Annotated in this window: 102 protein-coding genes, 2 tRNA genes and 2 pseudogenes (1 of these 106 only partly in view); 60 read left to right on the top strand and 46 right to left on the bottom strand. The window is 70.8% G+C overall.

The window, feature by feature from the left end:
- Positions 1–52: 52 nt before the first annotated feature.
- From ACZ67T_RS08820 to ACZ67T_RS08780, 9 genes are all read right to left on the bottom strand, one after another.
- The gene (locus ACZ67T_RS08820; protein WP_469982582.1) at positions 53–910 is read right to left on the bottom strand and encodes a tyrosinase family protein; all 858 of its coding nucleotides are present in this window, start codon (positions 908–910) and stop codon (positions 53–55) included.
- A 39-nt stretch (positions 911–949) separates the two neighbouring features.
- Positions 950–1348: a tyrosinase family oxidase copper chaperone gene (locus ACZ67T_RS08815; RefSeq protein ID WP_469982580.1), complete on the bottom strand. Its 399-nt coding sequence runs from the start codon at positions 1346–1348 to the stop codon at positions 950–952.
- Positions 1349–1416: 68 nt separating this feature from the next.
- The gene (locus ACZ67T_RS08810) at positions 1417–1923 is read right to left on the bottom strand and encodes a hypothetical protein (RefSeq protein WP_469982579.1); all 507 of its coding nucleotides are present in this window, start codon (positions 1921–1923) and stop codon (positions 1417–1419) included.
- Positions 1924–2039: 116 nt separating this feature from the next.
- Positions 2040–2678 (bottom strand): vitamin K epoxide reductase family protein, encoded by a 639-nt coding sequence (locus ACZ67T_RS08805; RefSeq protein WP_469983083.1) that lies wholly within the window; start codon positions 2676–2678, stop codon positions 2040–2042.
- Positions 2679–2731: 53 nt separating this feature from the next.
- Positions 2732–3232, bottom strand: a complete 501-nt coding sequence (locus tag ACZ67T_RS08800; RefSeq protein WP_469982578.1) for a DUF5949 family protein — start codon at positions 3230–3232, stop codon at positions 2732–2734.
- Between the two features lie 192 nt (positions 3233–3424).
- Complete coding sequence (locus ACZ67T_RS08795; protein WP_469982577.1) at positions 3425–3670, bottom strand: chaplin; 246 nt, start codon at positions 3668–3670, stop codon at positions 3425–3427.
- Between the two features lie 83 nt (positions 3671–3753).
- Complete coding sequence (locus tag ACZ67T_RS08790) at positions 3754–4038, bottom strand: hypothetical protein (protein ID WP_362901478.1); 285 nt, start codon at positions 4036–4038, stop codon at positions 3754–3756.
- Positions 4039–4306: 268 nt separating this feature from the next.
- Positions 4307–4984, bottom strand: a complete 678-nt coding sequence (locus ACZ67T_RS08785) for a hypothetical protein (RefSeq protein ID WP_469982575.1) — start codon at positions 4982–4984, stop codon at positions 4307–4309.
- Positions 4985–5216: 232 nt separating this feature from the next.
- Positions 5217–5456: a chaplin gene (locus tag ACZ67T_RS08780; protein ID WP_469982573.1), complete on the bottom strand. Its 240-nt coding sequence runs from the start codon at positions 5454–5456 to the stop codon at positions 5217–5219.
- A 296-nt stretch (positions 5457–5752) separates the two neighbouring features.
- Here ACZ67T_RS08780 and ACZ67T_RS08775 point away from each other — a divergent pair, with 296 nt between their 5' ends.
- The 9 genes from ACZ67T_RS08775 to ACZ67T_RS08735 all read left to right on the top strand — a co-directional run bounded on the left by ACZ67T_RS08775 (position 5753) and on the right by ACZ67T_RS08735 (position 15557).
- A complete protein-coding gene (locus tag ACZ67T_RS08775) occupies positions 5753–6097 on the top strand; it encodes a hypothetical protein (protein WP_469982571.1) in 345 nt (114 codons plus the stop codon).
- Between the two features lie 35 nt (positions 6098–6132).
- Positions 6133–7266, top strand: a complete 1134-nt coding sequence (locus ACZ67T_RS08770) for a glycosyltransferase (RefSeq protein ID WP_469982570.1) — start codon at positions 6133–6135, stop codon at positions 7264–7266.
- Positions 7263–8735, top strand: a complete 1473-nt coding sequence (locus tag ACZ67T_RS08765) for an exopolysaccharide biosynthesis polyprenyl glycosylphosphotransferase (RefSeq protein ID WP_469982568.1) — start codon at positions 7263–7265, stop codon at positions 8733–8735. The genes ACZ67T_RS08770 and ACZ67T_RS08765 overlap by 4 nt, the downstream gene beginning before the upstream one ends.
- Positions 8736–8865: 130 nt before the next feature.
- Complete coding sequence (locus tag ACZ67T_RS08760) at positions 8866–10119, top strand: O-antigen ligase family protein (RefSeq protein WP_469983081.1); 1254 nt, start codon at positions 8866–8868, stop codon at positions 10117–10119.
- Positions 10116–11816: a murein biosynthesis integral membrane protein MurJ gene (gene murJ / locus ACZ67T_RS08755; RefSeq protein WP_469983080.1), complete on the top strand. Its 1701-nt coding sequence runs from the start codon at positions 10116–10118 to the stop codon at positions 11814–11816. The genes ACZ67T_RS08760 and murJ overlap by 4 nt, the downstream gene beginning before the upstream one ends.
- Positions 11817–11928: 112 nt before the next feature.
- Positions 11929–12630 (top strand): polysaccharide deacetylase family protein, encoded by a 702-nt coding sequence (locus ACZ67T_RS08750; protein WP_469983078.1) that lies wholly within the window; start codon positions 11929–11931, stop codon positions 12628–12630.
- Positions 12627–13769: a glycosyltransferase gene (locus ACZ67T_RS08745; RefSeq protein ID WP_469982566.1), complete on the top strand. Its 1143-nt coding sequence runs from the start codon at positions 12627–12629 to the stop codon at positions 13767–13769. Before ACZ67T_RS08750 ends, ACZ67T_RS08745 begins: the two co-directional genes overlap by 4 nt.
- A 7-nt stretch (positions 13770–13776) precedes the next feature.
- Positions 13777–14439, top strand: coding sequence for a YveK family protein (locus ACZ67T_RS08740; RefSeq protein WP_469982564.1), 663 nt, complete (start codon positions 13777–13779; stop codon positions 14437–14439).
- Entirely contained in the window at positions 14439–15557 is a 1119-nt protein-coding gene (locus tag ACZ67T_RS08735) for a GNAT family N-acetyltransferase (protein ID WP_469982562.1), read from the top strand. The genes ACZ67T_RS08740 and ACZ67T_RS08735 overlap by 1 nt, the downstream gene beginning before the upstream one ends.
- A 32-nt stretch (positions 15558–15589) precedes the next feature.
- Here the strand turns inward: ACZ67T_RS08735 and ACZ67T_RS08730 are convergent, their stop codons facing one another.
- Entirely contained in the window at positions 15590–16882 is a 1293-nt protein-coding gene (locus ACZ67T_RS08730; RefSeq protein ID WP_469982560.1) for a glycoside hydrolase family 26 protein, read from the bottom strand.
- Positions 16883–17015: 133 nt separating this feature from the next.
- Here ACZ67T_RS08730 and ACZ67T_RS08725 point away from each other — a divergent pair, with 133 nt between their 5' ends.
- Positions 17016–17168: a hypothetical protein gene (locus ACZ67T_RS08725; RefSeq protein WP_469982558.1), complete on the top strand. Its 153-nt coding sequence runs from the start codon at positions 17016–17018 to the stop codon at positions 17166–17168.
- A 614-nt stretch (positions 17169–17782) separates the two neighbouring features.
- Here ACZ67T_RS08725 and ACZ67T_RS08720 read toward each other — a convergent pair.
- The 3 genes from ACZ67T_RS08720 to ACZ67T_RS08710 all read right to left on the bottom strand — a co-directional run bounded on the left by ACZ67T_RS08720 (position 17783) and on the right by ACZ67T_RS08710 (position 19488).
- Positions 17783–18562 (bottom strand): chaplin, encoded by a 780-nt coding sequence (locus tag ACZ67T_RS08720; protein ID WP_469982556.1) that lies wholly within the window; start codon positions 18560–18562, stop codon positions 17783–17785.
- A gap of 96 nt (positions 18563–18658) precedes the next feature.
- Complete coding sequence (locus ACZ67T_RS08715) at positions 18659–18871, bottom strand: chaplin (protein ID WP_469983077.1); 213 nt, start codon at positions 18869–18871, stop codon at positions 18659–18661.
- Positions 18872–19077: 206 nt separating this feature from the next.
- Positions 19078–19488, bottom strand: a complete 411-nt coding sequence (locus tag ACZ67T_RS08710; protein WP_469982554.1) for a rodlin — start codon at positions 19486–19488, stop codon at positions 19078–19080.
- A 234-nt stretch (positions 19489–19722) separates the two neighbouring features.
- On the opposite strand from ACZ67T_RS08710, the gene ACZ67T_RS08705 reads away from it, so the two are divergent.
- Positions 19723–20133, top strand: a complete 411-nt coding sequence (locus ACZ67T_RS08705) for a rodlin (RefSeq protein ID WP_469983075.1) — start codon at positions 19723–19725, stop codon at positions 20131–20133.
- A gap of 9 nt (positions 20134–20142) precedes the next feature.
- Here ACZ67T_RS08705 and ACZ67T_RS08700 read toward each other — a convergent pair whose 3' ends face one another.
- Positions 20143–20382, bottom strand: coding sequence for a hypothetical protein (locus tag ACZ67T_RS08700; protein ID WP_469982553.1), 240 nt, complete (start codon positions 20380–20382; stop codon positions 20143–20145).
- A 390-nt stretch (positions 20383–20772) separates the two neighbouring features.
- Here ACZ67T_RS08700 and ACZ67T_RS08695 point away from each other — a divergent pair, with 390 nt between their 5' ends.
- From ACZ67T_RS08695 to ACZ67T_RS08685, 3 genes are read left to right on the top strand one after another with little or no spacing between them, the layout of a single operon-like run.
- On the top strand, positions 20773–21045 hold the full coding sequence (locus tag ACZ67T_RS08695) for an LCP family glycopolymer transferase (RefSeq protein WP_469983074.1): 273 nt from the start codon (positions 20773–20775) through the stop codon (positions 21043–21045).
- Positions 20985–21743: an LCP family protein gene (locus ACZ67T_RS08690; protein ID WP_469983072.1), complete on the top strand. Its 759-nt coding sequence runs from the start codon at positions 20985–20987 to the stop codon at positions 21741–21743. The genes ACZ67T_RS08695 and ACZ67T_RS08690 overlap by 61 nt, the downstream gene beginning before the upstream one ends.
- Positions 21744–21772: 29 nt before the next feature.
- Complete coding sequence (locus ACZ67T_RS08685; RefSeq protein ID WP_469982552.1) at positions 21773–22180, top strand: rodlin; 408 nt, start codon at positions 21773–21775, stop codon at positions 22178–22180.
- 92 nt (positions 22181–22272) lie between these two features.
- On the opposite strand, the gene ACZ67T_RS08680 is transcribed toward ACZ67T_RS08685, so the two are convergent.
- Positions 22273–22548 carry a hypothetical protein gene (locus ACZ67T_RS08680; RefSeq protein ID WP_469982551.1) on the bottom strand — a complete coding sequence of 92 codons (276 nt, stop codon included), beginning with the start codon at positions 22546–22548 and terminating at the stop codon, positions 22273–22275.
- A 182-nt stretch (positions 22549–22730) separates the two neighbouring features.
- On the opposite strand from ACZ67T_RS08680, the gene ACZ67T_RS08675 reads away from it, so the two are divergent.
- Complete coding sequence (locus ACZ67T_RS08675) at positions 22731–25928, top strand: AfsR/SARP family transcriptional regulator (protein ID WP_469982549.1); 3198 nt, start codon at positions 22731–22733, stop codon at positions 25926–25928.
- A gap of 148 nt (positions 25929–26076) precedes the next feature.
- On the opposite strand, the gene ACZ67T_RS08670 is transcribed toward ACZ67T_RS08675, so the two are convergent.
- Together ACZ67T_RS08670 and ACZ67T_RS08665 are read right to left on the bottom strand one after the other, a co-directional pair.
- Positions 26077–26931 (bottom strand): ABC transporter permease, encoded by an 855-nt coding sequence (locus ACZ67T_RS08670; protein ID WP_469982548.1) that lies wholly within the window; start codon positions 26929–26931, stop codon positions 26077–26079.
- Entirely contained in the window at positions 26928–27923 is a 996-nt protein-coding gene (locus ACZ67T_RS08665) for an ATP-binding cassette domain-containing protein (protein WP_469982546.1), read from the bottom strand. The genes ACZ67T_RS08670 and ACZ67T_RS08665 overlap by 4 nt, the downstream gene beginning before the upstream one ends.
- Positions 27924–28270: 347 nt before the next feature.
- Here ACZ67T_RS08665 and ACZ67T_RS08660 point away from each other — a divergent pair, with 347 nt between their 5' ends.
- The 5 genes from ACZ67T_RS08660 to ACZ67T_RS08640 all read left to right on the top strand — a co-directional run bounded on the left by ACZ67T_RS08660 (position 28271) and on the right by ACZ67T_RS08640 (position 32966).
- Complete coding sequence (locus tag ACZ67T_RS08660) at positions 28271–28702, top strand: hypothetical protein (RefSeq protein WP_469982544.1); 432 nt, start codon at positions 28271–28273, stop codon at positions 28700–28702.
- A gap of 474 nt (positions 28703–29176) precedes the next feature.
- Complete coding sequence (locus ACZ67T_RS08655) at positions 29177–30661, top strand: SulP family inorganic anion transporter (protein WP_469983071.1); 1485 nt, start codon at positions 29177–29179, stop codon at positions 30659–30661.
- Between the two features lie 347 nt (positions 30662–31008).
- Positions 31009–31587, top strand: coding sequence for a flavoprotein (locus ACZ67T_RS08650; protein WP_469982543.1), 579 nt, complete (start codon positions 31009–31011; stop codon positions 31585–31587).
- 89 nt (positions 31588–31676) lie between these two features.
- The gene (locus tag ACZ67T_RS08645) at positions 31677–32405 is read left to right on the top strand and encodes a class I SAM-dependent methyltransferase (protein ID WP_469982542.1); all 729 of its coding nucleotides are present in this window, start codon (positions 31677–31679) and stop codon (positions 32403–32405) included.
- A 417-nt stretch (positions 32406–32822) separates the two neighbouring features.
- Positions 32823–32966, top strand: coding sequence for a hypothetical protein (locus tag ACZ67T_RS08640; RefSeq protein ID WP_469982540.1), 144 nt, complete (start codon positions 32823–32825; stop codon positions 32964–32966).
- A gap of 193 nt (positions 32967–33159) precedes the next feature.
- Here ACZ67T_RS08640 and ACZ67T_RS08635 read toward each other — a convergent pair whose 3' ends face one another.
- Positions 33160–34089 carry a calcium-binding protein gene (locus tag ACZ67T_RS08635; protein WP_469982539.1) on the bottom strand — a complete coding sequence of 310 codons (930 nt, stop codon included), beginning with the start codon at positions 34087–34089 and terminating at the stop codon, positions 33160–33162.
- A 245-nt stretch (positions 34090–34334) separates the two neighbouring features.
- Here ACZ67T_RS08635 and ACZ67T_RS08630 point away from each other — a divergent pair, with 245 nt between their 5' ends.
- Entirely contained in the window at positions 34335–34865 is a 531-nt protein-coding gene (locus tag ACZ67T_RS08630; protein ID WP_469982537.1) for a nuclear transport factor 2 family protein, read from the top strand.
- Positions 34866–35572: 707 nt separating this feature from the next.
- Here the strand turns inward: ACZ67T_RS08630 and ACZ67T_RS08625 are convergent.
- Positions 35573–35646, bottom strand: a tRNA-Pro gene (locus ACZ67T_RS08625).
- 91 nt (positions 35647–35737) lie between these two features.
- Positions 35738–36676, bottom strand: a complete 939-nt coding sequence (locus tag ACZ67T_RS08620) for a metallophosphoesterase (RefSeq protein WP_469982536.1) — start codon at positions 36674–36676, stop codon at positions 35738–35740.
- A 76-nt stretch (positions 36677–36752) separates the two neighbouring features.
- Here ACZ67T_RS08620 and ACZ67T_RS08615 point away from each other — a divergent pair, with 76 nt between their 5' ends.
- A complete protein-coding gene (locus ACZ67T_RS08615) occupies positions 36753–37217 on the top strand; it encodes a GatB/YqeY domain-containing protein (RefSeq protein WP_469982535.1) in 465 nt (154 codons plus the stop codon).
- Between the two features lie 190 nt (positions 37218–37407).
- Here ACZ67T_RS08615 and ACZ67T_RS08610 read toward each other — a convergent pair whose 3' ends face one another.
- Positions 37408–39639, bottom strand: coding sequence for a transglycosylase domain-containing protein (locus tag ACZ67T_RS08610; protein ID WP_469982534.1), 2232 nt, complete (start codon positions 39637–39639; stop codon positions 37408–37410).
- A gap of 428 nt (positions 39640–40067) precedes the next feature.
- Here ACZ67T_RS08610 and ACZ67T_RS08605 point away from each other — a divergent pair, with 428 nt between their 5' ends.
- Positions 40068–40412: a WhiB family transcriptional regulator gene (locus ACZ67T_RS08605; RefSeq protein ID WP_199841926.1), complete on the top strand. Its 345-nt coding sequence runs from the start codon at positions 40068–40070 to the stop codon at positions 40410–40412.
- Positions 40413–40495: 83 nt separating this feature from the next.
- Here the strand turns inward: ACZ67T_RS08605 and bagB are convergent, their stop codons facing one another.
- Together bagB and bagA are read right to left on the bottom strand one after the other, a co-directional pair.
- Positions 40496–41914, bottom strand: a complete 1419-nt coding sequence (bagB, locus tag ACZ67T_RS08600; protein WP_469982532.1) for an ATPase BagB — start codon at positions 41912–41914, stop codon at positions 40496–40498.
- Positions 41915–41920: 6 nt separating this feature from the next.
- Positions 41921–42898, bottom strand: a complete 978-nt coding sequence (bagA, locus tag ACZ67T_RS08595) for an ATPase BagA (protein ID WP_469982530.1) — start codon at positions 42896–42898, stop codon at positions 41921–41923.
- 81 nt (positions 42899–42979) lie between these two features.
- On the opposite strand from bagA, the gene ACZ67T_RS08590 reads away from it, so the two are divergent.
- From ACZ67T_RS08590 to ACZ67T_RS08575, 4 genes are all read left to right on the top strand, one after another.
- Complete coding sequence (locus ACZ67T_RS08590; RefSeq protein ID WP_020129281.1) at positions 42980–43138, top strand: DUF4177 domain-containing protein; 159 nt, start codon at positions 42980–42982, stop codon at positions 43136–43138.
- Positions 43135–43605, top strand: coding sequence for a RidA family protein (locus ACZ67T_RS08585; protein ID WP_469982528.1), 471 nt, complete (start codon positions 43135–43137; stop codon positions 43603–43605). Before ACZ67T_RS08590 ends, ACZ67T_RS08585 begins: the two co-directional genes overlap by 4 nt.
- Positions 43606–43920: 315 nt before the next feature.
- Positions 43921–44796 carry an NUDIX hydrolase gene (locus ACZ67T_RS08580; protein ID WP_469982527.1) on the top strand — a complete coding sequence of 292 codons (876 nt, stop codon included), beginning with the start codon at positions 43921–43923 and terminating at the stop codon, positions 44794–44796.
- Positions 44793–45623, top strand: a complete 831-nt coding sequence (locus ACZ67T_RS08575) for an MBL fold metallo-hydrolase (protein ID WP_469982525.1) — start codon at positions 44793–44795, stop codon at positions 45621–45623. The genes ACZ67T_RS08580 and ACZ67T_RS08575 overlap by 4 nt, the downstream gene beginning before the upstream one ends.
- Positions 45624–45636: 13 nt before the next feature.
- Here the strand turns inward: ACZ67T_RS08575 and ACZ67T_RS08570 are convergent, their stop codons facing one another.
- The 3 genes from ACZ67T_RS08570 to ACZ67T_RS08560 form a co-directional block, all read right to left on the bottom strand.
- Complete coding sequence (locus tag ACZ67T_RS08570) at positions 45637–46509, bottom strand: sigma-70 family RNA polymerase sigma factor (protein WP_469982523.1); 873 nt, start codon at positions 46507–46509, stop codon at positions 45637–45639.
- Between the two features lie 19 nt (positions 46510–46528).
- On the bottom strand, positions 46529–47329 hold the full coding sequence (locus tag ACZ67T_RS08565; RefSeq protein ID WP_469982522.1) for a nucleotidyltransferase domain-containing protein: 801 nt from the start codon (positions 47327–47329) through the stop codon (positions 46529–46531).
- Positions 47330–47441: 112 nt separating this feature from the next.
- Complete coding sequence (locus tag ACZ67T_RS08560; RefSeq protein ID WP_100596519.1) at positions 47442–48116, bottom strand: Crp/Fnr family transcriptional regulator; 675 nt, start codon at positions 48114–48116, stop codon at positions 47442–47444.
- 396 nt (positions 48117–48512) lie between these two features.
- On the opposite strand from ACZ67T_RS08560, the gene nth reads away from it, so the two are divergent.
- From nth to ACZ67T_RS08545, 3 genes are read left to right on the top strand one after another with little or no spacing between them, the layout of a single operon-like run.
- Positions 48513–49457: an endonuclease III gene (gene nth / locus ACZ67T_RS08555; RefSeq protein WP_469982520.1), complete on the top strand. Its 945-nt coding sequence runs from the start codon at positions 48513–48515 to the stop codon at positions 49455–49457.
- Positions 49458–49516: 59 nt separating this feature from the next.
- Positions 49517–50233 carry an NUDIX hydrolase gene (locus ACZ67T_RS08550; protein ID WP_469982519.1) on the top strand — a complete coding sequence of 239 codons (717 nt, stop codon included), beginning with the start codon at positions 49517–49519 and terminating at the stop codon, positions 50231–50233.
- 13 nt (positions 50234–50246) lie between these two features.
- Positions 50247–51446 carry a MarP family serine protease gene (locus ACZ67T_RS08545; RefSeq protein ID WP_469982517.1) on the top strand — a complete coding sequence of 400 codons (1200 nt, stop codon included), beginning with the start codon at positions 50247–50249 and terminating at the stop codon, positions 51444–51446.
- Between the two features lie 36 nt (positions 51447–51482).
- Here ACZ67T_RS08545 and ACZ67T_RS08540 read toward each other — a convergent pair whose 3' ends face one another.
- From ACZ67T_RS08540 to ACZ67T_RS08515, 6 genes are all read right to left on the bottom strand, one after another.
- On the bottom strand, positions 51483–51671 hold the full coding sequence (locus ACZ67T_RS08540; RefSeq protein WP_100596324.1) for a hypothetical protein: 189 nt from the start codon (positions 51669–51671) through the stop codon (positions 51483–51485).
- Positions 51672–51822: 151 nt separating this feature from the next.
- Entirely contained in the window at positions 51823–52773 is a 951-nt protein-coding gene (locus ACZ67T_RS08535) for an alpha/beta fold hydrolase (protein ID WP_469982515.1), read from the bottom strand.
- On the bottom strand, positions 52770–53279 hold the full coding sequence (locus tag ACZ67T_RS08530; RefSeq protein WP_469982514.1) for a phage holin family protein: 510 nt from the start codon (positions 53277–53279) through the stop codon (positions 52770–52772). Before ACZ67T_RS08530 ends, ACZ67T_RS08535 begins: the two co-directional genes overlap by 4 nt.
- 52 nt (positions 53280–53331) lie before the next feature.
- The gene (gene nhaA, locus ACZ67T_RS08525) at positions 53332–54735 is read right to left on the bottom strand and encodes a Na+/H+ antiporter NhaA (RefSeq protein ID WP_469982512.1); all 1404 of its coding nucleotides are present in this window, start codon (positions 54733–54735) and stop codon (positions 53332–53334) included.
- Positions 54736–54943: 208 nt separating this feature from the next.
- Entirely contained in the window at positions 54944–56944 is a 2001-nt protein-coding gene (gene acs, locus ACZ67T_RS08520; protein WP_469982511.1) for an acetate--CoA ligase, read from the bottom strand.
- Between the two features lie 121 nt (positions 56945–57065).
- On the bottom strand, positions 57066–59450 hold the full coding sequence (locus ACZ67T_RS08515) for a bifunctional SulP family inorganic anion transporter/carbonic anhydrase (protein ID WP_469982509.1): 2385 nt from the start codon (positions 59448–59450) through the stop codon (positions 57066–57068).
- 349 nt (positions 59451–59799) lie between these two features.
- On the opposite strand from ACZ67T_RS08515, the gene ACZ67T_RS08510 reads away from it, so the two are divergent.
- On the top strand, positions 59800–61077 hold the full coding sequence (locus tag ACZ67T_RS08510; RefSeq protein WP_469982508.1) for a polysaccharide deacetylase family protein: 1278 nt from the start codon (positions 59800–59802) through the stop codon (positions 61075–61077).
- A gap of 29 nt (positions 61078–61106) precedes the next feature.
- Here the strand turns inward: ACZ67T_RS08510 and ACZ67T_RS08505 are convergent, their stop codons facing one another.
- Positions 61107–62087, bottom strand: coding sequence for an ATP-binding protein (locus tag ACZ67T_RS08505; RefSeq protein ID WP_469959677.1), 981 nt, complete (start codon positions 62085–62087; stop codon positions 61107–61109).
- A 101-nt stretch (positions 62088–62188) separates the two neighbouring features.
- Here ACZ67T_RS08505 and ACZ67T_RS08500 point away from each other — a divergent pair, with 101 nt between their 5' ends.
- Positions 62189–63013, top strand: coding sequence for a Fic family protein (locus ACZ67T_RS08500; RefSeq protein WP_469982506.1), 825 nt, complete (start codon positions 62189–62191; stop codon positions 63011–63013).
- 137 nt (positions 63014–63150) lie between these two features.
- Here ACZ67T_RS08500 and ACZ67T_RS08495 read toward each other — a convergent pair.
- Together ACZ67T_RS08495 and ACZ67T_RS08490 are read right to left on the bottom strand one after the other, a co-directional pair.
- Positions 63151–64570 (bottom strand): annotated as a pseudogene (locus ACZ67T_RS08495) (IS1380 family transposase).
- 509 nt (positions 64571–65079) lie between these two features.
- Entirely contained in the window at positions 65080–65925 is an 846-nt protein-coding gene (locus ACZ67T_RS08490) for an HAD family hydrolase (protein WP_469982504.1), read from the bottom strand.
- 595 nt (positions 65926–66520) lie between these two features.
- Between ACZ67T_RS08490 and ssd the strand changes: the two genes are divergently transcribed.
- The 7 genes from ssd to ACZ67T_RS08455 all read left to right on the top strand — a co-directional run bounded on the left by ssd (position 66521) and on the right by ACZ67T_RS08455 (position 71911).
- Positions 66521–67675 (top strand): septum site-determining protein Ssd, encoded by a 1155-nt coding sequence (gene ssd, locus ACZ67T_RS08485; protein ID WP_469982502.1) that lies wholly within the window; start codon positions 66521–66523, stop codon positions 67673–67675.
- Positions 67676–67796: 121 nt separating this feature from the next.
- Positions 67797–68966, top strand: a complete 1170-nt coding sequence (locus ACZ67T_RS08480; RefSeq protein ID WP_469982500.1) for a TadA family conjugal transfer-associated ATPase — start codon at positions 67797–67799, stop codon at positions 68964–68966.
- Positions 68967–69046: 80 nt separating this feature from the next.
- The gene (locus tag ACZ67T_RS08475; RefSeq protein ID WP_469982498.1) at positions 69047–69952 is read left to right on the top strand and encodes a type II secretion system F family protein; all 906 of its coding nucleotides are present in this window, start codon (positions 69047–69049) and stop codon (positions 69950–69952) included.
- A gap of 22 nt (positions 69953–69974) precedes the next feature.
- Positions 69975–70751: a type II secretion system F family protein gene (locus ACZ67T_RS08470; RefSeq protein WP_469982496.1), complete on the top strand. Its 777-nt coding sequence runs from the start codon at positions 69975–69977 to the stop codon at positions 70749–70751.
- Between the two features lie 104 nt (positions 70752–70855).
- Positions 70856–71059 carry a DUF4244 domain-containing protein gene (locus ACZ67T_RS08465; protein ID WP_100597770.1) on the top strand — a complete coding sequence of 68 codons (204 nt, stop codon included), beginning with the start codon at positions 70856–70858 and terminating at the stop codon, positions 71057–71059.
- Positions 71052–71501 (top strand): TadE family type IV pilus minor pilin, encoded by a 450-nt coding sequence (locus ACZ67T_RS08460; RefSeq protein ID WP_469982494.1) that lies wholly within the window; start codon positions 71052–71054, stop codon positions 71499–71501. The genes ACZ67T_RS08465 and ACZ67T_RS08460 overlap by 8 nt, the downstream gene beginning before the upstream one ends.
- A complete protein-coding gene (locus ACZ67T_RS08455; RefSeq protein WP_469982492.1) occupies positions 71498–71911 on the top strand; it encodes an Rv3654c family TadE-like protein in 414 nt (137 codons plus the stop codon). The genes ACZ67T_RS08460 and ACZ67T_RS08455 overlap by 4 nt, the downstream gene beginning before the upstream one ends.
- A gap of 18 nt (positions 71912–71929) precedes the next feature.
- Here the strand turns inward: ACZ67T_RS08455 and ACZ67T_RS08450 are convergent, their stop codons facing one another.
- Positions 71930–74467, bottom strand: a complete 2538-nt coding sequence (locus ACZ67T_RS08450; RefSeq protein ID WP_469982491.1) for a DEAD/DEAH box helicase — start codon at positions 74465–74467, stop codon at positions 71930–71932.
- 80 nt (positions 74468–74547) lie between these two features.
- Here ACZ67T_RS08450 and bldG point away from each other — a divergent pair, with 80 nt between their 5' ends.
- From bldG to ACZ67T_RS08395, 11 genes are all read left to right on the top strand, one after another.
- A complete protein-coding gene (bldG, locus tag ACZ67T_RS08445) occupies positions 74548–74889 on the top strand; it encodes an anti-sigma factor antagonist BldG (protein ID WP_003975386.1) in 342 nt (113 codons plus the stop codon).
- Positions 74890–74986: 97 nt separating this feature from the next.
- Entirely contained in the window at positions 74987–75424 is a 438-nt protein-coding gene (locus ACZ67T_RS08440) for an ATP-binding protein (protein WP_469982489.1), read from the top strand.
- A gap of 331 nt (positions 75425–75755) precedes the next feature.
- A complete protein-coding gene (locus tag ACZ67T_RS08435; RefSeq protein WP_469982488.1) occupies positions 75756–78161 on the top strand; it encodes a sodium-translocating pyrophosphatase in 2406 nt (801 codons plus the stop codon).
- A gap of 217 nt (positions 78162–78378) precedes the next feature.
- On the top strand, positions 78379–78969 hold the full coding sequence (locus ACZ67T_RS08430) for a small secreted protein (protein ID WP_469982487.1): 591 nt from the start codon (positions 78379–78381) through the stop codon (positions 78967–78969).
- A gap of 219 nt (positions 78970–79188) precedes the next feature.
- Positions 79189–80712 carry a DUF7059 domain-containing protein gene (locus ACZ67T_RS08425; RefSeq protein ID WP_469982485.1) on the top strand — a complete coding sequence of 508 codons (1524 nt, stop codon included), beginning with the start codon at positions 79189–79191 and terminating at the stop codon, positions 80710–80712.
- A gap of 272 nt (positions 80713–80984) precedes the next feature.
- Complete coding sequence (locus ACZ67T_RS08420) at positions 80985–81182, top strand: hypothetical protein (RefSeq protein WP_329571660.1); 198 nt, start codon at positions 80985–80987, stop codon at positions 81180–81182.
- A gap of 249 nt (positions 81183–81431) precedes the next feature.
- Positions 81432–84266, top strand: a complete 2835-nt coding sequence (gene topA / locus ACZ67T_RS08415; RefSeq protein WP_469982483.1) for a type I DNA topoisomerase — start codon at positions 81432–81434, stop codon at positions 84264–84266.
- 163 nt (positions 84267–84429) lie between these two features.
- Complete coding sequence (tmk, locus tag ACZ67T_RS08410) at positions 84430–87672, top strand: dTMP kinase (protein ID WP_469982482.1); 3243 nt, start codon at positions 84430–84432, stop codon at positions 87670–87672.
- Positions 87673–87817: 145 nt separating this feature from the next.
- Positions 87818–89023: a DNA polymerase III subunit delta' gene (locus tag ACZ67T_RS08405; RefSeq protein WP_469982480.1), complete on the top strand. Its 1206-nt coding sequence runs from the start codon at positions 87818–87820 to the stop codon at positions 89021–89023.
- An 87-nt stretch (positions 89024–89110) separates the two neighbouring features.
- The gene (locus tag ACZ67T_RS08400; protein WP_469982479.1) at positions 89111–90685 is read left to right on the top strand and encodes an alpha/beta hydrolase; all 1575 of its coding nucleotides are present in this window, start codon (positions 89111–89113) and stop codon (positions 90683–90685) included.
- A 150-nt stretch (positions 90686–90835) separates the two neighbouring features.
- A tRNA-Thr gene (locus ACZ67T_RS08395) sits at positions 90836–90909 on the top strand.
- Between the two features lie 657 nt (positions 90910–91566).
- Here ACZ67T_RS08395 and ACZ67T_RS08390 read toward each other — a convergent pair.
- Together ACZ67T_RS08390 and ACZ67T_RS08385 are read right to left on the bottom strand one after the other, a co-directional pair.
- Positions 91567–92357, bottom strand: a pseudogene (locus ACZ67T_RS08390) (tyrosine-type recombinase/integrase); the annotation flags it as partial.
- A gap of 539 nt (positions 92358–92896) precedes the next feature.
- Complete coding sequence (locus tag ACZ67T_RS08385; protein WP_469982477.1) at positions 92897–93316, bottom strand: DUF6093 family protein; 420 nt, start codon at positions 93314–93316, stop codon at positions 92897–92899.
- Between the two features lie 512 nt (positions 93317–93828).
- Between ACZ67T_RS08385 and ACZ67T_RS08380 the strand changes: the two genes are divergently transcribed.
- The 8 genes from ACZ67T_RS08380 to ACZ67T_RS08345 all read left to right on the top strand — a co-directional run bounded on the left by ACZ67T_RS08380 (position 93829) and on the right by ACZ67T_RS08345 (position 99907).
- Positions 93829–94197 (top strand): hypothetical protein, encoded by a 369-nt coding sequence (locus tag ACZ67T_RS08380; protein ID WP_469982476.1) that lies wholly within the window; start codon positions 93829–93831, stop codon positions 94195–94197.
- Positions 94194–95549: a WXG100-like domain-containing protein gene (locus ACZ67T_RS08375; RefSeq protein WP_469982474.1), complete on the top strand. Its 1356-nt coding sequence runs from the start codon at positions 94194–94196 to the stop codon at positions 95547–95549. The genes ACZ67T_RS08380 and ACZ67T_RS08375 overlap by 4 nt, the downstream gene beginning before the upstream one ends.
- 18 nt (positions 95550–95567) lie before the next feature.
- Positions 95568–96287, top strand: coding sequence for a hypothetical protein (locus ACZ67T_RS08370; protein ID WP_469982472.1), 720 nt, complete (start codon positions 95568–95570; stop codon positions 96285–96287).
- 616 nt (positions 96288–96903) lie between these two features.
- A complete protein-coding gene (locus tag ACZ67T_RS08365) occupies positions 96904–97074 on the top strand; it encodes a hypothetical protein (RefSeq protein WP_469982471.1) in 171 nt (56 codons plus the stop codon).
- 111 nt (positions 97075–97185) lie between these two features.
- The gene (locus tag ACZ67T_RS08360) at positions 97186–97506 is read left to right on the top strand and encodes a GYD domain-containing protein (RefSeq protein ID WP_469982470.1); all 321 of its coding nucleotides are present in this window, start codon (positions 97186–97188) and stop codon (positions 97504–97506) included.
- Between the two features lie 97 nt (positions 97507–97603).
- Positions 97604–97771, top strand: a complete 168-nt coding sequence (locus tag ACZ67T_RS08355; protein WP_469982468.1) for a hypothetical protein — start codon at positions 97604–97606, stop codon at positions 97769–97771.
- 314 nt (positions 97772–98085) lie between these two features.
- Entirely contained in the window at positions 98086–98592 is a 507-nt protein-coding gene (locus ACZ67T_RS08350; RefSeq protein WP_469982467.1) for a SigE family RNA polymerase sigma factor, read from the top strand.
- A 79-nt stretch (positions 98593–98671) separates the two neighbouring features.
- Positions 98672–99907 carry a hypothetical protein gene (locus ACZ67T_RS08345; RefSeq protein WP_469982466.1) on the top strand — a complete coding sequence of 412 codons (1236 nt, stop codon included), beginning with the start codon at positions 98672–98674 and terminating at the stop codon, positions 99905–99907.
- Between the two features lie 213 nt (positions 99908–100120).
- Here ACZ67T_RS08345 and ACZ67T_RS08340 read toward each other — a convergent pair whose 3' ends face one another.
- From ACZ67T_RS08340 to ACZ67T_RS08320, 5 genes are all read right to left on the bottom strand, one after another.
- Complete coding sequence (locus tag ACZ67T_RS08340; protein WP_469982465.1) at positions 100121–101812, bottom strand: bifunctional 3'-5' exonuclease/DNA polymerase; 1692 nt, start codon at positions 101810–101812, stop codon at positions 100121–100123.
- A 123-nt stretch (positions 101813–101935) separates the two neighbouring features.
- On the bottom strand, positions 101936–102775 hold the full coding sequence (locus tag ACZ67T_RS08335; protein ID WP_469982463.1) for a nitrilase-related carbon-nitrogen hydrolase: 840 nt from the start codon (positions 102773–102775) through the stop codon (positions 101936–101938).
- Between the two features lie 162 nt (positions 102776–102937).
- Complete coding sequence (locus ACZ67T_RS08330) at positions 102938–103864, bottom strand: NADP-dependent oxidoreductase (protein ID WP_469982462.1); 927 nt, start codon at positions 103862–103864, stop codon at positions 102938–102940.
- A 182-nt stretch (positions 103865–104046) separates the two neighbouring features.
- Complete coding sequence (locus tag ACZ67T_RS08325; RefSeq protein WP_469982460.1) at positions 104047–106359, bottom strand: ABC transporter permease; 2313 nt, start codon at positions 106357–106359, stop codon at positions 104047–104049.
- Complete coding sequence (locus ACZ67T_RS08320) at positions 106353–107273, bottom strand: ABC transporter ATP-binding protein (protein WP_469982458.1); 921 nt, start codon at positions 107271–107273, stop codon at positions 106353–106355. The genes ACZ67T_RS08325 and ACZ67T_RS08320 overlap by 7 nt, the downstream gene beginning before the upstream one ends.
- Before the next feature lie 165 nt (positions 107274–107438).
- Here ACZ67T_RS08320 and ACZ67T_RS08315 point away from each other — a divergent pair, with 165 nt between their 5' ends.
- Positions 107439–108626 (top strand): DUF2786 domain-containing protein, encoded by a 1188-nt coding sequence (locus ACZ67T_RS08315; protein ID WP_469982456.1) that lies wholly within the window; start codon positions 107439–107441, stop codon positions 108624–108626.
- An 84-nt stretch (positions 108627–108710) separates the two neighbouring features.
- On the top strand, positions 108711–110906 hold the full coding sequence (locus tag ACZ67T_RS08310; protein ID WP_469982455.1) for an FUSC family protein: 2196 nt from the start codon (positions 108711–108713) through the stop codon (positions 110904–110906).
- 50 nt (positions 110907–110956) lie between these two features.
- Here ACZ67T_RS08310 and ACZ67T_RS08305 read toward each other — a convergent pair whose 3' ends face one another.
- The 3 genes from ACZ67T_RS08305 to rpmB all read right to left on the bottom strand — a co-directional run.
- The gene (locus ACZ67T_RS08305) at positions 110957–111448 is read right to left on the bottom strand and encodes a hypothetical protein (RefSeq protein ID WP_469982453.1); all 492 of its coding nucleotides are present in this window, start codon (positions 111446–111448) and stop codon (positions 110957–110959) included.
- A 75-nt stretch (positions 111449–111523) separates the two neighbouring features.
- The gene (gene rpsN, locus ACZ67T_RS08300; protein ID WP_469982451.1) at positions 111524–111829 is read right to left on the bottom strand and encodes a 30S ribosomal protein S14; all 306 of its coding nucleotides are present in this window, start codon (positions 111827–111829) and stop codon (positions 111524–111526) included.
- On the bottom strand, positions 111829–112044 hold the 3' portion of the coding sequence (gene rpmB / locus ACZ67T_RS08295) for a 50S ribosomal protein L28 (protein ID WP_469982449.1). The gene runs 21 nt beyond the window's last position; the window shows 216 of its 237 coding nt (coding positions 22–237); its start codon lies beyond the right edge, outside the window — the gene reads right to left on this strand; the stop codon is at positions 111829–111831. The genes rpsN and rpmB overlap by 1 nt, the downstream gene beginning before the upstream one ends.

The raw sequence follows: 112044 nt of genomic DNA, 5'->3' as shown, positions 1-112044 counted from the left end.
CCAAGGCCCCCGGCGCGGATGCGCGGGGGCCTTTTTTCATGAGCGACGCGGATTATGCGTACCGATACAAATGCGCGTGCTCGATCATGGAACTCGGCTTCACATTCCAGGGCGGCATCGGCTCGTCAAGAGTCACGACACGCCCCTTCTCAGCCGTCCCTCCGGCCGGCAAATAAGGCGCCGAGTCGGGGTATTTCCGGTGCCAGCGCGACCACAGCAGATCAACGAACGCGTGGTTGAGCCAGAAGACCGGGTCGTTCACGGCGTCCGCGCCGAGCATGTGCCCGCCGACCCACCGGTGCACCCGGTTGTGGTTACGGAACTTGCCGTTGCCCACCCCCGAGGTCCAGCCCTCGACCTTGTTGCGGAACCCGTGTGAGGACGTCGAGTTCCACGGGGCCGAGTCGTACAGCGCATCCTTCATGGCCCAGGCCAGTTCGTCCTTGGTGGGCAGCTCGATCGGATCGTGCGGGCGGCCGAAGTCCCGGGTCAGGTACTCGCCCTCCGTCACGCCCTCCGTGATGGGCCAGTGCCCGCTCGAGTAGGCGAAAGGCCCCGTCGTCACCCGCCGGTCGGAGCGGCGGCCGTTCCCGCCGAGGAAGCGCTCGCCCCACAGCGACGACGTGGGGGAGCGGTCCACCGTCCAGTCCCAGTAGGGGACCGAGACTCCGGGGTCCACGCGCTGAAGGGCGCCTTCGAACTCCAGGAGGAACTGCCGGTGCCAGGGCAGGAAGGTCGGCGCCATGTGCGCGACGCGCTGCCCGCCGTCCCCGTCACCGACGTAGAACTCCACGTGCTGGCGCACGAATTCGTCGTACCGCCCGCTGCGTTTGATCGCGAGCAGCGCGGACACGAACCGCTTCTTCTGCGCCGCCGTGAGCGCGCTCTGGTTCTGCCGCGTGTAGACCAACGACGTACTGCTCCTTCGACTTCGGCTGTGCCGCGGCGCTCAGAGCGCCGGCCGGCGCAGTATCTGGTGACCGAGCTCGTCCACGGCCCCCCTCGCCGCGTCCAGGGGGGTGGGATACGACTGGTAGTGGTCGACCATGCTCAGATAACTGCCGTCGGCACGGCGCATCAGATGCAGCGGCCGGCCGTCGACCGTGACGTCCCAGCGCCCGGACCGCTGCCCCGGCTCCTGCCCGAGGTGGGCGCGCGTCATCGAGCCCTGTCCGCGCGTTCCGCGGATGTGGCGGCCGCGGTAGGTCTCCTCGAAGTCCGTGCCGGACGCGTCCCGCGGATCGTCGTGCGGCTCGCGGAAGGCCCGGCCGACGAGGGCGGCGGCCGGCACCACGGCGGCGGCGAGCGCGACCCCGATCAGCCGCCGCACCGCGGTCCGGCGCGTCACGCCCTCCCGGCGACCGACATGCGGGGTACCGGCTTCCACTGGCGTCTCCTCTTCCGGACTGCGTGCATTCACGCGATGTCGAGCGCGGCTCCCGGCTCCGTCATCAGCAGCGGCGTAACGACCGCGGCCTCGGGAAGCGCCGCCTTCGGGAGCCCGAAGCGGTCGGCCGGCGGGCTGGTGAGCGGCGGGTTGACCGACGCTCCGGGTGTGGCCGTCCGCACGTCGGACCCCGCGGTGGCCAGGCCCGCGTGATCGACCTTGTGGTCCCCCGTCACCTGGGACAGCGGCGCCTCGAGACGCGTTGCGGGCAACTCGCTGCTGAGCGGAACCGACGGCAGCAGCGGCTCGGGAAGCATCCGACCGGTCACGAACCGCGGGGCGTCGGGTCCGCCCGGCAGCGGGATCGGCACCCCGGTCGACAGCTCGGGCGCCTTCACGTGCAGCGCGTTCTCCACACCGGTCAGGGGAACGGCTACGGGTACCTGCTCGCCCGCGGCGGCGGGAGCGGCGCCCGCGCCCGCGGCGGCGAGGCAGCCGGCCAGTACGGCGAGCGTCCTTCGGGCAGTTGACTTCATGTCGGACACGGATCCTTTCGGGCTTCGCGGTACCTGTCACCGCGAAGGGAGTAACGACCCGGCGGGCGGCAGCAGTACAAAGTTCCCTCGCTCGGCGCAATCGGCCTATGTACGGCTCAGCTGGTCCAGAAGTCCCACCAGCGCGTCAGGATCAGCATCCCGATGATCCCGACGTGCAGCACGGGAAGGACCCACGTGAACTCGCCGAAGAACGACCGCAGCCACGACGGCGCGGGCAGGAACCCGTGGCGCACGTTGAACGACGTCACGTACCAGAACATGACGATCGTGGCGGCCCACGCCAACGAGCACCACAGACACAGCGAGTTGATCCGGTACAGCGACTGGAACTGCAGCCACGTGCAGAACCCGACCCCGAACAGCGTGCCCGCGTTGAACGTCAGCCAGTACCAGCGCGGGAACCGCGCCCGCCCCAGCAGGCTCATCCCCACACAGATCACGACCGCGTAGGCCGCGAGCCCCAGCATCGGATTCGGGAACCCGAACGCCGACGCCTGCTCGCTCTTCATGATGTTCCCGCACGACACGACCGGGTTCAGACTGCAGCCCGGCGTGAAGTTCGGGTCCTCGAGCAGCTTGAACTTGTCGATCGTGATGACCCACGCCGCGAGCAGCCCCGCCGCACCGGTGATCACCAGAAGCAGCGCGAAACCCAGGGGACGGGACTCCGGAGCGGAACGCGAAGCCTCGACGATCGCCTCACCGTGCCGAGCCGGACCGGACTGCCGCGGCATCCGGGCCGGGCGTCCCTCGGTGTTCGTGGTTCCCATGGGCCACTTCCCTCTCGTCAGACGCGCAGCTTGCGTACGGGGAGCAGGCAGTGGGCCGCGCCGGTCAGCGTCGCCTCGTCGCCCGCGAACGAGGTGAAGTCCTCCTCGGCGACCGGGCTGCCGGGCACCGCCGAGGTCCAGGGGCGCGTGGTGAACACGAAGTACGCGTAACCGCGTTCGGCCGCGGCGGCCAGCCACTCGGGGGGCGCGACGCACTGGGCGTTGAGGTACGGCATGTTGACGACGGCCTGGCCGGCCTCGACGAGCAGCGAGACGGGGAACCTGGGATTTTCCGTGGCGTCCACGACCTTGCCGACCGGCAGGCCGTTGTTCTCCAGCAGAGCTCGTACCGCTTCGGTCGATGCCTCCTGCCCGCCCGCGCCGTCCCCCAGGGAGTAGGCCAGCAGGAAGGGCATGTCCCCTGCCTCGTCCGGGTGTTCGCCGCTCCACGCGATGACGGCGAGGGTGCCCAGATCGATGGCGCGGAAGGCGCGGTTCTCAGTCGGCGTTGAAGTCACCACGGCAGCGTAGCCACGGTCGCCGGGCGCCCCGGCGACCTTTCACCCGCTTGGGGGAACGGCCCCCACTCGAACGAGAATTGGGGTCCTCCGGGACAGGCCGAGAGGCCGGTCCGGGCCCGCTCGGCGCGGGGGACCAGCCTCTTGTCGGCCCGGGTGCCGCTGCGCGCGAGAGGTGCGCGAAGGGCTGCTTCAGCCGTTGTGGCCGCTGTTGCCGAAGGCCGGGTTGAGACCGGCGATGCCATTGACGGTGTTCCCGACGACGTTGACCGGAACGTCGATCGGCACCTGGACGACGTTGCCCGAACCGACGCCCGGGGAGCCCGCCGCGGAACCCTCCGCGTCGGCTCCGCCGTGGGCGAAGGCGCTGCCCGAAGCGGCGCCCGCAGCGAGACCGGCGACGGCCATGACCAGAGCAGCCTTCTTGGCAGTGTTCATCTTCAAAACCTTCTCGATTGGGGTTTTCAGAGCTTGTGGACCTGGCTGTACGTCGGGTGGTGGGAACACACCCGCGCAGATCGCTACTTGCCGAGGGGAAGGCCGCCGAGGAGCCCGGCCGGGGCGCCCGCACCGGCGTCGTTCACGTTGTCCGCCGTGTCCTGCACCGTGTTGAGGACCGAACCGCCCTGCTCCGTGTCGAGCATGTTGGTGTGCAGAGGCTGGGCGTCGAGCACCGACTGGTGGCTCAGGGTCTCGATCGCGCCGTTGAGGCTCGTCGGCGTGAGGTCGGAGGCGAAGGCGGGTGCGGCTGCACCGGCGATGACCATGGATCCGGCGACGACGGCGGCGGCCTTCAGGGGCTTCATCATGTTCCTTCCTTGGGGTGACGATTTGTCACCAGCGACGGAATGTCCAACGAGCGTCCCCGGATACGGAAACTCTGAGGTCAGGGGATTCGCCGAACCCACTCGAACGAAGGGCCGTGGAGTTCTCATATGAGATTTAGGAGGAGATGAAGGGTCGGCGCGGGACGCCCGATCAGGCACGGCCGGAACGTGAAAAGCCCGTCGCGCCGGTGCGGGACCGGCGCGACGGGTTGTCGGGGGCGTCCGCTGTGCCGCGGGCGCGCCCCCGTCAGTTGAACAGGGCGGGAGCCTTGGGGAGAGCCGGCGTCTGCGGGAGCGTGGAGGGGGACGAGAGGGACGCCGTGGACGGGAGCGGGAGTCCCGGGAGCGCGGGGAGCTTGGGCAGGCCCGGCAGGTTCGGCGCGGGCAGGCCGCCGCCGAGCAGCGTGGCGGCGAGCAGGTTCACCAGGCCGGTGACGACGTTCGTGGCCGCCGTGGCCACGCCCGCGACGTCACCCGCGGTGGACGCCTTGATCAGCGCGTCGACGGCGGTCTGGAGCGCGGTCAGGGCGTCGCTCTTGACGTCCATCCGGCGCGCCTTGGCGTCGTCGGGGGTGGCCGCCTTCGGTGTGGTGGTGGTTGCGGGGACGGTGGCCTTGGCGGTGTCGATGACCGCCTTGATCGCGTCCGCGTGCTTCTGTGCCGCCTCGGCGGACAGCTTTCCGTCGTCGGCCTTGAGGACCGCGGTGAGCAGGTCCGTGACAGGCGTGATGACGGAACTCATGCTGCCGAGCACGCCGACCTGGCCCAGCAGCGCATCCGCTCCGGGAACCGGTGCGCGCTGTGCTTCGACGCTGCTGGAGCTTCCCGGGTCGCTTTCGGCGGCTATCGCGGGGGCTGCGGTGCCGAGGAGGATCGTCGCGCAAAGAGCGGTGGTAGCTATGCGCCGTACGGGCTGATGGGGCATGCGTGTTCCCTTTCGGTGGTGTGTGTTCGATCTTGTGACCACCGTGAGATGGGTGGTCGCTCTGCGCAACCGGGCGACGGCACCCCGTGACCTGCCACCCTCGCCTCTCGGCGTGTCGTGCCAGGTGGGGCGGCCGTTCGGGGGCTGCGGCGCCCTCCCCCCATACGGCGGAACGCATGCGAGAACGGCCGCCCCGAAAGGGGCGGCCGTGGAAGTGTCCGGGGGAACCGGATCAGCGGTTGGTGCAGTGGTTGCCGAATGTCGGGTTCAGCAGGCCGATCACGTTGACCGTGTTGCCGCAGACGTTCACGGGGATGTGGATGGGGGCCTGGACGACGTTGCCCGAGATCACGCCAGGGGAGTGGGCGGCGGCAGCCTGCGCGCCGCTGTCGGCGGCGGCGACGCCGGCGGTGCCGGCCAGGGCGGCGGCGGCAACGGTGGAAAAGACAAGGGCCTTCGCGGTACGCGACATGGGGTAGTGCTCCTCGGTCGGTTGATACGTCACCGGGGCAAGCGCCCGGCTCGTGGATCAACGTGCGCCACCCGGGCGGGGTTGCGCCCCCGATCGAGTGACGGTGTGGCGGATACTTCACTTCTTCACCATTCCGACACACATGTCGTGTTTCTCGGATAAATGAGCATCTGTCGCTACAGTGGCTCACCTCCCGGCCCGGCGAGGCGGGGCGCAGAACTCTTTCCCACCAAATGTGACTTTCGCATTCTCATTTCCGTGATTCAGAAGCTCTTGTCCCTGAAAGGGAATCGGCCATGCGTCATCACACCGGCTCGTTCCTGCGCCGCACGGCGGTGGGCGTCATTTCTCCCGCCGACGCGCGGGACCGCGACCGCACGGTCCACCGGGCCCGGCCCGTCGCGCTCGGGAACGCGGCCGACCCGGCCGACGACGTGCTCGATCCGAGCAGCAGTGAACCGGGACGCGCGCAGTCACGAAGGGTCCCCTCGTACGCCGGCACACTCGGCCACGACTCGGACGTCTTCGCGCTCGGCCGGGGCATCGGGCAGCGGGGGCCGGGTCGCGACCTCCGTACGACATCGCGGCGGGACACGGCCTGGACCGGCGTGTACTCCGCAGCGGTCGACGCCAGGTCCTAGCGCGTTTCCCTCCTCCATGACCAAGGGAAACGCGCATGCAACTGACAGCCGCACCCCCTCGACCGCGTGTCCTCCACGTCACCCAGCCCGTCGACGGCGGAGTGGCCCGCGTCGTCCGTGATCTGACCGAGGCTCAGCTCTCCGCAGGCATGCGGATCAGTGTGGCCTGCCCGCCCGACGGGCCCCTGGCCGGGTCGCTGCGCCGTATCGGCTGTGACGTCCTGCCCTGGGAGGCGACCCGCTCACCCGGGCCCGGCATCGCGCGCGAAGTACGCGGCCTGGCCCGGCTCGTGGCGCAGGCGCGACCGACCCTCGTCCACGCGCACAGCGCCAAGGCCGGACTCGTCGCGCGCCTCGCCGTCCGCGGCCGGGTGCCCACCGTGTTCCAGCCGCACGCCTGGTCGTTCGAGGCGGTCGACGGCGCCACCGCCCGGATCGCCCTCGCCTGGGAGCGCCGGGGCGCGCGCTGGGCCTCCCGGGTCGTGTGCGTCAGCGAGGCGGAACGCGCGACGGGCGAGCGTGCCGGGATCACCGCGCGCTGGGACGTCATCCCCAACGGCGTGGACCTCACCCGCTTCGTGCCCGCGCCCGAACCGCGCGAGGCCACCGCCGATCCGCTGGTGGTCTGCGTCGGCCGCATCTGCCGGCAGAAGGGCCAGGACGTCCTGGTGCGCGCCTGGCCCCTCGTGCAGGAGAGGTTCCCGCGCGCTCGGCTCGTGCTGGTCGGGGACGGGCCCGACGTGGCGGCGCTGCGCCGGCAGGCCACCGCCGCCGTGCGGTTCGTGGGCGCCGACGACCCGGTGCCCTGGTACCGGCAGGCCGACCTCGTGGTGCTGCCGTCCCGCTGGGAGGGCATGGCGCTCGCGCCCCTGGAGGCCATGGCCTGCGGGCGGCCCGTCGTCGTCACCGACGTGGACGGTGCCCGCGAGAGCCTGCCCGCCGGCCTCGCGTCCGACTGCCTCGTCCCGCCGGACGACCCCGCCGCGCTCGCCCGCGCCCTGACCGGTCTGCTGCGCGACCCCCACCGGCTCGGCGCGCTCGGCGGCCTCGCCCTGCAGCACGCGCGCAGGCACCACGACGTGCGGCGCACCGCCGACGCGGTCGCAGACATGTACCGCGAACTACTGGGCGCGGAGCCCACAGAGTGCAGGGAGCCCATCAACACGTGACCGCGGAACGTACCGTCGCCTCCCCCGCGGGGCAGCCACACGCCACTGCGCCGAGCACCCTGACCGCCTCGGTCATCCCGCCACGCGCCGGGGCGGGCGGCCGCCGGTCACCTGCGGGAAGGCGCGCCGCCGAGCGGCACCCCTCCCGTACGCCGCTGCTCGCGGCGGACGGTACGGCCGCCGTGCTCAGCACCCTCGTGATCGCGCCGGTCCAGCGCCACCCGCTGCTCGTGATCGCGCTGGCCGCCGGGGTTGCGGCGGCGAACGCGCGCGCGGGCCTCTACCGCGGCGACGCGCCCCGCCTCCTGCTCGACGACTGGCCCGCGATCGGCGGCCGCATCCTGGTGATCTGGTGCGCCATGGCGGCCGGGCTCGCGGGGTTCCCGCAGTTCGACCCGCTGCCCGCCGCCACGCTCGCGGCGGGCGCCGCCCTGCACTGCCTCCTCGCGGGCGCGGGCCGCGGCCTCGTCTACTGGCGGCGCCGCGAGGCCGCCGCGCGCCGCCCTTGCCCGACCCTCCTCATCGGCCCGGAGACCATCGCCCGGCCGGTCGCCACCGCCCTGCTGCGCCACCCGCGCTCGGGCGTACGCCCCGTCGGCATCCTGGCGGACAAGGAGCCCGAACGCCCGCCCGACCACGACGGGCCCGACCTGCCCGTCCTCGGCACGGCCGACGAACTGCGCCGCGTGATCGTCCAGAACGGGGTGCGGCGGGCGCTCGTCCTCGACGGCGCGGCGCCCGACCGGGCGGCCTGGCTGGCGGTGCTCGGCGAATACGGCTGCGGTGTCTGGGAGTTCGACCCGTCGGCCGACCCTCACCCGGCGCGCGCCGGCGACGCGGCCCGGCACCTCGCCGGGTTCCGCTACCGGCCGCGCCCGCCCGCCCGCCGCCGTGGCAGCGCCGGCAAGCGCGCGCTCGACCTCGTCGTCTCCGGCACCCTTCTCGTTCTGACCAGCCCGGTCCTGCTCGTGTGCGCCGTGTGGCTGCGCCTCGCCGAAGGGCCCGGCGTCGTCTTCCGGCAGGAACGCGTCGGGAAGCACGGGAAGCCCTTCACGCTGCTGAAGTTCCGCACGCACCGCCCGAGCGACGCGATGGAGTCCGCCACCCGGTGGAGCGTCGCCGACGAGAAGCAGATGGCGTGGTTCTGCCGGTTCCTGCGCCGCACCTCCCTGGACGAGCTGCTCCAGCTGTGGAACGTGTTCCGCGGCGACATGAGCCTCGTCGGCCCGCGCCCCGAACGCCCTTATTTCGTCATGCAGTTCAGCCAGGCCCACTCCGGATACGCCGAGCGGCACCGCATGCCGACCGGGATCACCGGTCTCGCCCAGATCCACGGTCTGCGCGGCGACACCTCCATCGAGGACCGCGCCCGCTTCGACAACGCGTACATCGACAGCTGGTCGCTGTGGCAGGACATCAGCATCCTGGTGCGCACCGTGGCCGCCCTCGTACGCTCCACGGGGAGTTGACCGCGTGACTGCCTCTCCCGCGGACGCCGGGCTGCGTACGGCTCCAGGTCCCACCGGTGTGCGCCCCGCCCCGGCCGCCGCGCTCGTCGCCGTCCTCGGCCGGTACGCGCCCGTGCTCCCCGTCCTCCTGATGGTCGCCGTGCTCGGCCTCCCGCTGACTCCCGGCTCGGCGGGGTCCGGGGGCGGCAGTCTCGCCGACGCGGTCTCCGGTCTGGTCGTGGCCGTCTGCGTGGCCGTCACCCTGCGCCGCGCCGAGCGGCCCCTGACCCCTGCCGCCGCGATCATCCTCGGGATGCCCGTCGTCGGGATCGCCGTCGCCGCGGCGGGCGCCGGCTCGCCGTCGGCCGCGCTCGTCGGCATGGTCCGCTACTGCCAGATCTTCGTCCTCGTCCCCGTGTCCGTCCTCGTCCTGGTGCGCGACCGCCGCGACTTCCGGCTGCTCGCCTGGTCGTTCGTGGGCCTCGCCCTGTGGCAGGGCGGCATCGGCATCCACCAGTACCTGACCGGGACCGGCGCCTCGTACATGGGCGAGGACATCCGCGCCGTCGGCACCTTCGGCCCCACGGACGTCATGGGAATGGCGACGGTGGTGTCGTACGGGCTCGTGGCCGCCGTCGGTCTGGCCCTCGGCGCGCGTACCGCCGCCCGGTGCACCCCCGCCCTGCTGTGCGCGCTCGCGCTGCTCCTGCCGCTCGCGCTCTCCTTCAGCCGGGGTGCGTGGATCGCGACCGTCGTGGCCTGCGGCGCGCAGGTGCTGTTCGCCGGGGTGCGGCGCGCCGTCCGCCTGTTCGCCGTGACCGCTGCGGCCGCCGTCGTCCTGGTGGGCGGCTTCGGCGTCGGGACGCAGCTGCTCCAGGAGCGCATGAGCAGCATCACGCAGGTCGCCGACGCCCCCGACCAGTCCGTCACCGACCGGTACACGATGTGGGCCGCGGCGGTCGACATGTGGAGCGAGCACCCGGCGACGGGCGTCGGTCTCAAGGGGTTCCCCGCCCACCGCGACAGCCACGCCTCGCTCGGGCTCTCCTCGGGCAGCGACACGGCGGGCGCGGGCGCCGCGTTCAAGCGCCAGCCGCTGCTGTCCCCGCACAACATGTATCTGCTCGTCCTCAGTGAGCAGGGCCTGATCGGCCTGGTCGCCCTCGGGGGCGGCTGGACCGCCCTGCTGCTGCTCGCCCTGCGCCGCCTCGGCCGCGCCGCGCGCACCCGGCCCGGCGCGGACTGCGGCCTCGTCGCGTGCGGCCTGCTCGGCTGGCAGCTCGTGGACTTCGTGTACGCCGACATCGGCGGTCCGTCGACCGTACTGACCGCCCTCGTCATCGGCCTCGTCGCCTGGTGGGGCCTTGCGCCGCGGGCGCTCCCGAAGGAGACGGCGACTTGGTGACCCTCCCCGCCGCGGACGGCGACACCCGTACGGCAGCGGGCCTGCCCGCCCAGCTCACGGCCGAGCCGGCCGCCCCCGGGCCCCCCGGATCGTCGAACCGCCGCCTCGCACGGGCGGCCCTGCTCACGGCCGTCCTCTCGGCCGTCGGGTCGATCCTCGGTCTCGGCCGCGACCAGTCCCTCGCCCACCTCTTCGGCGCGGGCAGCGAGACCGACGCGTTCCTGGTCGCGTGGACGGTCCCGGAGTTCGCCGCCACGCTCCTCATCGAGGACGGCCTGGCGTTCGTGCTCGTGCCCGCGTTCAGCGCGGCCGTCGCCCGCCGCGCGCAGGCCAAAGGCACCGATCCCGTACGGTCCCTCGTCTCGTCGTCACTGCCCCGCTTCGGCCTCGCGTTCCTGGCCGCGACCGCGCTGCTGATCGCGGGTGCGCCGTTCCTCGTACACGCTCTGGCGCCCGGCCTGCCCAACCCCCGACTGGCCGTCGACTGCACCCGGTTCACCGCCACGTGCGCCCTCACGTTCGGCCTGACCGGATACTGCAGCGCGGCGCTGCGGGCCCACGGCTGCTATCTGCCACCGGCCGCGATCTACGTCGCGTACAACGCCGGCATCATCGCGACGATGCTCGTGTGCGGGACGCGCTTCGGCGTGCGGTCCGCCGCGATGGGGGTGGCCGTCGGCGGCTGCCTGATGGTGGCTGTCCAACTGCCCGCTTTTCAGAGGCGGCTGAGCACCGCGAAAGCCACCGAGAAGCTCACGGACGAGGTCGGGGACGGGACCGGGAACGAGGTCGGGGACGACCCCGGAGGCGAGATCGTGGCCAAGGGCCGGGGCATGCGCCTCGGGCTCATCGCCGCCGTCCTGGCCTTCGCCCTGTGCAAGCAGTCGCAGGTGTTCATCGAGCGCTTTCTCGCGTCGTCGCTCGCCGCGGGCTCCATCTCGCACCTGAACTACGCCCAGAAGGTGGCCCAGCTGCCGATGGCGTTCTCCCTGATGTTGTGCACCGTCACGTTCCCGGTGGTGGCGCAGGCCGTGGCGCGCGGCGACATCGCGGCGGCCCGCGCCCGCATCGAGCGCGACCTCGGCCTCGCCGCCTGCGTGGTCCTCGTCGGCGCCGCCGCGGTCTTCGCCTGCGCCCCGCAGATCATCCAGGTCCTGTTCCAGCGCGGCGCGTTCACCGCCGCCGACACCGCCGCCACGGCGTCCGTCATGCGCGTCTACGCGCTCGGTCTTCTCGGCCACTCCATGGTGGGCGCCCTGGTCCGCTCCTACTTCTCGGCGGGCCGCCCCACCTGGTACCCGGTGGGCGCGATGGCCGTGGGCATGGCCGCCACCGCCGGTGTGGGCGCCCGGGCGGCCGACCTGTGGGGCGTACGGGGTATCGCGGGCGCCAACGCCTTCGGGATCACCCTCACCGCCGTACTCCTCCTTGCCGCGATGGGCCGGCGCGGCGTCCCCGTCGACGTCCCCAAGGTCCTGGCCGAGATGGGCAAGCCGCTGCTCGCCGCCGCGGGCGCGACGGTGGCGGGGCTGATGGCGGCGTCCTCCTTCACGTCTCCGCTTGCGGCGGGCGGGGCGGGGTGTCTCGCCGTGGCGGCCGTGTTCGTCGTCCTCCTGTGGGCGCTGAGGGCCGAGTCCCTCGCGCCCCTCGTTCCCGTTTTCCGCTCCGCGACCAGAAAGCTCCGGCATGCCCGTTGACGCAGGACGCACCGATGACACAGGTCGCACCGGGACAAGCGCCGTTCCGCGCGCCCGGCCGCGGCCGGACCGTACCCGCCGGCTGCTCCCCGAGCCGCCGGTGTGGGTCGCGATGTACCACTCGGTGGACGACTGCCGCGACGACCCGTACCGCGTCACCGTCTCCCCCGAGCGCCTCCACGAACAGCTCCGATGGCTGCGCAGGCGCGGGCTGCGCGGGGTGGGCGTGGCGGCGCTCCTGGAGGCCCGCGCGCGCGGCGCGGACCGTGGTCTGGTGGGGCTCACCTTCGACGACGGCTACTGCGACTTCGTCGACAACGCCCTGCCGCTGCTTCGCCACTACGGCTGCGGCGCGACCCTGTTCGTCCTGCCCGGCCGCCTCGACGGCGTCAACGAGTGGGACCCGCTGGGCCCGCGCAAGCCGCTCCTGTCCGCACGCGGCATCCGGACCGCCGCGTCCGCGGGCATCGAGATCGGCTCGCACGGCCTGACCCACGTCGACCTCACCCGCGTCGGCGACCACGTCCTGCGCGCGGAGACCGAGGACAGCCGAAGACGCCTGGAGGAGCTCACCGGAGGCGAGGTCCCCGGTTTCTGCTACCCGTACGGCACCGTCGACCGCCGCGCCGCGGACGCCGTCCGCCGCGCCGGATACCGCTACGCCTGCGCCATCTCGCCGGGCGACCTCACCGGCGACTTCGCCCTGCCGCGCGTCCACGTCGGCCAGCAGGACGCGGCCTGGCGCCTCGAACTGAAGCTGCGCCTGCATCGCCTGCGCCGCCGCCCGTCCACCCCGCCGGAGGCCCGTACATGAGAACCCTCCACATCATCACCGGCCTCGGGACCGGGGGAGCCGAACAGCAGCTGCGGCTCCTGCTGCGCCATCTGCCCGTCCACAGCGACGTGGTGACCCTGACCGACCCGGGCACCGTCGCCCGCGGCCTGACCGCCGACGGCGTCCGCGTCGTGCACCTCGGCATGACCGGCAATCGCGACCTGGGTGCCCTGCCCCGGCTCACCAGGTTCGTGCGCGAGGGCCACTACGACCTCGTGCACACCCACCTGTACCGCGCCTGCGTCTACGGCCGCTTCGCCGCGCGCCTCGCCGGGGTCCGCGCCGTGGTCGCCACCGAGCACTCGCTGGGGGAGAGCCGGATGGAAGGGCGCCCGCTGTCGGCCGGCGTCCGCGCGCTCTATCTGGCGGGCGAGCGGGTGGGGCGGGCCACCGTGGCCGTCTCCCCGTCGGTGGCCGAGCGCCTCGCGCGATGGGGGGTGCCCCGGCACCGCATCCACGTCGTGCCCAACGGCATCGACGTCGGCCGTTTCGCACACGACCCGGCGCTACGGGACGCCACCCGCCACTTGCTCGGCCTGCACCGGGACGACTTCGTCATCGGCGGAGTCGGCCGCCTCGTCCCCGGCAAGCGCTTCGACGTCCTCGTACGGGCGCTGGCTCAACTGCCGGACTACGTCAGGCTTCTGCTCGTCGGGAGTGGGCCCGAGGAGGAGCGGCTGCGCAGGCTCGCCCAGGAAGTGGGCGTCGTGCGCCGCGTCGTGTTCGCCGGGGAGCGCCCCTACGCCTCGCCGTCGGGCCGCGTCGGCGACCCCGATCTGCCGGCCCTCATGAGCGCGATGGACCTGCTCGGCTCCCCGTCGGACGAGGAGGCGTTCGGCCTCGCCGTCGTGGAGGCGCTCGCCTCCGGGCTGCCCGTCCTCTACGTCAGCTGCCCCGCGGTCGAGGACCTGCCGCCGCACCTGGAGTCCACGGCCGTCCGCGTCCCCGGCGACCCGGAGTCGTTCGCACGGCAGACGCTGCGGATCGTGGCGGCCCGGCCCTCCGGCCGCACCCCGTCCCCGGCAGCCCGCCACTACAGCATCGCCCGAAGCGCCGAACAGCACCTGCGGCTGTACGAGGCGGCCCTGGGCGGTTCGGATTCGAGAGTTCGAGAGTGAGTAAGTGATGACCGATGCTCCGCACCGGCGGGTCGGCCCGGCCGGTCCCCTCGCCCGGACGGCCGCCCGCGTGAAGCGCCTTCCCCTGTGGTCGCTGATCGTGGCCGGGGTCCTCCTCGGCGGCCTCGCGGGCGGCCTGTACGGCGTGCTGAAGACGCCGCAGTACTCCGCCACGAGCTATGTGATCGCGGTGCCGGACGAGAACTCCGACCCGTCGACCGCGCTCGGGTTCGCCCAGGCCTACGGCCGTGTCGCCACCCAGATCGCGGTCCTCGGCGACGCCCAGGCGCGGGCGGGCGTACCCGTGAAGGTGCTCCAGGACAGCGTGCGGGCCGAGACCTCGCCCGACGCGCCGATGGTCGCGGTGTCGGCGACGTCCGCGCAGCCGGGCAAGGCCGCCGCCATGGCCAACGCGGTGGCGCGGGCGCTGACCGCCGACGCCAACCGCACGCAGACCGGCACCAAGGTGAAGCTCCTCCAGTTCTCGCGCGCGGTGAAGCCCACCGCGCCGTCGTCGGCGTCCCCCACGGTGACCGCGCTCGTGGGCGCCTGCGCCGGCGGCCTCCTCGGCGGGCTCGTGATGCTGGTCCGTCCCCGGCGCGAGCCGGCGGAGGCGGAGGCGACCGTCCCCGGGCCCGCGGCTGCCGCGGACCTGCACAGGAGCGTCTGATGCGGCCCGGGGGCGGGGGCCTGTCGGCCGAGGTGTGCACCGACGGCGTCCGGTTCGGCGCGCTGGGCCCCGAGTGGGAGGCGCTGTACCGCAGTTCGCGCACCGCCACCCCGTTCCAGAGCCACGCCTGGCTGCACTCGTGGTGGCTCTCGTACGGGTCCGGGCGCGGCCTGTGCGTGGTCCTGGTCCGGGACGGAGGCCGGCTCGTCGCCGCGGCGCCGCTGACGCGGCGGTGGCGGCCCCTGCCGGTCCTGGTGCCGCTGGGCGGGAGCATCTCCGACTTCTGCGACGTCCTCGTCGACGATGACGGTGATGATGAGGGCGGCCGGGTGCGCGCGCTGGGCGACGCGCTGTGGCGGCTCGCCCGAACCCACGTGATCGACTTTCGCGAGGCCCGCCCGGGGAGCGCCGTCGAGCGTCTCTACGAGTGGTGGCCGGGGCCGAGGCGCCGCCTCGACGACTCCCTCTGTCTGGAGCTGCCGCCCGTACCGATGGACGACATCGTGGGCCGGCTGCCGCGGGCCCGCGCGCAGCGCGCCCGCGCCAAGGTGCGCAAGCTGGACGCCCTCGGGATCGAGCGCCGCGTCGTGCCGCCGGACGAGGTCGACGGCTCGGTGCGTCGCCTGGTCGAGCTCCACCAACTCCAGTGGGAGAGGCGCAAGGTGACGACGGAACACCTCAGGCCGCGCTTCTCCGAGCACCTCACCCGCTCGGTCTCCCTGATGGCCAGGTCGGGCGACGCGGTCGTGACCGAGTTCCGTATCGACGGAACGGTCCTCGCCGCCGACCTGACGCTGCTGTCCCCGCGCCTGACCGGGGGATATCTGTACGGCGCCCATCCGGACCTGCGCGAACGCAAGGCGGACGTCGCCACGATGCTGCTGCGCTCGTGCAGCGAGCACGCCCGGGACCGCGCGTCCGGATCGCTGAGCCTGCTGCGCGGCGACGAGCCCTACAAGCGTCACTGGCGCCCGCACAGCGTCGTCAACCAGCGTTTCGTGCTGGCCCGCCCCGGCACGTCGGCGGGTCTTGCCCTCGCCGTCGGCGACGTGACGGCGCGCCGCCTGGGCAAGAAGGCGCTGCACGCGTGGCGGGCCCGGGGCGGCGACACGTCGTGACGACCGTCGCCACCGGCCGGGACTCCGGCGCGTCAGGAGCGCCGCGACCACCAGTCGAACCGCAGGCACAGCCTCCCGTCGAGCCAGTAGTCCACCCAGTCGCCGAGGCCGAGCGGTGCGCAGTCGGGCGGGGTCACCGGAGGCGTGACCGGCGGCTTCTGGGGCGTCTGCGGTGTCTGGGGTGTCTCGGGCGTTGTCGGCTGCGTGGGCTGGGTCGGCTTGGGCACCGACGGCACCGACGGATCCAGGCGGCCGGAGAGCATCGAGCGGTAGACCAGCGACGACTGGGGGTTGTCGTCGCACTGCCAGACACCGTGCGGGCAGTAGTCCGTGATCGTGTTGTAGAGAGGCTTGTACCGGTCGATCCACTCGATCATGCGCCGCATGTACTCCGGGTTGTCCCCGTTACGGAACAGGCCCCACTCCGGGTACGAGATGACCTTGTGGTGCGCCTTGGCGAAGTCGACGTGCTCCTGAAGCCCGTACGGCTCCGAGACCTGCTCGGAGAACGACTTGCCCTCGGGCTGGTCGTACGAGTCCATGCCGATCACATCGACGACGTCGTCGCCCGGGTAGCACTTGGTCCAGGGCACGGCGTCGAGGCCGCGGCTCGGCGTGAAGTCGAAGCGGAACTTCTGCCCCGGCACCGACCGCATCGCCGTGACGATCCGCTTCCAGTACGTCTTCCAGGCCTCCGGGTCGGGCCCGCACCGGTGCGTGTACGAATCCCCGTTCATCTCCCAGCCGGGCACGAGCACCGTGTCCGGGACCTTGAGGTCGACGAGGCGCTGGGCGAGGCGCCGGAAGTGCTCGTCGAAGTCGCCGGCCGCGCCCTGCGCGAGGAGCGAGCGGACCTCCGCGTCGGAGACGTGCTCCTCGTTGCGTTCCATCATCGGCACGTTGAGCACGAAGATCCGGTCGGCCCGCTCGCGCCGCCACTGCGCCCAGTCCTCCAGGAACCCGGGGGCACCCTCGATGTTGCTCCACCGGTCGCCCGGCAGGTAGGTGTGCCCGACGCGCAGTTCGGAGCCGCCGAGCCACTTGCTGAGCCGCCCCATGCGCTGCACGCCCCTGGGCCCGTAGTCGAGGTAGGCGCCGAACGCGGGGAACGTCGAGGTGTCCGCCCGGGCACCCGTCACGCCGCCTGTGGGGGTGGGCGAAGGCGCGGGTGCCGTCGTCAGGGCGGGCTCGCCGGCCGGTGCCGGTGCGGGGGTCTCGACGGGGGCGGCGGAGACGGAGCCGGCCCCGATCACCGCTGACGCGAAGATCCCGGCCGTCATCAAGGGGATGCGCCGGCTCATGGTCCTTCGGCGTTGTGGGGACATGGCTACTCCTCGTGCCGCACTTCCTTCATTGCTGACACTCAGTCACACGAATGGGTGTTCCGCCAACCGGGGACCCGCCCGCACGCCTCTCTCGTCGCCCGTTCGGGTTATCACCAGGACGGAATCCCCCCACGTGTTCGACATCGGCGTCGCCCGCGGGGAGTACCCGCCGCCGGGCCCGGATGCTTCCCTGGAGGAGAGCGGCGCCACACCGCGCCGGGTCTCGGCGAGCGTCGCCGGAGCGGCCGTCCTCATTCCCATGGACGACGGGGAGCCATTGCGGTGAGCCGGCTGCCGGAGGAACTCCTCACCCACCACCTCCTGGTCCGGCGCGGGCGTGCCGCCGTTCGAGACGGATCACGTCTTCGCGGCGACCGGGTTCCCGGACGGCCCACGGCCGCACGGGGATGCTCGCGCCCGCACTGCGGGCCGGACTCGGCACGGACGCCCAGGCGATGCCCCGCGTCGGCTCCGGGTCCGAGTCCCGCAGGCCAGGGGTGTTCCTCGCGGGCCTGATGACGGCGGCGACTGCGCGGCGGGCGCCCCTCGGGCGGCCTCACACAGCCGGGCGGCAGGTCGGCGCACGCCCGCCGGCGACGGCCGACCGCTGAACGGTCGGACAGGTGACCGGGACCGCCGCGGGTGCGTTCGCGCCTGTGGCGTCCTTTGGAGTGACGGTGCGGGCGAACGGGTGAATCGGTTCCTCGGCGGGGGCCGGCCGGTGGTGGACTGGCCCGGTTGTAAGTGGACTGGCCCGGTTGTAAGACGGGCCCGGCTGCCTTCCCCATCAGCCGTCGGCGATTACGCCGTGGGTTGGCAGCCAGCGATTGAACGGCCCTGTCCGCCGGCCGGGAAGAGCGTGAACGTCGGCTCTTCCCGGCTTGGCGTGCGGCGATCACGTCACCGGGCGACGGTACGTCCCCGCCGGTAGAGGATCCCGCCGCCGATCAGCAGTCCCGCACTCGCCGCCGCGGCGGCCAGCAGATCCTGATCCGTCCCGGTCTCCGCCAACTCAGTGCGCTCGCCCGTGACATGGGCGAGCGGCACGGGCGCCTTCACGTCCGGGGGAGTTAGACGCTGCGTCGCCGGCGGCTGTACCCGGGCCGGAGGCTCGACGGAACGCGCGGGCGGCGGAGGCACCTCGGAGATCTCCTCCGGGGTGGCCACTCCGGAGGAGCAGCGGTTGCCCATCGCGGGGTTGGCCGCACCGGCCGCGTTCCCGGAGTTCCCGCACACGTTCACGGGAGTGTCCAGGGGGGCCTGTACGGAGTTGCCCGACAGGATGCCGGGCGACCCCTGTGTGTCGCTTTCGGCGTGGGCACCGCCCCGGGACATCTCGTCCTCGCCGTCGCCGTACCCGTCGTCCTCCGTACCGTGGGCCGCACCGCCGGCGGCCCGGTCGGAGCCGCTTCCGCGAGGGGAAGCGTGCTGCGAACGCTCGTGGTTCGCACAGGAGTTGCCGAAGGTCGGATTGAGCGCGGCGGCGACGTCGACCGTGTTGCCGCACGCGTTCACCGGGACGTCCAGGGGGGCCTGGATCGTGTTGCCCGACAGAATGCCGGGGGAGCCCGCTGCCTGCCCGTCTGCGCCCGACGCGGCGAACGCACTGGAGCCCGGCAGGGACAGAATGCTCGTCGCGGCCGCAGCCGCGACCATTCCCAAGTTCAGGGCCTGTCGCATCAAGTTGTCTTCCTGCTCGCAGATGAAAGCCGGCCTAGGAGTGCGATACGCGTCCAAGGCCGGCTGGAGCCGCGGCCCGACGGCCGGGGCGTTGAATCAGTCGTCGTTGACGCAGGCGTTGCCGAGCGTCGGGTTGAGCGCGGCGATCAGGTTGACGCTGTTGCCGCACAGGTTGATCGGGATGTGGATCGGGACCTGAACCACGTTGCCGGACAGGACACCCGGCGAACCGATCGCGGCACTCTCGGCACCGGCGTCGGCGAACGCCGGAGCGGCCATGCCCAGGGCCAGCACAGCGCCGACGAGCATCGTCGCGCTCTTCTTGAAATTCACTCTCTTACCCTTCTCTCGTCGTTCACGAACTGAGGTCATCACCTCGGTGTGAAAACGAGCCGTGACGCGGAAGGGAACTGAGCCGTCCGCGTTAAAGAAGCGCCCGGAATCGCCCCGAGGCAACGAAAACCGGGCCGCCGCGCCTGAGGAGGCGGGCGGCCCGGGTTCCCGGGGCGGGTGGATCAGCGGTTGCGGGCGCCGTTCCCGGACAGGATCGGGAAGTCGTCCAGGATGTGCGACAGCGGCTCGTCGCCCTTGGCCTGCGTGGAGTTCTCCGCACACTGCTGGTTCTGCGGGGACGACAGGACAGGGATGTCATGGACGCCGACCGGTACGACGCCGAGGACCCCACCTGCGTTGGCCTTGGCCGGCAGAGCGATACAAGGCTTGTTCAGCGAGCCCTGGACCAGGCCGAGCTGCGGGCTCATCTTGCCGTACGTGGCGGAGTTGCCGTAGACCTGCTTGGCACCATTGCCGCTGTTCGACGTCGTGCCGCCGCCGTCGCCGATGGCCAGCGCCTGAGGGGCGGCCGCAGCCGAGATGCCGACGACCGAAACGGTGACCGCGGCCGCTGCCATTGCCTTCTTAAGCATTTCCAGTTCCTTTTCGCGCAGACGCCAGTTAATGCTGCCCGGACAACAGGGTCGCGGCCGAAATGGTTGCGGCGCTTCACTCGGTCGGGCCGCACGCGCAGAGAGCGATCGGCCGATAGTCATTTATTCGGTGGCGCCTGGGTGGACCCGTCTGAGTGAACCCGGACAACCATGCGTGCAAATCCGAGTTGGGCATGGAGCTCCCGGTCGGGGGCAGCGAGAAGGGAATTCATGATGATGAAGAAGGTCATGGCGGCTGCCGCAGTCGCCGCCTCGGTCGCCGGCATCTCGGCGGTCGCAGCCCCCCAGGCGCTGGCGATCGGCAACGACGGCGGCACCACGTCGAACAGCGGCAACGCTGCCGAGCAGGTCTACGGCAACTCCGCCACGTACGGCAAGATGAGCCCGCAGATGGCGCTCATCCAGGGCTCGCTGAACAAGCCTTGTATCGCTCTGCCGGCCAAGGCCAACGCAGGTGGGGTCCTCGGCGTCGTACCCGTCGGCGTCCATGACATCCCTGTCCTGTCGTCCCCGCAGAACCAGCAGTGTGCGGAGAACTCCACGCAGGCCAAGGGCGACGAGCCGCTGTCGCACATCCTGGACGACTTCCCGATCCTGTCCGGGAACGGCGCCCGCAACCGCTGAGCCGCGGTGTCATTCCGTTGGGTCGTCCGCCTGTCCGGCGGCCCAACGGCCCTGGCCGTCGCGGGGCCAGATGTCCCGGGTGGCGATCTCGTCCCACTCCCGGTCAGGCTGCCCGGGAAGCGTTCTGCCCCGCTGCCTCCAGCTGTCGAACAGCGCCCCGTAAAGGGGCTCGTCGATCCGGCATTCGGGCGACTCCCGGCTCTGCGGAATAAAGCCCTTGGACGGTCGGTGGTTCTTGTTCTCCGGCACGACACTTCGCCTTCCTCGGGGCGATCTCTGGCTTCCTGTTCCATCTTCCTGGGAAATCGAAACAGTTGCCTTTAGAGCGAAAGAGTTACTTCCCGGCGGCGCGCGGGGCGGTCACCGTTCGAGGTATTCGGCTGGCATACGGTGCCATCAGATCTGTCCCTCGGCTGTGGAGCGAATCAGGTGACGAAACGCCGTTCACGCATCAGTCGTCGGGGAAATGTCTGCCTGTGCGCGGCAGACCTGAGCGTACTTCTCGCTGCGGCGGTTTCCAGGGCCGTTTCCACGGCGGGTAATTCCGTTTCCGCGCTGCCGGACGGGATTCAGCGGGTCGATGCGTTCAGCGGCTCCGTGAACCGGCCTGCCGAGGGGCCGGCACCCAATATTCTGCTCATGGGGACGGATGGCCGGTACACCATTTCGAGCGAGGAGACGAAGAAGTTCCACGCCGGTGGCGTCGCCTGCGGCTGCACCGATTCGCTGATGCTGATCCATGTCTCGCAGCGCCGGGACCAGGTCAGCGTGGTCAGCCTTCCCAGGGACTCGTTGGCGCAGATCCCCACGCACCGGGACCCGGGGAGCGGTTCTCCGCCCACCCCGCGAAGATCAACGCGGCGTTCGCGGAGGGCGGTCCCCCTTTCTCGGTCCGCACGGTGGAGGCCATGACGCACCTCAGGGTCGACCACTGTCTGCACATCGACTTCAGGCGGTTCATCGACAGCGTGAACGCGGTCGAGGGGGTGGACGTCTGCACCTCCGGGCGGCTGTCCGACTCGGCCGCCAAGCTCGACCTCCGGCCCGGCCGGCACCGCCTCGGGGGCGGTCAGGCCTTGCAGTACGTCCGCTCGCGCCATGTGGACGCAAGCGCCGACCTGGGGCGGATCCAGCGCCAGCACCGTTTCCTGATCAGCGTCATGCACGGAGTCGCCACCGCCGGGATCCTCGCCGATCCGGGCAGGGCGATCGGCCTGGCGCGGACGGTGCTCGGCGCCACGAAGACCGACCAGGGGTTCACGCCGGAGGAGCTCGTCTCCCGCGGCACCGATCTGAGCCGGCTGCCCGCTTCGCAGACCGAGTTCACCGTCGTACCCATCGCCGGGTTCAACCCGGTCATCGAAGGCGTCGGCACGACGCTGCGGTGGGACAAGAAGGCGGCGAAGAAGACGTTCGCCGCGCTCCACCAGGACCGGACCCTCACCCTCTCGCGACTCCACCGTGCAGCCGTCCGCCCCCCGCATCGGGGTCGAAACGGCGGTGCGCGGGACCTCGCTGGCCTGTTCCTGACCGTGAGGGCGCTGGGCCAATCGGGTTGCACCGCGAAACCGCATCAGCCCGGCTCAGTTGATGACCATGCGGCTCCGTGACCGGAGCCCGCCGATTGAAGGGATTCACCATGAAGAAGCTGTGGGCAACCGCGGCCATCGCTGCCTCCGTCGCTGGTATGTCGGCAGTCGCCGCCCCCCAGGCCCTCGCCATCGGGGACGACTCGGGCACCACGTCGAACAGTGGCAACGGCGCCTCGCAGGTGTACGGCAACTCCGCGACGCGCGGCGACATGAGCCCGCAGCTCGGGCTCGTCCAGGGCTCGCTGAACAAGCCCTGTATCGCTCTGCCGGCGAAGGCCAACGTCAGCTCGCTGGCCGGCGTCGTGCCGGTCGGCGTCCATGACATCTCGGTCCTGTCGTCCCCGCAGAACCAGCAGTGCGTCGAGAACTCCACGCAGGCCAAGGGCGACGAGCCGCTGTCGCACATCCTGGATGACTTCCCGATCCTGTCGGGCAACGGCGTGGGCAACAAGTAGTAGCCACGAAAGCGGGGGCAACCGGTGTCCGGTTGCCCCCGCTTTTCCGTGCCCGTTCTCTGCTTACCGGCTTCCTCTGCTTGCCCGCTTCGCTAGCTCACCGACGGCAGAAGCCCCGTCACCGGGGCCACCAGGTCGGTGACCTGGTGCAGCTCGTTCAGCCGGTTCAGGCCGCCGAGCTGCTCGTTCACCGTGGGGATCTCGGCCCTGTGCTCGGCCGGAATGCCGCTGGTGGTGAGGTCGTTGAGGCTGATCGGCTCCATGTTGCCGAGGGGGCCAACGGGAGCGGCCTCGGCCGCGGGCATGGCGAGAGCGGAGGCGCCGGCGGCCAGAGCGACCGCGGCGAGAACACGTCGTGTGGAGATCATGCCTCCAGCAACGGCCGTCGGGTGCCGGGGGAAACGGGCGCGACGGCCCGCCCACCCGAGAGGCGTACCGAAGTCGTACGGAATCGCCCGTCCCGGGGCGGGCGGTCGGGCGCGTGGTAGATCTGTACGCCACCGGCCTCTCCGCACGCGGGCCGGGGCGGGACATGGGGGAGGCGGGACTTGTGCGAGTCGCTCTGCTGGGTTCGGTGCAGGCCTACGCGGCCGAAGGCGCGACGCCGGTCGGCATAGGGGGAGTCAGGCTGCGGATGCTGCTCGCCCGGCTGGCCGTCGAGGCCGGGCGGCCGGTGTCCGTGGACGCGCTGGTCGACGGTCTGTGGGGCGAGCGGCCCCCGGCGGACGCCGCCAACGCCCTTCAGGCGCTGGTGTCCCGGCTGCGCAGGGCGCTGCGCGGGGCGGGCACCGTGGACTCCGTGCCCGGGGGTTACCGGCTGCCCGTCGAGGCCGGTGACGTGGACGCGTACCGGTTCGAGGAGCTCGCCGGTCGGGGCAGGCGGGAACTGGCCGCCGGGCGGGTGGACGAAGCGGCGACGGTGCTCGGGAGCGCGCTGGCACTGTGGCGGGGCGCCGCCCTGGCGGACGTACTGGAGGCGCCTTTCGCGCGGGGGTTCGCCTCGCGGATGGACGAGGTGCGGGCCGCGGCCGCCGAGGACCGGTTCGACGCGGAGCTACGGCTCGGGCGGCACGCCGAGGTGCTCGCCGACCTCGAAGTGGCGGGTGGAGAGCGACGGTTGAGCGAGCGGCTGGCCGGGCTGCGGATGCGGGCGCTGGCCGCGGCGGGGCGCCAGTCCGACGCGCTGGCCGTGTACGAGGAGACGCGCGGCAGGCTCGGCGAGGAACTCGGGGTCGACCCGTCGGCGGAGCTGCGCGCGATCCATCTGGCTCTGCTGCGGGGCGAGTTGGAGCAACCCGCTGCCCGGCCCGAGGCGGCGCCGAGCAGGATTCCCGCGCCGCTCACCAGCTTCGTGGGCCGGGACCGCGAGCTCGAAGGGCTTGCCGCGCTGCTCGCCGGGTCCCGTCTCGTCACGCTCGTCGGGCCCGGTGGCGCCGGTAAGACCAGGCTGTCCGTGGAGGCGGTGACCCGGCAGGAGGCGTACCGGCGCGGGCGGGTCTGGTTCGTGCCGCTCGCCGGGGTCGGCACGCCCGACCAGCTCGGCGACGCCGTACTCGGCGCGCTCGGCTCCTGGGACCTCCATGTGTCCGACGTGCGGCAGGCGCAGAAGAGCACGCCGACGGGGCGGGTGGCCGAGCTGATCGGGGCCGGTGAGGCGCTGCTCGTCCTCGACAACTGCGAGCATCTCGTCGAAGCCGCGGCCGAGTTCGCGTACGGGCTCCTGGCGGAGTTGCCGCAGCTGCGCATCCTCGCCACCAGCAGGGAAGCCCTCGCCGTCACCGGCGAGGCGCTGTGCCACCTCGGGCCGCTCGACGTGCCCGCCGGGACGCCGGATCCCGCCGAGGCGGCCGGCGCCGCCGCGGTGCGCCTCTTCGTCGACAGGGCCGGCGGGATCCGGCCAGGATTCACCCTCGACGGCTCCACCGTGGACGCCGTCGTGGAGATCTGCCGCCGCCTCGACGGGATGCCGCTCGCGCTGGAGCTGGCGGCGGCCAAGCTGCGCTCGATGGGCGTCGACCAGATCGCGCGGCGCCTCGACGACCGGTTCCGGCTGCTGACCTCCGGGAGCAGGGCCGCGCTGCCGCGCCAGCGGACACTGCTCGCGATGGTCGAGTGGAGCTGGGACCTCCTGGAGGAGCCCGAACGCGTACTGGCGCGCAGGCTGTCCGTGTTCCCCGGCGGCGCGACCCTCGCCGCGCTGGAGGCCGTCTGCGCGGACGAGGACCTGCCCGTGGACGACGTCCTCTACGTGGTCGGCTCGCTCGTCGAGAAGTCCCTGGTCGAGGCGTCGGGTGAGTCAGATGAGTCGGGGGATGACGAGCCGCGCTATCGGATGCTGGAGACCGTACGGGCGTATGCGGCCACGCGGCTCGTCGAGGGTGGGGACGGCCGTGGTGTGCGGGGGCGCTTCGGGGGCTACTTCCTCGCGCTCGCCGAGGAGCATGAGCCCGCGCTGCGTACGCGTGAACAGCTGCGCTCCATCGCGGTGTTCGACGCCGAGCACGACAACCTGATCGCCGCGCTGCGTGCGGCCGTCGACCAGGGGGACGCGGCCACGGCGGCCCGCTTCGTCGGCGCCCTGTTCTGGTACTGGGGAATCCGGGGGATGAGCAGCCAGTTCGAGACGGCGGTCGCCGACGTCCTCCGGTTCGGCGACGAGCTGCCCGGCCGGGCGCGGGCCGCACTCGGCGTCGTACAGCTGATGGCGGGCAGTTCCCCCGCCCCTGACGTCCCCGTACGGTCCCTGATCGATGCCTGCGAACCGGCCGGAGCGCTCGACTTCCACCCCTCGCTGCTGCTGTGGATCCCGCTCCTCGCGTTCTCCTCGGGCAACGACGACCTGGGGGAACGTCTGCTGCGGCAGTCGCTCGACCGGCCGGACCCGTGGGTGCGGGCGAGCGCGCACTGGGCGCGGGACTTCGTCCACACCGAGCGAGGTGACCTGCGGGCGGGGGCGGACTCGCGGGCGGCGGCGCTGCGCGGCTTCGAGGAGGTGGGCGACCGGTGGGGCCTCGGGCTCGCGCTGCTCGCCGTGGGCCGGGACCACTCCCTTCGGGGTGAACACGCCGCGGCCGTCGACGCGTTCGAGCGCGGGGTCGCGATCTCCTGCGAACTCGGCTCGGAGGACGACCTCTTCCACAGCCGTGCCCGCCTCACCGCGGAACGGATGCGCGCCGGCGACCTGGACGGCGCCCTGCGCGACCTCCACGCCGCGCGCCGGCAGGCCAAGGAGCGTGGCTACCGGCGCATGGAGGCAGAGCTCCTGTTCAGCGTCGCCGAATGGCACCGCCGCTCGGGCGACGTGCCGGAGGCCGAGAGCACCCTCGACCAGCTCGAAGCTCTCGTCCACCGGCTGCCGCTGCCCGAGGAGACGGCCCTCGACCTGATCACCGGATCCCGGATGGCGAACGCGCTCGCCGAGGGCGCGGCCACGCGTGCGCGCGATCTGCTGCCGAGGGCGGTGGGCGGGCTGCTCGCCCGGTTCGAGATGACGGAGATCGCGCGCGCGGCCGAACTCCTCGCCCGGCTCCTGCTGCTGGAGGGCGAGCCGGCGGGAGCGGCCACCGCGCTCGGTATGAGCGAGGCGATCCGCGGCGCCTTCGACGAGGGTGAGCCGGAGCTGCGGGAACTGACGGCCCGGCTCGTGGGGCGGCTGGGCGAGGGCGCGTACGGAGAGGCGTACGGGGAGGGGGCCGGGCTGTCCCGGGAGGAGGCGTTGGGGCGGCTCGGGGGTGACGGGGGCCGGTGACAGGTGACAGGTGGCGGGTGGCGGGTGACAAGGGCTGGGGCCGGGGCGTACGACAGCGGCCGACCGGGGAGTCCGGTCGGCCGCTGTCGGTGTGACGGGTGCTGTGTTGATCCTGGTGCTGTGTACCTCTTCGGGTACGTGGCCGGGTTCAGGCGGCGTTCCTGCGGTAGGCGCGAAGGGCCAGAGGGAAGAAGACGGCGACCACGCCGGCCATCCAGCCGAGGCTGCCGAGGAGCGGGCCCGCGACCTCGCCGCCGTTCAGCAGGCCGCGCAGCGCTCCCGCCATCAGGCTCACCGGGTTGATGTCCGACCAGGCCCGCAGCCAGCCCGGCATCGTGCCCGACGGGACGAACACGTTGCTGGCGAACGTGAGCGGGATGACCAGGACCGTCATCAGGCCCTGCACCGAACCCGGCGTCTTGACGAGCATCCCGACGTACACCGACATCCAGCAGAAGCACAGTCCGAACGCGATCAGCAGGGCGAACGCGGCGAGCGCGGCGGCCGGGCCGGTCTCCACGCGGTAGCCCATCACCGTAGCCAGGGTGAAGAGGGTGACGAGGCAGACGGCATAGCGCACGACATCGGCGAGCACGGCGCCGACGAGCGGCGCGGAGCGGGCGATGGGCATGCTGCGGAAGCGGTCGAAGACGCCCGTACTCGCGTCGGCGTTGAGGGAGACGCCCACGACGATGCAGGCCTGGAAGACCGTCATCACCATGATGCCGGGCGTGATCGTGCGGAGGTATCCGTCGACGTCACCGCCGTCGATCGCGCCGCCGAAGAGGTAGACGAACATCAGCAGGAAGACGATCGGCGTCAGGATCACGTCCACGAGCTGCGCCGGAGCCTTGCGGATCTTCACGATGCCGCGCCAGGCGAGGGAGAGGCCGTGGCGGGCGGCAAGGGCGGGGCCGATGCGGAGGGGAGACGCGTCGGCCGGGGTCTCCGCGCAGTTGGTGGGGCTGGTGGTGCCGGGGTGGGTGCTCACGCTCGTGCTCATGCCGCGTTCCTCTCGGGAAGGGTGGTCGGGTCGGTCTCGATCGAGGGAGTGGTGGGTGCCGTGCCGTGGCCGGTCAGGGCGAGGAAGACCTCGTCCAGGCTGGGGAGGCGCAGGCCCAGTTCGTCGGCGGCGATCCCGGCGCCGTCCAGCCGTCGGACGAGCGCGGAGACGAGCATCGGATCGGCGACGGGCACGGTGAGCAGGCCGGTGTTCGTGTCGTGGACGGGAGTGGTGCCGGTCAGCTCGGCCAGGATCAGGCCGACGTGGCCGAGATCGGCGAGGGCGGTCGGGCGGACCTGGAGCGTCTGGCCGCCGACCCGCCGCTTCAGCTCGTCCGGCCGGCCCTCGGCGACGACGCGTCCGTGGTCGAACACGGTGATTCCGTCGGCGAGTTGATCGGCCTCTTCCAGGTACTGCGTGGTGAGCAGCACGGTGGCGCCGTCCGCGACGAGGCGCCGCACCACGCCCCAGACCTCCTGACGGGCGTGGGGGTCGAGGCCGGTGGTCGGCTCGTCCAGATACAGCACCTGCGGCCGCCCGACGAGGCTCGCAGCGAGGTCCAGCCTGCGGCGCATGCCTCCCGAGAAGGTACTGATGGGGCGGGTGGCGGCATCGGTGAGCTCGAACTGCTCCAGCAGTTCGGCGGCCCGCGCCCTGGCGTCCCGCCGCGAAAGTCCGAGCAGCCGCCCGAGAAGTACGAGGTTCTCGACCCCGGACAGACCCTCGTCCACGGAGGCGTACTGACCCGTGAGCCCGATCAGCCCCCGCACCCGTACGGGGTCCTTCACCACGTCGAACCCGCCGACCGTGGCGCGCCCGGCGTCGGGCCGCATCAGCGTGGACAGGATCCGCACGGTGGTGGTCTTGCCGGCGCCGTTCGGCCCGAGGACACCGATCACCTTCCCGGCGGGCACCTCCAGGTCGACACCGTCCAGCGCGACCATGTCCCCGTACCGCTTGACGAGCCCTTCGGCCCGGATGGCGTATGACATCGCCTGTCCCTCCCCTTTTCCTGTTTCCTGTCGCTTCTGCTGTCGGTTCCGCTGTCGGTTCCGCTGCCGGATCTGCTGGCCGGTTCCGCTGCCGGTTCTGCGGTCGTCGTTCCCGGTGACTACGACGATGCCGAGCGCCGCCGGCAGACGGCGGACAGGCGGCTGACAGGGACTGTCAGGAGCTGTCAGCTGGCTGATGGGGCTGGCTGATGGGGCTGGCAGGGAGGTTCGGGGACGGGTGGCCGTGCGCCGGATTGCTCGGTAGTCGGTACTCGGTAGTCGGTACTCGGTCACAGGTGAGTACCAGCGCTCTGGGCGGTCATGGCGAGGGCCGAAACCCTTGGCCCATGGATACGAATGAGCGACTGCCGAAGCGAACGTTTCAGCTGTTGGCGGTCATCGCGCTGGCCGCGGCGGCACTGGCGGCGTGGGCGTGCTGGCTGGGCTGGGACCAGCAACGTGACGTGCACCCCGACGGCTCGACGACCGGCCCGTACGAGGCGTGGCAGGTGATCGGCCTCGTACTGACCCTGCTGCCACCGGTGTACTGGGCGGCATCCCGGCGCTGCACGGCGGCCGCGGTGCTCGGCCCCACGGCCGGTCTCACCGTGGCCGCGTACTACGACTGGTCGGACGACGCGAGCGGCCTCTTCGTGATCGGCGTGGGGCTCGTCATGGTGGGGAGCCTGGTCGTGACCTCGGCGCTTTCCGCTGTGATCGCCGCTGTGACGGGACATGGCCCGCAGGGCCGGGCGGCCGCCGGGGGGTGGCGGGCTTAGGGCCCTCCGGGCGAGGGAGGGGCTCGGTCCGCGCGCCGGCCTTGCCGATCTTCTTGTCCTCGTCGCCTGCGCCCCTGGGTAGAATTACTGGTTCCAGGTGTGGGCCACGTCCCGCACCTTCTGCCGTGTCGGGGCCGATGACGCCCCCGGCGAAGACCGAAGGCCGATGCCGACAGGAGAGAGCGAGCGAGCGGATGCCCAAGATGCTCAGCGCCGCCGCCTGCCCGCCCTGACCCTTCACTGACAGTCCGCCTCTGGAGCGGCACCCAGCTCCTCCGGCCGATGCCCGCCGCCAGTGACTTCAGTCCGCCGCTCGCGGACGCCGCGGAAAGCCGCCCGTCCTCCCGCGCCCTCACGCACGCCGCCCCAGATGACGCCTGGCGTGCCCGAGCACGACAGGTTCTTCCTCCCTTGTCCACTCCCGCACCGTCCTCCGCGTCCGCACAGCCCGCGTCCGCGCCGTCCACCGCCGCACTGTCCCCGGTGGCCCGGCTGCGTGGTCTGAAGCCCGACTGGCTGTCCGACCCGAAGGTCTGGCGGACCGAGATTCTCGCGGGCCTGGTCGTCGGCCTGGCCCTGATCCCGGAGGCGATCTCGTTCTCGGTCATCGCCGGGGTCGATCCGGCGATCGGTCTGTTCGCGGCCTTCACCATGGCAGTGACCATCGCGATCGTCGGAGGGCGCCGGGCGATGATCTCGGCCGCGACCGGCGCCGTGGCCCTGGTCATCGCCCCGCTCAACCGCGAGCACGGCTTCGGGTATCTCGTCGCCGCCGTCATCCTGGCGGGCGTCTTCCAGATCGTTCTCGGCGCCCTCGGAGTGGCGAAGCTGATGCGGTTCGTGCCGCGCAGCGTGATGGTCGGCTTCGTGAACTCCCTGGCCATCCTGGTCTTCATGGCCCAGGTCCCCGAGATGCACGACGTGCCGTGGCCGGTCTACCCGCTGATCGCGGGCGGCCTGCTGCTCATGGTGTTCTTCCCCAAGGTCACCAAGGTGATCCCGGCGCCCCTGGTGTCGATCGTCATCCTCACCGTCATCACCGTTGCCGCGGGGATCGCGGTCCCGACCGTCGGCGACAAGGGAGACCTGCCCACGTCCCTGCCGGTGCCGGGCCTGCCGGACGTGCCCTTCACCCTGGACACGCTGACCACCATCGCCCCGTACGCACTCGCCATGGCGCTGGTCGGCCTGATGGAGTCGCTGATGACGGCCAAGCTCGTCGACGAGATCACCGGCACCCACTCCTCCAAGACCCGCGAGTCCATCGGCCAGGGCATCGCCAACATCGTCACCGGCTTCTTCGGCGGCATGGGCGGCTGCGCCATGATCGGCCAGACGATGATCAACGTACGGGTCTCCGGCGCCCGAACCCGTCTGTCCACGTTCCTGGCGGGCGCGTTCCTGATGGTGCTGTGCATCGTCTTCGGCCCGATCGTGTCCGACATCCCGATGGCCGCGCTGGTCGCGGTGATGGTCATGGTGTGTTTCGCGACGTTCGACTGGCACTCCATCGCTCCCAGGACGCTGAAGCGGATGCCCGCGGGCGAGATCGCCGTCATGGTGATCACCGTCGTGTGCGTGGTCAGCACCCACAACCTCGCCATCGGCGTCGTGGTCGGCACGATCACCGCGATGGTCGTCTTCGCGAAGCGAGTCGCCCACTTCGCCGAGGTCACCGCGGTCACCGACCCCGACAACGCGAGTGTCGTGTACCGCGTCACCGGCGAGCTGTTCTTCGCCTCCTCCAACGACCTCGTCGGCCGCTTCAACTACGCCACCGACCCCGACAAGGTCGTCATCGATCTGAGCGCCGCCCACATCTGGGACGCCTCCTCCGTGGCCGCCCTCGACGCGATCGAGACGAAGTACGAGCAGCGCGGCAAGACCGTGGAGATCACCGGCCTGAACCAGCCCAGCGCCCGGATCCACGAGAAGCTCAGCGGCGAACTCACGGCCTAGGGACTCTCGTACGGATCATGCCGGGCCCGCGAGGCCTGGCACCGGGCCCTGGCACCGGGCCCCGGCACCGCGCCCTGGTCCAGCCTGATCCAGACGAAAGGCCCTGGTGGCAGCGGCGAGTTGGGAGCTGAGGAGATGGTCTGGCAGCTGCCCCCGGTACTCGCTCAAGGGCAGAGCGCGGACGGTTCGACCGTATCCGGCCGTGGTTCACGGACATCGACATCACCCCGACCCACGCGGCGGCCGACAGAATGCACGCAGCGATGATCCGAGCCGCCGAGCCGCCGAGCCCACAGCCGTACGCTGCCCGAACGGCACTGCCTGAGCCGCGAACCGGGAGGCCCCGAGTGAGTGACCAACCAGTCCACCACCCGCACCCGCCAGTCCGACAGCCCAAGAACCCTTTCCTGTACGTCGTTGTGTGCGCGTCCGGCATTGCCGGCGAAGTCGGCAAGCTGATCACGGCCGCTCAGGAGGCGAACTGGGATGTGGGTGTCGTGGCCACCCCGCAGGGCCTCGGCTTCATAGACGCCGAGGCGGTCGAGGCGCAGACCGGCTATCCGATCCGCTCGGCCTGGCGCGCCCCCGGTGACCCGCGCCCGCTGCCGCCCGCCGACGCGATCGCGGTCGCGCCGGCCACCTTCAACACGATCAACAAGTGGGCGGCAGGCATCTCCGACACCCTGGCGCTGGGCATCCTGTGCGAGGCGTACGGCCTGGGCATCCCCACCGCCGTCCTGCCGTGCCTCAATGCCGCCCAGGCCGCCCACCCCGCGTACGGCCAGAGCCTGGACCGGTTGCGCGGCATGGGCATCCTGATCGGTTCGCACGCACCTCACCAGCCGAAGCCCGAAGGCGGTGCCGCGCCGTTCCGCTGGGAGGAGGCACTGGAACTGCTCACGACCGGCCGCCCCGCCGGGGAGTGACCCCCGGCATGACCACGGCATGCCAGGATCGGTCGTCCGAAGCCCCCGCCACCGGGCGCAACGGACACGGACGTGACACAAGGACGGGCATGCACCACGACCACGATCACGACGACGATCACGATCACGACGACGATCACGATCACGACGACGACCACGGACACGACCACGAACTCGCCACCGTGCAACAGCACCACTGGCAGCACACGTACACCGCCCACCCGGGCATGTACGGCGAACAGCCCTCCGCGCCTGCCGCGCACGCGGCCGAGGTGTTCCGTGCGGCCGGGGCCGAGAAGGTGCTGGAGCTGGGTGCTGGACACGGCCGAGACGCCCTGTACTTCGCCCGCGAAGGTTTCACGGTCCAGGCCGCCGACTTCAGCCCCGAGGGGCTGGGCCAACTCCAGGACGCGGCCCGGTCCCAGGGGGTGGCCGAGAGGGTGACCACCGTGGTGCACGACGTGCGTGAACCACTACCGCTCGCGGACGACTCCGTCGACGCGGTCTTCGCGCACATGCTGCTGTGCATGGCCCTGTCGACGGAGGAGATCCACGCCCTGGTCGCCGAGATCGGCCGGGTACTGCGACCGGGCGGCACCTTCGTCTACACGGTCCGCCACACGGACGACGCCCACTACGGCACCGGCACGCCCCATGGCGACGACATCTATGAACACGCCGGTTTCGCAGTGCACTTCTTCCCCCGCACCCTGGTCGACACCGTGGCGGACGGCTGGCACCTGAAGGAGGTCCACGCTTTCGAGGAGGGCGCCCTCCCCCGCCGCCTGTGGCGCGTGACCCAAACCCTGCCCCGATAACCGCAGTCCGGAGACCGGCGCGGAACGCCACCGTCCTGCCCTGCCCGCCCCGCCCGCCCGACACGGCTGAGAGCCTTCACGGGCGCGTGTCACTTCCACGGTGTCGCCCGAGGGCGGATGCCGTGTGCTGTCCCTGCCACCGCCGGTGACGTAGTCCCGGTGCGTGGACTTTGGCTGCCGGCACGGTGTGTTGGCCTGCTGTTCGTGGGCTTATCTGTTCAGCTGCCCGGAGGCCGCGGAATCCTGAACGGCCTTTCGGCCCGGCACTTTCCCGCGCACCGACCCGGCTGAGAAGGGTGACGGTGCAGGGCGTATGCACCCTTCAGTCTCAAGGAGACGGACACCACGATGTCGGCACACGTCAAGGCCCGCTACGGGCGCATGACTTCAGGTCGCGAACGACGTACTTTGCTGCGGATGCTGGTTTTGATGGTCGCGGTCGCGATGGCATGTCTCGCAGGTCCCCTGCTGTTGGCCACACCTGCGCACGCACAGACCGGACGCGGCACGGCCTCCGGTGACGGCACCGCGGGAATCGCCACGGGCGACGGCGGCGGCTAGTTCGGGAGCGGCGACCAGTTCGTGTTCACCCCGCCCGCCGGGATACCCGGTCAGAGACGCTCGCTCACTCGCGTGGCGCTGTCGGCGACACGGACTAGGGGCCCGCGCTACCGGATCCGCAGGCCGGCCAACACCGGGACGAGGATGGGTCCGTCGCCTCACTGACCCGGTGTGGGCGGTCAGGCCAGCGTGCTCAGCGCACGTCCACGCAGTCACCGGTGGCGGTGACCGGCGGCGTGGTGGAGGTGCCCTCGAACTTGTAGCGGTAGCAGCGGTCGGTGGTGGCGGTGCGAGTCTGCTTCTCGACGCCCGCCAGGCTGCCGGTGCCGGTGATGTGGCTGCTGGTGGTGGCGTACGAGCCGGTCAGCGAACGCTCCTGGAGGCGGACGGTCTGCTGGGTGTAGCCCGCGTACTTGTGGGTGTCCCAGTTGGCGCGCTCCAGCTTGCCGGTGATCGTGATCGTCTTGCCCTTGGCGACGGGCTCGGGGGCCGCGTTGTTGCTCAGCCGGGACCAGCGCTTGAGGTACCAGGTCATGGCGTTGTCGGTGTTCACGTCGGTGGCCGCATCGGTGACTGCCCAGAGGGAGATCTTCCAGGCTCCGGCATCCTCGTTCGTCAGGTAGCTCTGAGGGTCGATCTTGAAGGTGGCCGTGCAGCTGTACGTGGCGTCGCCGGACTGAACGCATGGGTCGGTGTCCGCATTGAACTCCTCGGAGTTCAACCACCGCTTCATTCCGCTGTCGGTGTCGGTGCCGCGCCAGAGCGACGCGTTGCTGCCGTAGAGCTTCGACCCGCCGTTAAGCGTCCACTTCACGGTGATCGTCTGCGTGTTCGTCGTCCCGACCTGGGCGCTGTTGCCGCCGTTGACGGTGACGCCGGAGACGACGGTGGAGTCGGCAGTGCTCGCGGCCAGGGTCCTGGGCCTGGGCGCGGCGGCCTTCGCCGCCGACGCGTCGGCGGCCGCGGCCTTGCTCTGCTCCTGCGCCTCAGCCGCGCCGGTCCCGCCGGCCATCGCGGACGGTGTGACGAGCAGGCCGACGGCGAGCCCGGAGGCGGCCAGTGCGCTGACGCCCAGGGTCACCTTCTTGCCGGACGTCAACTTTTTGCGGGAGTGCTGGGACATGAGGAGGCTCCGTTATCGACTGTCGATGGGCAGATGCAGGTCGCAGGCGGGCGGACCCTCATCACGCACGGCCACAGCGGCCGCACAGTCTTGATCGGCGATGAAGCGAAAGGGTTGTACGCGAGCGACAGGTGAGGCGTGTGAGGTGCATCACCCTGCGTGTCGTGTCGTACAGCCCCCTTGGGCTGCGATAGCGGGCGGACACGGCCGCCCAGATACTGGAGACCCGTCCCGAGGAGATCCTCTTGGTTGACCACGCGGCCATGGAGCGTTGCTGGACGGCCCACACGGACGGTGAGTTCGTGAACCTGGACCTGCAGGCCACGATGAGCACGATGACCGACCATCCGACCGTGCTCCATGTGCCCACCGCCATGGGCGCCAGCGGACGACGCGAGGTCTCCGACTTCTACGCCCGCTGGTTCATCGGCCACAACCCCGCCGACTTCGCTCTGCGGTCCGTTTCCCGCACCGTCGGGGACGACCGGGTCGTCGATGAGCTGATCGTCTCCTTCACTCACGACATCGAGGTCCCCTGGATCCTCCCGGGCGTGAAGCCGACCGGCAGGGCCGTACAGATCCCCCTCGTGGCGATCGTGGCATTCCGCGACGGCGCCATCGACAGCGAGCACATCTACTGGGACCAGGCGGCCGTACTAGCCCAGACCGGCCTGATCGATCGCGCCCTCACCGCGCGGCTGCCGCTGCTGGAGGACCAGGTCGCCGCCATGGACGCCGGCACCGGGTTCAATGAGTTGGCTCTACGGTCCGATTGAAGCGGCGTTCGACCGCCAACGAGGAACCTCCTCCGACCTGCCGTCAAGGCTGATCGAAGGGGGCTTCCCCTGTGAGGCGGCGCCAGGATTCGCCCCCGGGCAGGCTGAGCCGGCGGATTTACAGCGGGCTCCCCTGGACCCTCTCGCCTGCGGCTTCTCCACCGCTAGACACTCTTGGGGCACACCTGGGGGAGAGCCCCGAGAACACCGCTTGAGGAGCGTGATGGGGCGAGTTGGGCGCTGACCTGGGTGACGTCAGCTCCCGTACCACCAACACCTCAGCTCCGCCGGCAACCGCGGTTCCCCGTGAGTCCCCGCTCCATTTGGCATGCCTGCGGCACGGACCGACCCTCTCGTTGCGAACTCGCCGGGGCCGCCCTCGAGCGCTGATATGAGCGCGCATGTGCGGTCGGCCCGGGGTGCTGCTCGTGATCGCCCGTCATGCCTGCACCGTCACCGGCCCCGCATGACCACCCTGCTGCGGACCAGTCGGTCGTGCAGGCCCTGCCTCTGCGGGCTGAGGTTGTCCATGCATCCGCGATCTCCGGCGCGTACGCTCGATGCCTTGCTCAGAGCACGTCAGGAGTGACGGCGGGGGGAGTGAATTTCCTTGATCCACTCCCCGTTCACTCCCCAGCGGCCCCACGAAACGAGTCAGGGCCGCTCTCCCGTGAAGGGAGAACGGCCCTGACCTGGTGTTTCAGCTGTCGGGGTGGCGGGATTTGAACCCACGACCTCTTCGTCCCGAACGAAGCGCGCTGCCAAGCTGCGCTACACCCCGATGTCGTTGCTCCACTGTCCCGCTGTTCTGCAGGTCGTGGCGACATCGATTACTTTAGCGGACCGGCGGCCGTAGACGAAATCCGGTTTTCTCAGGGTCCGGGGGTCAGGGTCAGGAGGGTCGCCTCCGGGGGGCAGGCGAAGCGGACCGGGGTGTAGCGGTTCGCGCCGCAGCCGGCCGAGACGTGCAGGTAGGAGCGGTGGCCTTCGGCCTCGTGGGTCGACAGGCCCTTCACGCGGTCCGTGTCCAGGTCGCAGTTGGTGACCAGCGCCCCGTAGAAGGGGATGCAGACCTGGCCGCCGTGGGTGTGGCCCGCCAGTACCAGCGGGTAGCCGTCCGCCGTGAACGCGTCCAGGGAACGCAGGTACGGAGCGTGCACGATGCCCATCGAGAAGTCGGCGCCCGAGTCCGGGCCGCCCGCCACGTGCGCGTACCGGTCGCGCTTGATGTGCGGGTCGTCCAGGCCGGTGAAGCCGATCTCCATGCCGTCGATCTTGAGGGAGCCCCGCCTGTTGGTGAGGTTCAGCCAGCCCGCCGCGTCGAAGCCGTCGCGCAGGTCTTCCCACGGGTTGTGGACGACGCCGACCGCGGGGGCGTTGCCGTTGAGGCCGTGGGCGCCGCGGGCCTTCTCGAAGAGATAGCGGACCGGGTTGCGGGGCCTGGGGCCGTAGTAGTCGTTCGAGCCGAAGACGTACGCGCCGGGGAAGTCCATCAGCGGGCCCAGCGCGTCCAGGACCTCCGGCACGCCCTCCGTGTCGGACAGGTTGTCGCCCGTGTTGATCACGAGGTCGGGGCGCAGGCCGGCCAGGGAGCCCAGCCAGCGCTGCTTCTTGCGCTGGCCGCCGACCATGTGGATGTCGGACACCTGGAGGATGCGCAGCGGGCGCATCCCCGCGGGAAGCACCGGGACCGTGACCCGTCGCAGGCGGAACGAACGGGCTTCGAACCCCGCCGCGTAGATCAGTCCGGCGGCGCCCGCCGCCGTGATGCCTGCTGTCACTTTCAGGGGAGCCCCGTATCGCGCGCGCATACGCCCATCGTGTCAGACCCGGCAGGTCCCGGAAATCAAGGGGCGTAGGGCATCGCGTACCTGCGACAATCGCTGCATGACCACGCTCAAGTCGAAGCTGCAGGAAGACCTCACCGCCGCGATCCGGGGGCGTGACGAGCTGCGCTCCTCGACGCTCCGGCTCACCCTCTCCGCCATCACGAAGGAGGAGGTCGCGGGCAAGACGGCGCGCGAGCTCTCCGACGACGAGGTGCAGAAGGTGATCACCCGCGAGGCGAAGAAGCGCCGCGAGGCCGCCGAGGCGTTCGCGCAGGGCGGCCGCGCCGAGCAGGCCGAGCGGGAGAAGGCGGAGGGCGAGGTGCTCGCCGAGTACCTGCCCAAGCAGCTTTCCGACGACGAGCTGCACCAGATCGTCGCCCAGGCGGTCGAGGAGGCGAAGGCGGCCGGCGCCGAGGGACCGCGCGCCATGGGCCAGGTCATGAAGATCGTGAACCCGAAGGTCGCGGGCCTGGCGGAGGGCGGCCGCGTCGCCGCCGTCGTGAAGCAGCTGCTCGCCGGCTGAGATGTCCGCCGGGGTGCTCGCCCGCTGAGAGCGCCCTTCGGGGTGAGGGGAAGACGTTCCGGTCTCGTGCCGGCCTTCCGCCTCACCCCTCCCCTCACACATACGCCGATGGGGCGCCCCCGATAGAGGGGCGCCCCATCCGCGTACCGTCACTGCCCGAGCGGGACTCGCCCGAGCGGCGTCCGCTCGCTCAGCGGCGTCCGCCGCCGTGGCCGTTGCCGCCGCCGAGGATGTCCGGCGGGAGGGAGATGTCCGGCCACGGGCTGTCGCCGTTCCCGCCGCCGTTCCGGCCCGGCTTTCCGTCGTTCTCGTCCGGGTCGTCGCCCCTGTCCCTGTCCCTGTCCCTGTCCCGGTCTTCCCTGGGGTCGGGGATGTTGATCAGGTTGAAGCCGGGGGACGGCTTGTCGGCGAGGGCGCCGACCATGGCGTCCCTCCAGATCGGTCCGGGGACCTGGCCGCCGAAGACCTTCGCCTGGTACTGGCCACCGATGGTGATGTTCTCCATCTCGACGTTCTGCAGGGCGCTGCCGACCCAGACCGCGCCGGACAGGTTCGGCGTGTACCCCACGAACCAGGCGTTCTTACGGCTGTCGGTCGTACCGGTCTTGCCCGCGTTGGCCCGGTCGGTCAGACCGGCCTCCCGGCCCGTACCGGAGTCGGTCACGCCGCTCAGCAGGGTGTTGATGCTGTCGGCGGTCTTCGTGGTCATCGCGCGCGAGCACGACGACTTCGGCACCGGAAGCGACTTGTCGCCGGGGGCCGTGATCGACTCGATGGCGATCGGCGTGCAGTACGTGCCGCGGTTGGCGAAGGCGGCGTACGCGCTCGCCATGGTCAGCGGCGAGATGCCCTTGGAGCCGAGCGCGATGGCCGGGACCTCGGGGAGCTTGTCGCCGTTGCCCTGGACGACGCCCAGCTTGTCGGCCATGTCCATCACCGGGCACATCCCGGTGTCACCGATCATCTGCACGAAGTAGGTGTTGATGGACTTGGCCATCGCCTCCTCCAGCTCGTACGGACCGACCTCGGACTCGTTCTCGTTCTCCACGGTGGCGCCGCCGCTGTTCACCCACGGCTTGCCGCTGCACGTCTGGACCGACTTCGGATACGGCATCCGGTACGGCGCCGGGTACTCCTTCGTCACCGGAGTGCCCTGCTCCAGGGCGGCAGCGGCGAGGAACGGCTTGAACGTCGAACCCGTCGGGAAGCCGTAGTTCGACCCGCTCATCTTGCGGTCGACCGAGTAGTTGATCTGCGTCTCGTTCTTGCCGAAGCCGTACGGCTTCGACTGGCCCATGCCGAGGATCTTGCCGGTGCCGGGCTCGACGAACGTGGCCGCTGTCGCGACCTTGTCCGTCTGGTAGACGTGATCCTTGATCGACGCCTGCACCGATTCCTGCGTCTGCGGGTCGAGGGTGGTCTGCACCCTCAGGCCGCCGCGGTTCCAGATCTTCGCCCGCGCTTCCTTCGTCTTGCCGAAGGTCGGGTCGGTGAGGAACACCTCGCGTACGTAGTCGCAGAAGAAGCCCGCGCCCTTGACCGCCGTGATGCAGCCGTTCTGCGGCTTGCTGATCTTCAGGCCGAGCGGCTTCTCCTTGGCGCGGTCCGCCTCGGCCTGGGAGATGTCGTGCGTCTCGGCCATCCGCTGGAGCACGACGTTCCGTCGCTTGGTGGCCTCCGCCTCGTCGTTGACGGGGTCGTAGCGGCTCGGGGACTGGACGATGCCGGCCAGCATCGCGGACTCCTCGATCGTCAGGTCCTTCGCCGACTTGGAGAAGTACCGCTGCGAGGCGGCCTCGACGCCGTAGGCCTGCTCACCGAAGTACGTGATGTTCAGGTAGTTGGCGAGGATGCGCTTCTTGCCGAGCTTGTCCTCGAGCTGGATCGCGTACTTCAGCTCGCGGATCTTGCGGCCGATCGTCTGCTGGGTGGCCTGGGCGAGCTTTGTCGGGTCGTCGCCGGCCTCCTCCATGAAGACGTTCTTCACGTACTGCTGGGTGAGCGTGGACGCGCCCTGCGTGACACCGCCGCTCTGCGCGTTCTCGTTGATCGCGCGCAGGATGCCCTTCACGTCGACGGCGCCGTGCTCGTAGAAGCGCGAGTCCTCGATCGCGACGAGCGCCTTCTGCATGTACGGCGAGATGTCCTTGAGGGGCACCACCGTGCGGTCGCGCGAGTAGACCGTCGCGATCGCGCCGCCCTTGTTGTCCAGGATCGTGGTGCGCTGACTGAGTGGCGGCTGCTTGAGGTTGGCGGGGATATCGTCGAATCCCTCGACCGAGCCCTTCGCCGCGAGGCCGAGCGCGCCCGCTGCGGGCAGCGCGATTCCGGCGAGGACGGCTCCCGCGAGGACACTGACACCAAGGAACTTGGCGGCCTGCTGAGTCGGTGACAGTCCACCGCCCGAGCGCTTCTTTCCCATGAGGGCAGCCTACGTTCTGATTCTCCGGACAGGCGTATATGCCTTGGCCTAAGCTGTACTCAACTGTCACAGCAGTACGGTCACGTATCAAGACGTCCGGCGAACCCGAATCGTTCCGGTAGTCATCTCACCACTCCTCCACGGTCGTTCCGTGGTTGGTGAGGGTGTGTCCGAAACCGCCTTGAGTGTCACCTGGTGTCCGCTGTGACTCAACTGAAACGCCCCGGTTTGCCGGTTTTGTCGCGCATGCCCTCGGCTCACTCCGTCGGGTGATCTGCCGCTTACGCATAGTCCGTTCGGGCCATTCAAGATTGGGCCCGAAGGGGGTGTTGCGCTGTGTCCACCTTCCGTAACGTCCTCAACTGGCGGCGGTGAATATGCCGCTGCCGCCGTGGGGGAGCCTCGATTCGGGAGAGGACGGCGCCGGTATGGGCTGGGTTACCGACTGGAGTGCGCAGGCGGCCTGCCGCACTACCGATCCAGATGAACTGTTCGTTCAAGGAGCAGCGCAGAACCGGGCGAAGGCGGTGTGCACCGGATGCCCGGTGCGGACCGAGTGCCTGGCCGACGCGCTCGACAACCGCGTCGAGTTCGGCGTGTGGGGTGGCATGACCGAGCGGGAACGCCGTGCGCTGCTGCGCAGGCGCCCCACCGTCACCTCGTGGCGCCGGCTGCTCGAGACGGCTCGTACGGAGTACGAGCGCGGTGCGGGCCTGCTGCCCGTGGACATCGATGACGACGCGACATACGAGAGGTACGCCGCCGTGGGGTGAGGGAGCCGAGCTCCTTCCAGGGCGTCCGAGGGGTGCGAGCCAAGCCGTGTGGTGGCCCGCGCCTCGGGAGGCGTCCGCACGGCTCACGCAGCTCCGGCCGGATCCGCACCGGCCGCGAGCCGGTCTCCGATGCTCCTCAGGCCTGCCAGGTCGTGCACATCGCCGGGCAGGGCGCCGACCTCGGTGACCGCCACCTCCGGGTGGAGCGCCGCGAAGCGGTCGCGTGTGCGCTGCTCACGAGCCAGCAGCTGCATGCGCTCCGCGTGCAATCGCAGCAGACCCGCCGTGAGTTGGTCTGTCGCTGCGTGGCTTGTGGTCGCGTGGTTTGCGGCCGTGCGGTCTGTCGTGCCGCGGTCTGTGGTCGCGATGGCAGGCGTGTCTGTGGCGGGCGAGTTGGGTGCATGTGTGTGTACGGGCGCGCTATGTGGGGTTTTGTCCGGCGTCTGGGCGTGCTCGTCGGCCGTGTCCCTTGCCGGGCCGGGGGAGCCTGCTTCGGGAGCGGTACGCAGCTCTACATTCCCGTCCCCCTGATCCACAATGCCGCGCTCGTCAAGATTTTCTGCGGCCGCGAGCGCCCGTTCGGCCGACAGCTGCGCGGCACCGCTGCCGTGCACCCGATTCAGTACGAGCCCGGCCAGCGGCATGTCCTCCGCGGCGAGGCGCTCCACGAAGTACGCCGCCTCGCGCAGCGCGTCCCGCTCCGGCGCCGCCACCACCAGGAACGCCGTACCGGGGGCCTGGAGCAGCTTGTACGTGGCGTCGGCGCGCGTGCGGAACCCGCCGAACATCGTGTCCATCGCCGCCACGAACGTCTGTACGTCGCGCAGGAGCTGACCGCCCAGCAGCTTCCCGAGCGCGCCCGTCATCATCGACATCCCGACGTTCAGGAACTTCATGCCGGCCCGGCCGCCGACCTTCGCCGGGGCCATCAGGACCCGGATCAGCTTGCCGTCCAGGAACGAACCGAGACGTTTCGGCGCGTCCAGGAAGTCGAGCGCGGACCGGGACGGCGGAGTGTCGACGACGATCAGGTCCCACTCGTCCTGGGCCCGCAGCTGGCCCAGCTTCTCCATCGCCATGTACTCCTGCGTGCCCGCGAAGCCCGCCGAGAGCGACTGGTAGAACGGGTTGCCCAGAATCGCCTCGGCCCGCTGGCCGTCCGCGTGCGCCTCGACGATCTCGTCGAACGTCCGCTTCATGTCGAGCATCATCGCGTGCAGTTCGCCGCCCGCCGTGTCGTCGATCCCCTTCACGCGGCGCGGTGTGTTGTCCAGGCTGTCGATGCCCATGGACTGGGCCAGCCTGCGGGCCGGGTCGATCGTCAGGACGACGACCTTGCGGCCGCGTTCGGCCGCGCGCAGGCCGAGTGCCGCAGCCGTCGTCGTCTTGCCGACGCCGCCGGAGCCGCAGCACACCACGATGCGCGTCCTGGGATCGTCGATGAGTGGGTCCACGTCGAGTGCGTGCGTGTCCGTCGGGTTCAGGCTCAGGGACGACGTCATGTGTCTCTAGATCCCTTGCTTCCGCAGTTCCGTGGCCAGCCGGTACAGGCCCGCCAGGTCCATCCCCTCGGTCAGCAGGGGCAGTTCGTGCAGCGGCAGGCCCGAATCGGCCAGCACCGCCCGCTGGCTGCGCTCCAGCTCGTGCCGTTCCGCGTACTCCGCCGCCTGGTCGAGGAGCGGGGTCACCAGGCGTTCGGCGTTGCCGCCTCTGCGGGCGCCGCCCAGGCCGGCCGCGGACAGGGACTTGGCGATGGCCGTCCTGGACACGCCGCCCTGGGCCAGCGTCAGTTCGGCGTCGTCCAGGACCGCCGGACGCACCATGTTCACGATGAGCCTGCCCACGGGGAGGTTCGCCGCCCGCAGCTCCGCGATGCCGTCCGACGTCTCCTGAACCGGCATCTCCTCCAGCAGCGTCACCAAGTGCACCGCCGTCTCCGGCGACTTGAGGACCCGCATGACCGCCTGTGCCTGGTTGTGTATCGGGCCGATCTTGGCCAGGCCGGCGACCTCGTCGTTCACGTTCAGGAAGCGCGTGATGCGGCCCGTCGGCGGGGCGTCCATCACCACGTAGTCGTAGGCGTATTTGTTCTGTTTCGTCTTGCGGCGTACCGCCTCGCAGGCCTTGCCCGTCAGGAGTACGTCCCTCAGGCCCGGCGCCACCGTTGTCGCGAAGTCGATCGCGCCCAGCTTTTTGAGCGCCCTGCCGGCGCCGCCCAGCTTGTAGAACATCTGGAGGTAGTCCAGCAGCGCCAGCTCCGGGTCGATGGCGAGTGCGAACACCTCGCCGCCCCCCGGGGCTACCGCGACCTTCCGTTCCTCGTACGGCAGCGCTTCCGTCTCGAAGAGCTGTGCGATGCCCTGGCGTCCTTCCACCTCCACCAGGAGAGTGCGCTTTCCCTCGGTCGCGAGGGCGAGCGCCAGTGCGGCGGCGACCGTGGTCTTTCCGGTACCGCCCTTGCCGCTGACGACCTGGAGCCTGCTCACGTCTTCGAGCCTAACCAGTCCGCGCGCGGGCTACGCAGGAGGCTGTCGGTCATCGCCGGTCCAGCGGCTACAGTCGGCCGTATGACCAAGTGGGAATACGCGACCGTGCCTCTTCTCGTGCACGCGACCAAGCAGATTCTGGACACCTGGGGCGAGGACGGCTGGGAGCTCGTCCAGGTCGTGCCCGGGCCGAACAACCCCGAGCAGCTCGTGGCCTACCTGAAGCGGGCGAAGGCATGAGCGGGGCCGTCGACGCGCGCCTCGCCGAGCTCGGGCTGACCCTGCCCGAGGTCGTGCCGCCGCTCGCCTCTTACCAACCGGCCGTGCAGTCCGGTGTGTACGTGTACACGGCCGGTCAGCTGCCGATGGTGGACGGGAAGCTTCCGCTCACCGGGAAGGTGGGGGCCGAGGTCACCGCCGAGCAGGCCAAGGAGCTGGCCCGTACGTGTGCGCTGAACGCGCTCGCCGCGGTGAAGTCCGTTGCCGGTGATCTCGATCGGGTCGCTCGTGTGGTGAAGGTCGTCGGCTTCGTCGCCTCCGCGCCTGACTTCACCGGGCAGCCGGGTGTCGTGAACGGGGCCAGTGAGCTCTTCGCCGAGGTTCTCGGTGAGAAGGGTGTGCACGCCCGGTCCGCCGTGGGTGTGGCCGTTCTGCCGCTGGACGCGCCTGTCGAGGTCGAGGTTCAGGTCGAGCTCGTTTCGGGCTGAGCTTTTCGCTCCGCCGAGGTTGGTGGGCGGGCCGGGAGTCGGGGCTGAGGTCCTGGGTCCGGTCCGGGCCGTCCCGGCGCGCTCCGTCTCGTAGGGGCGGGGCCGCGCCGGGAGGTACGTGCTCGCTGTTCCACGGCGTTTCGCCGTCCGGCCGATTGCCCCGCAGGTGGTGCCGGCGGCTCCGCGCGCACATCGCGCCACGGCCCCTCCGGTTTCGTACGCGGACGGGGACGGTGGGCTGTTCGCCGGGACAGCCTCAGCACTTGATCGTCTGTGGCTCTCGAACATCCGCTTGGTAGCGGATAGCCTCCGGCCATGGCGAATGGGCAGTGGTACCCCCCGGAGTGGCCCGAGCGGATTCGTGCGCTCGCGGCGGGTGAGCTGGCGGCCGCTGTGCCGCGGCGGGCCGCGACCGTCATGCTTCTGCGGGACGCGGTCGCCGGTCCCGAAGTGCATATGTTGCGTCGACGCGCCTCCATGGCTTTCGCCGGGGGCGCGTACGCGTATCCGGGCGGGGGCGTGGATCCCCGTGACGACGAGTCGGTCGTGCGGTGGGGCGGGCCCTCGCGTGCAACGTGGGCGGCCCGGCTCGGCGTGGACGAGAAGTCGGCGCAGGCGATCGTGTGTGCCGCCGTGCGGGAGACGTACGAGGAGGCGGGCGTGCTGCTCGCCGGGCCCGACGCGGCGTCCGTGGTGGGGGACACGACCGGTGAGTCCTGGGAGGCCGACCGGGAGGCGCTCGTCCAGAGGGAGTTGTCGTTCGGGGAGTTCCTCGGGCGGCGTGGGCTGGTTCTGCGGTCCGATCTGCTGGGGGCCTGGGCGCGGTGGATCACGCCCGAGTTCGAGCCCCGGCGGTACGACACCTGGTTCTTCGTCGCCGCTCTGCCGGAGGGGCAGCGTACCCGTAACGCCTCTACCGAAGCCGATCGGACCGTGTGGATCCGGCCCGAGCAGGCCGCCGACGGGTACGACAAGGGCGAGCTGATGATGATGCCGCCCACGATCGCGACGCTGCGGGCGCTGGCCGGCTTCGACAGCGCAGAGGCGGCCCTCGTGGGCGCCGCGGCGCAGGATCTTTCCCCTGTGCTCGCGCGGGCCCGGCTGGAGGGTGGGGAGATTGTTCTGTCCTGGCCCGGTCATGATGAGTTCACCAAGCACATTCCGATCACGTCCGGGGGAACCTCCGCATGACCGAAGCCGCCGCTCTTCCCGGACAGCCCCGCGGCGGGGCGCTGTCCGGGCGCGCCACCGCGCGCGCGGTCAACGTGCTGGCTCCGAACGCCTCCGCGATGACCCTGGACGGGACCAACACGTGGATCGTTTCCGAGCCCGATTCCGAGCTGGCCGTCGTGATCGATCCCGGGCCCCTCGACGACGCGCATCTGCGGAATGTCGTCGAGGTCGCCGAGGCTGCCGGTAAGCGCGTGGCGCTGACCCTCCTCACTCATGGGCATCCCGATCACGCGGAGGGCGCCGGCCGGTTCGCCGAGCTGACCCGGACGAAGGTGCGGGCCCTCGATCCCGCTCTGCGGCTCGGGGACGAGGGGCTGGGCGGTGGGGATGTCGTGGCTGTCGGTGGGCTCGAGCTGCGTGTCGTCGCCGCGCCCGGGCACACCGCTGATTCGCTCTGTTTCCATCTGCCCGCCGATCGCGCCGTGCTGACCGGTGACACCGTGCTCGGGCGCGGGACCACCGTCGTCGCCCATCCCGACGGGCGGCTCGGGGACTATCTCGACTCGCTGCGGCGGCTGCGGTCCCTCGCCGTCGACGACGGGGTCGACACCGTGCTGCCGGGGCACGGGCCCGTACTCGAAGACGCCCAGGGCGCCGTCGAGTTCTACCTCGCCCACCGCGCCAACCGGCTCGCCCAGGTCGAGACCGCCGTCGAGAGCGGTTATGTCACAGCGTCAGAAATCGTTGCCCATGTGTACGCGGGTGTGGACCGCTCCCTGTGGCCTGCCGCCGAGTTGTCCGTGCTGGCTCAGCTCGACTATCTGACGGAGCACGGGCTCATCTAGAGGGCCGCCCGGGTCAGGCTCCGCGGGTCAGGCGCTGCAGGCGGTCCTCGTCCGCCAGGACGTTCAGTTCGGTGATTTTGGTGTCTGTGATCGTGAAGGACATCAGCGACGCCGGGCGGCCCTCCGGCAGCGCCAGGAGGCCGATCGCGCCGTTGACCAGTACGACGCGCACGTGCGGTGCCATGCGCTGGAACGTGATCGCCCCGGACGCCACCGCGTGAGCGCCACGGACCAGGCGCGAGAGGTCCGTCGCCCCGGCGTCCGCCCGTAGCAGTACGCCCGGGTCCAGGACCGCCAGCAGTCCCTCGAAGTCGCCCTCGCGGGCCGCCGAGAGGAACGCCTCGACCACCTCCCGCTGGCGCACCAGGTCCGTCTCCGGCGGCGGGGCTCCCTGGACGCGGCGGCGCGCGCGGCTCGCCAGCTGCCGGGTCGCCGCCGGCGTGCGCTCCACGATCGGCGCGATGTCGTCGAACGGCACCGCGAACAGGTCGTGCAGCACGAACGCCAGCCGCTCCGACGGCGCCAGCGAGTCCAGGACCACGAGCAGCGCCAGGCCCACCGAGTCCGCCCGGAGCGCCTGCTGTTCCGGGTCCGGGGTGTCGAGGCTCGTGACCAGAGGGTCGGGTACGTGGGTCTCCAGGGGCTCTTCGCCCCTCGCCTTGCGCGAGCGCAGCAGGTCCAGGCAGATCCGGCCCGTGACGGTGGTGAGCCAGCCGCCCAGGTTCTCGACGGCCGAGGTGTCGGACCGCTGGAGCCGCAGCCACGTCTCCTGTACGGCGTCCTCCGCCTCGCTGAACGAGCCGAGCATCCGGTAGGCCACGGCGCGCAAGTGCCCCCGCGACTCCTCGAACTGCTCGACCAGGCTGTCCGTCGACGCTGAGCTCATCGGTGTCCTGCTTCCCGGGTCAGGGGCGGGGGGCCTTCACTCCGTGCACGGCTTCGTATTCTGCCGCCAGCCATGGGCCCAGGTCCTCCGTGTACGCCCGGAGGGTGTGCGGTGCGCCCACCGGTTCGTACGCCGCCTCCGACGCCCGTCGCATCGCGTCCGCCCACTGCGGGTAGTACGAGCCGAACACCTCGGCCATCCGTGTCAGATCACTGGTCCAGCCGTTCCAGCGGGGCATGACGAGCGTGAAGCCGGTGCGGACGAGGTGACGGGAGATGCCGCGGTCCAGGGTGCGGGGGTCGTCGCCTCGCGCGATGCGTTCGCGCCAGCGCGGCAGGAGCAGGCGCAGGTCGCCGTTGGTCTCCCGGGCCAGGAGGGAGTCGGGGCGGTAGCGCGGCAGGTATTCGGCCAGGTCCTCGCCGAGGAGCGGAGTGCACAGGCAGGCCACGAACCAGCCGAGGTCGTGTCGTTCGAGGTCGCTGAGGACCTGGCTCCGGCTGAGGATCAGCAGGCCTACGCCGTCGATCTGGGCGAATTGTCTGTTCAGGTCTTCGGCCAGGGCGTTGGCCTCCGCCCTGTCGTCGTCCGTCGGCTCCTCGCGCAGTGCGAGGAGGAGGTCGAGGTCGCTGCGGCCGGGGCGGGCGGTGCCGCGCGGCACGGAGCCGTAGAGGTACGCGCTCGCCATCCGCGGTCCGAAGCCGGCGAGCAGAGCGTCGCGCGCCGCGGACACGACGGGGCGGAAGTCCGGCTGGATCAGGCTCAGAGAGCCTTCGCGCTCGATGAATCCGCGCTCGTCCAGGCCGCGGGCGGTGGTGTCCATGGACCCACTGTGCCGGGTCGGGTGGCTGCCGTCCCGGCATTTTCCGCGGCGGTGAACGGGTGATCCCGCCTCCCCCGAGGGAGACGGGACCCGTACGCGTCGAACGAAGGTGTCAGCGCGAGCGCTTAGCGAGGCGCTCCACGTCGAGCAGGATCACGGCGCGGGCCTCCAGGCGGAGCCAGCCGCGGCCCGCGAAGTCGGCGAGCGCCTTGTTCACCGTCTCGCGGGAGGCGCCGACCAGCTGGGCCAGCTCCTCCTGCGTCAGGTCGTGCACGACGTGAATGCCCTCCTCCGACTGCACGCCGAAGCGGCGGGAGAGGTCCAGGAGCGCGCGGGCCACGCGGCCCGGCACGTCCGAGAAGACCAGGTCGGACATCTGGTCGTTGGTCTTGCGCAGGCGCCGGGCGACGGCACGCAGCAGGGCGGAGGCCACCTCGGGGCGCGCGTTCAGCCAGGGCAGGAGGTCGCCGTGGCCGAGGCCGAGGAGCTTGACCTCGGTGAGCGCGGAGGCGGTCGCCGTGCGCGGGCCCGGGTCGAACAGCGAGAGCTCGCCGATCAGCTCGCCGGGGCCGAGCACCGCGAGCATGTTCTCGCGGCCGTCGGGGGAGGTGCGGTGGAGCTTCACCTTGCCCTCGGTGACCACGTAAAGGCGGTCTCCGGGGTCGCCCTCGTGGAAGAGGGCGTCGCCGCGCGCGAGGGTCACCTCACTCATGGAGGCGCGGAGCTCCGCGGCCTGCTCATCATCGAGCGCCGCGAAAAGCGGGGCGCGCCGCAGAACGTCGTCCACGAGTTTCTCTCCTATGTCGACCTGCATCCGGGGACCGGGTTCCCGCTCCCCATTTTGCCGGACGGTCCAAACAGTGTGATCAGTCACTCAGGCACAAGTCTGCCGCACGGGCGTCGCAAGCTGTGGGGGAGGGGGCCAATCGAGGACTGATCTGTGGGGTCCACGGCGGATGTCAGCGGCTGCCTTTAGGCTGGCCGAGTGTCCAAAACGCCGGTGAGAGCAGAGGCCAAGGGGGCTGGGACGGTGACCGCAGGACGTAATTCCGCTGTGGGCGAACAAGCCCCGGCCACGCCCGGGAAAGCGGCAAAAGAGGTAAAGCGAGGCAGGGGTGTCGGGGATGGTGCCGGGGGCGCTGCGGCTTCCGCGGGGAAGGGCGCCGGCGGTGCCGGTGGCCGCGTGGGTTCCGGTGGTGCCGCGGGTCCCGGAGGCAAGCGTGCTGCCGCGAAGAAGGCCGGCGCGGCCGAGCCCGTGAAGAAGGCCGCCGCCAAGCCCGTGAAGAAGGCCGCCGCGAAGTCGGACAAGCCGCCGAAGAAGGCCGCTGCCAAGCCCGAGTCCCGCACCGCGCTCGTCCGGCGTGCCCGGCGCATCAACCGTGAGCTCGCCGAGGTGTACCCGTACGCCCACCCCGAGCTGGACTTCGAGAACCCCTTCCAGCTGCTCGTCGCCACGGTGATGTCCGCCCAGACCACCGATCTGCGGGTCAATCAGACGACGCCCGCCCTCTTCGCCAAGTACCCGACCCCCGAGGACCTCGCGGCCGCGAACCCCGAGGACGTCGAGGAGCTGATCCGGCCCACCGGGTTCTTCCGCGCCAAGACGAAGTCGATCATGGGGCTCGCGGCGGCACTGCGGGACGAGTTCGGGGGCGAGGTCCCGGGGCGTCTCGAAGACCTCGTCAAGTTGCCCGGCGTCGGCCGCAAGACCGCCTTCGTCGTGATGGGCAACGCCTTCGGGCGGCCGGGAATCACGGTGGACACGCACTTCGGGCGGCTCGTGCGGCGCTGGAAGTGGACGGAGGAGACCGACCCGGACAAGGTCGAGAAGGCCATCGGCGAGCTCTTCCCGAAGAGCGACTGGACGATGCTCTCCCACCACGTGATCTTCCACGGCCGCCGGATCTGCCACGCCCGTAAGCCCGCCTGCGGCGCCTGCCCGATCGCGCCGCTCTGCCCGGCGTACGGGGAGGGCGAGACCGACCCGGAGAAGGCGAAGAAGCTCCTGAAGTACGAGAAGGGCGGCTTCCCCGGCCAGCGCCTGAAGCCCCCGCAGTCGTACCTGGACGCAGGCGGCATCCCGGCGCCCCCGCTCGGCGCCACCGCGCCGCCCGCCAAGGGGGAGTGACGGATCGCGGAACGAACGGCGGGGGCAGGGGCGTTGTGTTCAGTTGGACGGGGGTGCCTATGACGCATGCACACAGTGAGGCGCAGGAAGAGCGCGTGACGAAGGACGAGTCCGTGAGGCTGAGCCGCGAGGGGCTGCCCGAGTGGCTCGACCCGGTCGTGAAGGCCGCCGACACGGTCGAGCCGCTCCAGCTGAGCCGCTTCCTGCCGCCCGAGAGCGGTGACGGGCGCCAGTCCGCCGTCCTGATCCTCTTCGGTGAGGGCGAGCGCGGCCCCGAGCTGCTGCTCATGGAGCGCGCGACCTCGCTGCGTTCGCACGCGGGCCAGCCGTCCTTCCCGGGCGGCGCCCTCGACCCGGAGGACGGCGATCCGCGTACGGACGGGCCGCTGCGCGCCGCCCTGCGCGAGGCCGAGGAGGAGACCGGGCTCGATCCGCGCGGCGTCCAGCTCTTCGGCGTCCTGCCGAAGCTGTACATCCCGGTGAGCAGCTTCGTGGTGACGCCGGTCCTCGGCTGGTGGCGCACCCCGACGCCGGTGCAGGCGGTCGACCCGGCGGAGACGGCCCGCGTCTTCACGGTCCCCGTGGCGGATCTCACGGATCCGCGCCACCGTGCGACGGCGGTCCACCCGATGGGCCACCAGGGCCCGGCGTTCCTCGTCGAATCGGCTCTGGTCTGGGGCTTTACGGCCGGAGTGATCGACCGGATCCTGCACTACGCGGGATGGGAGCGCCCCTGGGACCGCAGTAAGCAGGTCCCACTCGACTGGCGCTCATGACAGGGTGGCCCACGTGAATGTGCTGGACATCCTGTTGCTCGTCGCTGCCGTGTGGTTCGCGATCGTGGGCTACCGCCAGGGCTTCGTCGTCGGCATCCTGTCGGTGATCGGCTTCCTGGGCGGCGGCCTCGTCGCGGTCTACGTCCTGCCCGCCATCTGGAGCGCGGTGACCGACGAGGCCAAGGTGAGTACGACCGCGGCCGTCGTCGCCGTGATCGTGGTCATCGTCTGTGCCTCCGTGGGACAGGCGTTCACCACGCACCTGGGGAACAAGCTGCGCCGGTACATCACATGGTCCCCGGCCCGCGCCCTGGACGCCACGGGCGGTGCCGTGGTGAACGTGGTGGCGATGCTCCTCGTCGCCTGGCTCATCGGCTCGGCCCTGGCCGGCACGACGCTGCCCACGCTCGGCAAGGAAGTGCGCAACTCCAAGATCCTGCTCGGCGTGTCCAGAGCCCTGCCCGCGCAGGCGAACACGTGGTTCGCGGACTTCTCCTCCGCGCTCGCGCAGAACGGCTTCCCGCAGGTCTTCAGCCCGTTCTCGAACGAGCCGATCACCGAGGTCCAGCCCCCCGATCCGAAGCTGGCGAACAGCCCGGTCGTGCAGACGGCCAAGCGCTCCATCGTCAAGGTGACCGGCCAGGCTCCCAGTTGCGGCAAGGTCCTCGAAGGCTCCGGCTTCGTCTTCGCCGACCGCCGCGTCATGACGAACGCGCACGTGGTCGGCGGCGTGGACGAGCCGAACGTGCAGATAGGCGGCGAAGGCCGGATGTACGCGGCGAAGGTCGTCCTCTACGACTGGAAGCGCGACATCGCCGTACTCGACGTGCCCACGCTGAAGGCGCCCCCGCTCCAGTTCACGTCCACGGACGCCGAGCGCGGCGCAGGCGCGATCGTCGCCGGCTTCCCGGAGAACGGCGCGTACGACGTCCGCCCCGCGCGCGTGCGCGGCCGCATCTCGGCCAACGGCCCGGACATCTACCACCGCGGCACCGTGCAGCGCGATGTGTACTCGCTCTACGCGACGGTCCGTCAGGGCAACTCCGGCGGCCCGCTGCTCACGCCCGAGGGCAAGGTGTACGGCGTGGTCTTCGCGAAGTCACTCGACAGCGCACGGACCGGGTACGCGCTCACCCGAGACGAGATCAGCCAGGACATCGACCGCGGTCGCACGGCCAACCAGCAGGTGGACAGCGACAACTGCGCCCTGTGAGGTCCGGGAGGCGGTGAAGGCCGGGCCGGTGACGCGTCAGTCGCGTGTGTGCCGCAGCCGGGCCGAGACCCAGCGGGCCCGGCGGCGCAGGATGCGGGGAATGTTGATCCCCGGAGGGGTTTGGTCATGGCCCGGTTCCTGCGGGCCACCCCCCGGGTGACGGCTCAGCACCGTGGCTGAGCGGCGGTTGCGTGCTGCGTCACTGTAGTCGTGCGTCCAGCCCATACCCCGACGTGTGCCCGTGCCCCAAGGTCGGTAATCGCGCGCACGCCCCCCAATTGGCCTATGCGCCAGGCAATTGGCAGTTCGAGGGACAGTTGTTCCCGGACATGGCTCGAACACGTCACCCGATCGTGTGAGGGTGGCCGCGCGGCCGTCACCGGTCGGGCTCGGGGTCCTTCAGCCAGCTGACCAGTTCGCTGGAGAACGCGACCGGGTCCTCCTCGTGCGGGAAGTGTCCCAGACCGTCGAACAGCCGCCAGCGGTAAGGCGCTTCGACGTACTCGCCGGAGCCCGCCGCGCTGCGCGTACGCATCACGGGGTCGAGCGAGCCGTGCAGATGCAGCGTCGGCACCCGCACCGGACGCTTCATGCGCCGGTTGAACTGGATGCCGTCCGGACGGGCCATCGACCGCACCATCCAGCGGTACGGCTCGATCGAGCAGTGCGCCGTGGACGGAATGCACATGGCGCGCCGGTACACGTCCACGACCTCGTCGTCGGGCAGGCGCGGCCCGGACCAGTCCCGGATCAGCCGCCCGACCAGGGCGCCGTCGTCCGCGACGAGCTGACGCTCCGGCACCCACGGCCGCTGGAAGCCCCAGACGTACGAGCCCGCGGCGGTCTGCTTGACGTCGGACAGCATCGCCGAGCGCCAGCGCCGGGGGTGTGGCATCGAGGAGACCACGAGCCGGCGCACCAGCTTGGGCCGCATGACGGCTGCGGTCCACGCGAGATAGCCGCCCAGGTCGTGCCCCACGAGCGCCGCGTCGGGCTCGCCGAGGGACCGTACGACGCCCGTGATGTCGAGGGCGAGGTTCGCCGGGTCGTAGCCGCGGGGGGTGCGGTCGCTGCCGCCGACGCCGCGCAGGTCCATGGCCACGGCCCGGAACCCGGCGTCGGCGAGCGCCGCCATCTGGTGCCGCCACGTCCACCAGAACTGGGGGAAGCCGTGCAGGAGCAGGACCAGTGGCCCGTCGCCCATCTCGGCGATGTGGAAGCGCGCGCCGTTGGCGGCGACGTCCCGGTGGGTCAGCTCGCCGCCGCCCGGGACGCCGATGCGTACGACCGAGGCGGGCTGGGCCGAAGGGGTGGCGGGGTCCGTCATGATGACGAGCGTGCCACAGCCTCGACCGTGTCGCCGACTCGGTTCGCGGGGGTCACCTGACGGGGGTGCGGTTTGGCGTTCCCCAGTACGCCTGCCGTCTCCTTGACCGAGGCGGCGACCTTCTGCGGGCCCTTGCCCTTCTTGGCCTTCTTCGCGAAGACGACGCCGATCAGGCCGAGCAGCGCGGCCACCAGCACGTTCGCCGCGAAGGAGAGCAGGAAGCACCAGCCGAGGTTCCAGCCGCCCTCACCGTTGTGCCCGCCGGTCCAGGCCTGGATCCCGTAGGCGAGGGCGAAGCTCAGCATGGGCAGTGAGAAGAGCAGGACCACGCCGGCCGCCGAGAGGGCGCCTCCGCTGACCGCGCCGCGCTTCACGTCCTGCTTGAGCTGGGCCTTCGCCAGAGCGATCTCGTCGTGCACCAGCGCGGACATCTCGGTCGTGGCCGTGGCGACCAGCTGGCCGATGCTGCGTTCGGCGCCGACCGGTGTGCCGTCGGGTGCGCTCATCGCGTACTCCCTCTTCATCTTTACGGGCATCTGTAGCAGATCTGCTGTCAGATCATGCCGGACGACTGCTCCCGTCGCTTGCCCCGCCCGTCACTTCGGCAAGCCTGCGGTGTTCGGCGGCCTTCTTCTCGTAGATCTCCGCCATCCGCAAGTGGTACTCCGGCTTGTCCTCCTCGTAGATGTCCGGGATGCCGTCGAGGTCGTCGTCGCGCTCCTCGTCGGCGCACATCGCGCGGTACTTGGCGTTCCGGAGCTTGAGCAGGACGCTCGACAGGACGGCCGCGATGAGGGAGCCCATCAGGACGGAGGCCTTGATCTCGTCGGTCAGCAGAGGGCTCTCGGTGAAGGCGAGTTCGCCGATGAGAAGCGAGACGGTGAAGCCGATGCCGGCGAGGGACGCGACGGCGAACACGTCGGGCCAGGCCAGTTCGTCGGAGAGCGAGGCTCTGGTGAAGCGGGCCGTGAGCCAGGTCCCGCCGAAGATGCCGACCGCCTTGCCGACGACGAGCCCGAGCACCACACCGAGGGTCTCGGGCTTGGTGAATACGTCGGTCAGGGCGCTGCCCGACACCGCCACACCCGCGCTGAACAGGGCGAACAGCGGCACGGCGAGCCCTGCCGAGAACGGCCGCACCAGGTGCTCGATGTGCTCGCCGGGCGAGTGCTCCTCGCCGTCCCGCCGGGTGCAGCGCAGCATGAGCCCCATGGCGACACCGGCGATGGTGGCGTGGATGCCGCTGTTGTACATCAGGCCCCAGATGACGAGCGCGAGCGGCACGTAGATGTACCAGCCGCGCACGCCCTTGCGCAGGAGCAGCCAGAAGACGCCGAGGCCGACGACGGCGCCCGCGAGGGCGGCGAAATCGATGTGGCTGGTGAAGAAGATCGCGATGATCAGGATGGCGCCGAGGTCGTCGACGACGGCGAGCGTGAGCAGGAACGCGCGCAGTGAGGACGGCAGTGAGGTGCCGATGACGGCGAGGACCGCCAGCGCGAACGCGATGTCGGTGGCGGTCGGCACGGCCCAGCCGTCGAGCGAGCCGCCGCCCGTGACGTTGACGAGGAAGTAGACGAGTGCGGGGACCGCCATGCCGCAGAGCGCGGCGGCGACGGGCAGCATGGCCGCCTTGGGGTCGCGCAGGTCGCCCGCGACGAGTTCCCGCTTGAGCTCGATACCGGCGACGAAGAAGAACACCGCGAGCAGCCCGTCGGCGGCCCAGTGCTCGATGGACAGGTCGAGGCCGAGCGCGGAGGGGCCGATGTGGAAGTCGCGCACGGCTTCGTAGCTGTCGCTGAGCGGGGTGTTGGCCCAGACGAGGGCGGCGATCGCGGCGACGAGGAGCAGCACTCCGCCGACGGTCTCGGCACGCAGGGCGTCCGCCACGAACGTACGCTCGGGAAGGGAGAGCCGGCCGAGGACCTTACGGCTGTTCTTGCTGGGGGCGGGCGCGGCCACGGGTGAAGACCTCCGGTCGGGTTCGGCTTTCGCGAACGCGCCGACGAGGGGTCGTCGACGGCGTTGCCGACCAGACTTCCCGGCACACCAGTTGAGCTTTCACCCTACCGGGTGTACGCGGGCCATACCTGGTGATCGTCACTTTACGCACGAAATGGGCACCCGGCGCGTTCGGCGGCGGGTGCCCATTTCGTGGTGTGCGGTGCGGTCAGTCCTCGCTCGACGCGGCCGGGAGCTTGGTCTGGATGAGGTCCATGACGGACGAGTCCGTCAGGGTCGTGACGTCTCCCAGCTCCCTGTTCTCCGCGACGTCGCGCAGCAGGCGCCGCATGATCTTCCCGGAGCGGGTCTTGGGCAGTTCGGCCACGGGCAGGACCCGCTTGGGCTTGGCGATCGGGCCGAGCGTCGCGCCCACGTGGTTGCGCAGATCGGCGACGAGGCCCTCGTCGTCGGCGGACGCCGTGCCGCGCAGGATCACGAAGGCCACGATGGCCTGGCCCGTCGTCTCGTCGGCCGCGCCCACGACCGCCGCCTCGGCGACGGAGGGGTGCGAGACGAGCGCCGACTCGACCTCGGTGGTCGAGATGTTGTGACCGGAGACCAGCATCACGTCGTCCACCCGGCCGAGCAGCCAGATGTCGCCGTCCTCGTCCTTCTTGGCGCCGTCACCGGCGAAGTACTTGCCCTCGAAGCGGGACCAGTACGTGTCGATGAACCGCTGGTCGTCGCCCCAGATGGTACGCAGCATCGACGGCCACGGCTCGGTCAGGACGAGGTAACCGCCGCCCCCGTTCGGCACTTCGTGAGCCTCGTCGTCCACCACCGTCGCCGAGATGCCGGGCAGGGCACGCTGGGCGGAGCCCGGCTTGGTCTCGGTGACGCCGGGCAGCGGCGAGATCATCATCGCGCCGGTCTCGGTCTGCCACCAGGTGTCCACGATGGGGCACTTGTCGGCGCCGATGTTCTTCCGGTACCACATCCAGGCCTCGGGGTTGATCGGCTCACCGACCGAACCGAGGACCCGCAGACTGCTCAGGTCGAACTTGGCGGGGATGTCGTCCCCCCACTTCATGAACGTGCGGATCGCCGTCGGCGCCGTGTACAGGATCGTCACCCCGTACTTCTGCACGATCTCCCAGAAGCGGCCCTGGTGCGGGGTGTCCGGGGTGCCCTCGTAGATGACCTGCGTCGCGCCGTTCGAGAGCGGGCCGTAGGTGATGTACGAGTGCCCGGTGACCCAGCCGATGTCGGCCGTGCACCAGTAGACGTCGGTCTCCGGCTTGAGGTCGAACACCGCGTGGTGGGTGTACGAGGCCTGCGTGAGGTAGCCGCCGGACGTGTGCAGGATGCCTTTGGGCTTACCTGTCGTGCCGGACGTGTAGAGGATGAACAGCGGCTGCTCGGCGTCGAACGCCTCGGGCGTGTGCTCCGCCGACTGCTTCTGCGTGATCTCGTGCCACCACACGTCGCGGCCCTCGGTCCAGGCGACGTCCTGCTTGGTGCGCTGGACGACGAGGACCTTCTCGACCCCGTCGACGCGGCTGACGGCGTCGTCGACGGCGGGCTTGAGCGCGGACGGCTTGCCGCGCCGGTAGCCGCCGTCGGCCGTGATGACGACCTTGGCGTCGGCGTCCTGGATACGGGCCGCGATGGCGTCGGCCGAGAATCCGCCGAAGACGACCGAGTGCGCGGCGCCGATGCGCGCGCACGCCAGCATCGCGACGACGGCCTCGGGGATCATCGGCAGGTAGACGGCGACGCGGTCGCCCTTCTGCACGCCCAGCTCGGTCAGCGCGTTGGCCGCGCGGCTGACCTCGTCCTTGAGCTCCGCGTAGGTGATGGCCCGGCTGTCGCCCGGCTCACCCTCGAAGTGGATGGCGACCCGGTCGCCGTTCCCGGCCTCGACGTGGCGGTCCACGCAGTTGTACGCGACGTTCAGCTTCCCGTCGGCGAACCACTTGGCGAACGGAGGGTTCGACCAGTCGAGGGTCTCGGTCGGTTCGGTGGCCCAGGTCAGCCGGCGGGCCTGCTCGGCCCAGAAGCCGAGCCTGTCAGCCTTGGCCTGTTCGTACGCCTCCGCGGTGACGTTGGCGGCGGCCGCCAGGTCGGCCGGCGGCGCAAACCTTCGCTCTTCCTTAAGAAGGTTGGCCAGGCTTTCGTTGCTCACGACATCTCCCTTTCCCAGGGTGTCCGTTGTGTCCCAGACCACAGCTCATCAGACGGCCCCCCTCGGTGACAAGGGGGGTCCGACAAATGGTTTAGACCTGTTGGGCTCTACGCGTACGTGCCGATGACGTCACTCACCGGCACGCACGCTCTCACGGACTGGTTCACGCCGGGCGCAGTTCGCCTTCCGGCTCCACCTGGTCGAACACCTCGTCGGGCTGCTCGGTGAGCAGATAGGCCTGTGCCTCGCCCACGTGGAAGTACATCCCGTGCAGTTCGAGCGAGCCCTCCTGGAGGCGGCGGGCCACCGACTCGTGCGCCCGCAGGTGCTCCAACTGCTGGACGACATTGGTCAGGCAGAGCTGCTCGACCGAGTCGGCGGGGTCGCGCCCGGCGAGCCGCGCCCAGGGCTGGTTCGCGGTCGCCATGCGGGCCAGGCTCGGCAGACCGTGCCTCAGCCACCGCTTCAGGGGTGTCTGCGTGCCGCCCTCGGGCGGACTGTTGAGCAGCGCCTGCATCGCGCCGCAGCCCGAGTGCCCGCACACGGTGATCGACTGCACCTTCAGTACGTCGACGGCGTACTCGATGGCCGCGGCGACCGAGTCGTCACCACTCTCGGCGCCCGGCAGCGGCACCAGATTCCCCACGTTCCTGACGACGAAGAGGTCGCCGGGGCCGCTCGAGGTGATCATCGACGTCACGAGCCGGGAGTCGGCGCAGGTCAGGAACAGCTGGGTGGGGCGCTGCCCCTCACGGGCGAGCCGGGCCAGCTCGCCCCGCACATGCGGCGCCGTGTTCCGCTGGAACGCGCTGATTCCGCTGGCCAGTTGATACCCGCCACCGCCGGCCGGGGGAGCGGCGGTCTCGGCCTGCGGGCGGTCACAGTGGTGGTTGCGCCAGGGCGTCCACGGCCGGCAGCAGGAGTGCGACGCCGACGCGGGCTCGGCGATACGGGTCCCGGCCCGCCCGGTCACCTCGACCTTCCCGCCCTGCGCGACATGCGACTTCTGCCAGTCCTGCAGGGACTCGAACGCGGCGTGGTCCATGAAGGACCCGTCCAACTCCACGACACAGTCCACTCCTTGGGGTACCTGGTGCAGTACGCGGCTGAGCCGGGGCACGGCGAGGAACGTCAGTTGCCCGCGCACGCGCACGTGATGCGTCCCGCCTCGGCCTGCGGCGCTCGTCGTGCCTGCGCCGTCTGTTCTGTCTGTTCCGTCCACGGTGTGGGTGATCCGTGTGCGGGCGAGCCGGTGCAGGGCGACCGCGACGGCGACCGCGATGCCGAGGGCGACGCCTTCGAGCACGCCGAGGACGACCACGCCGAGCGTCGTCACGGCGTAGACGAGGACCTCGCGGTGGCGTGTGACCGTCCGGATGTGGTGCAGGGACACCATCTGGATTCCGACGGCCATGACCAGGGCGGCGAGTGAGGCGAGGGGGATCAGCTCGAGCACCGGGACCATCAGGAGCGCGGCCACCACTACCCAAACGCCGTGCACCATCGTGGAGTTCCTGCTCTCACCGCCCGCGTTCACATTCGCGGCGCTGCGGACCGCGACCCCGGCGACGGGGAGTCCGCCGAGGGTGCCGGAGACGATGTTGGCCGCCCCCTGGCCGAGCAGTTCCCGGTCGAGGTCGGAGCGGCGGGCCTCCGGCCGCAGCGCGGGCTTCGAGGACGCGAGCTTGTCCACGGCGACGGCGCCGAGCAGCGACTGCACGCTGCACACGAGCGTCACGGTCAGAACGGCCGCCACGAGGCCCAGCACGGGCCCTTCGGGCAGGCCGGCGAGGGCGTGGCTGCTCCAGGACGGCAGGTCGACCTTGGTCACGGCGATCCCGGCGAACGCGGCGGTCGCGGTGGCGCAGGCGACGGCGACCAGCGCGGCGGGCACCCGACGCAGGGCTCGCCCGGCGCGTCCGGGGATCCGTGGCCAGGCGAACAGGACCGCGAGCGTCAGAAGGCTCAGGCCCAGTGCGGCCAGGTCCACGTGGGTCAACTGGGCGGGCAGCGCACGGAGATTGTCGAGTACGGCGCTCTGGGGGGTGCCGCCGAGCACGATGTGCACCTGGGCGACCGCGATGGTGACGCCGATTCCGGCGAGCATGCCGTGGACGACGGCGGGGGACACGGCGAGCGCGCCGCGGGCCACGCGCAGGCAGCCGAGGCCGATTTGGGCGATTCCGGCGATGACGGTGATCGCACAGGTCGTCCGCCAGCCGTAGCGGTGGATGAGGTCGGCGGTGACGACGGTGAGGCCGGCGGCCGGGCCGCTGACCTGGAGGGGGGAGCCGCCGAGGCGGCCGGCCACGATTCCGCCGACGGCGGCGGCGACGAGTCCCGCCTGGAGCGGGGCCCCGGTGGCGAGGGCGATTCCGAGGGACAGCGGCAGGGCGATCAGGAAGACCGCCCCGGACGCGGACAGGTCGGCGCCCGAGACGCGGAAGCGGCGGGGCGGCTTCGGCGGCGGGCTGTGGGGTGGATGGGTGCGGCTGGTTTCGTCGGTCCGTGTCGGATCGGCAGGGCGTGTGGGGACGCAGGCTGACATGTTTCCCGTCTCCTCCGGGGCAGCGCGGTCGCGGAACGAGGGGCCCCGTCTGTGGCGGGGCAGGGTCGCGGCCGTGGATCACGGCGTGCAGCGGCGGGATGAATCAACGCTCGGTAAATGGATCGTAATACAGAGTAAAGGTTGTGGACGGATTTTCGGGTCAAATGGGGCAGCGATTCACCCCGGTGGGTGAATGGGGCGCCTTTCTTCGGCTTGTCGTATTAATCCTTCCTCGGGTCTCGTGCGACGTTGGTGACGCCATCGATAAATGCGGCATTTCACCACATTGATCCCGCCTTGACGTGAAGAGATCCGAGCCGAAGAGACCCAAGGAAGAAGGTGGGCGGACATGGCCGCCACCAAGAAGCCCGCCGCGAGCTTCACCGTCGTCGCGGCCTGTGCAGCTGTCCTGTCCGGTTGCGCGATCGGTGGCCACCAGGGGACTCCCCGGAACGGCGCTCCCGGCCCGAAGGAGGCGGCCCCCGCCCCCGCGCCGGGAAGCGCGATTCGGATGATCGGGGACGGCTCGACCGCCTTCACCGGAGGCCAGCCGCATCTGCCGAAGGCCGAGCGCCTCAAGGCCGGCCAGAAGCCGCCGCAGTTCGTGGTGTTCTCCTGGGACGGCGCCGGGGAGGACAGTAAGAAGCTGTTCTCGCACTTCCGCAGGGTCGCCAGGGAGAACAACGCGACGATGACGTACTTCCTCAGCGGCGTGTACCTGCTCCCGGAGGAGAAGCGCGACCTCTACCGGCCGCCGCAGCACTCGCCGGGCAGCTCGGAGGTCGGCTTCAACGACGAGCAGGGGATCAAGGACACCGTGGACCAGCTCCGCGGCGCCTGGCTCGAGGGAGACGAGATCGGCACGCACTTCAACGGCCACTTCTGTGGCAAGGGCGGCGGCGTCGGCGAGTGGTCGGTGGCCGACTGGAAGGACGAGATCCGCCAGGCCAAGTCCTTCGTGAAGTCCTGGAAGACGAACACGGGCATGAAGAACGCGGCCCCGCTCCCCTTCGACTACGACAAGGAGCTCATCGGCGCCCGCACCCCGTGCCTGGAGGGCCAGAAGAACTTCCGACGGGCGGCCCACGACCTCGGCCTCCGCTATGACACCAGCGGCATCGGCAAGCAGATCTGGCCCAACAAGAACGATGGCCTGTGGGACCTGTCGATGCAGCTCGTGCCCTTCCCCGGGCACAAGTCCGAGCAGCTCACCATGGACTACAACTTCATGATCAGTCAGTCGGGCACCGCGACCCAGGGCGACGCCGACAAGCAGGAGCTATGGGGTGACGAGATGCGCGACAGCCTCCTGAAGGGATTCGACCGCGCCTACAAAGGCAACCGCGCGCCGCTGGTCATCGGCAACCACTTCGAGTCCTGGAACGGCGGCAACTACATGCGGGCCGTCGACGAGACCGTCCACACCGTGTGCAACAAGCCCGAGGTGCGCTGCGTCTCCTTCCGCCGGCTCGCCGACTGGCTGGACGCCCAGGACCCGAAGACCCTGGACCGGCTCACCAAGCTGGGCGTCGGCGAGGCCCCCAAGCAGGGCTGGGCGTCCTTCATGTCGGCCGGCCCCGCCCCGGCACCCAAGGGGGCACCGGGAGCGCCGGCGGTGAAGCGGTAGCCGAGCCCCGTCGGGTGTGGCCGTGCCGGTCAGGCGGTGGCGGCCACGCTCTCCTGGAGGACGAAGGCGGGGTCGACCTGGGCCGCCAGGTCGGCGCCCGTCTTCGCGTTGCCCCAGCTCTGGGCGTTCTTCAGGTGGAAGTGGACCATCTGGCGTGTGTACCGCTCCCAGTCGCGGCCCGCGTAGGCCGCGTCCGCGGCGGACCGGAGCGTGCGCAGGGCGGCCGCGTTGGGCTCCTCCAGGAGGCCGAACCGGGGAGGGCGGCCCTTCTCCATGGCGCGTACCCAGTCGGAGTGCCCGACGGTGACGAGCAGGTCGTCCCCCACCTGTGCGCGGAGGAAGTCGAGGTCGTCCTGGCCCTGCACCTTGTTCCCCACGACCTTCAGCGTGATGCCGAAGTCCCGTGCGTACTCCTTGTACTGGCGGTAGACCGAGACCCCCTTACGCGTCGGCTCGGCGACGAGGAACGTCATGTCGAAGCGGGTGAACATGCCGGAGGCGAAGGAGTCCGAACCGGCGGTCATGTCGACGACCACGTACTCGTCGCGGCCGTCGACGAGATGGTTCAGACACAGCTCCACCGCTCCGGTCTTGGAGTGGTAGCAGGAGACGCCGAGGTCGGCTTCGGTGAAGGGGCCCGTGACCATCAAACGCACGGCGCCGCCGTCGAGTTCCACGGGTCGGGCGCACGCGTCGTACACCGGATTGTTCTCACGCACCCGCAGGAGGCGCGAGCCCTCGCCGGGCGGGGTCGTCTTGATCATCGTGTCCGCGGAGGCGATCCGTGGATTCGAGCCGCGCAGGTAGTCCTTGATGAGGGGGAGGCGTGCGCCCATGGCGGGCAGTTCGGCCGCCTGGTCGTCGTCGAGACCCAGCGCGGGCCCCAGGTGCTGGTTGATGTCGGCGTCCACTGCGATGACAGGGGCGCCCATGGCGGCGAGGTGACGGATGAAGAGCGAGGACAGCGTGGTCTTCCCGCTGCCGCCCTTCCCCACGAAAGCGATCTTCATGTTCACCAAGGGTAGTGGGATCGTCGCTGTTCGTGTCCGTCCAGCGTGAAGAAGACCACTCCTTCGTGGGGCGGGCCCGTGGACTGCGTAGGGTCGTACCCATGAGTACGACAGCCGACCCCCTTGCCGCCCTCGGGGCCCTTCCGGGCGTGGCCGACTCCGTGGACTCCGTGCGCAAGGCCGTGGACCGGGTCTACGGCCACCGGGTCATGCGGCGTCGCAGCCATGCGGTCACCTCCGAAGCCGCGCTGCGGGGCGCGCGCGGAAGCGCGGCGCTGTCCGGCGCGGACTGGCCGCTGGAAGAGGTGCGCCGGCGCTCCGACTTCAGCGGCGCGGGCGGGGACGAGGAGGCGCGCACCGTCGGCGCCGCCCTGCGGCTGACGGCGGAGGCGGGCCAGCTTCTGTCGATCTGGCGGCAGTCCCCGCTGCGAGTGCTCGCACGGCTTCATCTCGTGGCGGCCGCCGACAACGGTGACACGGTGGGGCGCCCCCGGCAGGGTGGCGAGCCGGTCGACGAGCCGATGGTCGAGCTGCCGCTGCCTGACGCGCAGGAAGTGGCGGGCCGGCTGGAAGGGCTCTCCGGGCTGATCATCGCGGGCGGCTCGGCTCCGGCCCTGGTCACCGCGGCCGTCGTGCACGGAGAACTGCTCGCGCTGCGTCCCTTCGGGTCGCACAACGGGCTGGTCGCGCGCGCGGCCGAGCGCATCGTCCTGGTGGGCAGTGGTCTCGACCCCAAGTCGATCTGTCCGGCCGAGGTGGGGCACGCGGAACAGGGGCGCGCCGAATATCTGGCCGCACTCGAGGGCTATGTGTCGGGCACTCCGGAAGGGGTGGCCGCGTGGATCGCGCACTGCGGGCGGTCCGTGGAGCTCGGTGTCAGGGAGTCGACGGCGGTGTGCGAGGCGCTCCAGCGCGGAGCGGCTTAGCCTCGCCGTTTCAGTTGGGGCTGCTGGGCGGCTGAGCGAGGTTGTTGGAGGCCGTGTCGGCCGATGGACATGGTGAGGGCCCGACGCGAGGTCGGGTTCTCCAAGGTCCTTGAGTCGAGGTGGGCGGGGACGGCGAGTCAGATGGCGGGGCGGGGCAGTGCGGCCAGGCGGTGGAATGCGGCCGCGAGTTCATGTCGCCAGGGCCAGTTAGCCGAGATCCGAAGGTGGAGGCGGCGGCCGCCTCGGGTGATCCGGGCGGCGACGTGCAGGATCCGGTAGCGGAGCTTCTTGGGTTCGGCAGCCGCGAGTTCGCCGGCCAGCAGGAGGGCGGGTCCAGGCGAGGAGGTCGATCGCCGCGAGGCTGAGTTCGAGCCAGGCGGCGTTGACCGGGAAGCGGCGGGAGGGGAAGCGGCCGAAGCCAGTGGTCTTGCCGCACCGGATGTGGTCCTCGACGGTGGCGTGTCCGCGGTGGCGGACCTCCAGGAACTGGGCCGAGCCGGAGGTGACCGGGGTGTCGGTGAGGAAGACCTGGTGCCGCAGGCCCTCGTCCTCGTCGAACAGCGAGAGCTGGGCTCCGGGGTGGGGACGTTCGCGGCGGACGATGACGCGGGTGCCGGCCGGGTAGCCGGCAAGGTCGGCCATGCCGGTCAGCTCGGCGACCTCGGCGGACTCTCGGAGCGTGCCGTCCTGGTCCAGGGCGGGGTGCCACACTTGCTCGGGCAGGGCCCGGATCGCGCGGCGGACCGGCTCGGTGATGGCGTATCCGACCGAGAAGAAGGTGCGGATTCCGCGTGTTCGCAGGTCTCGGACGTGGCTGAGGAAGGCTTTCGCGGATCCGGCGCTGTCGGTGCGGACGAGGATGTCGGTGCCGTGCCGGTGGGCGTCGGGGATTTGTGCGAGAGCGTCGTCCAGCACCGCGATGTGATCCGCGGCGGTATTGGCTCCGGCGTTCCCGGGCCGAAGGCGCCCGGACATGCCTTCGCCGGTGTTGGCCAGGAAACACAGCAGGGGGTGGAAGCCGAAGCCACCCTTGTAGGTGGGTGCGGCCGCCTCCTTCTCTGAATGGCAGGTGACCAGCGTGGCGTCGATGTCCAGGACCAGGCCGGGCACTTCCCGTCCACCGGCTTTCGCCGCCGGTATGCCGCAGCGGGTCTCGGATGCCTGCAGCCAGGCCACTTCCCGGGCCTGAGCACGGGCCGATCGCAGACGGTCCAGTACGCGTTCGTCGACGGCGGCCAGCAGCCGCCAGGCAGTCGGTGTCGAGGCGACCGGGCCGAACACCTCGCCCTGGTCGCGCAGTACGGCCAGATCCGTGATGGCCTCGCCGCCGTCAGCCACCATCACCGCGAGGTCGGTGGCGATCCGCCCTGGGTCATGACCCGTACCTCGTGGCCGAAGCGGTCTCAACACGGTGGAGTACGCGCTGGTCAGTCCCGTGACGTCGGCGAGATCAGCCAGTAGCCGTGCCCCGGCGTGACCCACCACCCCCGAACCATCAGCGGAGACATGAAGCCTGGGACGCGAACCGATACCCTGCACGCAGAAAGTGCCTTCCACCTGGACCGACAGAACCCCTCGACAAGGTTCATCGTCCCAGCTCAGAAGGCACTTTCGCGTTCACGGCCAGCAACCGGTCTCACCCCAAGTGAAACGGTGAGGTTAGGTGCTGTAACGCATTCCTGGAAATCCCCGGAAAAGGGTTGCGGCGGTACGAGTCCTCGTACCGCCGCTGGCATGTTCACCTGGTTACCAAGCGTCCTCGAAATTTGCCCATCAGGTCGGGAACTTAGCCCGTGGCCTGGTGCGGCTGGCCCGTAATCGACGGGTCGACGTCGCGTGGGTGCCTGGTGTTCATGCTCGGTCCGTGGGGCCTTGGTTGCGTTTAAAGGTGATCCTCTCGGATGTCCCTTGGTCTCGCGGGCCGTTGCCTCATTTGTACTCCAGGTGTCGAGGAAGCGAAACCCCTGGCCGTACTTCTTTACTTTTAGGTTCAATTAGGGGTGAAACGGGCAGCCGGTGGCGGGTCTGTTTCGCGGCCGTCCGGCGGGCCTGCGTAAGGGGGCAGGTCAGCCGGCCGTGGCGCGCCGGCGGCTGGCGTACCAGACCAGACCCGCGGTGGCCGCCGCGGCGCCGACTGCGGCGGCTGCGACGAGGGCCGGCCGCGACGGCGCGGACAGCGAGGGCAGTCGCTGCTTGAGCCGGACGGGCCGGTTGAAGTCGAGAATCGGCCACTCGCGCGCGATGGCCTCGCGGCGCAGCGTCCGGTCCGGATTGACCGCGAAGGGGTGGCCGACGGACTTCAGCATCGGCACATCGGTCGCCGAGTCGCTGTACGCGTAGCAGCGCGAGAGGTCGTACCCCTCGGACCGCGCGAGCTCCTCGATGGCCTCCGCCTTCGTCGGCCCGTACGCGTAGTACTCCACCTCACCCGTGAAGCAGCCGTCGTCGCCGACGACCATGCGCGTGGCCACCACGCGGTCCGCGCCGAGGAGTTCGCCGATCGGCTCGACGACCTCCGCGCCGGACGTGGAGACGATCACCACGTCGCGCCCGGCGGTGTGGTGCTCCTCGATGAGCGACGCGGCCTCGTCGTAGATGATCGGGTCGATCAGATCGTGGAGTGTCTCGGCGACGATCTCCTTCACCTGCTGCACGTTCCACCCGCGGCAGAGTGCCGAGAGGTACTCGCGCATCCGCTCCATCTGATCGTGGTCGGCGCCGCCGGCGAGGAACACGAACTGCGCGTACGCGGTCCGCAGCACCGCCCTGCGGTTGATCAGCCCGCCTTGGTAGAACGACTTGCTGAAGGTGAGCGCGCTCGACTTCGCAATGACCGTCTTGTCCAGGTCAAAGAACGCGGCTGTGCGGGGCATCGAGTGCGTCAAGGAGTGGTTTTCCACGAGCCCGAGCATAGGCGCCCACCATTCGGCGTAAGCTTTGGCGCGTGGGTTTGCCTGAGAAGGCTCTCGGGTACACCATGGAAGTCACGGATCGTTCGCGACCGTGCTAACCCGGTCTGGCTCCTCCCCCCCCGAGTCGGACCGTGGGGACGACCCCCGCTCTCCCCCCCGGCGGGGGTCGTCGCATGTCCGGACCCACTTTGGGTCCGGACTTTTGCGTTCTCCACCCTGTTTCCGCCCCGTGCCGAGCCGCTGGCTCGAGGCTCCTCGCGTCCGGCATCCGTCACTGAGTGTAGTCGAAAGGCTGCTCTGTGGAAGCCCTGGAGAGGGTAGTTGAGGGGTCGCCCTGGATGGCACAAGTGATGTCACCGGTATGGGTGATGGGGATATTCACAAGGGCTCTCTTGTCCACAGTAATTGACCAAGATCCACACGATTTCCGGGATCGCTGCACGGTGATTCCACTCGCGAAGTCGGGACCGGTGTTCATTACCGGTTCCGCCAGCCGGTCGGGGAGTCGGCAGGACTGTCGGCCGGTCTGTGCCGCGCGAGGGGAGTGGCCGGCTCGCAGGTGCGAGCGGGACAGCGAGCGAGGGGGGCGGAAAACGTGGCGGGAGCCATCACATGCGACCGGAGGCCGGTCGCCGACGGGCGGCGGCGGACACCGCTGATCGTGACGGAGGACGTGGATCTGCTGGACGACCTGCTGCGGCTGTGCGCCGCGGCCGGCGCGCGGCCCGAGGTCCATCACGGGGTGCCGGAGCGCAGGGGGAGCTGGGAATCGGCGCCGCTGGTGCTCGTCGGGGACGACGCGGTCGAGCGGGTACGGGGTGTGGCGCGGCGGCGTGGCGTCGTGCTGGTGGGGCGTGACCAGGACGATTCGGGCGTGTGGCGGCGGGCCGTCGAGATCGGCGCCGACCATGTGCTGATGCTGCCGGACGGCGAGCAGTGGCTGATGGACCGCATCGCCGACGTGGCCGAAGGCGTGGGGAGGCCCGCGCTCACCGTCGGGGTGATCGGCGGGCGAGGCGGGGCCGGGGCGTCCACGCTGGCGAGCGCGCTCGCCGTGACCTCGGCGAGGACCGGGCGGCGCACCCTACTCGTCGACGCGGATCCGCTTGGCGGTGGGCTCGATGTGCTGCTTGGCGGGGAGGCTGCCGAAGGGATGCGGTGGCCCGCGTTCGCGGAGTCGCGAGGGCGGGTCGCGGGTGGCGCGCTGGAGGAGTCGCTCCCCGAGCTGCACGCCCTGCGGGTGCTGAGCTGGGACCGGGGCGACACGGTGGCGGTCCCTCCTGAAGCCGTACGGGCGGTGCTGGCCGCGGCGCGACGGCGGGGCGGCGCGGTCGTCGTGGATCTGCCGCGCCGGGTCGACGAGGGGGCGGCCGAGGCGCTGGCCCAGCTGGATCTGGGACTGCTTGTGGTGCCGCCGGAGCTGAGGGCCGTCGCGGCGGCGAAGCGGGTTGCCTCCGGTGTGGGGATGGTGCTGCGGGATCTGCGCGTGGTGGTGGGGCCCTCGCGCGGGGGTGTGGCCGGAGCGCTCGATCCGGATGAGGTCGCACGGCTTCTCGGGCTTCCGCTGGTCGGTGAACTTCCGGCGGAGGGAGCGCTGTGGGCGGCCGATGGGGGCGGGCTGCCGCCGGGTGGCGCGGCGCGGGGGCCGCTCGCGCGGTTCTGCGCGGCGTTCTGGGAGCGGGTGCCGGTTGTGGCGGGTGAGGGGGGGCGTGAGAGCGGGGACGGCATGTCGGGGTCGGCGTGGGTGTGAGTGCGGGTGAGGCGCGGGTGTGGTGAGTCGAAGGGGGTGGGCTGTGAGTGCCGGTGTCGTGGGTGATGGCGGTGGGCGGCGTGTGAGCGGGGGTGTGGTCGGTGACGACGGTGCGCGGCGTGTGAGTGGGGTCGTGGGCGCGCGCATGTTGGACGGGGTGCGGCAGTGGCTCGCGGAGAACGGTGCGGAGGCGACCCCCGCGCGGGTCGCGGAGGCACTCCGGGCTCAAGGGAAGCTTCTCGGGGACGCCGAAGTGCTGGGTGCGGCCGGTAAGTTGCGCTCCGAACTCGTGGGCACGGGACCGCTCGAGCCCCTGCTCGCCGATCCGTCGGTGACCGACGTGCTGGTGTCCGCGCCCGACCGGGTGTGGGTGGACCGGGGTGGTGGCCTGGAGCTGACGGGCGTCTCGTTCGAGAGCACCTCGTCCGTACGGAGGCTCGCGCAACGGCTCGCGGCGGTGGCCGGGCGACGCCTGGACGACGCGAGGCCGTGGGTGGACGCCCGGCTGCCGGACGGGACCCGCCTCCACGCCGTCCTGCCGCCCGTCGCCGTCGGCTGTGCCTGCCTGTCACTGCGGGTGGTCCGGCCGCGTGCCTTCACGCTGGAGGAGCTCGTGACGGCGGGGACGGTGCCGCCCGGCGGGGACCGAGTGCTCAGGGCCCTTCTCGACGCTCGGCTGTCGTTCCTGATCAGCGGTGGTACGGGGTCCGGTAAGACGACGCTTCTGAGCGCGTTGCTCGGCCTGGTCGGACCGGGGGAGCGCGTGGTGCTCGCCGAGGACTCCGCCGAGCTGCGGCCCGACCATCCACATGTGGTGCGGCTTGAGGCGCGGCCCGCCAACCAGGAAGGGGCTGGGCTCGTGGCCCTGGACGACCTGGTACGCCAGGCGCTGCGCATGCGGCCGGACCGCCTGGTGGTGGGCGAGGTGCGGGGCCCGGAGGTCGTGGCGCTCCTCGCCGCGCTGAACACGGGGCACGAGGGGGGCTGCGGCACGGTCCACGCGAACGCCGCCCATGACGTGCCCGCCCGACTGGAGGCTCTGGGGACGGCTGCCGGCCTCGATCGCGGCGCCCTGCACAGCCAGTTGGCGGCGGCCCTGTCGGTGGTTCTTCACCTCGTACGGGACCGGAAGGGCCGACGTCGCATCGCCGAGGTCCATGTCCTGGAACGTGACGCGGCCGGCTGGGTGGTCACGGTGCCGGCGCTGCGGTGGGGCGAGGGGGAGTTCGTGCGGGAGCGGGGGTGGGGGCGCTTGCGCGGGTTGCTCGGGGAGTTCGCGGAGTGGAGCTAGGGGGGTGGGACCGGAGTGGGGGCCGGCCTGGCGGTCGGGCGGCGGGGAGCTGGGCGGGGCGTGGGTCGGTGCGAGGGGTGATGTCCGTGGAGGGGGCGGTTGTTGTGGTTGGGGCGGTGGGGGTCGGTGTGGGGCCTGGTTGTGCGGCTCTGGTCTGTGTGGGGGCGGCGGCCTGGGTTGCTGGTGGTGGGCACGGGCGTGAGGCGCGGCGGGCGACGGAGTTGCTGGGCTCCGGCGGTGGTGTGCCGTGGGGCGTGCAGGCATGGCGTGCGGGTTGGGCGCGGTGGCGGGAGCGGTGGGAGTGGTGGGTGCTGGTCGTAGGGGCCGTGCTCGCGGTCCTCGGGGCTTCCGTGGTGCCGCTGGTCGTGGGCCTCGCTGGGGTGCCCATGGCGCGGCGGGTGCGGCGGGACCGGGAGGTGCGACGGGTGCGGGAGCGCCGGGCGGACGCGGTGATCTCGCTGTGCGGGGTGCTGGCGGGAGAGGTGCGAGCGGGGCGGCAGCCGGGGGAGGCGCTGATCGTGGCGGTGCGTGAGGAGGGCGAGACGAGAGCGGGCGGCTCGGGCGCCGGCGATGGGGCGGTCGTGGCTGCTGCCCGGTTCGGTGGGGACGTGCCGGGGGCTCTGCGGGAGGCGGCACGGGCGCCGGGGGCCGAGGGGCTGTTGGGGCTCGCGGCTTGCTGGCGAGTGGCGGTGGACCGGGGTGCGGGCCTGGCGGCCGGGCTGGAGCGTCTCGCGGACGCGCTGCGGGCCGAGCGAGACCAAAGGGCCGACCTGCGCGCTCAGTTGGCCGGGTCGCGGTCGACGGCGGTGATGCTCGCGGGGCTTCCTGTCCTGGGGCTGTTCCTGGGGAGCGTGCTCGGGGCCCGGCCGTTGAGGGTGCTGCTGCACACCGGGGCGGGGTTCGGGTGCCTGCTCGTGGGTGGGGTGTTGGAGGCAGCGGGGCTGTGGTGGGCGCTGCGGATCGTACGGGGAGCGGAGGAGCGATGAGCGCTCGGGGAGCGGAGGGGCGATGAACGTTGTCCACAGGCTGGGGCTCGTGCTGTGTGTCGTGACCGGCTTGGGGTGGGTCCTGCGTGAGGTGGCGGTGCGACGCAGGGAACGGGCGCTGCTGCGGAGGTTGAACGCCCTGCTGGAGGCGGTGGCTGAGAAGCCCGCGGGGCGGGGCGTGGATGTGCGGGGCGCCATTGGTGGGTGGGGACCGTCAGCGGGGGCGGTCTGTGCCGGATACGTGCTGGTCGGCGGGGTGGCCGGGCTGCTGGTGGGTCTGGTCGCGGCGTTCGGGGTGTGGAGGTGGAGGCGCAGGGCCCGCGCGGCGTCCGATGCGACGGCGTCTTCGGAGTTCCAGGCACGTCGGCAGTTGCCGTTGGCCGCGGATCTGTTGGCCGCGTGCATCGCCGCCGGGGCCGATCCCGTGAGGGCGGCGAGGGCGGTGGGGGAGTCGCTGGGTGGCCCGGTCGGCGAGGTTCTGGCGCGGGGTGCGGCCCAGGTGAGGCTCGGTGGTGAACCGCGCGCTGCGTGGCGGCAGTTGGCATCGATACCGGGTGCCGCTGCGCTGGCCGGGCTCCTTGAGCGGGCCGGTGATTCGGGCGCCCCGGCCGCGGAGCCGGTCGCGCGGCTGGCCGCGGAAGCCCGGGCCGAGCGAGGGCGTGCGACCACCGCGGTGGCGCGCCGGGCGGCCGTGCTGATCACGGCGCCGGTGGGCCTGTGTTTCCTGCCCGCGTTCGTGGCCATCGGAGTGCTGCCTGTGGTGATCGGGGTGGCCGGCGGAATGTTGGGAGGTCGGTGAGAGGCCGGGGAGACCGGGCCGGTGCGTGGCCCGGCGCGAGTTCGGCGGACGTCGTGTGGACGTCAGTCGGTGACGAATGTCAGAGGAATTTCATGGGGGTTGAGATGTACGGAGTGATGCGGGCGCGCGCCGGGATGTGGGTGCGTCGGATGCGTGCGGCGAGGCGGGACGCGGGGATGGTCACGTCGGAGTACGCGATGGGGCTGATTGCGGCGGTCGGGTTCGCCGGACTGCTGCTGAAGGTGCTGACCAGCGGACAGGTGCAGGCCGCGCTTCAGGGGATCGTCGAGAGGGCGCTCCATGGGTAGGGCCGGCCGGCGTGGGCCACGGGCTGGTGAGCGGCAGGCCGGTACGCGACGCGCCGGTGACCAGGGCTTCGTGACGGCGGAGGCGGCCGTCGTGCTGCCGGTGCTCGTGACCTTCACACTGGCGCTGGTCTGGGCGCTGATGGCCGCGTCCGCGCAGATCCAGTGTGTGGACGCGGCGAGGGCGGGTGCCAGGGCGATCGCCCGGCAGGACCCGCAGGGGGCGGCCGTGGAGTCGGCGAAGAGGGTCGCTCCGCGTGGCGCGAAGGTCGCCGTGAGCCGGGAGGGCGATCTGGTCCGGGTCGCGGTCGAGGCCGCGGCACCGGGGCCTGGCGTGCTGAATGTCCGCCTGCAGGCCGACGCGGTTGCGTTGGCGGAGGAGACGGTGGGGACGGCCGAGTCGGCCGACGTGGCCGGGACAGCGGAGGCGGTGGGTGATTCATGAAGCGGCGGAAGGCGTCTGCGGACCGGGGCTCCGCGACCGTGTGGGCCGTGATGGCGATGGCCGCGCTCGGGCTGGTCTTCGGGTGCGTACTGACCATGGGGCAGGCCGTCGTAGTGCGTCACCGGGCGGGTGGGGCCGCAGACTTGGCGGCTCTCGCGGCCGCCGATCACTGGATGGAGGGCCGGAAGGAGGCCTGCGCCCACGCGGCCCGAGTGGCGGCCGCACAGGACGCGCGGCTCGTGCGGTGCGCGGTGTACGGGGAAGTGTCCGACGTCACCGCGGCGGCCGACGCGGCACCGCTGACCGCGGAGGTCAGGGCCAGAGCGGGGCCCGCAGGACCCGTGGCGCCGGGGGTCCCGACCGACCCGGCTGGTCCGACGGATCCAGCCGGCCCCGCGGATCCCGGGTGACGGGCCTCGCAGGATCAGTCAGCCGGCGTCCTGATCTGGTTCCTGATCCTGCGATGCCGGCCGCCCTTCGGACGCATCCTCCAGAGATGCAGATGCCGGTACCCCCGCCGTCGGCGCGTCCCTGAGCAGGACCTTCAGCAGCCGTACCGCGCCGCGCTTGTGGAGAGGGTCGTTGCCGTTGCCGCACTTGGGCGACTGGATGCAGGAGGGACAGCCCGCCTCGCACTCGCAGGAGGCGATCGCTTCGAGGGTGGCCGTGAGCCACTCGCGGGCCGTGTGGAACGCGCGCTCCGCGAATCCCGCCCCGCCGGGATGGCCGTCGTACACGAAGACCGTGGGCAGCAGGGTGTCCGGGTGGAGGGGGATGGAGACGCCGCCGATGTCCCAGCGGTCGCAGGTGGCGAACAGCGGCAGCATGCCGATGGAGGCGTGCTCGGCGGCGTGCAGCGCGCCGCCGAGGATCTCCGGGTTCACGCGGGCCGCGTCGAGTTGGTCCTCCGTCACCGTCCACCACACGGCGCGGGTGCGGAGGGTGCGGGGAGGGAGGTCGAGTTTGGTCTCGCCCAGGACTTCGCCGGTGATGAGGCGGCGGCGCAGGAAGGAGACGACCTGGTTGGTGACTTCGACGGATCCGTAGCACAACCGCCCGTCGCCCCAAGGGACTTCGATGTCCTTCTCCAGTACGGAGATGCCGGTGGTGTCACGGGCGGTCGTCGAGTAGGTCGGGTTGGCCTCTTCGACGAGAGCGACCGAGTCCTCCAGGTCCAGGTGCTTCACGAGATAGGTGCGGCCCTGGTGGAGGTGGACCGCGCCGTCGTGGACGGTCGTGTGCGCCGAGCCGGCGTCCACGGTGCCCAGGAGGCGTCCCGTACCGGCCTCGACGATCTGTACGGGGCTGCCGCCGTCGCCGCGGATGTCCGTCAGGTCGGCGGCGCGTTCGCGGCGGGTCCAGTGCCAGGCCTTGGTGCGGCGGCGCAGCAGCTTCGCGTCCTCCAGCTGGGGGAGCAGCTCGGCGGTGGTCGGGCCGAACAGGGGCAAGTCGTCGTCGGTGAGCGGGAGTTCGGCGGCGGCCGCACACAGATGGGGAGCGAGGACGTACGGGTTGTCGGGGTCCAGGACCGTGGACTCCACCGGCTGGTCGAAGAGGGCTTCGGGGTGGTGGACGAGATACGTGTCCAGGGGGTCGTCGCGGGCGACGAGGACGGCGAGCGCGCCCTGCCCCGACCGTCCCGCGCGGCCCGCCTGCTGCCACAGCGACGCCCTGGTGCCCGGATAGCCGGCGATGACGACGGCGTCCAACCCCGAGACGTCGATGCCGAGTTCGAGGGCGGTGGTGGCGGCCAGGCCGAGGAGTTCGCCGGAGTGCAAGGCGCGTTCGAGGGCGCGCCGTTCCTCGGGCAGATAGCCGCCGCGGTAGGCGGCGACGCGGCGGGCGAGGGAGCGGTCGATCTCGGCGAGGCGTTCCTGGGCGATCACCGAGATCAGCTCGGCGCCGCGCCGGGAGCGTACGAAGGCGACGGAGTGGACGCCCTGCAGGGTCAGGTCCGTCAGCAGGTCCGCCGTCTCCGCGGTGGCGGTGCGGCGGACGGGGGCGCCCTTCTCGCCGTGGAGCTCGGTGAGAGGGGGTTCCCAGAGGGCGAAGACGAGCTCTCCGCGGGGCGAGGCGTCGTCGGCGATCTCGACGACCGGGAGACCCGTCAGGCGCTCGGCAGCGACAGCCGGGTCGGCGGCGGTGGCGGACGCGAGCAGGAACACGGGTTCCGAGCCGTAGCGGGCGCACAGGCGGCGCAGACGGCGCAGGACCTGGGCGACGTGGGACCCGAAGACGCCGCGGTAGGTGTGGCACTCGTCGATGACGACGTACTTGAGCGACTTGAGGAAGGAGGACCAGCGGGGGTGTGAGGGCAATATCCCGCGGTGCAGCATGTCGGGGTTGGTCAGGACGTAGTTGGCGTACTGCCGCACCCACTCGCGTTCCTCGACGGGGGTGTCGCCGTCGTAGACCGCGGGGCGGATCGCCGTGCCGAGCGGTTGTGAAAGTTCCTTCACCGATCTGCACTGGTCCGCGGCGAGTGCTTTCGTCGGCGCGAGGTAGAGCGCGGTCGCGCCACGCCCGTTCGGGGCCTCGGAGCCGTCGAGGAGCCGGGAGAGCACCGGGACGAGGTAGGCCAGGGACTTTCCGGAGGCGGTTCCGGTGGAGACGACGACCGACTCGCCGTCCATCGCGTGCTCGGCGGCGAGTGCCTGGTGGGCCCAGGGATGCTCGATTCCGGCCGACTGGACGGCGGCGAGGACCTCGGATCGGATGCGGTCGGGCCATACGGCATGACGACCCGGTCGAGGGGGCAAGTGCTCCGTATGAGTGATGCGCGAAGCCCGGCTCGGACCCGAGGCGAGCCGGTCGAGAATCGCCCCTGGAGAGGGGCGGGAAGCGGTGTCCGCCGCGGGTTGTCCAGGGCGGTGATTCTTGGCCATCGGCACCGAGTGTGTCACTGGCGTGACGGACAATGCTCCTAAGGCGTCGTGCACGCCTGCCGGTAAGTGATTGAATGCCATCGCGGCTGGCGATCCGTCCCGGGGGCTCTGCCGAGGTGTCCCGAGGGACGACCGCTCGATAGCAAGGTGCTGGAGGATCCGTGGACCTGTCCCTGTCGACCCGTACCGTCGGCGATCGTACGGTCGTCGAGGTCGGTGGCGAAATCGATGTATATACCGCGCCCAAGCTGCGAGAGCAGCTGGTCGAGCTGGTGAATGATGGCAGCTTCCACCTTGTCGTCGACATGGAGGGAGTCGATTTCCTCGACTCCACCGGGCTCGGCGTGCTGGTGGGCGGTCTGAAGCGAGTGCGGGCCCATGAGGGCTCGCTGCGACTGGTCTGCAACCAGGAGCGCATTCTCAAGATCTTCCGTATCACCGGCCTGACCAAGGTGTTCCCCATCCACACCTCGGTCGAGGAAGCCGTAGCGGCTACCGACTGATCGGTCGCCGGCCCACAGGCCGGTGGCTCAGCGGAAGTGGGGGCCGGGCCGATGGCCCGGTCCCTTCAGAGCACGCCCGTACATCCGAGGGGGATGCATGGCCACCGTCGAACTCCGATTCAGCGCGCAGCCCGAGCACGTCAGAACCGCCCGTCTGGTGGCGGCCGCGGTGGCGCGCAGGGCCGGAGTGGACGAGGCCGTGCTCGACGAGGTCAGGCTCGCTGTCGGCGAGGCCTGCAGCCGCGCCGTCGGCCTTCACCGGAGCAGCGGTATCACTGCACCCGTTCGGGTACTTCTCACCGAAGAGGAGAAGCAGTTCTCCATCGAGGTCGGGGACGGGGCTCCGCGGAGCGCTCCCGGCGAGCAGTCGTCCGGCGCGCCCGGCGGGTCGGACGATGCGGAGGCGGAGGGTGAGGACGACATGGGCCTCGCCGTCATCAGTGGCCTCGTCGACGATGTGGAGGTCACCGCGGACGAGTCCGGAGGACTCATTCGGATGACTTGGCCGACCACGCCGGCGACGCCTCCGTCCTGACGCGGTCCCCCCGGCGTCCACCCAACGCCCCCTGATCCACCCGTCCGTGGCCCCGCTCGGCGCCGCCCCCATGTGATCGTTTCTGGTTCCAGGCCCTGCCCTCACCCCGGTGAGCAGGGCCTATTTGCATTCCCTAGATCGTCGATCATAATTGGATCAAGCCTCAATGCTTTCAGGGCATTACTGCTTCTTGTGCGCCCATCGTGTTGGACGATCATTTGCCGGGTAGTAACGGATGGCAAATTCCGTTTCTCGCGCACTGTTTTGATCAGGCGCCGCTCCCTACAATCCGTCCACATCTTGAGCTCAGCCCAAGCGTCAAGGAGGACGAATGGCGGGGCTTTCTACCCCTCAAGCGTTTGACCACCCCTCAACCTTCGCAGCCGCGGTCCTGACCGACGACAACCGGCTCATCGTCATGGTGATCGGCATCGTCGCGCTCGCCGCCCTCGTGGTGGCCGCAGTGCTCGTACGCCAGGTGCTGGCGGCAGGCGAGGGCACCGACAGCATGAAGAAGATCGCGGCAGCGGTCCAGGAAGGCGCGAATGCCTATCTCGGGCGGCAGCTGCGGACCCTCGCGGTATTCGCCGTCGTGGTGTTCTTCCTGCTCATGCTGCTGCCCGCGGATGATTGGAATCAACGAGCCGGGCGTTCGATCTTCTTCTTGATCGGCGCGGTGTTCTCGGCCACCACCGGATACATCGGAATGTGGCTGGCGGTGCGCAGCAATGTGCGTGTAGCCGCCGCGGCCAGGGAGGCCACCCCGGCGGAAGGCGAGCCGGAGAAGGATCTCACCGCTGTCTCGCACAAGGCCATGAAGATCGCTTTTCGCACGGGTGGCGTAGTCGGCATGTTCACGGTGGGGCTGGGTCTGCTCGGCGCCTCCTGTGTCGTGCTGGTCTACGCGGCCGACGCGCCGAAGGTCCTTGAAGGATTTGGCCTCGGTGCGGCGCTCATCGCGATGTTCATGCGTGTCGGAGGCGGCATCTTCACCAAGGCCGCCGACGTCGGCGCCGACCTGGTCGGCAAGGTCGAAAAGGGCATTCCGGAGGATGATCCGCGTAATGCCGCGACCATCGCCGACAACGTGGGCGACAACGTCGGCGACTGTGCCGGTATGGCCGCCGACCTCTTCGAGTCGTACGCCGTCACGCTGGTCGCCGCGCTGATTCTCGGCAAGGCGGCCTTCGGCGACTCCGGGCTCGCCTTCCCGCTGATCGTTCCCGCGATCGGCGTAGTGACGGCGATGATCGGAATCTTCGCCGTGGCGCCGCGCCGCTCCGACCGCAGCGGCATGAGCGCGATCAACCGCGGGTTCTTCATCTCCGCGGTCATCTCGCTCGCTCTGGTGGCCGCAGCGGTCTACACGTATCTGCCGGCGACGTATGCCGAACTCAACGGCATCACCGACGCGGCGATCAAGGTGAAGGACGGCGATCCGCGGATCCTCGCCCTCGTCGCCGTGGCCATCGGCATCGTGCTCGCCGCGCTGATCCAGCAACTCACGGGCTACTTCACCGAGACCAACCGGCGCCCGGTGCGTGACATCGGCAAGTCGTCGCTCACCGGACCCGCCACCGTCGTGCTCGCCGGAATCTCCATCGGCCTCGAATCGGCCGTCTACACCGGCCTGTTGATCGGTCTCGGCGTGTACGGGGCGTTCCTGCTCGGTGGCACGTCGATCATGCTGGCGCTGTTCGCCGTCGCCCTCGCGGGCACGGGCCTGCTGACCACGGTCGGCGTCATCGTCGCCATGGACACCTTCGGTCCCGTGTCCGACAACGCGCAGGGCATCGCCGAGATGTCCGGCGACGTGACGGGATCGGGCGCGCAGGTCCTCACCGACCTGGACGCCGTGGGCAACACGACCAAGGCCATCACCAAGGGAATTGCCATCGCCACGGCCGTACTGGCGGCCTCGGCGCTCTTCGGGTCCTACCGCGACGCGATCGTTTCCGCCGCCCAGGACGTCGGCGAGAAGGTCGGCGACGGCGGCCCGATGAACCTCGTGATGGACATCTCGCAGCCCAACAACCTGGTGGGCCTGATCGCCGGCGCGGCGGTCGTGTTCCTCTTCTCCGGGCTCGCGATCAACGCGGTGTCGCGGTCCGCGGGTGCCGTGGTCTACGAGGTGCGGCGGCAGTTCCGCGAACACCCCGGGATCATGGACTACACGGAGAAGCCGGAGTACGGGCGCGTCGTCGACATCTGTACCAAGGACGCGCTGCGGGAGTTGGCCACGCCGGGTCTGCTCGCCGTTCTCGCGCCCATCGCGATCGGTTTCACGCTCGGCGTCGGTGCCCTCGGTTCGTTCCTCGCCGGTGCGATCGGCACCGGGACGCTGATGGCGGTCTTCCTCGCCAACTCCGGTGGTGCGTGGGACAACGCGAAGAAACTCGTCGAGGACGGGCACCACGGCGGCAAGGGCAGTGAGGCCCACGCCGCGACCGTCATCGGTGACACGGTCGGCGACCCGTTCAAGGACACGGCCGGGCCCGCGATCAACCCGCTGCTGAAGGTGATGAACCTGGTGGCGCTCCTCATCGCGCCCGCGGTCGTCAAGTTCAGCTACGGGACGGACGCGAGCGTGGGCGTACGGATCGGGGTCGCCGTGCTGGCGATCGCCGTGATCGTCGGTTCCGTTTACGTCTCCAAGAGGCGCGGTATCGCGGTCGGCGACGACGACAACTCCGACCATGTGTCGAAGCGGGAGGCGGATCCGGCGGTGGTTTCCTGACCCGGGTTTCACCTGGTCAGGTACGGCCGCGAGCTCAACGGGCGGGCGGGCAGCGCGTATTGACGCGCTGCCCGCCCGCCCGTGTCAGATGACGGCCCTTCAGTGAGGCTTATCTCTCTTGGTGCAAATGGCTATAAAACGCCGATAAAGCACCCATAGTGGGCGTCCGGCAAGCGATTGTCGCCCACTTGGCGTGTATGTTCCGGGGCCGAGAGCCATGGAAGGGACCAATCCGGTGAACAAGAAGCTTGCAGCCGCACTGTCCAGCGGTGCGGTACTGGTGCTTGCGCTGTCGGGATGCAGCAGCGACGACGGCAACGAGAAGCTGGACTCCTGGGCCAAGACGGTCTGTGACGCGGTCCAGCCGCAGGCCAAGAAGATCGAGAACGCCAACGCCGCGATCCAGAAGGAGACGTCGGACAACAGCAAGCCCGCAGACGTCCAGAGCACCGACTCGCAGGCCTTCCAGGACATGTCCGACGCCTACAAGGCGATCGGTGCGGCCGTGGACAAGGCGGGGGCACCGCCGGTCGACGGAGGCGAGAAGAAGCAGAAGGACGCGGTCAAGGAGCTCAACGGGATCTCGGCCTCGTACGCGGATCTGAAGAAGCAGGTCGACAAGCTCGACACCAAGGACCAGGCGAAGTTCGCCGACGGCCTCAAGGGCATCGCGGGCGAACTCGACAAGCTGAGCCAGAGCGGGAGCGACGCGCTCAAGAAGCTGGAGGAGGGCGACGTCGGCAAGGCGATGGCGAAGCAGGACAGCTGCAAGAGCGCGTCCGCTTCCTCGACGCCCTCCAAGAGCTGACGCAGGTGAGTTGATTCCGGATGCAGGCCTGGGTAGGTCGGCGTCCGGAGCCGGCTACGGGTGAGCCCGCTCCGGAAGCGCGCTCCACGCGAGCCTGCGCCAAGTGGGCTGTCTCAGTGCTCCGACGTCTTCCCCCGTGTCCCCGGTGCCGTCTTCACGCGGTGCCGGGGACACGTCGTATGTGGGTGGCCATCGGGGGTCCGGGGTGACAATGGGGGGGTGAGTAGCTCCAGTCTGTCCAAGTTGCCGTCCATTGACCGTGACGATGTCGCCGCCCGGCTGCGTGAGTCCCTGCTGGGGGCCGAGTTCACCGCCGACGGCCTGCTCGAGCTGCTCGGGGCGCCGGCCTACACGGCGCTCGCGCGGAGCGAGACCGTCCCCGCCCTGCGGGCGACCCGCGGGGACAGCCCGTTGGAGACGCTCGTACGGCTGTTCCTGTTGCAGCAGCCCGCGGAGCACGCGCGCGTGGCGGCCGTTCTGCCCGTCGAGGAGTGCCTGGAGAGCGGGTGGCTGACGCGCACCGGCGATGACGAGGTCGCCGCGGCCGTCGACGTACGGCCGTACGGGGGGCCCGACGGCGAGGACTGGTTCATCGTGTCCGACCTCGGGTGCGCCGTCGGCGGGGCCGGAGGCATCGGCAGCCGCGCCGAGGGCGTCGTCCTGGGCGTCGGCGGTGCGTCCACGACGCTGTCCGGAATCACCGTGCGTACGCCCGTGGAGAGCGCCCTCGACCTCGGCACGGGCTCCGGGATCCAGGCTCTGCACGCCACCCGGCACGCCACGCGTGTTGTCGCCACCGACCTCAACCCGCGCGCCCTCCACACGACGGCGCTGACCCTCGCCCTCTCCGGCGTGGGACCCGCGGACCTGCGCGAGGGCTCGCTGTTCGATCCCGTGGGCGACGAGACGTACGACCTGATCGTGTCGAATCCGCCCTTCGTCATCTCGCCTGGCGCGCGGCTGACGTACAGGGACGGCGGGATGGCCGGGGACGATCTGTGCCGCACGCTCGTTCAGGAGGCGGGGGCACGACTGAACGAGGGCGGGTACGCGCAGTTTCTCGCCAACTGGCAGCACGTGGACGGGGAGGAGTGGACCGACCGGCTCCGGTCCTGGGTGCCGCGCGGGTGCGACGCATGGGTCGTGCAGCGCGAGGTGCAGGACATCACGCAGTACGCCGAGTTGTGGCTGCGGGACGCCGGGGATCACCGCACGGATCCGGCGGCGTACGCGGCGCTGTACGACGCGTGGCTCGACGAGTTCGAGGCGCGCAAGGTGCGCGGCGTCGGATTCGGCTGGATCACGCTGCGCAAGGCGCCGGAGGGCGTCGAGCCGTCCGTCACGGTGGAGGAGTGGCCGCACTCCGTCGAGCAACCCCTCGGGGACACGGTGCGGGCGCACTTCGACCGCCTCGACTATCTCCGCACGCACGACGACGCCGCCCTGCTCGGCGCCCACTTCAGGCTCGCGGGCGAGGTCGTGCAGGAGCAGGTCGGGCTGCCGGGGGCCGAGGATCCGGAGCATGTGGTGCTGCGCCAGCACCGCGGGATGCGCCGGGCCACGAAGGTGGACACGATCGGCGCCGGGTTCGCGGGCGTCTGCGACGGCACGCTCAGCGCCGGCCGGATCCTCGACGCCATCGCGCAACTGGTCGGGGAGGACCCGGTCTTGCTGCGGGACCGCACGCCCGCGCAGATCCGGATGCTCGTCGAGCAGGGGTTCCTGGAGCCGGCTCAGGTCTGACGCGCGGGGCTGAGGCGATTCCGCTTTTCTTTCTGAGGCTCTCGGGTCTTCTTCCTCAAGCCCTCGGGGGCGCCGGGAGATCTCGGAAGCTCTCGGAAGATCTCGGGTAGGACTCTGAAGATCTTCCGAGAGCTCAAAAGGTCTCCGGTGGCGCCCCGCGACATCGTTGCCAAAAGCATGCGTGGCGGTAGTTCACCCGGGGTTCGTCCTGTCGTCTCCCGCGCGTGTCAGCCTCACCGGCCTGGGGGCCCAGCGCACCGGGAGGAGAAGCCATGGAGAGCGGACCAGCGATCTTCGCCGGGACCGTGTTCACGCTGTTCGGGGCAGGACTGCTGCTGTGGACCGGGGTGCGTGTCATGCACCGTGCACCCGTCGCCGACGGTGTGAACCCCGTCGCATCGGCGACGCTCGCCACCCTGGCCTCGGTGGCCTCCCTGGTACTCGGGGTGTGGTGCTTCGGCCGGTTCTGAGCGGCGTCCCGCAGGGGGTGTCCCGGGTGAGTACCTGGTGGACGTCTCGGACACCCTGTGGGCACTCCGGGCGGCAGGATCGTCGGTAGTCGGGTTACCGTTCGAGTGGCCGTTGCGGGCTTTTCCCGTTTGACACGGGGGCGGGAGGTACCGTCACACTCCGCAGCGACACCGCACGTACCGCAGTGCCGACCCCCACGTCCTGAGGGCGCGGGGGATCCCCAGCGCCGACCGGAGAGAAGAGCGAAGTTGTCCCCGACCAGCGAGACCGCACAGGGCGGCCGCCGACTCGTCATCGTCGAGTCGCCTGCCAAGGCGAAGACGATCAAGGGCTACCTCGGCCCTGGATACGTCGTCGAAGCGAGCGTCGGGCACATCCGCGACCTCCCGAGCGGCGCCGCCGAGGTGCCCGAGAAGTACACCGGCGAGGTGCGCCGGCTCGGTGTGGACGTCGAACACGACTTCCAGCCGATCTATGTGGTCAACGCTGACAAGAAGGCCCAGGTCAAGAAGCTCAAGGACCTGCTGAAGGACTCCGACGAACTCTTCCTCGCCACCGATGAGGACCGCGAGGGCGAAGCCATCGCGTGGCACCTCCTCGAGGTCCTGAAGCCCAAGGTCCCCGTCCACCGGATGGTCTTCCACGAGATCACCAAGGACGCCATCCGCAGCGCCGTCGCCAACCCGCGCGAGCTCAACAAGCGCATGGTCGACGCCCAGGAGACCCGCCGCATCCTCGACCGCCTCTACGGCTACGAGGTCTCGCCGGTCCTGTGGAAGAAGGTCATGCCGCGCCTGTCGGCGGGCCGCGTCCAGTCCGTGGCGACCCGCCTCGTCGTCGAGCGGGAGCGCGAGCGCATCGCCTTCCGCTCCGCCGAGTACTGGGACCTGACCGGCACCTTCGCGACCGGCCGCTCCGGCGACGCCAGCGACCCGTCGAACCTCGTGGCCCGCCTGAGCGCGGTCGACGGCAAGCGCATCGCGCAGGGCCGCGACTTCGACTCGGTCGGCCGGCTGAAGTCCGCGAACGTGATGGCTCTGGACGAGACGAACGCCCGCGCGCTCGCCGCCGCCCTGGAGAACACGGACTTCGCCGTACGGTCCGTCGAGTCGAAGCCGTACCGTCGCTCGCCGTACGCCCCGTTCCGTACGACGACGATGCAGCAGGAGGCGAGCCGCAAGCTCGGCTTCGGCGCGAAGGCCACGATGCAGGTGGCCCAGAAGCTGTACGAGAACGGCTTCATCACCTATATGCGTACGGACTCCACGACCCTGTCCGACACGGCGGTCTCGGCCGCCCGTGCGCAGGTCACGCAGCTGTACGGCGCCGACTACCTGCCGGACAAGCCGCGCACGTACGCAGGCAAGGTCAAGAACGCGCAGGAGGCGCACGAGGCGATCCGCCCGTCGGGTGATCGTTTCCGCACGCCCGCCGAGACCGGCCTGACCGGCGACCAGTTCCGGCTCTACGAGCTGATCTGGAAGCGGACCGTCGCCTCCCAGATGAAGGATGCGGTCGGAAACTCCGTCACGGTCAAGATCGGCGGCACCTCCGCCGACGGCCGTAACGCCGAGTTCTCCGCCTCCGGCAAGACGATCACCTTCCACGGCTTCCTCAAGGCCTATGTCGAGGGCGCGGACGACCCGAACGCCGAACTCGACGACCGTGAGCGCCGGCTGCCGCAGGTCTCCGAGGGCGATGCGCTGTCCGCCGAGGAGATCACCGTCGACGGCCATGCGACCAAGCCGCCGGCCCGCTACACCGAGGCCAGCCTGGTCAAGGAGCTCGAAGAGCGCGAGATCGGCCGCCCGTCGACGTACGCGTCGATCATCGGGACCATCCTCGACCGTGGCTATGTGTTCAAGAAGGGGACGGCCCTTGTGCCCTCCTTCCTGTCCTTCGCCGTGGTCAACCTCCTGGAGAAGCACTTCGGTCGGCTCGTCGACTACAGCTTCACCGCCAAGATGGAGGACGACCTCGACCGCATCGCGCGCGGTGAGGCCCAGTCCGTGCCGTGGCTGAAGCGTTTCTACTTCGGTGAGGGCGAGGGCTCCGGAGGAGCGGCTGACGCCGGCAACGGCGACGGCGACCACCTCGGCGGCCTCAAGGAGCTCGTCACCGACCTGGGCGCGATCGACGCCCGTGAGGTGTCGTCCTTCCCCGTCGGCGAAGGCATCGTCCTGAGGGTCGGCCGCTACGGCCCCTACGTCGAGCGCGGCGAGCGCGACTCCGAGAACCACCAGCGCGCGGACGTGCCGGAGGATCTCGCTCCTGACGAGCTCACCGTCGAGTACGCGGAGGAGCTGCTCGCCAAGCCGAGCGGCGACTTCGAGCTCGGCGCCGACCCCGTCTCCGGGAACCAGATCATCGCGAAGGACGGGCGCTACGGTCCGTACGTCACCGAGGTGCTCCCCGAGGGCACCCCGAAGACCGGCAAGAACGCGGTCAAGCCGCGTACGGCGTCGCTCTTCAAGTCGATGTCCATCGACACGGTCACCCTGGACGACGCCCTCAAGCTGATGTCCCTGCCGCGCGTGGTCGGCGCCGACGCCGAGGGCGTCGAGATCACCGCTCAGAACGGGCGGTACGGGCCGTACCTGAAGAAGGGCACCGACTCGCGCTCCCTGGAGACCGAGGAGCAGCTCTTCGCCATCACGCTGGAAGAGGCGCTCGCGATCTACGCGCAGCCCAAGCAGCGCGGGCGCGCGGCCGCCAAGCCGCCGCTGAAGGAGCTCGGCGAGGACCCGGTCAGCGGGAAGCCCGTCGTCGTCAAGGACGGCCGCTTCGGCGCGTACGTCACGGACGGCGAGACGAACGCGACGCTCAGGTCGTCCGACTCCGTCGAGGAGATCACGGCCGAGCGCGGCTACGAACTGCTCGCTGAGAAGCGGGCGAAGGGCCCCGCCAAGAAGACGGCCAAGAAGGCCGCGAAGAAGGCTCCGGCGAAGAAGGCGCCCGCCAAGAAGACGGCTGCCAAGAAGACCGCCGCTTCGAAGACGACGGCTGCCAAGAAGACGACCGCCGCGAAGAAGACGACGGCCAAGAAGGCGACGGCTTCGAAGTCGACCTCTACGGAGGAGTAGTCATCCTCCGGGGGTCCTCTGCCGAGGTCCTTCCAGGGAGGAGTGGGCACACGGCAGTGTGCACGCGCGCGTGAATGTCGTACGGCCGCCGGGGCGATTGCCCCGGCGGCCGTATGTTCGGGTGGACCCTCGGGGAGTCAGTGGGTCCGGATAGGCTGGACGAATGACGCGAGCCGAGCAGCCAACGGCCCAGAATCCGGCCCCCGACGACGCCCTGGTCGCAGATTCCCGGGAGCGCGCCGTCCGCGCCCTGCTGCGGGTGCCGCAGCTGAAACGACTGTGGAGCGCCCAGCTCGTGGGCGGCATCGGTGACGCACTCGGGCTTCTCGTGCTCGTGGTGCTGGCCCTTCAGACAGCAGTGTCCGAGAGCTCGTTCGGGGGCGGGTACCGGGGCGTGGCCTTCGCCGTCGCCGCCGTGTTCGGCGCGCGCGTCCTGTCGACGCTGCTCTTCGGAGCCGTACTTCTCGGCCCGCTCACCTCGCTGACCTCCACGGACGGTCCCCTGGACCGGCGCTGGACCATGGTCGGTGCGGACGGCGTGCGGGCCGCGCTCCTCATCGTCGCGCCCCTGTGGATCGACTGGACCCCGGACAACGCGCTGGCGGCCCTGCTCGTCACCGCCTTCGTCGTCGGCGTCGCCGAGCGCTTCTGGACCGTGTCGCGCGAGAGCGCCGCGCCCGCGCTGCTGCCCGCGCCGCCGCTCGAAGGCGCGGCCGTACGCCCGCTGCCCGACCACATGGACGCGCTGCGGCGCCTCTCCCTGCGCACCGGATTCGTGGCGCTGCCCATCGCGGCCGCCACGCTCGTCGCCGTCACTCTCGTGGGGAACCTGATCGGGGCCGGGGTCGACTGGTTCGGCCTGCACCAGGCCGCACTCGCCTCCTATGTCGCGGCCGGTCTGTTCGCCGCCTCCCTGTCCGTCGTCTACTTCCTCGAACTGCCCGACACGCAGACCCCGCGCGCGCGATCGCCGCTCGAGGGCCTGCGCCGGCCCAAGACCGGCAGCGGCGTCGACAAGGGGCGCACGGGCGCCATCCCGCTCCTCGTCCTCGCCTGCGCCGCCGTCGCCGCCGCGATCTCGGCGGCCGTCGCCGTCTCCGTACTGCACGCCAAGGACCTGTCCGGTGGCCCGGTGACCTTTGGGCTGCTCGTGCTCGGGCTCACCGGCGGCACTGTCATCGGCATCCGCTCGGCGCCCTCCGTGCTGCCGTCGCTGTCGCGCCGCAGGCTCCTCGCGCTCGCGATCGCCCTGACCGGCATCGCCCTGCTCGCCGCGGGCCTGGTCCCCGACGTCACGAGCGTGCTGCTGATCGTCACCCTCGCCGGCGTCACGGCGGGCATCGCCGCCAACACCGGGCACACGCTCCTCGACCAGGAGTCCGAGGACTACCGGCGCGCCCGCACGACCGAGCACCTCCAGGCGGTCGTACGGGTGTCCATCGCGGTCGCCGCCGTCGCGGCGCCCCTGCTCGCGGCCGCGATCGGCCCGCACCGGCTGGTGAACGGCAAGTTCGTGTTCGCGCACGGCGGCGCCGCCTTCACGCTGATGCTCGTCGGCGCCCTGCTGCTGCCCGTGGCCGCCCTCGTACTCGCCAAGGCCGACGACCGCAGCGGAGTGCCCCTGCGGCACGACCTGCGCGACGCGCTGCTCGGTGGGAACGACCCGGCGCAGGCCCCCGCGGCCACCGGCTTCTTCATCGCCCTGGAGGGCGGCGACGGCGCCGGGAAGTCGACCCAGGCAGAGGCGCTCGCCGAGTGGATCCGCGGCAAGGGCCACGAGGTCGTCGTGACGCGCGAGCCCGGCGCGACCCCGGTCGGCAAGCGGCTGCGCTCGATCCTCCTCGACGTGTCGTCGGCAGGCCTCTCGCACCGCGCCGAGGCCCTCCTGTACGCCGCCGACCGCGCGGAGCACGTGGACACCGTCGTTCGGCCCGCACTCGAGCGCGGCGCCGTCGTCATCTCCGACCGCTACATCGACTCGTCCGTCGCCTATCAGGGCGCCGGCCGCGATCTGTCGCCGACCGAGGTCGCCCGCATCAACCGCTGGGCCACCGGCGGACTCGTACCGCATCTGACCGTCCTGCTCGACGTCGACCCGCAGGCGGCCCGGGAGCGGTTCACCGAGGCGCCCGACCGGCTCGAATCGGAGCCGGCCGAGTTCCACGCGCGCGTGCGCTCCGGTTTCCTCACGCTCGCCGCCGCCGACCCCGGCCGCTACCTCGTCGTCGACGCGGCCCAGGAGCCGGAAGCCGTCACGACCGTGGTCCGGCACCGGCTCGACATGGTGCTGCCCCTCTCCGAGGCCGAGGTGAAGGCCCAGGAAGAGGCCCGTGAGGCCGCCGCGGAGGAGGCCCGCAGGAAGGCCGAGGCCGAGGCCGCCCGCAAGGCCGAGGAGGAGCGCGTCGAGCGCGAGCGGCTGGCACAGCTCGCCAAGCTGCGCGCCGAGGAGGAGGAGCGCAAGCAGCGCGAGCTGGAGGAGGCGCAGCGGCGCGAGGCCGAGCGCCAGGCCGAAGAGGCCCGCCGGCGCGCCGAGGAGTCGCGGCGCCGTGCCGAGGAGGAGCGCGCCAGGCTCCTCGCCGAGGAACAGACCCGGGCCGCCGAGGAGGAGCGCCGCCGCCGTCAGGCGGAGGAAGAGGCGCGCCTGCGCGCGGAGGCCGAGGAACGGCGCCTGGAGAAGCAGCGCAAGGCGGAGGAGGCGCTGCTGCGGGCGGAGGAGGCACGGCGGCTCGCGGCGGCATCCGCGGCGGCTGCTTCTGCGGCGGCCGAGTCCGCCTCTGCCGCTGGGGCGGGTGCCGGGTCCGCGAGTGCTGCCGGGCGTCCGGTGGCCGACAACGAGACGACCGTTCCCACACCTGTGGTGAAGCCCATGGGTGGGGCGGCCGATGAGACGGCCGTGCTGCCGCCGGTCGGGGACGCCGGTATGGGTTCCGGGACGGGTGGGGATGGTCCTGACGCCGGTCCTGCCGCTGCCGCTGCCGCCAGGGCTGGGCGTGGGGCTTGGCACGGTGGGGACAACGACGAGACGACTCAGCTGCCGGTGCCGCCGAGTCCCGGGCAGCAGCAGGGCGGGGCCGTCGACGAGACGGCGGTGCTGCCGCCGGTGCGTGATGACTCCGTGGGCGGCGGTGCCGGCGGGCCTGCGGATCGGGTTCCGCCGGGGTACTTCCGTGATGAGCGCCAGGCGCCGGCTCCGTCAGCGGGTGCCGGTGCTGGGTCGAACGACCGTACGCGTGAACTGCCCCAGGTCGACGAGGAGGGCCGACCGCGACAGCGGCCGAGGCCCGACTGGGCGGAGGAGACCCCGCTGGACGACCTGCCGTCGCTGGCGGACGAGCTGCTCGGCGGGCACGACGACGCCGGTGAGGGCGACGAAGGCGCGGGCGGCAGGCGCCGGGGCCGGCGCTGAGCCGACCGCGGGGACGTTGTTGCCGTCCGGCGACCGATGGCTGGATCGACCAGTGGCCCGGTCGCCGGACGGCGTTGTCAGTGGCGTCCCGCACAATGAATCCGGTAGAGCGAAGTGCCGGAGTTCGACGGTGAGGCGGTAGTCCATGCCCGTATGGGACGACCTGGTGGGTCAGGAGCGCGTGGCCGCGCAGCTCGACGCCGCCGCGCGGGACGCCGACGCGTTGGTCACGGCCGGCGCGACGAACACTCCGCCGCCCGAGGCCTCCAGGATGACGCACGCCTGGCTCTTCACCGGTCCGCCCGGCGCGGGGCGGGCGACGGCGGCGCGCGCGTTCGCCGCAGCGCTCCAGTGCGTCAGCCCGGACCGGGCGCTGGGCGGAGCCCCCGGCTGCGGATTCTGCGACGGCTGTCACACGAGCCTCGTGGGCACGCACGCCGACGTGGAGATCGTCCGTACGGATCTGCTCTCCATCGGTGTGAAGGAGACCCGTGAGCTCGTCCGCAGAGCACAGCTGTCGCCCGCGGTGGGCCGCTGGCAGGTCATCGTCATGGAAGACGCGGACCGCCTCACGGAGGGCGCGGGGAACGTACTTCTGAAGGCCGTCGAGGAGCCCGCCCCGCGGACCGTCTGGCTGCTGTGCGCGCCCTCCCTGGAAGACGTGCTGCCCACGATCCGCTCCCGCTGCCGCCACCTGACGCTGCGTACGCCCGCGGTCGAGGCGGTGGCCGACATGCTCGTACGACGTGACGGCATCGAGCCGGACGTCGCCGCCGAGGCGGCCCGCGTCACGCAGGGCCACATCGACCGCGCGCGGCGCCTCGCCACGGACCCGCGCGCGCGGGCGCGCAGAGCGGCGGTGCTGAAGCTGCCCCTGCGTGTCGACGACATCGGCGGGTGCCTCAAGGCCGCGCAGGAGCTGATCGACACCGCGGCGGAGGACACCAAGCAGCTCGCCGAGGAGGTCGACACCAAGGAGACCGAGGAGCTGAAGGCGGCGCTCGGCGGGCAGAGCGGCAGCCGGATGCCGCGCGGCACGGCAGGCGCCATGAAGGAGCTGGAGGACCGCCAGAAGCGCCGTAGAACGCGTACGCAGCGCGACAGCCTCGACCTGGCTCTCACTGACCTCACGGGCTTCTACCGCGACGTCCTCGCCCTGCAGCTCGGCTCCCGCGTGGCCCTCGCGAACACTGAGGCGCAGGACACTCTGGAGCGCCTCGCCCGCGCGGCCTCGCCCGAGGCCACGCTCCGCCGCATCGAGGCGATCTCCGCCTGCCGTGACGCGCTCGACCGCAACGTGGCGCCGCTACTCGCGGTGGAGGCGATGACGATGGCGCTGCGGGCGGGCTGACACGCCTTTCGTTCATTCGATTAACTCGTACGGGGCACGGTGGCCACACACCGCGACTGCCCGAACGCGGACGGTTAGGCTCGGCTGATGTACTTCAGGCGTCACCATTCCCCCGTCCGAGGCCTCCGGGCCTGTGGAGCCCTGCTCGCCGCCGCCGGACTCCTCATGTCCGCCTGTTCGCCGGGGAGTTCGGGAAGCACACGGACGGCGGACATCTCGCTGGCCGCGCTGCCCAGGGCGACCCCCGCCAATCTGTCGGCCTACTACGGGCAGTCGCTGACCTGGCGCGAGTGCGGCGTGCCCGGCTTCGAATGCACCACGATGAAGGCGCCGCTGGACTACGAGAAGCCGGAGGCTGGTGAGATCAAGCTGGCGGTGGCCCGCAAGAAGGCCACCGGCCCGGGCAAGCGCCTCGGCTCGCTCGTGATCAACCCCGGCGGGCCGGGCGGCTCGGCGATCGGCTACCTCCAGTCGTACGCCGCCCTCAGCTACCCGGCGGCGGTCCGCGCCCGCTACGACATGGTCGCGATCGACCCGCGCGGAGTCGCCCGCAGCGAACCGGTCGAGTGCCTCGACGGCAAGCAGATGGACGCCTACACGCAGACAGACGTCACGCCCGACGACCAGGCGGAGACGAACGAACTGTCGGCGGCTTTCGCGAAGTACGCGGCCGGCTGCGAGGCGAGGTCCCGGAAGGTGCTGCCGCACGTCTCCACGGTCGAGGCGGCCCGTGACATGGACGTCCTGCGTGCGGCGCTCGGCGACGACAAGCTGACGTATGTCGGGGCGTCGTACGGCACGTTCCTCGGGGCGACCTACGCGGGGCTCTATCCGACGCGGGTCGGCCGCCTCGTCCTGGACGGCGCGATGGACCCGGCCCTGTCCGCGCAGGAGATGAACCGCGACCAGACGGCCGGCTTCGAAACGGCGTTCCAGTCGTTCGCGAAGGACTGCGTACGGCGCTCCGACTGCCCCCTGGGTACGGGGAGTGCCGCCGACGCGGGCAAGCGCCTCAAGGCCTTCTTCACCGACCTGGACCGCACCCCCATCCGCACCGGCGACTCCTCGGGCCGCAAGCTCGGCGAGGCCCTCGCCACGACCGGCGTGATCGCGGCGATGTATGACGAGGGGGAGTGGGCGCAGCTGCGCTCCGCGCTCAGCTCGGCGATCAAGGACAAGGACGGGGCGGGCCTGCTCACCCTCTCCGACAGCTACTACGAGCGTGACAGTGACGGCACGTACGCGAACCTGATGGCGGCCAACGCGGCCGTGAACTGCCTCGACCTGCCGCCGTCCTTCAAGAGCCCCGACGACGTGAAGGCCAACCTGCCGTCCTTCGAGAAGGCGTCCCCGGTCTTCGGCGAAGGCCTCGCGTGGTCGGCACTGAACTGCACGTACTGGCCGGTGCCGGCGACCGGCGAGGCTCATCGCATCGAGGCGAAGGGCGCCGCCCCGATCGTCGTCGTCGGTACGACCCGCGACCCGGCCACCCCGTACCGCTGGGCACAGTCCCTCGCCGGCCAGCTCGACTCCGGCACGCTTCTCACCTACGAGGGTGATGGTCACACGGCGTACGGCCGCGGCAGCGACTGCATTGACTCCGCGATCAACGCGTACCTCGTGGACGGCACCCCGCCCAAGGACGGAAAGCGCTGCTCATAAGCTGGAAAGCGCAGCTCATAAGGGGCGCGAGGGTACTTTCCGGCGCCCCGGGACACCCGTCCCGGGGCCTCCGCAGGGGGTGTGCGGAGCACCCCCGAAAACTGTGTAGACTTGGCGACGTTGCTGACCGCACCATGGTGCAGACGGCGCGCCGCCTTAGCTCAGATGGCCAGAGCAACGCACTCGTAATGCGTAGGTCTCGGGTTCGAATCCCGAAGGCGGCTCCGTAGAAGCCCCAGGACTCACTCGCCGTGACCTGGGGCTTTTGCTTTTCCCGGATACGGCGCCGGCGTCGGGCGCGGGCGGCACGAGTGTCGGCGGTCTCGGTTCTGGTCTCAGTTACGAGGGCTGACGCGTTCCAACTGATGGCCATTCGTCGTGCTACGAGGCCTGTTGAGGCAGCGTTCGGAGGGATCCGGAAGGGTACTTTGCAGACCGCATGCCCCAACCACCTGTTGATGGGGGAGCACCGTGAACAGCCGGGACCGCGTTCCCTACTTCCGCTGGCAGCGCCACTTACCGCGCCTCATCCAGGACCGGAGTGCAGGTCTGATGATCGCTGGGGCGGCGATAGTCGCGCTCTTGTTTGGCGTCGTCGGTACCGTCACTGAGCTTTCGGGCCCATCGTCGGATCCGTGTCAACGGGCTCGTGACATTGGGGATGATGCCCGTCCTGCTGATGGAGAGGTGGACTCGGGCCTCGAACGCGAGCGGGTCGCCGAAACGGCAGGCGACTGGCTCGATGCCGCAAGGGAATGCCTAGAGCGCGGCGGCGACCCGGGTCCTGGGGCCTAGCGCTGGTGTGTAGGTCGCAGGTTTGAGTTCCGGAGGCGACTCAATGAAAACCCCAGCTCAGGCATTGTCTGAGCCGGGATTATCGTTCAGAGGATGCGGCGACGTCGCCGCCGCGCAGCGTGGGTGTCGGTGGTCTCAGGTGGGGGCTCATCGGGGGTCAGGGTCTGAGATGCGGGTGCGAAGAACTCGCCCATGCGCCGCATCGCGTCTTTCGACAGATGTGATCTGCCCTTCACGTAGCGGCGGGTCTGACTGATCTGGGTGTGTCGAAGGATTTCCATGATCGTGGTCATGCCGACCCCCCAGCTCGTTCAGGATCGTGCCCGCTGTGTGGCAGCTCCCGTCCTACAGGCGCCGGTCGTCGATCCCGGCCTCGGCGACCAGTTCCATGAACTCCTCGTAGTCCTGCCTGGGGTCGAGCGGGCGCCCGTCCTCCCGCGAAAACACGACGTCGTTCTCCTGCCACAGCTCCCCGGCCTCGGCCCGCATCGCCTCCTGTTGGGTCTTGTGGTCGGTTAGGAACGGGATGAAGACAGGTGGGATCGGGACGGGGTTCTGACTCTTCTTGGTCTTGGGCCGCGTGAAGGTCAGGCCGCCGTCCTTCCGTTCGGGGCAAGCGCTCGCGTGCTGGGTGCAGTTCTTGGTGCAGGGCTTGGGGCACCCGCGCTTGTAGCTCCTGTGCGTGGTGCAGCCCAGTGGGCACGGCTCGAAGCGGTGCAGACGCGCTCCGCAGGCGTGCGGGTCGTCGCAGCCGTGCCGCCACGTGAGGCGCTGTGGCTGCCACTTGGGGTGGGAACAGCTCTGCCTTCAGATCGACGTACGACCATCGCAGCCCTAGCGTCTCGCCTTGCCGGAAGCCCATGCCGACGCCGACGATTCTCAAGGCATCCAGATACCCCGGCTCGGTCTCCCGAAAGGCGGGCTCGACGTGCGGATACGGCGGCTGCCTGTAGCTGCGTCCCAACCGGTCGATCCCAACGAACCCGTATTCAAGCCGCCGCGCCTGAGGCGCCTCCGTGAACACCACCGCCGTCACCCGGCCCCACTGACGGTGACCTTCACATCCCACGACGTCCGGTACGCGCCCGTGATCACGTTCGGCCCTGGGAGGCCTGAGGCGTGCCGCTGGATCCGGGCCCGAAGCATCATCGCGTGATGCCGGGTGATCGCCCGCGTACGAGACCGCACGGCAGGCCCCATCCGTGCGAGCGAGGCGGCCAGCGCGACCGGGTCACGGAAGGCAGCTGTACCCGGGTGGGCGTTGCGGTGCGGGTTGGCAGGGGTCGTCACCGCCGGAGCCCAATACCCCGTGTCGGCGAACCGCCCATGTGTGCTGGAGTACTGATTGGCGAGCCGCCGCAGACGCCTCGCGCGTCCTGCGGCAGCTCGGCCCCGTACACGTCACCCCAGTTGGCCTCACAGGATCCCCGCTTCAAGGCGCACCACGCGCACGACGGCGAACGTGCCGACACCGAGATCCGAGACACGGAAGTTACGGCCCACGAGCAACGCGTCTCTGCTCGAGTCCAGAACCGTCAACAGATCCCCGGCCCGAACCTCCGGTACTTCAACCGACAGCAGCGCCTCGTACGTCGTCATCACCCGCTGTGCGGCCACGGATCCGTCGAGGGGCGCCACGGCCGCTGGCTGGCATCGGAGGACGACGGCCCCAGCACCCTCCCACACCAGCACTCGGTCCGCTCGCGCTGGCCGCAGGACGCCGGTCGTCTCGTCCAAGACGTCGTCGCCGCGTCCGCCCACGTCACGCCGGATCCGCACCCGGTGGCCGAGCATCCGCTCGACCACCGGGCGAACCCCGGACAGGCCGATCCCCACGAGCCCACTCCGCCAACTGCCGCAGCACCGCGGCCGTCCCACCGCCCGGTACGTTCTCCAGATCCACGCGAGCGAGCGCGGTCCGTTCGACCTCGACCGGGTCCATGGCCTCGAGGAACGCGGCGACGGCAGGGCCCGGACCGCCGCACAGCCCAACCTCCACGCGGGCAAGAAGATCGAGCGCTGCCGGACAGGTCTCACTCGGTGCCAGTTCCAGCAGGACGAGCGGGGCCCGCCGGGATCGGCGTGTACGTGGACGGACATCACAGAGCCACTCACGTTGTTCCCGCCCACAACGACCGTGCGCTCGTGATCGTCCAGCGTCATCTGAAACCGGTTCAGTGTCGTCACCGGCGGAGCCTACTCGTGGGCGCACTCGTGACATCAGGCAGCGATCTTCCACTCCCTGAATCGATCTTTGCCCTGCCTTTGCTCCCCTCACAGTCGCTAATTACTTGGCCTGGCTAGGGTCGTACGGCTGACGAGGCGACCACGGGGGAGTGCGCGCGTTCATGAGCAGCGGTACCGGTGACAAGGGCGAGATACTCGACATCAAGATCGCCGACCTGAAGGCGACGGCCCCGCACTTCCACACCCACAGCACGGACCTGTCCAAGGCGCTGACCAAGCTCAAGACGGCACTGTCCGCGGCTGGGTCCCCCTGGGGTGACGACGATCAGGGCACCGCCTTCCACAAGGCATACGGTCCGCACGTCAAACAGATGGAGCAGTCCGCGCAGATCCTCGCCGATGGGCTGGCCAGCATCCACGACGCGATGACGGACATGGCGGACGGTCACATCGACAACGACGACCTGGTGCGCGCCATGTTCAGCCGGATCGCCGTCAAGGGTGGCAAGGGCGAGGGCGACGGCAAGTGAGCGTCGCCGACAAGGCCAAGAAGATCGTCCAGGACATGACCGGCATGTGGTGGCCGGACGCCGACGAGGACGGCCTGCGCGACGCCGCCAAAGCATGGCGGGACTTCGCCGACGACCTCGAGGACGTCACCGCCGCCGCGAACAAGTCCGCCCGCGGCATCATCGAACACAACAGGGGTGAGGCGATATCCGCCTTCGACGACCCGTACTGGCGCCGCTACTACTACCAGAAACACGGCTGGCTCCAGGACGTGATCGACGGCGCCCGCGACATGGCCAAGGCCCTCGACAAGTACGCCGACGCCGTCCACAAGGCCGTGAAGCACCTCGAACACGAGCTGGAGATCGTCGGCGCCACGATCATCGCGGGCACCGCACTTGCCATCTTCACCGCGGGCATCTCCGAAGCCGCCGCGGCAGCGGCCACCGCCGGCATCGTGGAACTCGCCGGAACCATCGGCGTCACCGTCTCCACCGAGATCGCCACCATCGCCGGGACCACCCTGGCCACTGCCGCACTCGGCGGCATCGAATCCGTCACCGTGGACCTCGCCGTCGCCCAGCCCATCGCGATCGCGACCGGCGAGAGCAAGGGCCTCAGCCTCGACGAGGCCAGCCAGGCGGCCAAGGACGGAATGCTGTTCGGCGGCATGTTCGGCGCCGGCGCCGGAACCGTCAGGGCGGCGACCGAGGCGGGAGGTTTCAGTAACCTCTTCGACGGCCTGACACTCCCGGGACCACGGGCCGCCCTGCCCGCCGAACTCGACCTCGACTCTGTCGTCGAGTCGCCGAGACTCATCCGCCAGGACGACGACTTCGGCGCCACACACAACCCGTTTGGCCTGAAGAAGTCCCGCTTCGACCCGGACATCGGCGTCATCCCCGCAGACCCCGACGGCGACATCAGCCCGCTCCAGCACGTCCTCGGCGGCAAGAACAAAGCCGCCAAGGAGTCCAGCCAGTACACCTCTTTCGCCCCGCAGGACGGCACCGGGAAGGTCTACGGCAACGAGGAGATCCGCGTCGACTACCAGCGCCTCCAGAGGGACATCGACGCGGGCAAGGTACCGGGGGTCGAGATCCTGCCCCCGGACCAGATCCAGCAGTCGATCAACGACGAGATCAACAAGGTCGCCGGACGTGAGGTCGAGGTGCCCACCACACTCAAAGCCGGCGAGAAGGACCCCGCGCAGGACTTCGTCGACAGCCTCGGGCTGAGCAAGGGCAAGTCCCGTAAGGTCGTCGACAGGGTCATGGCCCTGCTCAACACGCGCCGCGATGGCGAGTGGCTGATCAGCGGGACCGTTCCCAAGGAGTACGTCACCGGACCGTTCCCCACCTCCGGATCGTAGGAAAGAGCAGATCACCCCATGGCCGACACCACGGACCGCTGGCAGCCGAGCCCTCGGCTGCGGGCCCTGCTCTTCACCGACTTCGACGGCAACCCCGCCGACCCGGACGACGTGATCGCCGACGCCCTGGACGACAACGGCTACCTCGAACGCACACCCGGCCTGACCGAGATCCTCCAGGACGAGGACGCCGACCCCGCCGGTCGCCTTCTCGCCTGCTGCGCGCTGACCAGCTGGGCCGACCCGCTCGGCTACGACACGGTCATCCGCATCGCGGCCGACCCCGACGACGTGGTCTGGCGCGGCCAGTCCGCCGACCGCTTCTTCAGCCAGGACGACACCTTCGGCTTGCTCGCCGACGCGGTCGGCTCCAGCAGCGACATGGTCGAGGAGCGCGACACCGCAGACCGGCGCATCGAAGCAGCCCGAGCCCTTATCTCCCTCGCGGACCGGTTCCAGTTCGACCGGCACATCTCCTCGCTACTGACTCGCGAGCTTGTCGAAGCGTGCCAGGACGAGATCCGCACGGTCGTGGACCGGGGCATCACCCACCTCGCCTCGGGTGAACACATCCCCTTCGACCTCGGCCTCCAACTCGCCCTGCTCACCGTCGCGATGAAGAAGTTCGACGAAGGGCGAGCGAACGACGCGATGCTGCGGCTCGCCGCCGCACGGCCGGGCGAACGCGCCTTGCGCGAACTGGCGGACGCGACCGGCAGCTCCCTCTGGCTGTTGTAGCAACCTTGGCCATGGCGTCTCTGGTTCCCTTCAAGAGGATCTCCGAGCAACCGAGACCGGTGCGCCTCCACCACCGGGTCCCTGGTCTGCGGCGGCCGACGTCCCAGGGACAGGAGCGGGCAAGAAGCTCAAGCCGCCGCACCAGGAGAACAGCAACACCCCACGCCACCGGTGGTGGAATCGGCGCCCCGACCCACTTCCCAGGTAGGTAACGAAAGCGGCCGAGCCGTCCCGTCGCCCTCCCCCGCGGCCCGGTCGCGGGCCGCGTCGACGGCGAGTCGTGCAACCTCCTTCGCGCACCCCCATGACAACGTGACCCCCGCCCGCTGCGCTCCTGCCTTCGGCTCGCTCCGCGCACGCTGCGCCGACGCGCGCCCACGCCTGGACAGGGCCGGTGACCATGAGCCAGGGACAGTGGTGGGCTCTTCTGGACCCAGCCGAGCCGCAGAACGCGACCGGTGCCATGGGCGGAAGGGGACGGCGAGCAGCCATCAGCTGGCGGGCGCCGCTGAATGAGCGAATTGCGGCCGTGGAGCGTAGCGACTCTCTCTGGATCACGTTGCCGCCGGTGTTGGATGTCCATCGAGCATGAGCGGGCCACCGAAGGGAAACGCCGTTGACGCTCGCCCAGGAGAACTTCACCTTGTGCACCGCCGCCACCGCCATGGTCGGCGCCACCGCCGGCTGTGCTCAGGTACTCGGCGACGACGGCCTGTTGTCCCTGCTCGACGGCGCGGAACAGGCGGGTTCCACGCCGCGGACATGTCGCTGTCCACAGCCAGGGTGAGCCCTGCTCGGTGATCACTCGGAACGAGACGGAAACGGTTGACCAGGCATCAGCCTGTCCGCACTCGAAGGCCATTCCACACCCGACAAACGATGGGCAGGAAGCATCCCAATGCCGAAGTTCCTCATCCAGGCCACCTACACGCCCGAGGGCACCAAGGGTCTGCTCAAGGAAGGCGCGAGTGGCCGCCGCGCCGCCGTCGACCAGGTCGTCACCGGCCTCGGTGGGCAGGTCGAGGCCATGTACTTCGCCTTCGGGGAGGACGACATCGTGCTTATCGTCGACTTTCCCGACCCGGTCTCCATGGCCGCCGTCAGCCTCACCGTCAAGGCCAGCGGAGCCCTCCACACCCGGGCCACCCCTCTCCTCACCGTCGACGAGATCGACGAGGCCGCCCGTCGGCAAGTCGCCTTCCGCTCCCCCGGCAAGTGAGCCTCGGAGCCCGGAGCCCGGAGCCCGGGGCCCTTGGCCCCGGTGCAGCGGTGCCCGGCTCAGTCGGTTCTGGGAGGTCGACGGTGACAGGACCTACTTGAGCTCCCGTCCCGAGCTGGACTGGCAACTCGACTGGACAGCGCCCTGTCCGGAGCTGGTCGAATCGGCCCGTGAATGGGCACGGCTCGAAGCCACCGAAGCCCCCGCCGCCGAGAACATCGTCGTAACCATCGAGTGGGCCGACCACACAGACCTCCACCCATGACCATCCCCGGTTGGCCATCCTGGTGTGACCGGCCTCGCCCGCACCACTGTGCGCTTCGTCCATAGGTGATAGGCGATTCCCTGCTCCATTACGCGAGTTCAGGGTTCGTTGCGCGCGTTCAGAGTTGATTACGCTGCCCGGTCCGGCGGGCCCGCCTCGGCTTGAAGTGGGCCCGCCGAACCGGGCAGCGTCGTATCGTGAGGCGGATCGTAGAGTGCGCGCGGCAAGATCTCGGCCGGAACGCGGCGTCGCTGAAACATCCCGTCCGCCTCACCGCATCTAAAAGGTGTGGGCGATGAGGGGGAGGGCGCCTGATGAGGCGGTCCAAGGAGAGTGGGTTCCGGGAGTTCGCGGAGGCCCGGACGAGGCATCTGTTCCGTTCGGCATGCCTGTTGACCAGTGGCGATACGCACTTCGCCGAGGATCTGGTGCAGGAGACGCTGGGGCGGATGTACGTGGTGTGGGGGCGGTCGTCACGGGTCGGGAATCCGGCGGCGTACGCCCAGACCGTCCTCATACATGCCTTCCTCGCGCACCAGCGGCGGCGCTCCGCGCAGGAGCGGCCCAGCGATGAGCTTCCGGAGACTTCGGACGGCACGCCGGGTGACGCCTCGCTGCGGATCACTCTTCTCGACGCGCTGCGACAGCTGCCGCCGAAGGACCGGGCAGTGATCGTGCTGCGGTACTGGGAGGACCGGTCCGTGATGGAGACCGCGGAGATTCTGAACGTCAGCTCGGCGGCGGTGCGTACGCGGAGCACGCGGGCGTTGGCGCGGCTGCGGGAGCAACTGGGCGGCAGCGTGGCTGAGTTCGCCGCGTAATGAGCTTGACTCGATCTTGTGTGAGGAGTGGTGGTTCGGCATGTCAGGAACAGGCGAAGACCGTGATCAGGAAGCTTTCGTGGGTGGCCTCGGGGAGGCCCTGCGGATAACCGGTGAGACGTTCAACGCCGCGGGTGGGCCGCTGGTCGACGGTGGCGTGGCACGCGGCCGGCGCAGGTTGCGGCGCAGGCGCGCCGCGACCGTCACCGGGAGCTTCGCCGCGCTCGCCGCGGTCGGATTCGGTGCGTCGTACGCTGCCGGGGCCTTCGGGGCCGAGGCCGGGCACGGCAGCCCGGTGGCCGCGCAGCCCAAGCCGGGCAGCACGACCAAGGGGAAGACGACCACGCCGGGTGAAGGGCCACAGTTCTCGGCCAGTCACCTGATCAAGACCCTTGAAGGGCTGCTGCCCGACGGCAAGTTCAGCGGGGAGTCGGGCCGCGGTACGGAGGACGAGCTCGGGCCGCTCGCCTCGGTCGTCTTCGACGACGGCAAGGGCAAGGCGGCCATCGGGCTGAGTCTGGGCCGGGTCGACCCTGAGAGCACGAGGATCGCGGAACAGCTCGCCTGCCCGGAGAAGGTATACACGCCGTACGACTCCTGCTCGAGCAAGACGCTGACCGATGGCTCCAGGCTGCTGCTCCTGCAGGGCTATGAGTACCCGGACAAGCGCGCGGACACCAAGTGGTGGCATGCGTACGTGGTGACGCCGGAGGGCTTCACCGTCGATGCGAGTGAATGGAATGCGCCGGCGGAGAAGGGCGAGCCCGTCTCCCGGGCCGAACCACCGCTCAGCACCGCCCAGTTGAAGGCTCTGGTGACCTCGAAGGAGTGGCGTCCGATACTGCGGGCGCTGCCGAAGCCGCAGGACGAGCCCGTGCAGCAGCCGGTCCCGCAGGCCGTGAGCGGAGACACCATCCTCGAGGACCTCACCTCGCTGCTCCCGAAGAGCGCCAAGGTGACGACCCGCCACGGCGACGACGGCTTTGCGTACGTGGTGGTGAACGACGGTAAGGGGGCGAGCCTCGTCCAGATCAATGTGCAGCCCAACATGTCGGACGTGGAGGGCGAGCTCTTCGGCTCAGGGGCGCAGACCCTGCCCGACGGCACGAAGGTCGTCACGCGTCAAGGGCCCGGCGAGAAGGGAGGCCGGGGCGTGGTGATGTGGACCGTGGACACGATCCGCAAGGACGGGTTCCGCGTGGTGATATCGGCGTTCAACTCAGGCACGCAGAACACCGCGGCCACGAGGACGACGCCCGCGCTGACCATGACACAGCTCAAGGCGATAGCCACGAGTGAGAAGTGGCAGGGGTAGGGCGGTGACGAGGGGCCCTCTCGGCCCTGGCCCTCGGCTCTCGGCCCTGGCCCTCGGCTCTCGGCCCTGGCCCTCGGCTCTCGGCCCTGGCCCTCGGCCCTTGGTGCTCGCCGATCGCCGACCGGTGAGCAGTATGGGCTGGTCAGTGATTGGCGATCGGTGGCCGCCGGGCTGTGAGCTCCGGGGTGTCGTGAGTTGCCTTGTGGAAGGACGTTACTTGGCGTCGGCGTAGCACTTCACCACTGCGGTGGTGAAAGGGAAGTGGACCGGGGTGTCGCCGAATGTGAGGTGGCCGGCCAGTTCTGCGGCCTCGCGGATCGCGGCGGTCACTGCTTCCGCTTCCTCTTCCGGACAGTGCACGATCACCTCGTCGTGCTGGAAGAAGACCAGTTCCGCCGCCATCCCGGTGCAGGACTGGCGCAGGGCGGCGAGCATCAGGTCGGCCCAGTCGGCGGCGCTGCCCTGGACGACGAAGTTGCGGGCGAAGCGGCCGCGGGCGCGGGAGTTCGAGGAGGCGTAGCCGGGGGTGAACTCGGTGTCTCCCGATGCCTGTTCGGGCGGCGGGCCGTCCTGGGGGATGCCTGCCTCGTCCTGATCAGCGGCGCCGGCGACGGGTGGGCAGGTGCGGCCGAGCCAGGTCCGTACGAGGCGGCCCTCCTCGCCCGCGCGGGCGGCGTCGTCGACGTAGGCGACGGCTTGCGGGAAGCGGCGGCGGAGGGCGGCGAGGTTCTTGAGGCCGTCGCCGGACGTCTGGCCGTACACCGCGCCGAGCACCGCCAGTTTCGCCTTGGCGCGGTCGCCGGAGAAGGCCCGGTCGGAGACGGATTGATAGAGGTCGGTCTCTCGCCCGGCGACCTCCATCAGGCCGGGGTCGCGGGAGATGGCGGCGAGGACGCGGGGTTCCATCTGGTCGGCGTCGGCGACGACGAGGCGCCAGCCCGGGTCGGCGACGACGGCACGGCGGATGACCTTGGGGATCTGGAGTGCGCCACCGCCATTGGTGACCCAGCGTCCCGAGACGGTGCCGCCGGGCAGGTACTCGGGGCGGAAGCGGCCGTCGCGGACCCAGTCCTGGAGCCAGGACCAGCCGTGCGCGGTGTAGATCCGGTACAGCTTCTTGTACTCGATCAAGGGCCGCACGGCCGGATGATCGATCGACTCGATCTCCCACCGGCGCGTGGATGTGATCTTGACGCCGGCCTGGGCGAACGCCTTGACCACATCCGCGGGCAGATCGGGGCGCACGCGACGGCCGAACGCCTCGGACACCTCGTCGGCCAGTTCGGCGAGGCGGCGCGGTTCGCCGCCGCCCGCGTAGCGCTCGCCGAGCAGCTCGTGCAGTACGGAGCGGTGCACGTCGGCGCTCCAGGGGAGGCCCGCCGCGTTCATCTCGGCTGCCACGAGCATGGCCGCGGATTCGGCGGCGGTGAGCAGCCGCATCCGGCCCGGGTGGGCGGTGGCGTCGTGGCGGCGCTGCTGATCGGCGTACACCTCTATGAGGTCTTCGAGGGGGACATGGACGGGTTGTGGTTCGAAGAGGGAGGACTGGGAGCCGGGGGTCGCGGCTCGTTGAGGGGGGTCCGGGGGGACGGCCGTGCCGTGGATCCTGGCCAGGGCGGCGGCCGCGGAGCGGGGTTCCCCGAAGCGGCCGGCGTGGCCGAGGAGGAGAGTCTCGGCGTCCTCGATGTCGTAGCAGCGGGGCACCCGGACGCCCGCGGCGAGCAGACGGGGGTAGACGGCCGCTGTCGATCGCCAGATCCAGCGCGTGACGTCGGGGCGGGAGCGGACCGCTTCCACGATGCTGGGCTCCTGGCGGACCGGGGCGGCGGGTGCGCCGTCGGCACCGAGCGGCGCGAGCTGGGCTCCGCCGTCCTCGGTGGCCGCGATGGCCCACTTCTCGGTCATGCCGGTGAGTCTTGCACCCGGCACTGACAGCGCCGGGGTTGTCGGGACGGGCGGGGCGGTGGTGGTGCTCGTAGAGGTGACGGCGAGCGCCCGCCCGGGCGTGGGGCTGGGCCGGGATTCCCCTCAGCTGTCGCCGCCCTCGTCGATCAGGCGGCGGACCTCGCGGTCGATCAGGCCGAGGCGGGCCTCCGCGACCAGAGGGACGACCCTGCGTTGCCGGCGGGCCTCGTGGAGGTCGATGTCGATGGTCACCAAGCTCGGTTCCCACTTGGGGGCCTGGGCCACGACCGTCCCGCGTGGGTCGACCACGCGGGAACCACCCCAGAAGGAGGCGCCATGTTCATTGCCGACGCGGTTCACGAAGACGACCCAGCACTGGAGCATCTTCGCGGTGTGGGCGAGGAGCGTGTCCCAGTACAGGCCCGTGTCCATGGCCTCCGGGTCGAGTGTCGCCGCGCTGTTCGCGGGGACGATGACGACCTCGGCGCCGTCCTGCACGGCGAGCCACGGCAGGACCGGCTGCCAGGCGTCGTTGCAGATGAGGGTCGCGGCGCGGCCGTGGCCGTGCGGCAGGTCGTACGCGCGCAGATGCTGGCCGGGGCTGACGTGCTTGCGTTCTTCCCAGGCCAGGTAGTTGGGCAGGTACAGCTTGCGGTGAGAATGGAGGAGCTGGCCACCTGCGTAGTAGACGCAGGTGTTGTAGGCGCGCAGGCTGGTGTGTTCGTGCAGCCCGATCACGACATCCGGGCCGAGCGTCGAGAGGGCGGCCAGACGCGGGTCCGTCACCGGCAGGGAGACGTCCTGGCGCAGGGCGCCGAGGTGATAGCCGTGCAGGCTCAGCTCGGGGAAGACCACGAGGTCGGCGCCCTGGGCCGCCGCCTGCTCGGTCTGCTCCCTGGCGACGGTCAGATTCGCGTCCACGTCGCCGAGCACACAGTCGGTCTGCGCAAGCGCCACTCTCATCTTCCGAGCGTCGCAGTGTCCGGCGGAGTCGGCATCCGCAGGGGCCGGTGGCGTCGTGGTTGGCGGACGCGGAGTCCTCGTGGGTGGCGCGTGCCGGCGGCCCTGCGTGTCCTGGGCCCGCGCCGGCTCACCCCACGAGGATCACCAGGACCACCTGTCGCCTCAGCCCACGAGCAGCACCAGCTTGCCCCGCACGTGGCCCGTCTCGCTCAGGGCCTGTGCCTTGGCCGCGTCGCGGAGGGGGAACGTGTCGGCGATCGAGATGTGGAGTTTGCCGTCCGCGGCGAGTACGGCCTGGTGGGTGAGACCCTCGCGGGCCTTGGCACGGTCGGTGCCGCCGGACGCGAAGGTCACGTCGTACTTGGCGGCGTCGGGGTCGGCGATGGTGACGACCCGGTCCGGCGTGCCTCCGCGGAGTTCGACCGAGTCCGCCAGCGCGCCCTTGCCCGCCGCGTCGAACACCGCGTCCACGCCCTGCGGGGCCACCGCGCGCACCCGCTCCACAAGCCCGTCCCCGTATGCGACGGGGATGGCGCCGATGGAGCGCAGATACTCGTGATTGGCGGGGGAGGCCGTGCCGATCACCGTCGCGCCGACGGCCACGGCCAGCTGCACGCCCATCGAGCCGACCGCGCCCGCGGCTCCGTGGATCAGCAGCGTCTCGCCGCTGCGTACGCCGAGCAGGTCGAGTACGCGCTGGGCCGTTTCGCCGGCGATGGGGAGGGCGGCCGCCTCGGCGGGTTCGAGTCCGGTGGGCCGCGGGGTGACGGCGGAGGCCTGCGCCAGGGCGTAGGTGGCGTACGCGCCGGTCTCGGTCCAGCCGAGGACTTCGTCGCCGACCGCGAGGCCGGTGACGCCCTCGCCGAGCTCGTCGACGGTTCCGGCGAACTCGTTGCCGGGTACGGCCGGCAGGGAGGTCGGGAAGGCCTGCTCCATCCAGCCGTTCCTGATCTTGTACTCGATGGGGTTGACCCCGACGGCCGCGACTTTCACCCGGACCTGGCCGGGACCCGCGTGCGGCTCCTCGATGTCGCCCTTGAAACGCAGTACCTCGGGTCCGCCGAACTCCTCGAAGACGATGGCTTCCATTCCGGTGTCCGCCTCTCACTTCACTTCACTGTTTCGTCGAACCGGCGGGGCCGGTCCTGCTGGTGCCCTGTGGTGCCGTGTTGTGTTCCCTGGTGATCTCGTACGTTCTCTTGCGTTCTGCAGAGTTGCGTTCTCCGGAGTCGATCGTCGCCGAGGCGTCCCCCCGAGCGCTCTCACCGCTCTCACCCGCGCACACCGTTCCGGCGCCCCCATCCCGCGCCCAGCACCCCCGCCCCCACAGCGACCACCGCACACACGCCCACAGCCGAACCAACGACACCCCACGGAAAAACGACCCAAGGCCCAGTCCCATTCCCTGTCCCACTCCAGGTCCCACTCCCGAGCTCCGCCCCCGCCCCCGCCCCCGCCCCGGACCCGGACCCGGGCGCGAGCAGGTCGAGCGCAGCCGCGAGTCCTCCCAGGTTGAGCGCGGTGACGGCCAGTCCGAGGGCCGTGCCGGCCGCTACCGCGACCAGTGCCTCGCCGGCGAGCATCCACCTGACCTGGGCTCGCGTGGCCCCCGCCCGGCGCAGGGCCCGCAGTTCCCCGTCCCGCACGGACGCGGCCATCAACTGCGTTCCGGCCAGCGAGATCGCCGTATAGGTGAGGGCGATGCCCAGGAGGAGCAGCATTCCTTGCCGGGTCTGGGGTTTCACCCGGGGGTGGGTGGCGTCGAGCCAGGCGGCTGCGGTGCGTACGCGCACAGAGTGTCCGGACGTGGCAGCTCGTAGCGCGCCCGCCGCGGTGGTGGGTGAGGCGCCCGGCGTCAGGCGTACGTCGATCCGGTCGACCGGGGCGGCGCCCGCGTTGGCCATGGTGACGTATGCGCCGTTGTCGCCGGTGCCGCGCGCCAGGACGGCGGCGATGCGGAGCGTGGTGCGACGGCCGTCGCCGAGCCAGACGGTCAGGCGGTCGCCGACGCGGTGGTGTTCCCACTCCTCGTTGACGACGATGGAGCGGTCGTCGAGGCGGCGTATGTCTCCGGCGACGACGGGGAGGCCGCTCGTCGCGGCGAGGGCCGCGGGGTCGCTCACGGCTCGCGCCTCGGAGCGGGCGAGGGTGGTGCCCTCCTCCCGTACGAAGACCGCGGTGGAGGCCGACGGGGACACGGCGGCCGCGCCCGGAACCGGCCGACGTGCAAGGCTCAAGTCAGCTCCTGTAGCGATGAGGTGGGCGTATGTCTGTTCGCTCGCCTCCTGTGCCTTCGCCGCGCTCACCGACTCCGCCGAGCCCATCAGTGAGCCCGCGAGCGCCACCGTTATCAGGACGGGTGCGGCGACCGCGGCGGTGCGGCGGACGGAGGCGGCGGCGTTCTCGCGGACGAGGAGCCCGACCGCTCCGGGCAGCCGGACCAGCCGCAGCACCGGACGCACAAGGAGCGGGGCGAGCGTGGCCGCGGCCGTGATGAGGATCATCGGCTGGGTGGTGTACGTCTTGCGCTTCAGGAGCGCCGACGGGTCGGTCCAGAGGGTGTGGACCGTCAGGCCGAGTCCCAGGGACAGGAGTGCGGCGCCGACGATCCGGCGACTCCACGGCATGACGTCCGTGTCCATGTCGGCGTCCCGCAGCGCTTCCACCGGGCCGATGCGTCCGGCGCGCCGCGACGCGGCCCATGCCCCCGCGATCGCCACGAACAGGCCGGTCCAGAAGGCGAGTTGGAACGGCCAGCAGGTCCAGTAGGACCAAGAGGTCCAGGAAGTCCAGAGTGCCGTGCCGCTGCCGCTGCCGCTGCCGCTGCCGCTGCCGCTCACGGTGAACCACGTGGGAGCGATTCCGTTGTCGATCAGCGCCCGGGCGAGCAGTGGGGCACCCCAGGAACCGAGGGCGCAGCCGGTGGCGCTCGCCGCGACCCCGACCGCGAGGGCCTCGGTGACGAGCTGACGCCGTACGCGTCCCGGCGTGGCGCCCGCAAGCCGCAGCAGCCCGAACTCTCGCCTGCGCAGGGCGACAACGAATGCGAACGTCGACGCCGTGACGAAGACGGCGACGAACGCGGAGACCCCGCCGGCCGTGCCCAGCATCGCCCGCACCGCCACGACCGCCTGCGCGTCGCGCTCCGCGCCCGGGTCCGCCAGGCGCCTTGCCGGGCCGGTCAGGACCTGCGCCCGGTCGCCGACCACCTCGCGTACGGCGGCGGCCGAGGCGTCTACGCCGACCGCGTCCGGCGCGAGATGATCACGGTGAACGGTGCCCAGATCGGCGAGCTCGCTGAGCAATTCTTCGTCCACAGGCTGTGGATAGGGAATCTTCTTCGAGTCCCGGGCACGGTTCGGGCCCCGGTCGACCTCTACGGTCAGAGTGTCGTGCGGCATGACCACGACAGGCTGCGCGGCGAACCGCTGCGGCTTGACCGCGGGCGGGTCGGCGGCCGCCGCGAGCCCCAGCCCCATGCTCGCGACCAGGGCCACCCCGAGCGCGACGGCGACGAACGCCCCCGCGAAGAGATACCGGCGCGTCCGCAGACTCGCCCAGGTGGAGGTGAGCGTGGTCAGCATGCGTCTACCTCCTTGCCGAGCGACGCGTCGTCGGTGTTACCGACGGAGGCGAAACGCATGCCGGTGGACGTGCCCGCCGCGCCCTGTTCAGGACCCGCGCCCTGTTCAAGGCCCGCGCCTCTCTCAGGCCCTTCCGGCCCTTCCGGCCCTTCCAGCCCTTCCGACCCCCCTGGCCCTTCCAGCCCTTCCGGCCCCTCAAGCCGCTCCAGCCCTGTCATCCGTGCGGCGACCGTCTCCGCGTCCGGGGTCAGAAGCTCGTCCACGACCCTCCCGTCGACCAGGAACACCACCCGGTCCGCGCGGGCAGCGGCCACCGGGTCGTGGGTCACCATCACCGTCGTCTGCCCCTCCCGGTCGACCAACTCCCGTAGCAGAGTGAGGACGTGCCGTCCGGTTGTCGTGTCGAGCGCGCCCGTCGGTTCGTCGCCGAAGAGGACGGCCGGCCGGGTGATCAGGGCGCGGGCCAGCGCCACCCGCTGCTGCTGGCCGCCGGAGAGCTGTGAAGGGCGGTGCCCCGCGCGCTCGGCGAGGCCCACGCGGCCCAGCGCCTCGCGCACCTCCGCGCGCGAGGGCCGCCGCCCGGCGAGCCGCAGGGGGAGCGCCACGTTCTGCGCGGCGGTGAGCGCCGGCATCAGGTTGAAGGACTGGAACACGAAACCGATCCGGTCACGGCGCAGGAGCGTGAGTGCCCGTTCGCCGAGTCCGGTGAGGTCGGTTCCGGCGACGGTGACGGTGCCCGACGTCGGGCGGTCCAGGCCCGCGGCGCACTGGAGGAGCGTCGACTTCCCGGACCCGGAGGGCCCCATCACGGCGGTGAAGGTCCCGGAGTGGAAGTCGAGGTCGACCCCGTCGAGGGCGGTGACGCCGCGGTACTCGCGGCGTACGGCGGTGAGGCGCACAGCAGGTGTGGTCATGCCTCAAGCCAACCGCCGCGGCGCCTCGCGGACACGACCACTGGGGGGCGTTCCTGGGGTATGGCCAGCCCTACCCCCGTATGCGCCTGAGACCATGGAAGAGAAGACACGACAGGCCGCACGGCGGACCAGTGGACCGGACAGGCAAGGAGGCGGCGCCCCCGCATGACGGAACGTACGACGCGGGCCACGGTCGAGCGTGCCTTCGCGGCCGCCCTGTACGGGGAGGGCGCGGAGGCCGGGCTCGACACCGGTGCGTCCCTGCTCGCCGCCGACCCGTCCGCCGACACCCAGCTCGCCCTGCGCGGGCAGGAGTTCGTACGCCGGTCCTGGGAGCGCGGCTGGCAGCCCGCCGACGTCATGCGCATCGTCGTACGTGACCTCGAAGAGAGTCCGCACGGACACATCGCGGCCCGCCTGATCCGCGCCGAGACCGCACGTTACGAGTACCTGCCCGCGCGCTGGGACGCACAGCTCGCCGAGCTCCCGCAGGACCCGGGGCAGGCATCCGGCTCCGGCGCGCGGGGCCCCCGCCTCGACCGCTTCTCGTACGCCACCGCCGTCCTGGAGCTGTACAGACTCCTCCTGCGCCTCCCGCCGATAGAGGCCGTGGGGCCCGTGCCCGGCGAGTCCGTGGCGCGGCCCGTCGCGGGGGAGCCGCGCGAGCTCGCCCGGATCCGCGCGCTGCTCGCCAAGGCGGAGGCGACCGGCTACCCGCCCGAGGCCGAGGCCCTGGCGGCGAAGGCGCAGGAACTGATGACCAGGCACAGCGTCGACGCGGCGCTCCTCGCGGCCCGTACGCACGCGAAGGACACGCCCGTCGCGTGCCGGATCGGCGTGGACGCCCCGTACGAGACGGCGAAGGCGGCCCTCCTGGACGCGGTCGCGTCGGCGAACCGCTGCCGTGCGGTGTGGAACAGCGGCTTCGGCTTCTCCACGGTCGTCGGCTTCGAGTCCGACCTGGAGGCGGTGGAACTGCTCCATACGTCGCTGCTGGTGCAGGGCACGGCGGCGATGACGCGGGCCGAGGCCGAGCAGCGCGCCGGGGGACGCAAGCGGACCAAGACGTTCCGGCAGGCGTTCCTCGCCGCGTACGCGCACCGCATCGGCGACCGGCTCGCGGCCGTGGCGGAGGAGGTGACCGGGCAGAGCCAGGAGGGCGGGCTGCTGCCGGTCCTGGCGGCGCGCGATGTCGCGGTGGCCGGCCGGACCGACGACATGTTCCCGCAGACCGTGACGACGCGGGTCCGGGGTGTCAGCGACGGCGCCGGCTGGGCGGAGGGAGTGGCCGCCGCCGACCGCGCCCGCGTCTCGGACCGCGCCGAGGTGCGCGGCGGCGGCACACACCGGTGAACCAACCCCCGAGCCAACCCCCTCACCTACCCCCCAACCGAACCACCCCAACCCATATGCCCGACTCGCCCGTATCCTGACGGAGTGAGCTGGTTCCGGGCGCTGAAGGACACCACCCGCTCGGGCCTGAGTGTCGAGCGGAAACGCCTGGAACCCCTGATCGCGCTGCGCGGCGCCGCCGGTCTGGCCATCGTGATCACGATCAGCCTCACGTTCTTCGGCCCGGCGGTCGCGGCGAGCTCCGCGTTCGGTGCGTTCCAGGCGGCGATCGCCACGTTCCAGCGCAGCTGGCGCCCCCGCCCCGAGCTGGCCGTCGCCTCAGGCGCGAGCCTCGGCGTCTCGACGTTCCTCGGCTACCTCACCGGCGGCCACCTCGTCCTCTTCCTCGCGCTCCTCGTCCTGTGGACGTTCCTGGCGGGCCTCGCCTGGGCGGCGGGCCCGACGATCGGCATCATCGCGTCGTCCAACGTCGCGATGATGCTGGTCACGATCACCCTGCCGACCTCGGTCGCGGCCGCCGTCGGGCACGCCGCGATGATGGTCTTCGGCGGTCTCGTCCAGGCCGCCCTCGTGATCCTCTTCCCGGTACGAAGATGGGGCGCGCACCGCGACGCCCTGGCCGACGCGCTCGCCGCGGAGGCCGACTACGCGCGCCGGCTGCGCCACGACCCGGTCGCCCCGTTCGACGGGGAACCGCTGATGCTGGCGCGCAGCGCCGCCGCGCTCACCCCGCGCCAGGCCCGCACCCGCCCGGCTCAGCTGCGGGGCGCCCGCGGCATCGCCGAACGCATCCGCCCGGTCCTCGCCTCCCTCGCGGACCCGGCCGTCGGCGTCCCGGACGAGGGGCCCGAGCGCGAGCGCGTGCGGGAACTCCTGGGCGCGGCGGGCTCGATGCTGGACGCGGCGGCGCGGGCGATCCGCCACGGGGCCCCGGTCACGGTGCCCCCGGCGGCGGTCGCCGCGTTCAGGACCCCCGACACGGGGGCGATCCTCTCCGGCCCGGCGAAGCGGGCGGCGGCGCGCCTCGGCTCGCTCCTCGGGGACGTACTGGAGACCGCCGGCGCCCGGACGGACACCCAGCATCCCGAGCCCCGCAACGAGAACGCCCAGCTCACCCGCCCCACCCTCGTCCGGCTGCTTCCCATCGCGGCCGGAGCGATGCGCAAGGAGCTGCACCGCGGTTCGCCGATTCTCCGGCACGCCATCCGGGTGGCGGCCGTCGCCGCGGTCGGCTACCTCATCGGCACCGCCCTCCCCTTCGGCCACGGTTACTGGGCGCCGATGGCCGCCGTCATGGTCATGCGCCCCGACTTCTCACAGACGTACTCGCGCGCGGTGGCCCGTTTCGGCGGCACGCTCATCGGAGTCGCCCTCGCCACCGGGCTCGTCCAGGTCGCCCGCCCGGACACCGCCCTCTCCGCGACGCTCGCCGTCATCTGCGCGGGCCTGATGTACCTCGTGATGCGCACGGGCCAGCTCGCCGCGCAGGCCTGCATCGCCGCGTACGTCGTGTTCCTGCTCGGCATGGGCGGCGAGGCGTGGGACCAGACGGTCCCCGAGCGGGTCGTCCTCACACTCGTCGGCGGCCTCCTCGCGATGCTGGCGTACGCGGTGTACCCGGCCTGGGAGACGCCCCGCCTGCGCACGCGCCTCGCGGACTGGCTGCTCGCCCTCGGCCGGTACGGCGCCGCCGTGATCGGCCGCTACGCGGAGCCCGGCGGCGGGAACCTGCCCGATGTGCGCGAGGCCCTGCTCGCCGCCCGCACGGCCGAACTCGCCTGGCAGGAGGCCGTGTCCAGGGCGCGGACCGAACCGGTGCGCCACCGCGGCCTCTCCCGCGCGGCGGCCGACGACGCCGAACACGCCCTGCGGCACATCGGCCGGGTCGAGATGCTGATGGAGGCGCACCTCCCCGAACGTGACGCGACCCCGGTCCCGGCGGCCGCCCGCCTCGCGAAGGCGCTGAGCACCGCCACGGAGGACGGCGCGCGTGCGGTGCGCGAGCGCCGGGTGCCGCGGTGGCAGGCGGTACGGGACGCTCTCGCGGACTGGGACGGCGAGGACGTACCGGACAGGGTCGTACGCAGGGGTGCGGGCCTGCTCCTCGAGGCCCTGGAGGAACTCTCCGACGCACTCGACACCGATGTCCCCCCGATCACCCTGAAACCCGACGCATCGCCCGAGGGCCGGAAACCCGAGGACCGGAACCCCACGAACCGGAAACCCGAGGTTCAGAAACCCGAAGGGCCGCCCGGTCCGGAGGACCGAGCGGCCCGATAACGGGAGAGCGGCTCACGCGGCAGCCGCGAGGGAGAGGGAACCCGCCCGCGTCAGGACGTCGGCAGCCCCATCGTCGGGAACCCCGACGGCAGCTTCCCGTGGTCCGTCTTGCGGAACGTGTCGTCCCCGAAGCCTTCCCACGACACCTTCAGGGTCGTGGCGTCGACGGACTTGACCTGCCCCATGTTCCGGTCGGTGTTCCCGTCGGCGCACTTCAGGGTGAGCATCTGCATGCCCATCTCGTCCCCGGCGGTCCCGCTGCACACGTGCTCGCCGACCAGGGCCACCTTCTTGCCGCTGATGAGCAGGGCGACGCTCTTGCCCTGGGACGTGGTGACCCAACTGCCCTGAAGACTCCCGGACTTCCCGCCGGAACCGGAACCGCCCGTGTCGCCGCCCGTGGACGCCGTGGCCGAGGCCTGCGGCGTCTCCTTGGACTTGCCTCCGTCGCCCCCGTCGCCGCTGTCGCTGCTGCATCCGGTGATCACGAGCGCCGCGGCGACTCCCGCCGCGGCGGCACCGATCCGTACGCGCTTCAGCACAAGATCCCCCTACGTTGCGGATGTGACTGCCGGTACGTGGCCCGGCCCGCAGCAAGCTACCAGCCGCCCCGCACGTCACCAGGAAGACTTCCGCACCCCGGGCAAGAAGCCCGCATGCGCCTGCTCGCGCAGGTTCACCCGGGAGAGGCCGAAGGCGCGAAGATATCCGCGCGGCCGGCCGTCGACGCTGTCGCGGTTGCGTACGCGCGTGGCGCTCGCGTCCCGCGGCTGACGTGCCAACTGCCTTTGTGCGGATGCCCGTTCCGTGCCGGTGGACGACAGTCGGCGCACGATCTCGTTGAGCTCGGCGCGGCGCGCGGCGCAACGGGCGACGACCCTCCGGCGCTTCTCGTTCTTCGCGATCTTGCTCTTCTTGGCCATCAGATCCTCACTCCACGGGCACGAATCCTGGCGACGGCGGCTTCGACGCCGATCGCGTCGACGGTCTTGATCGCCCTGGCGCTCAGCCGCAGCTGTACGTGCCTGCCCTCGCTCGGCAGCCAGTAGCGCTTGCGCTGGGCGTTCGGGTCGAAGCGGCGTGACGTGCGCCGGTGGGAGTGGGAGATGCGGTTGCCGAAGCCGGGGGCGGCCTCGGT

The sequence above is a fragment of the Streptomyces sp. NPDC107517 genome, assembly GCF_055582645.1.
The sequence above is the reverse complement of the archived record's forward strand: the minus strand, read 5'-3'. Positions and strand labels throughout refer to the sequence as shown.

What these genes read in the sequence shown, in the direction of transcription:
- ACZ67T_RS08810 (WP_469982579.1), bottom strand. Translation starts at nt 1,923, where the DNA reads ATGAAGTCAACTGCCCGAAGGACGCTCGCCGTACTGGCCGGCTGCCTC.
- ACZ67T_RS08805 (WP_469983083.1), bottom strand. Translation starts at nt 2,678, where the DNA reads ATGCCGCGGCAGTCCGGTCCGGCTCGGCACGGTGAGGCGATCGTCGAG.
- ACZ67T_RS08795 (WP_469982577.1), bottom strand. Translation starts at nt 3,670, where the DNA reads ATGAACACTGCCAAGAAGGCTGCTCTGGTCATGGCCGTCGCCGGTCTC.
- ACZ67T_RS08790 (WP_362901478.1), bottom strand. Translation starts at nt 4,038, where the DNA reads ATGAAGCCCCTGAAGGCCGCCGCCGTCGTCGCCGGATCCATGGTCATC.
- ACZ67T_RS08785 (WP_469982575.1), bottom strand. Translation starts at nt 4,984, where the DNA reads ATGCCCCATCAGCCCGTACGGCGCATAGCTACCACCGCTCTTTGCGCG.
- ACZ67T_RS08780 (WP_469982573.1), bottom strand. Translation starts at nt 5,456, where the DNA reads ATGTCGCGTACCGCGAAGGCCCTTGTCTTTTCCACCGTTGCCGCCGCC.
- ACZ67T_RS08775 (WP_469982571.1), top strand. Translation starts at nt 5,753, where the DNA reads ATGCGTCATCACACCGGCTCGTTCCTGCGCCGCACGGCGGTGGGCGTC.
- ACZ67T_RS08770 (WP_469982570.1), top strand. Translation starts at nt 6,133, where the DNA reads ATGCAACTGACAGCCGCACCCCCTCGACCGCGTGTCCTCCACGTCACC.
- ACZ67T_RS08760 (WP_469983081.1), top strand. Translation starts at nt 8,866, where the DNA reads ATGGTCGCCGTGCTCGGCCTCCCGCTGACTCCCGGCTCGGCGGGGTCC.
- ACZ67T_RS08750 (WP_469983078.1), top strand. Translation starts at nt 11,929, where the DNA reads ATGTACCACTCGGTGGACGACTGCCGCGACGACCCGTACCGCGTCACC.
- ACZ67T_RS08745 (WP_469982566.1), top strand. Translation starts at nt 12,627, where the DNA reads ATGAGAACCCTCCACATCATCACCGGCCTCGGGACCGGGGGAGCCGAA.
- ACZ67T_RS08740 (WP_469982564.1), top strand. Translation starts at nt 13,777, where the DNA reads ATGACCGATGCTCCGCACCGGCGGGTCGGCCCGGCCGGTCCCCTCGCC.
- ACZ67T_RS08735 (WP_469982562.1), top strand. Translation starts at nt 14,439, where the DNA reads ATGCGGCCCGGGGGCGGGGGCCTGTCGGCCGAGGTGTGCACCGACGGC.
- ACZ67T_RS08730 (WP_469982560.1), bottom strand. Translation starts at nt 16,882, where the DNA reads ATGTCCCCACAACGCCGAAGGACCATGAGCCGGCGCATCCCCTTGATG.
- ACZ67T_RS08720 (WP_469982556.1), bottom strand. Translation starts at nt 18,562, where the DNA reads ATGCGACAGGCCCTGAACTTGGGAATGGTCGCGGCTGCGGCCGCGACG.
- ACZ67T_RS08715 (WP_469983077.1), bottom strand. Translation starts at nt 18,871, where the DNA reads ATGCTCGTCGGCGCTGTGCTGGCCCTGGGCATGGCCGCTCCGGCGTTC.
- ACZ67T_RS08710 (WP_469982554.1), bottom strand. Translation starts at nt 19,488, where the DNA reads ATGCTTAAGAAGGCAATGGCAGCGGCCGCGGTCACCGTTTCGGTCGTC.
- ACZ67T_RS08705 (WP_469983075.1), top strand. Translation starts at nt 19,723, where the DNA reads ATGATGAAGAAGGTCATGGCGGCTGCCGCAGTCGCCGCCTCGGTCGCC.
- ACZ67T_RS08695 (WP_469983074.1), top strand. Translation starts at nt 20,773, where the DNA reads ATGGGGACGGATGGCCGGTACACCATTTCGAGCGAGGAGACGAAGAAG.
- ACZ67T_RS08685 (WP_469982552.1), top strand. Translation starts at nt 21,773, where the DNA reads ATGAAGAAGCTGTGGGCAACCGCGGCCATCGCTGCCTCCGTCGCTGGT.
- ACZ67T_RS08680 (WP_469982551.1), bottom strand. Translation starts at nt 22,548, where the DNA reads ATGATCTCCACACGACGTGTTCTCGCCGCGGTCGCTCTGGCCGCCGGC.
- ACZ67T_RS08670 (WP_469982548.1), bottom strand. Translation starts at nt 26,931, where the DNA reads ATGAGCACGAGCGTGAGCACCCACCCCGGCACCACCAGCCCCACCAAC.
- ACZ67T_RS08665 (WP_469982546.1), bottom strand. Translation starts at nt 27,923, where the DNA reads ATGTCATACGCCATCCGGGCCGAAGGGCTCGTCAAGCGGTACGGGGAC.
- ACZ67T_RS08660 (WP_469982544.1), top strand. Translation starts at nt 28,271, where the DNA reads ATGGATACGAATGAGCGACTGCCGAAGCGAACGTTTCAGCTGTTGGCG.
- ACZ67T_RS08645 (WP_469982542.1), top strand. Translation starts at nt 31,677, where the DNA reads ATGCACCACGACCACGATCACGACGACGATCACGATCACGACGACGAT.
- ACZ67T_RS08640 (WP_469982540.1), top strand. Translation starts at nt 32,823, where the DNA reads ATGCTGGTTTTGATGGTCGCGGTCGCGATGGCATGTCTCGCAGGTCCC.
- ACZ67T_RS08635 (WP_469982539.1), bottom strand. Translation starts at nt 34,089, where the DNA reads ATGTCCCAGCACTCCCGCAAAAAGTTGACGTCCGGCAAGAAGGTGACC.
- ACZ67T_RS08620 (WP_469982536.1), bottom strand. Translation starts at nt 36,676, where the DNA reads ATGCGCGCGCGATACGGGGCTCCCCTGAAAGTGACAGCAGGCATCACG.
- ACZ67T_RS08615 (WP_469982535.1), top strand. Translation starts at nt 36,753, where the DNA reads ATGACCACGCTCAAGTCGAAGCTGCAGGAAGACCTCACCGCCGCGATC.
- ACZ67T_RS08610 (WP_469982534.1), bottom strand. Translation starts at nt 39,639, where the DNA reads ATGGGAAAGAAGCGCTCGGGCGGTGGACTGTCACCGACTCAGCAGGCC.
- ACZ67T_RS08605 (WP_199841926.1), top strand. Translation starts at nt 40,068, where the DNA reads ATGGGCTGGGTTACCGACTGGAGTGCGCAGGCGGCCTGCCGCACTACC.
- bagB (WP_469982532.1), bottom strand. Translation starts at nt 41,914, where the DNA reads ATGACGTCGTCCCTGAGCCTGAACCCGACGGACACGCACGCACTCGAC.
- ACZ67T_RS08590 (WP_020129281.1), top strand. Translation starts at nt 42,980, where the DNA reads ATGACCAAGTGGGAATACGCGACCGTGCCTCTTCTCGTGCACGCGACC.
- ACZ67T_RS08585 (WP_469982528.1), top strand. Translation starts at nt 43,135, where the DNA reads ATGAGCGGGGCCGTCGACGCGCGCCTCGCCGAGCTCGGGCTGACCCTG.
- ACZ67T_RS08580 (WP_469982527.1), top strand. Translation starts at nt 43,921, where the DNA reads ATGGCGAATGGGCAGTGGTACCCCCCGGAGTGGCCCGAGCGGATTCGT.
- ACZ67T_RS08575 (WP_469982525.1), top strand. Translation starts at nt 44,793, where the DNA reads ATGACCGAAGCCGCCGCTCTTCCCGGACAGCCCCGCGGCGGGGCGCTG.
- ACZ67T_RS08570 (WP_469982523.1), bottom strand. Translation starts at nt 46,509, where the DNA reads ATGAGCTCAGCGTCGACGGACAGCCTGGTCGAGCAGTTCGAGGAGTCG.
- ACZ67T_RS08565 (WP_469982522.1), bottom strand. Translation starts at nt 47,329, where the DNA reads ATGGACACCACCGCCCGCGGCCTGGACGAGCGCGGATTCATCGAGCGC.
- ACZ67T_RS08550 (WP_469982519.1), top strand. Translation starts at nt 49,517, where the DNA reads ATGACGCATGCACACAGTGAGGCGCAGGAAGAGCGCGTGACGAAGGAC.
- ACZ67T_RS08540 (WP_100596324.1), bottom strand. Translation starts at nt 51,671, where the DNA reads ATGGGCTGGACGCACGACTACAGTGACGCAGCACGCAACCGCCGCTCA.
- ACZ67T_RS08535 (WP_469982515.1), bottom strand. Translation starts at nt 52,773, where the DNA reads ATGACGGACCCCGCCACCCCTTCGGCCCAGCCCGCCTCGGTCGTACGC.
- ACZ67T_RS08530 (WP_469982514.1), bottom strand. Translation starts at nt 53,279, where the DNA reads ATGAGCGCACCCGACGGCACACCGGTCGGCGCCGAACGCAGCATCGGC.
- ACZ67T_RS08515 (WP_469982509.1), bottom strand. Translation starts at nt 59,450, where the DNA reads ATGTCAGCCTGCGTCCCCACACGCCCTGCCGATCCGACACGGACCGAC.
- ACZ67T_RS08510 (WP_469982508.1), top strand. Translation starts at nt 59,800, where the DNA reads ATGGCCGCCACCAAGAAGCCCGCCGCGAGCTTCACCGTCGTCGCGGCC.
- ACZ67T_RS08505 (WP_469959677.1), bottom strand. Translation starts at nt 62,087, where the DNA reads ATGAAGATCGCTTTCGTGGGGAAGGGCGGCAGCGGGAAGACCACGCTG.
- ACZ67T_RS08500 (WP_469982506.1), top strand. Translation starts at nt 62,189, where the DNA reads ATGAGTACGACAGCCGACCCCCTTGCCGCCCTCGGGGCCCTTCCGGGC.
- ACZ67T_RS08490 (WP_469982504.1), bottom strand. Translation starts at nt 65,925, where the DNA reads ATGCTCGGGCTCGTGGAAAACCACTCCTTGACGCACTCGATGCCCCGC.
- ACZ67T_RS08475 (WP_469982498.1), top strand. Translation starts at nt 69,047, where the DNA reads ATGTCCGTGGAGGGGGCGGTTGTTGTGGTTGGGGCGGTGGGGGTCGGT.
- ACZ67T_RS08470 (WP_469982496.1), top strand. Translation starts at nt 69,975, where the DNA reads ATGAACGTTGTCCACAGGCTGGGGCTCGTGCTGTGTGTCGTGACCGGC.
- ACZ67T_RS08465 (WP_100597770.1), top strand. Translation starts at nt 70,856, where the DNA reads ATGTACGGAGTGATGCGGGCGCGCGCCGGGATGTGGGTGCGTCGGATG.
- ACZ67T_RS08460 (WP_469982494.1), top strand. Translation starts at nt 71,052, where the DNA reads ATGGGTAGGGCCGGCCGGCGTGGGCCACGGGCTGGTGAGCGGCAGGCC.
- ACZ67T_RS08455 (WP_469982492.1), top strand. Translation starts at nt 71,498, where the DNA reads ATGAAGCGGCGGAAGGCGTCTGCGGACCGGGGCTCCGCGACCGTGTGG.
- ACZ67T_RS08450 (WP_469982491.1), bottom strand. Translation starts at nt 74,467, where the DNA reads ATGGCATTCAATCACTTACCGGCAGGCGTGCACGACGCCTTAGGAGCA.
- ACZ67T_RS08440 (WP_469982489.1), top strand. Translation starts at nt 74,987, where the DNA reads ATGGCCACCGTCGAACTCCGATTCAGCGCGCAGCCCGAGCACGTCAGA.
- ACZ67T_RS08435 (WP_469982488.1), top strand. Translation starts at nt 75,756, where the DNA reads ATGGCGGGGCTTTCTACCCCTCAAGCGTTTGACCACCCCTCAACCTTC.
- ACZ67T_RS08430 (WP_469982487.1), top strand. Translation starts at nt 78,379, where the DNA reads ATGGAAGGGACCAATCCGGTGAACAAGAAGCTTGCAGCCGCACTGTCC.
- ACZ67T_RS08420 (WP_329571660.1), top strand. Translation starts at nt 80,985, where the DNA reads ATGGAGAGCGGACCAGCGATCTTCGCCGGGACCGTGTTCACGCTGTTC.
- tmk (WP_469982482.1), top strand. Translation starts at nt 84,430, where the DNA reads ATGACGCGAGCCGAGCAGCCAACGGCCCAGAATCCGGCCCCCGACGAC.
- ACZ67T_RS08405 (WP_469982480.1), top strand. Translation starts at nt 87,818, where the DNA reads ATGCCCGTATGGGACGACCTGGTGGGTCAGGAGCGCGTGGCCGCGCAG.
- ACZ67T_RS08400 (WP_469982479.1), top strand. Translation starts at nt 89,111, where the DNA reads ATGTACTTCAGGCGTCACCATTCCCCCGTCCGAGGCCTCCGGGCCTGT.
- ACZ67T_RS08380 (WP_469982476.1), top strand. Translation starts at nt 93,829, where the DNA reads ATGAGCAGCGGTACCGGTGACAAGGGCGAGATACTCGACATCAAGATC.
- ACZ67T_RS08370 (WP_469982472.1), top strand. Translation starts at nt 95,568, where the DNA reads ATGGCCGACACCACGGACCGCTGGCAGCCGAGCCCTCGGCTGCGGGCC.
- ACZ67T_RS08360 (WP_469982470.1), top strand. Translation starts at nt 97,186, where the DNA reads ATGCCGAAGTTCCTCATCCAGGCCACCTACACGCCCGAGGGCACCAAG.
- ACZ67T_RS08350 (WP_469982467.1), top strand. Translation starts at nt 98,086, where the DNA reads ATGAGGCGGTCCAAGGAGAGTGGGTTCCGGGAGTTCGCGGAGGCCCGG.
- ACZ67T_RS08340 (WP_469982465.1), bottom strand. Translation starts at nt 101,812, where the DNA reads ATGACCGAGAAGTGGGCCATCGCGGCCACCGAGGACGGCGGAGCCCAG.
- ACZ67T_RS08335 (WP_469982463.1), bottom strand. Translation starts at nt 102,775, where the DNA reads ATGAGAGTGGCGCTTGCGCAGACCGACTGTGTGCTCGGCGACGTGGAC.
- ACZ67T_RS08330 (WP_469982462.1), bottom strand. Translation starts at nt 103,864, where the DNA reads ATGGAAGCCATCGTCTTCGAGGAGTTCGGCGGACCCGAGGTACTGCGT.
- ACZ67T_RS08325 (WP_469982460.1), bottom strand. Translation starts at nt 106,359, where the DNA reads ATGCTGACCACGCTCACCTCCACCTGGGCGAGTCTGCGGACGCGCCGG.
- ACZ67T_RS08320 (WP_469982458.1), bottom strand. Translation starts at nt 107,273, where the DNA reads ATGACCACACCTGCTGTGCGCCTCACCGCCGTACGCCGCGAGTACCGC.
- ACZ67T_RS08315 (WP_469982456.1), top strand. Translation starts at nt 107,439, where the DNA reads ATGACGGAACGTACGACGCGGGCCACGGTCGAGCGTGCCTTCGCGGCC.
- rpsN (WP_469982451.1), bottom strand. Translation starts at nt 111,829, where the DNA reads ATGGCCAAGAAGAGCAAGATCGCGAAGAACGAGAAGCGCCGGAGGGTC.